The sequence below is a fragment of the Bartonella sp. AC10YNML genome (assembly GCF_042196825.1).
GTDB lineage: Bacteria > Pseudomonadota > Alphaproteobacteria > Rhizobiales > Rhizobiaceae > Bartonella.
The window spans coordinates 173,014-279,470 of the sequence record NZ_JBHIRA010000002.1 but is presented as its reverse complement, the minus strand read 5'-3'; the positions used below and the strand labels follow the sequence as shown (position 1 = coordinate 279,470).

The following is a 106,457-nucleotide window of genomic DNA, read 5'->3' as shown; positions in this document are numbered from 1 at the left end:
GCCAACGAAAACACGACTATCAATCTCTATGGACCAGCCTTTAATGTTTTAGTTGCATCCGGTCTGTTAGGTTATGTGAGTGATAGCAAACAGACCACTATTGGCTTTGATGGGCATAGATACAATTATTTGGGTTAAAAATGGCGCGCTTACAGGAGAAAAAATTCAACCAAAGCCAAGTGCATAATTTCCCAATGGATTTTTCCAGCTGTTTAATGAATCGCGTGAAGCGATAACGCATGTAACAGGGTTATCAGCTGAGTTTATCGGAACACGGGAGGTTAACCAAGCCAATGTGCTGGAAAATACACGCCGGCAATCAACGCTTAATTTGCTTGCGGGGCTGTTTGACAATCTCAAGCTTTATCGGTGTAGGCAGGAAAAGATTATTCTCTATCTTATTCAAAATTATCTCTCTGATGGGCGTTTGGTACGTATTTCTGGACAAGAGAATGCCCAATATGTGCCGTTGACGCGTGAAGCTGTCACAACGCTTGAGTACGACATTATTGTTGATGATTCACCGACAAGCCCCAATGAAAAAGAGAAAACTTTTGCAGCAATTACGCAGATGTTGCCGCTGCTTGGTGGTTTCTTAACACCGGAGATGATTCCAGATCTTTTAAAGCTTTCCCCACTACCGGCAACATTGGTAGCAAATTTAACGGCAAAAGCACAGCAGGAACAACAAGAACAGCAGCAACAGCAGATGATGCAACAAAGCCAAGGAGCACAATTAACTCCAGAGCAACAAGCAAAGATTGCTGTTTTACAGCAAGAAGCGCAAGCAAAGAGCACACTCTATCAACTTGATGCGCAGCAGAAACAAACGGCATTGCAGCAGAAAAATATCGAACTTTTCTTGAAACAAGAACAAGCGCGTATGCAGCTCGAACTTCAACAGGCAAAAAATGAGATAGCGCAGCGTGATTTAGAACGCAAAGCTTTACAGGCACAGTTGGAACACTATCGAGTTTTGACAAAAAATATAATAACACATTGAAGGGACAGAATATGGAAGAAGAGTTTACGCCTGAAGAACAAGCAATCTATGATGAACATTTTGCCAGTGATAATGCTGTTAAGTTGGTCGAGCCAGAACCAGTTGAGGAAGTTTTTGATGCAGAGGAAAGTTCTGAACAGCCAGCTGTAGAACCACTTCAGGAGCAGCCAAATTCTGATGTAATAGAATCTGATAAACTAGAGCAAGAGCGGCAAGCACGCCAAAAGGCAGAACAAAGCGCCATTGAAGCGCGTGAATTGGCTATTGAACTTACGCAAAAATATGCCGCAATGCAGGAAGAAATCACGCGCCGCCGTGAGGAAAATGTTCCCTCCCTAGAAGACGATCCACAAGCACATTTTGTATGGCTTAGTCATAAGGTACAGGAACAACAGAAATTGCTTGATGAGTTTTCTCATATGAGAGAGAGTCAAGAGCGCATGAGTCAAGAGGAATATGAACGCCAAAAGTTAGGGGATTATTCCGAGGAAGCCAAAGCGCAGGTACAAGACAAATATCAGATCTTGTTCAAAAAGTTATAGGTAGCACGTTAAGCTCTCAAGAAGGCTATAGAACACTACTTAAAAGGCTTAATTGGGGGGATTATGAAGCGGTACCAACCGAATTGCAGAAAAATGGACCAAAGCGGGAGGCAAACGTTTACAAGGTCTTGTACACCGGCGTGTAGCAGAGGCAGGGTTGTGGGCGAAAGGAGTTTATGTTTCTTCTAATTATCAAATAGTAGAAACGCAAGCACCAACGGGGGGGCAAAGCAGAAGCATTGGCACCGATTATTGGTTCTTTCTCAGGTCTTGGTGGATTTTAGTGGGCAATGGACCCATTCAATGGGCTTTAGCGGCCATTATGGTTTTAGCCGCATGTATTGGCATTTTCTTTGTTGCTAAACGCTTTCAGGAGCACCGCCTATGATCTTATGGATGAAAAGAAACTTGTTGGTAACAGGTGCGGCTTTAGCCGCTTTTTTTATTGCCTTAGCAAGAGCTTTTACTCTTGGGAAAAAAGCAGAGCAACAAAAGCAAACAGAAAAAGCTTTAAAAGCAGCCACAACACGGCTTGAGGTAGAAAATGAAATTAATCAAAAAAGTGATGCTGATGTGCGTGCTGCTCTCTCTGACTGGTTGCACGACAAATAAATATGCTTCTTCTTGTGTTGGTTGGTTGCCAATTTATTTAAGCCGGCAAGATCTGAACGCCATCAGTTTCAATTTAGCGAGAGAGATCTTAAAGCACAATAATCTAGGTGAACGCTTGTGTGGGTGGCAACATGGTAAGAAAAAAAGCTGAAAAACATACAGAGCTTACAGAAGCAGAAAAAGAAATGCTTCAAGAAATGATCATCACCTATCAAAGCGTGAAAATGATGTATCACTTGATGAAGTGGATAGCATTTTTTCTTTTTTTGCTTATCCTTGATTTTGCGCGCCTTATGGATGCGATAGATAATATCTTCGCACATTTAAAGCAGTGGTTTTCAAAGAATTAGAAAAACTGTTATAAAAGCAAAAACTTCTAAAAATTCTTTTTACTATGAATTGAAGATCCAATCATAAGCGTAGTTCAGAATGCAAACCAAGTCATAAGAGCTCTAGTGTTGTGGTATCTGGCTTTCGATAGATCAAAACTAAATCTGGCTTGATATGACAATCACGACAATTGCGCCATTAACCTGTTAGCGCATGATCTCTCCAATGCGCTTTTAGCGGTTTATTCTCCGCTAACGCTTTGACCACAAGCAGCAAATCCTTCTCTAGTGTATTAGCATACCTACCTTTGCTTTCACGTTTAAGATCAGACCGGAATGAACGCGTATAGACAATATAGCAAGCTTAGGTCTGCTTGTCAGATTTACGCATTTCGGTTCTATCTTCGCGTATCATGGTCCTTAAGCTGTCTAAAGATGTACGTTCGACGCGTCCCATTTCGGCATTCTCGATAGCTCGTAATGTTTCCGGATTTAGTTGAAATAGATCCAAGCGGTAATGTACGATCTCTAGCAATGCGGGTCATAAACATGCGTACTGCATCCGATACAGTTAAACCCATAGACTTAATAACTGCACTTGCAGTTTCTTGCACTTGATCAGGTATGGGGGCTTGAATTTTTTCCATTGCTAAATCCCCTATTCAATTGTAGTACAATGTACTGCACGTTAAGTTTATGTCAAGAGTTTCAACAATAGCTTTTCACAAGAGAACTTAACAAAGTTCAAAAAATTATTAGAGAAAGTTAGCAGAATAAGATATATTTTGTAGAAGAATATTGGAAAATCCTATTCCCTAACCTTTATTTATGAACCCCATACTTTTAAAAAATATATAAATCAATGTGATATATGAATGAAAAAGAGCATAATATCACTAAAAGAGTGTTATAGAAATGATGTGTCATGACGATTCTACCACTCAATAGCGCTTCGATAAAAGAGGCAATAGCGCTTCTTGAACAAGGGAAGTTAGTAGCGTTACCAACGGAAACTGTTTATGGATTAGCAGGCGATGCGACCAATGGGAGGGCAATTTCTTCTATTTATTCTACAAAGGGTCGTCCGCAAATTAATCCTCTTATTGCGCATGTCAGCGGCATCGAAATGGCGGAACGTTATGTTAAAATCGACTTTCTTTCACGCCAATTAATGGAGGAATTTTGGCCAGGACCTTTGACATTGGTTTTGCCTTTAAAGGAACAGCATAATATCCATCCTTTAACGACTGCCGGTTTGAATACATTGGCTATTCGTTTTCCAGACAGTCGTTTTGCGGAAGTTGTACAATATTTTGGACGCCCACTTGCTGCTCCTAGTGCGAATCAATCAGGACGTCTTAGTCCTACTTCCGCTGAGGCTGTTTTTGCATCTTTGGGGGAATCTGTTTCTTTGATATTGGATGGAGGATTTTCTAGAATAGGGCTTGAATCAACGATTATTAAGATTTGTGGTGAAAATATTTATCTTTTGCGTCCAGGGGGGCTTGCGGCTGATGAAATTGAAGAAGTTGTGGGGAAGCCTTTAAAACGGATAGATCAAAGGGCGGCAATTGAAGCTCCTGGGATGTTAAAGTCGCATTATGCTCCCAATGCCACGGTTCGTTTGAATGTAGAAAAGGTGGAAAGTGGTGAAGCGCTTTTAGCATTTGGTTCAAAGCGTGTTATGGGGGCTGAAAATGCTGTTTCTATTTTAAACCTTAGCGAAGATGGAAAATTGGAAGAGGCAGCCTCTCATTTATTTCAATATATGAAGGAATTAGATTCATTTAAAGTGAGATGTATCGCAGTAGAACCTATTCCATCATACGGATTAGGAGAGGCTATCAATGATCGTCTTATACGGGCTGCGGCTCCAAAGGAGAAATGAATATGGAGCAGGAATTAATTGAGGGGTTTAGGGAAATTGTTGGAGCCAAGCATGCTGTAACAGATCAGACGTTGATTGCACCGTATTTGCTTGAAGAGCGTGGGCTTTTTCATGGAAAAACACCTTTACTTTTACGTCCATCTTCTTGCGCAGAGGTCTCATCGATTATGCAGTTAGCGAGCAAAACGCACACACCGATTGTACCACAGGGGGGGAATACAGGGCTTGTGGGGGGACAGCAACCAGATGAAAGAGGAGAGGGCGTTCTTTTATCCATGGAGCGATTAAATAAGATTAGAGCTATAAATCTTGAAGGAAATTTTGTTGTTGTAGAGGCTGGTGTTATTTTACAGGATTTGCAGAAAAAAGTGGATGAATCAGGTCGTTTTTTCCCTCTTTCTTTGGCATCTGAAGGTTCTTGCCAAGTAGGGGGAAATCTTTCGTCAAACGCTGGAGGGACAGCTGTTTTGGCTTATGGCAATATGCGTGATCTTTGTCTTGGTTTGGAAGTTGTTTTACCGGACGGGCGTATTTTAGATGATTTGCGTTTTGTTAAAAAAGACAATAGCGGTTACGATTTAAAAAATCTTTTTATTGGTGCAGAAGGCACATTGGGTGTTATAACCGCAGCCGTTTTGAAGATTTTTCCAAAAATAAAAGGAAAAGCAGTTGCCTTGGTGGGATTATATAGTCCGGCGAAAGCTTTAGAGTTTTTATCTCTGGCTCAAGAATATGGAGGAGGGATGTTGACAGGTTTTGAGCTTATGTCAAAGCTCAGTTTGCAAATGGCTTTAGATTATAAGATGTGTGAGAAGCCTCCTCTCCAGCAGAAACATGAATGGTATGTATTAATGAACATTTCATCGTTGCAAGGCAATGATGAGGCGTTATCGGTATTGAGTAGTATTTTAGAAGAAGCTTTAAAGAATGCGGTGATAGAAGATGCAGTTATTGCGCAATCTTTAAAACAGCAAGATTTTTTTTGGCAATTACGAGAAAGTATATCATCGGCACAAAAGTTGGCGGGAGGATCTATTAAGCACGATATTGCAGTACCGCTTGCTTCCATTCCTGATTTTATTGCTGAAGCTGCACTTATTGTTGAAGATATTTCTCCAGGAGCAAGGGTGGTTTGTTTTGGACACATGGGTGATGGAAATTTGCATTATAATGTTACACAACCTGTAGGGGCTGATACGACAGTATTTTTGCAGTTATGGTCAACAATGAACCATCGCATTCATAGTTTAGTGATGAATTATAAAGGTGCATTTTCTGCTGAGCATGGAATTGGTCAGCTTAAGCGCGAAGAACTTCGTTCTTTTAAATCGCCTGTCGCATTGGATATTATGCAAGGGATTAAAAAAACGCTCGATCCTTTAGGGATAATGAATCCTGGAAAAGTATTATAATTCAAGAATGGTGATCATGCATTTTTGTTTAGATTTTAATAACCAAAAAAGAAACCAGTTGTTTTTTATTCAAACTTTTAATAATCCAATGAGAAAAAGCTGCTAAAGGGTGTATGTTATTTAAGATAAATTGGGATAATGTATATGGCTAATCAATGCTTTAATCAGGCAAAAGCGGTGCTTGAATTTCGGTTAGATCCGTGCCATTTGCCACAAACTACGACATATTTTTCATCCAAAACGGGCAATAAGGTAATTTGTTCGTTAAATGAGCGTGGTGTTTCTTTTAAAACGGATATGCCTTCAAGCTTATCGCATTTAATACCTCCTTATCATTTTCAAGGAATTGCAGCACGTACCGTAAAAACGCGTTCAGGAGAAAGAGCTGTTGCATTAGAATTACTTCATGCAGATGAGGAAGCTTGTATACCGCTTTTGGTTTCCAGAGATTTGAATAATGTTCTTCTGGATTGGCGGTTATGGGCGGATACTTATGGCCTTCCCATGCTTATGATCAATGAAGATAATCGCATTCTGGTTGTAAAAGATCGTTCTGATTTACATCGATTTTTTGGTACAACATCGTATTCTAGACAAAAGCGTTTTTTACTTCGTTATAGCAATCCGTTCGGCTTGCGTTTGGTGATTGCGAATCGAATCGCACTCCAGTGATATTAATATGCATTCATTGTTGTACTACCATCAGCATTTATCTTGTTGTGCCGTAAAACATCGTTGTTTGGGGCGGTAACATAAGGGGTGTAAACTTCACACATGAAGTGTTTTTAGAAGATATGGCGAATATTCTTAAGTTTGCTTGTAGGTCTTTGTGTAAGTGCAGCATATGAGTGGGAAGCAAGAGGACCCCGCTCAATGAGAATCCAGACTTTTACAGACGGGATTTGGTGTGACTTTTGGTTCTTGAAAACAAAGAGGAAGTCAATGATTGTAAATGAGAGTTTTTTGACACCATACATTGGCAGCAGGAATCTATTATGTAAAACGCTTTTTTCGGAGAGGTGAAAACGGCTTTTGTACCAATAGAAACTGTTTTTTGCGGTATAATTTTGGGTTTTTGCCACATTATTAAAACATCAGAAAATTACTGGAAGTGTTTTTAAATTTTTTTTAATAAATCATTTCTCCATTTTGAATGAGAGCTTTGAATATTGCAGAACATTCTTATTTCATCTCTCTTTTATAATCAAAATCATTTAGATAGAAAGGGTTATCGTAATATTGAGAGTTGGAAAATACAAAGATGGTATCGGTTTTTATCTTTATTCCAGAAAGATGGCAGAATGGATTTATACTATTTGCAGGTAGTGTCGTAAAATGGGAGTGATGAGCATGAGAGATATTGTTTAAGAATTTGTATGTGAATAACATAACTATCTTTTTTGGGCATTTTATTTTTCGTAAAAGCGGAATTTCATTAAAAAACGCGATAGATAAAAGAAATGATAGTATATATGTTTTTCTTCAGGATTTTATAAGAAAGAAAGTGTTTATAAAAATGATGAGAAAATACGTTTAAAGTAAAGATAACAGTAAAATGATCATTTTATATTATATTCTCAGATTCAGAATTTTTTCCTATTTCATCATGAGTAGGTATCCTATTTACAATATTTGATTGTTCAAAGGAAAGCACACTCATTTTTTCAAAATTATGGTCAACGTAAAACAGTGAGAAAATTTGTGTATCATGCTCTTACGTGAAATCATCAAATCGTAAAAAAGAATAGTCAAAGGATTTAGTTTTTTCGCGCAATAGCTCGCCATCCGATATCGCGACGAACAAAACCCTCTGGCCAATCAATATAATCAACGGCTTCATAAGCACGTTTTTGTGCTTGCGTAATCGTTTTTCCTGTTGCTGTTATATTGAGAACACGTCCACCATTTGCAATGAGTTGTCCATTTCGTAATGCTGTACCAGCTTGAAAAACTTTCACATCGGGAAGAGTATCTATTTTATCAACGTTACGAATAACAGTCCCTTTTTGGGGAGAGTCTGGATAACCATTAGCAGCCATAACAACGGTGAGAGCAGTCTTTTCAGACCACTGAAGAGGTTTATTTTCAAGATTTCCTTGAGCTGCGGCAAGAAAAATTGGTAGAATATCATCTTTAAGGCGCATCATTAAAACTTGACATTCAGGATCACCGAATCGTACGTTAAATTCAATTAATTCGGGTCCTTTTTGCGTTATCATCAAGCCGACGAAGAGAATACCTCTAAAGGGGGCGCCCATTTCGTTCATGCTTTTTAAAGCTGGTTCAACAATTTCTTTAAGGGTACGATTCACTATTTCTTGGGTCATGATGGGTGCTGGTGAATAAGCACCCATACCACCGGTGTTTGCTCCAGTATCTCCATCTCCTACACGCTTATGATCTTGAGCAGATCCAAAGGGAAGAGCAACTTTACCATCACAAAGGCAGAAGAAGCTTGCTTCTTCACCTTCCAGAAAAGATTCTACAACAATTTTGTTTCCTGCATCCCCAAATGCACTTTTGAAGCAGGCATCAACAGCGTTAAATGCTTCTTCTATAGTTGTTGCAACCACGACACCTTTGCCGGCAGCTAAGCCATCAGCTTTAATAACAATGGGAACACCTTGTTGATGAATGTAAGCTTTGGCTCTAGCGGCATCATTAAAGCATTGGTAACTTGCTGTAGGAATGTTATTCTTATGACATAAATCTTTTGTAAAAGCTTTTGAACCTTCTAGTTGAGCAGCTTTTTGAGTAGGACCAAATACACAGATGTTAGCGCTATTAAGAGAATCTGTTATACCTGCAACCAATGGTGCTTCTGGTCCTACAATCACAAGATCAATAGAATGTGCTTTACAAAAATCAATAATAAGGGGGTGATCATCAATGTCTAAATTAATATTTTCACCAAATTCTGTTGTTGCAGGATTTCCAGGAGCACAATATAACTTTGTTAGCAGTGGTGATGCTGCTATTTTCCATGCTAAAGCATGTTCTCGTCCACCTGAGCCAATAAGAAGAATATTCATTGCTTGCTCCTCTCATAGAAGATGATTAATTTCATCTCCTTCTCATAAGAATGAAATGTCTCTATCGCAAGACTAAAGGTAAATCATTTGATGAAAAAAAATAAAAATATCGCACCTGTTCAGTCCTATAATAGCCAAGGACGGGTTATGGATGCATCTTCCAAACAATGGGTCTATAGTTTACTTCCCTGTTCTTTATGGTTTTATGCGCAATTGGCGCGTTGGGATCGGCCTATCGGATGGCAATTGTTGATGTGGCCTTGTTTTTGGTCAACAACAATGGCTTTTCTCTCTTATGAAATGCATTATGATACTCTTTCATCAATGTTGCTTCATTGGGTTTGGTATCTTTTTCTTTTTTTTCTAGGATCCATCGCTATGCGAGGGGCAGGATGTACTTGGAATGATCTTATTGACCATAAAATCGATTCTCAGGTAGAAAGAACACGTTCTCGCCCATTGCCGACAGGTCATGTGAGTCGGTTTCAAGCAAAAGTTTTTATACTTGTGCAATGTTTGGTTGGTTTAGGCGTTTTATCACAATTTAATAGGTTTAGTTTTTTTCTCGGTATTTCGTCATTGATAGCTGTTGCATTTTATCCTTTTATGAAACGCGTAACATATTGGCCGCAGTTTTTTTTAGGCGTTGCATTTAATTGGGGGGCATTAATGGGGTGGGCTGTTGTCTTTGGAAGTTTAAGCTGGTCACCGATTTTGCTTTATGTGGGATCAATCTTGTGGACCATAGGATATGATACAATCTACGCCCATCAAGATAAAGAAGATGACGCTACGGTTGGTGTGCGTTCTACAGCACTTCTCTTCGGTAAAGAAACCAAGCGTGCTTTAGTATTTTTGTATGGTGGTTTTGTACTGTTCGTGAGTTTAGCATTTTATTTAGCTGAAGTCCCTGTTCTTAGTTTTTTTGGGGTTTTTGTGGCAAGTATCCATATGTTTATTCAAATTAAAGTTATTGATATAGATGACAGTGCGCAATGCCTCAGGCTTTTCAAATCTAATTCGCTTATTGGTCTTGTGATTTTTGCTGGTTTAGTATGTGGTGGTATATGGATGATGTTTTATCCTGCAGCCTAACAATGAATTAGATAAAATCATATATTCTGATGATGAGGAGAGGAATGAAAATACAAAGATACTTTCATTAATTTTAAAGTGTATTATTTTTTCATGTTCAAAGCTTTTTGTATTTTATGATTAGTTTTATTCCAGATCTTTCTGGTTTGAAATAACGATTTTTTCAAATTTTATTGAAATAAAAATAGACTTTAGGAGGAATGAACAACTTTTTTAATTGAAAGTGCACTTTCTCTTATCAGAAATTACAAAAATAAAATCATAATTTTTGTTGAATATCGTGTTTTCTCTTAAAAAAGCTTGTTGCGCATCTATTGTCTTCAAGCAATGCAGTAGGAGATATTATCAACCAACTTTTATAGTGAAAATAAAACTTTTCTATTGAAAGGAAACTAATCATTTTGTTTTAGAAATTTGCAAATAGAAAATAGTCATTGAACCCTTAGGAAGACAAAGTCTTCATAACGATAAAGCTTGAAGGATTAAGGATAAAGTTTTTGTTTTTTCCAATTGCTGTGTTCAACACAATCACGCGTAAAAAGCAGACGATCATGTAAACGAAATGGGCGATCACACCAGAATTCTATAGAAAGGGGTTTAACACGAAAACCAGACCAATAAGGTGGTCGTGGAATATTGCCTACTGCATAACGTGCAGTATATTGAGCAATTGCTTTTTCGAGCACAAAACGATTGTCTAATGGTTGAGATTGTTTAGATGCCCATGCCCCAATTCGACTCCCACGTGGTCGCGATTGGAAATAGGCATCCGCTTCCTGTTGACTTACTTTTTCAACAATGCCTCTAATTCTGACCTGACGACGGAGCGATTTCCAATGAAAACCTAAGGATGCCTTCATTGATTTTAAAATTTCTTGTCCTTTACAGCTTTCATAATTGGTATAGAAGACGAATCCTTGGGGACTGTAGTCTTTGAGGAGAACCATACGAACATTAGGAAGTCCTGTTTCGTCTACTGTTGCGAGTGCCATAGCATTCGGATCATTTATTTCGCTTATTGTTGCCTCTTCAAGCCATTTTGCAAAAAGTTCAAAAGGTTTTTGCATTTGCATAAAATGATCATCTGTTGGGATTTTATCGCTCATAGTGTCTCCAAATGTCAGCGAGCATGGGTAAGGCATTTTCTTATTTACTTTGTCATCTCGAAGTAAAGTAGCATTTTTTCCTATTTTCAAAAAGTCAATGCTATCGTGTATTTTTATAGTGGTTCCATTATTTTTGTCTTTAGCATAGACGATAATGAGCTATATTAAATAAATATCTCATTTTATCTGGTATTTTAGTTTATTGATAGACATATAAAGAAAGAAGAAATTATTCTCTAGAATAGATTGATAAAGTTATGAGGGATATTGAAAACATATCCGTTGATATTTTGAAAACCAAAAAATTGAAAAGAGGGCAATATGCGTGATCCCTACACGATTCTGGGTGTGGCACGTACCGCAAAATCGCAAGAGATTAAATCAGCATTTAGAAAATTAGCAAAGAAGTATCATCCAGATCACAATAAAGATGATGCAAAGGCTAAAGAAAAGTTTGCTGAAATTAATCAAGCTTATGAAATTATAGGTGATAAAGATAAAAAAGCACAATTTGACCGCGGTGAAATTGATATGGAAGGAAAACCACTTTATCAAGCCTATGGTGCTGGTGAGAATTTTAACAATAAACAAAATCCTTTTTCAGGAAGAGCGAGAGGATTTGATTTTTCCTCTTCAGGTGGTGCAGGTTTTGATGCGAGTGATATTTTTCGCGATCTGTTTGGGGGAGGCGGTAGCTTTTCGAATTCCAAACACTATAATCGCCCTCAACAAGGAGCACATATTCGTGCTAATCTTGCCATAACATTAGAGCAGATGGTTGGCGCAGAAAAGGTGGAAGCCGTTTTTCCTAATGGAAAAAAGTTAAAAATTAAACTTCCAGATTATATTGAAGACGGGCAAACTATTCGTTTAAAAGGTCAGGGAGAAGAGGTTCCTCATGGGCAAGCAGGAGATGCATTAATAACCATTCAGATTCAAAAACATCCTCGTTTTCGGGTTGAAGGAAGGGCACTTCATCTTGATTTACCAGTTTCTCTTAAACATGCTGTTTTGGGAGCAAAAGAAGAAGTTGAGACATTGGAGGGACGTGTGGTTTTAACGATTCCTGCTTGGTCAAGTTCTGATCGCGTTTTACGGTTGAAAGGAAAAGGACTTCGTTTAAAAAGTGGTACAAGAGATGATCTTTATGTGCATGTTCGTATTATGTTGCCGGAAGGTAAAAATGTTGCGCTAGAACAGTTTTTGCAAATGCAAAAAGATTAAATTTTAATTTTTTTATATATAAAGCATAGTTTTTGCTTGATTTTAAACCAATTACTTGAAGAAAAAGTTGACCTGTGTCATAGGCAAATGAATAATATTAATTTTAAGTAACAATGGGGCAGTGCTAATGGCTAAGGGTAATGGTTTATTGTACGGTAAGCGTGGCTTAATTTTAGGGTTGGCCAATAATCGCTCCATCGCTTGGGGAATTGCTAAAGCGGCGAGTAGCGCAGGGGCAGAGCTTGCTTTTACCTATCAGGGTGAAGCCATGAAAAAGCGTGTTGAGCCTTTGGCTGAAGAATTAAAGGGATTTGTTTGTGGACATTGTGATGTTTCTGACAGTGCTTCTATTGATTCAGTCTTTAGAGCCATAGAGAAGAAATGGGGCAAACTCGATTTTTTAGTTCATGCTATTGGTTTTTCTAATAAAGATGAATTAAGTGGTCGTTATGTTGATATCAGCGAATCAAATTTTATGATGACCATGAATATTTCCGTTTATTCCCTAACAGCTCTAACAAAGCGTGCAGAAAAGTTGATGCCGGATGGCGGTTCAATCTTGACACTGACCTATTATGGTGCAGAAAAGGTTGTTCCCAATTATAATGTCATGGGGGTTGCTAAAGCAGCTCTTGAAGCGAGCGTGAAGTATTTAGCGGTAGATTTAGGTCCCAAAAATATTCGTGTTAATGCGATATCTGCTGGACCGATTAAAACGTTAGCAGCTTCAGGTATTGGTGATTTCCGTTATATTTTAAAATGGAATGAATATAATGCTCCATTACGCCGTACAGTAACAATTGAAGAGGTTGGTGATTCTGCTCTTTATTTTCTTTCAGATTTGTCTCGTTCTGTTACTGGTGAAGTTCATCATGTCGATTCGGGTTATAATATCATAGGTATGAAAGCAGTTGATGCACCAGACATTTCTGTCGTTAAAGAATAAAGTTTGGTTTATAGGGTTTTATTGAACAGCGGTAATTTGACCAAATTAAAAGCGGCTGAGAGTATTTTGGAACAAAGAGCTGTCTTGTGTATAACTCAACATATGTTGTCGTTGGCGTATATTTGACAGAGAAACGGATCTTTTTTCATGTCGCATAATACATTTGGTCATTTGTTTCGTGTAACCACATGGGGAGAAAGTCATGGTGCTGCTCTTGGTTGTGTCATTGATGGTTGTCCGCCTGGAATTATTTTTACTCTTGCAGAAGTTCAAGCTTATCTTGACAAACGGAGACCAGGACAATCCGTATATACAACGCAGCGACGCGAATTGGATCAAGTAGAAATTCTTTCAGGAGCTATCGCTCAGGACAATGGGACGGCATTGGTTACAACAGGTACACCAATTTCTCTGTTGATTAGAAATACAGATCAGCGTTCGAAGGATTATAGCTCGATTGCCCATCAATATCGTCCAGGACATGCGGATTATACTTATGATATTAAATATGGCATTCGTGATTTTCGAGGAGGAGGGCGTTCTTCGGCAAGGGAGACAGCAGCACGTGTTGCAGCGGGTGCATTTGCACGTAAAATTGTTCCTGGTTTGGTGGTTCGAGGAGCAGTGATAGCAATTGGTCCTCATAATATTAATCGTGATCGTTGGGATTGGTCAGAGGTTGATAATAATCCTTTTTTTACACCTGACGCAGAGATGGTTCACATTTTTAGTGATTATATCAGTAAACTCCGTAAAGAGGGGACATCTGTTGGTGCTGTTGTTGAGATCATTGCAGAAAATGTTCCGGCAGGTTTAGGAGCACCTATTTACGCAAAACTGGATCAAGATATTGCATCCTTCCTTATGTCGATTAATGCAGTAAAAGGAGTTGAAATTGGGGATGGTTTTGCGGCAGCCCGCATGAAGGGAGAAGAAAATGCCGATGAAATGCGGATGGGAAATGATGGAAAACCACTTTTTTTATCCAATCATGCTGGTGGTATTTTAGGGGGAATATCGAGTGGACAGCCAATTGTTGCACGTTTTGCTGTCAAGCCTACTTCATCAATTTTAACGCCTCGTCGCTCTATTGATGTTGATGGTCATGATGTAGATGTTATAACGAAGGGACGTCATGATCCATGTGTTGGGATTCGCGCTGTTCCCATTGGTGAAGCGATGGTTGCTTGTGCTATTGCGGACCATTATCTAAGACATCGCGGTCAAGTTGGGTGAGTGAGAAGGTGAATAATGGTGTATGATGAAGAAAAAATTGTTTCTGCACTTAAAGCTTTTGAACGCGGTGAAATTGTTGTGGTGACAGATGATGATGACCGTGAAAACGAAGGTGATTTAACTGTTGCTGCTGTCCATTGTACAGAAGAAAAGATGGCATTCATCATTCGCCACACAACAGGGATTGTTTGTGCACCTATGCCAAAAGAAGAAGCACAACGGTTTCATCTTGCTCCTATGGTGCCAGATAATAATTCAGCACATCAGACCCAGTTTACTGTTACTGTGGATTTTAAACATGGGATAACGACGGGTATCTCCGCACACGACCGCACATTAGCGGTTCGCAATCTTGCTAATCCAAATGCTGGTGCTCACGATTTTATTCGTCCAGGACATATTTTCCCTTTGATTGCGCATGAAGGGGGTGTTCTTATGCGTTCAGGTCACACGGAAGCGGCTGTTGATTTATGTAAATTAGCTGGTTTACCGCCAGTTGGTGTTATTGGTGAGTTGGTCAATGATGATGGCAGTGTTAAACATGGAGATGAAGTTACAAAATTTGCACAAGAACATCGATTGCATATGATAACGGTTGCGGATTTAATCGCTTATCGTCAGCGCAAAGAAATGTTGATCAGGCATGTTGGAGAAATGGCTATTGAAACACCAGTAGGACCTGCTATTGTTCAGAGTTATCAACTCCCTTGGGAAACAGTTCAGCATGTTGCAATCGTTTTTGGTGATCTTGGTGATGGTGAAGATATTCCTGTACGTTTGCATCGTGAAAACATTATGAATGATGTTTTTGGTCAAGCGTCAGATGTTACCGCTATCATGCAGCGTATGATGGAAAAAGAAAAACGGGGTGTTTTTGTTTATTTACGTCAAGGATCAGTTGGTATTGATGAAAAATCAGCTATGAGCATTCAGGAAATGGCAAAAGACGGTTCAGAAAACCATATACAGGCAATTGAACGTGAAGAAGAATGGCGACAAATTGGTTTAGGATCACAAATTTTGAAACATTTAGGAATCAGTTCTGTTATTGTTTATACTTCTAAAGAACGTCATTATTTAGATTTAGAAGGTTTTGGAATTCGTATATCCAGAATAGATATTTTGTGAGGTTCATATGAAAAAAGAAATACAAGAGGGGGATATTACGACCTTAAGTTTTGAGCAAGCGCTGAAGCAACTTGAAGTTATTGTTGAAAATTTGGAACGTGGCGATGTGCCTTTGGAACAATCCATAGATATTTATGAACGTGGTGAAGCGCTTAAAAAACATTGTGAAAAACTCTTGAAAGTTGCTGAAGCTAAAGTTGAAAAAATTCAACTTTCAGAAGGAGGTTCTCCAGAAGGAGTAGAACCACTTGATGCTCAATAGTATTAAACTATTTTTGGATATTTATTGCGGGATTAAGCAGTGCAATAACCTTATTTATAGAAAGCAAATTTTATTGGTTTCTTTTTTATAAAATAAGTTAAAAATGAGAAAAATCATAAATCATCTCAAATAGAGATTTTTCAGTAAAAAAGATGCAAAACTGTCAATGAAAGAGTAGAGAAGATGTATTTTTATCGTTGCGTTCTCTTAAGTTAAGGTGATAGGAGGGAGTTTTTTTGTCTCATATCTTAACACCATTGCTTGACCGTATTTGTTTCCCGCAAGATTTGCGGGCTCTGCCTGAGTCTGATTTGGTACAGTTGGCTAATGAGTTGCGGGCAGAAACAATTGATGCGGTTTCTGTAACAGGTGGTCATCTTGGGGCAGGACTTGGTGTTGTTGAGCTCACTGTTGCATTACATTATGTTTTTAATACACCAGAGGATAGGATTATTTGGGATGTTGGTCATCAAACCTATCCACATAAGATTTTAACGGGGCGTAGAGAAAAAATACGTACATTACGTCAAGAGGGAGGATTATCAGGTTTCACAAAACGTTCAGAAAGTGTGTATGATCCATTTGGAGCGGGCCATTCGTCTACTTCTATTTCGGCGGGTCTTGGCATGGCGGTAGCGAGTGCTTTGAAGGCAGAGACAAGACGCAATATTATCGCTGTTATTGGTGATGGTGCAATGTCTGCGGGCATGGCTTATGAAGCAATGAATAACGCTGGTGCTTTGGATGCGCGCTTGATTGTTGTTCTTAATGATAACGATATGTCTATTGCACCGCCTACAGGTGCTATGAGTGCACATCTTGCACGACTAGTTTCTCGTCCTGCTTATCGTCATTTGCGTGAACGCGTAAAGATGTTGAGCGAAAAATTGCCAAAGTTTTTTTTGGATAAGGCACGTCGTTCAGAGGAATTTGCGCGTAGTTTTTTGGTTGGGGGAACGTTATTTGATGAGCTTGGCTTTTATTACGTGGGACCCATAGATGGGCACAATTTAGGGCATTTATTACCCGTTTTAAAAAATATTCGTGAATGTCCTAATGGTCCAGTTTTGGTGCATGTCGTCACCCATAAGGGAAAGGGATATCCACCTGCAGAAGCATCTTCTGATAAATATCATGGTGTTAATCGTTTTGATGTTACGACAGGAAAACAGGTTAAAGCATCAAGTAATATTCTACCCTATACCAAGGTATTTTCTGAAGCCTTATCAGAAGAAGCGCGCCATGATGATAAGATTGTGGGCATAACAGCAGCGATGCCAACAGGGACAGGCCTTGATGCTTTTGCAGAAAAATTTCCTGAAAAAATGTTTGATGTTGGTATTGCTGAGCAACATGCCGTAACTTTTGCGGCAGGACTTGCTTGTGAAGGGTATAAGCCTTTTGTTGCAATTTATTCTACTTTTTTACAGCGTGCTTATGATCAAATTATTCATGATGTATCAATTCAAAAATTACCGGTACGTTTTGCTATTGACCGAGCAGGTTTTGTGGGGGCAGATGGTGCAACACATGCTGGAAGTTTTGATATTGTTTTTTTGTCCACTCTTCCTGAGTTTGTTGTTATGGCACCTTCAGATGAGCTTGAATTGATGCATATGGTACGTACAGCTGCAGCCTATGATCAGGGTCCCATTTCTTTTCGTTATCCACGTGGTGAAGGTCTTGGTATAGATTTACCGCAACGTGGTGAGTTATTAGAAATTGGAAAAGGGCGCGTTCTGCGTGAAGGAAATAGGATTGCTTTGGTTTGTTTTGGAACGCGGATGTCAGAAGTGTTGCAAGCTGCTGATGCGTTGGAGGTTGAAGGATTATCTACAACAGTTGCAGATGCACGGTTTGCAAAACCTTTAGATAAGGATTTGATGCGTCGTTTGGCACGTGAGCATGAAGTTTTGGTGACAATTGAAGAAGGTGCAATCGGTGGGTTTGGAGCACACATATTACAATTTTTAGCGCAAGAAGGGCTCTTAGAGCATGGTTTGAAAGTTCGTACACTAAAACTTCCTGATGAATATTTGAGTCATGGTTCACCAGAAAAAGTTCTTTCACGTGTCGGACTTGATGCTATGGGTATTTTAAATACGGTTTTTACTGCTCTGGGACGCGAGATTCGAACGGGATAGAAAATTCAAGTATGAGATGGCTTCCAGAAAAAGGCTCGATATTCTTTTAGTTGAAAGAAACTTTTTTACGACACGTTCACGTGCACGTGATGCAATTATACGCAAAACTGTTAAAGTTAATGGCAAAATAGTTTTTAAAGCTGGGCAAATTGTTTTTGATGATGCAGAGATTTTTGTTTGTGATCCAGCGCAAAATTATGTGTCCCGTGCGGCATTGAAATTGATTTCTGCACTTGATGCATTTCCGATTGTAACCGATAAAGTGACAGCCATTGATGTTGGGGCATCAACAGGTGGTTTTACACAAGTTCTCTTAGAGCGTGGAGCGGCCCATGTCATTGCTGTTGATGTTGGGCATCATCAATTTGATGCACGTTTATTGGGCAACAGGGCTATAACGTTATTAGAAGGCTTAAATGTTAGAGATTTTCAACAGGAACATTTAGGCGGTAGGGAAATTGATCTTATCGTTTCCGACGTCAGCTTTATTTCTCTTAAACTTGCATTGCCTCCCGTTTTATCTTTAGCCAAGAAGGGTGCTCAAGCTGTTTTATTGGTAAAGCCTCAGTTTGAGGTTGGTCGTAAGAACCTTGGAAAGGGAGGAATATTAAATCCATCAAGTGCTAAAAAAACCGCTGAGGCACTTTTTATCTGGTTAGATACTCAAACAGGGTGGCGTGCAAAAGGTTTACTTCCTTCACCCATTACAGGTGGTGATGGCAATGTGGAATATTTACTATTCGGAGAAAAACAAGAGTGAACGATAATGTGATAATCGACTATATTGGAGCAAATGGTTATGGTACTTCCAAGACGTCCCACGGTTTTATTTATGTTCCTTTTACTTTACCGGGAGAGTGTGCTGAAATTACTGTTCATGGAAAATATGCAACATGTATAGCATTAAAAGAAAAATCACCAGAACGTGTTGATGCTCTTTGTCAGCATTTTGGAGAATGTGGAGGGTGTGCTCTTCAGCATTGGCATACTGATGCTTATTGCGTATGGAAACGACAATTAGTTGTTGATGCACTTAAAAAGTATGGACTTAATAATGTTGTTGCGCCTTTAATAGAATGTAAACCCTATAGCCGACGTCGGATGACGTTAACAGCATCCATGACCCCACAGGGGCAAAAAGTTGGTTTTAATCGTTATCTCTCTCATGAGATTATAGCTCTTGAAGAATGTCCAGTGACGCGTTTAGAGATTATGTCTAAACTAGATGATATCAGGTCACTTTGTGCTCTTGTAAGCAATCATGCCAAACGGTTTCATATAACGATAACATCTGTTGAAAACGGTTTAGATATCGCTTTAAGCGGTTGTGTTATACGCGATGAGCGTGTTCGTCAGAAAATGATCAGTGCTGCTCTTTCATATGGGATTATACGTTTATCTGTTGACGGAGAAGTTTTGGTTGAGCAAGAAAAACCATTGGTTTATTTTGGAGATGTCCGTGTTGAATTTCCTTCTGGTGGTTTTCTTCAAGCAACTTGTGAAGTTGAACATATAATGGGCAATATTATTTTGACTCATTTAAAAAAAGCAAAGAATGCTCTTGATTTGTTTTCAGGGGTAGGAACATTTGCCTTGCGTATGGCAAAAAAGATGAATGTTCATGCAGTAGAAAATAATGAAGATGCATTAAGAAATCTAAATACAGCAGCACGTTTTGCAACTGGTTTAAAAACAGTCACTTGTGAAAAACGTGATCTTTTTCGCCATCCACTTTCTGTAAAGGAACTTGAGTGTTTTGAAAGCGTTGTTTTTGACCCTCCTCGCGCTGGAGCAGAGGAACAAGTACATGAACTGGCAAAGGCAACAATATCACGTGTTGTGGCAATTTCGTGTAATCCCGTTACATTTGCTCGTGATTTATCTTTTCTTGTTGCAGGGGGATATACAGTAGAAAAAATCATACCAATTGATCAATTTTTATGGTCGCCACATGTCGAAGTTGTTGCTGTTTTGAGCAAAAATAAAAAGAAGAAAAGTTGGAAGCTTTAGCCTGAAAGTTTTTTTGACATAGTTCATTTGAGTATTATTATAAAATCTCTCTAAAATTTATCTACAATAATAATCTTTTTCTCGTTGAGTTAACGAGCACTGAATGTAGAAAGTGTTTTTTATTTTAAACTTTTTTATTATGAAACATAAAAGATAGTTGCTCCACTACTCCATACAAAAGACGAATGTATCATAAAGAATGTGTATTTAAGCAAACACCATCGTAATATTGGCCACTTCCTAATGTTGCTATAGCTCTTGGCACTTGAGATGGTTCATTATAGGTATTTTTAGTTCTTTCTTGTACAGTTTTACTCCATGCATTTCCCCCCGCTTGTAACGTACAAACGAATAATCTTAATTGATTCAACAGACACAAATTTAAAATGAGAGAATCTTACGGTGTTCAAGGTTCTAATTTAAATATGAATAACGTTCAATTATCTTTATAAATCAATGTTTGTAGCAAAAATTCATCCTTCACAAGACCATCTTGATAAACGAGAAGGGGCAGTATTGAATATTGGGAAGGAATGAGCAAGCTTACTTCAACGCAGTTCCACCGATTGTCATATTATTAATCCGTAGATGAGGTTGTCCAACACCAACAGGAACGTTTTGTCCTGCTTTTCCGCACATACCAATACCATTATCCAGTTTACTATCATTTCCAATCATTGTGATACGTTTCATAGCATCCGGTCCATTTCCAATAAGAGTTGCGCCTTTAATTGGTGCATCAATTTTACCATTTTCTACTCGGTATGCTTCAGTACACTCAAAGACGAATTTTCCAGAAGTAATATCAACTTGTCCTCCACCAAATGAAACAGCATAGATACCACTTTTAAGTGAAGAAAGGATTTCTTCAGGTGTTTTATCTCCTCCTAGCATGATTGTATTGGTCATTCGTGGCATTGGTGCATAAGCATAAGATTCACGCCGTCCATTTCCAGTTGATTTACCTCCCATAAGCCGTGCATTAAGCCTGTCTTGCATAAAACCAACGAGTTTTCCATCTTCAATGAGAACGTTATATCCTGAAGGCGTCCCCTCATCATCGACAGTGAGAGAGCCACGGCGTTGTGGAATTGTTCCATCATCAACAACTGTAACACCTTTTGCCGCAACTTGTTGTCCTAAAAGTCCAGCAAAAGCAGATGTTTTTTTGCGATTAAAGTCACCTTCCAAACCATGACCTACGGCTTCATGGAGCATAACGCCAGGCCATCCATTGGCTAAGACAACATCAAAAGATCCTGCAGGTGCTGCTTCTGCTTCTAAATTTGTTAAAGCCATACGTAAGGCTTCATCCGCGGCTTCTTTCCAATTGTCTTCACGAATAAATTGGTTAAATGCTTGTCGCCCCCCACATCCATAGAAACCATTTTCACGTCGATTGCCTTCAGCGGCGACCACAGATATAGAAAGTCGTACGAGTGGACGAATATCACGAACCAAATATCCATCTGCACGTAAAATTTCAACATGTTGTAGCGAGCCGGAAAGAGAAACAGTCACTTGATGTAATTTATCATTTTTCGCACGTAAATAGGCATCAATTTTTTGCAAAAGAGCACTTTTTTCTTCAAATGACGGAGCATCAAGGGGATTATGCGGTTGATAAAGTCTCTTGTTTGTTTGTTGAGGTGCTACACTATAAGGTCCAGCATGATTATTATAGGTAACAGCTTTAGCTGCTTCACAAGCACGCTTGAGTGCAGCAGCTGATAATTCATTAGAATGTGCATATCCGGTAGCTTCTCCAGCAACGACACGCAGACCAAACCCCATATCTTGATGGAAAGAGCCGTTTTTAAGCTGTCCATTATCAAATAAAAGAGCTTCGCTTTCTGTATACTCAAGGTAAAGTTCGCCATCATCCGCATGATGAAGCGTTTCCTGTACAAGAGACTGCACTTTAGAGGAAGCAATATCAAAATGATCAATCAGCGATTTCATAAGAATTATCCTATTTTTACGGGGGATGAGAAGATTTTTATTGATCTAAATTAAGGGGCTCTCAAAATATACGATGAGATTTTAATTGTCCAATGTGTGTCGATTTTATTCATGTTGGTAAGGTTGCATAGGCGTCGCTAAGACCCTGAAGGTCAACCAGACCTCCAATTCCTTGCTCTGGAGTTGTGAAGATAAAATAGGTTGCCATTTTTCCTTTTAAAAAGAGTTGTAATATGTCTTCTTTCAGAAAAGCTTCAGCAACACAATTATCACCAAGACAACGACGATATTCCATTCTTCCCATATCTTTATCGTCAATTTTAATGCCAACACCAGGACGTAACTCAACGCGAATCGGAACAAAAACACGCATCAAAGCGCCTTGCTTTTGAGGAAGTTTATAAAAGGTAACGCGGAGGGTAATATCATGACGACCTTGTGTATGGACGTTTTGTACAACTTCACACTGCATATTAGGGGTACCTGGTGGTAGAGCACAAACCTTTGTCCATGCACCATAGGTTTGTGGAGCAGGGACATCTTGTGCATAGGGTGTTTGTGCAAATGCATGACTGATAAAACTACTATAAAGTGTGTAAAGAACAGCACCAATAAAAAAAGTTTTTTTGAGTAATTTATAAAGTATCACAGAAAATCCTATCCGACTCAACACCCAAAACCATGCATAGATTTACATAAAAAAATGAATTCCCCATAAAAAACCATAACACAAAATCAGTATTTACCCAAATATATTAATTCATATGATATATTTTTATGATACATTTGTAATGTGGAGAGAACGTTGATTGAAAAAATGTATTTTTATTGCCAATATTTCCATTTACTTTTAGGGGATACGTGCGAAAGAGATATTTCATATTTTCTCAAAAATACGATTGGTCTTAATTGGTCATTTCCATACGCTAGATAATATTTGTCAGATAATATTGGGTTTGTGAATGACAGAAATGGAAAAGAGCTTTGAGTGGAATGTCAGTTTCAGAAGAGTTATCGGTTGTGAATGGTAAATCAACGCCACCAAAATCCGGTATTGGTGATTACATCACATTATTAAAGCCACGTGTTATGTCTCTTGTGGTCTTTACGGCTCTGGTTGGTTTGCTTGTATCGCCTGTTCCTATCAATCCGTGGTATGGTTTTTTAGCAATTTTATGTATTGCTGCTGGTGGCGGTGGTGCGGGAGCACTGAACATGTGGTATGATGCTGACATTGATGCTGTGATGGAACGGACTAAAAAGCGTCCTATTCCTATGGGTAAAATCAGCTCTCAAAGGGCATTTATTTTTGGCATGGTTCTTTCTATGCTCTCGGTATTGGTTATGGGAAGCTTCATTAATTGGTTTGCGGCATTTTTTCTTGCATTTACGATTTTCTTTTATGTCGTTATCTATACAATTTGGTTAAAGCGTATCACACCACAAAATATTGTTATTGGTGGTGCTTCTGGGGCTTTTCCACCAATGATTGGATGGGCCGTGACAACAGGGACAGTGAGTATTGATAGCTTTTTATTATTTTTAATCATTTTTATGTGGACCCCCCCTCACTTTTGGGCTCTTTCTTTATTTTCATCTCTTGATTATGAGGCTGCAGGTATTCCTATGATGCCTAATGTAAGAGGTGAATATTCAACAAAAAAACAGATTTTATTTTATACTATTTTGATGGCATTATGCGCTGCTGCTCCTTGCTTTACTGGTCTTGGCGGAATTTTTTATGGTATTTTTTCAACAATTTTAAGCATTATCTTTGTTTATTTTGCCTATCGTTTGTGGAAAGCTGATACACATAATGAAACTATTTTGATGGCAAAAAAACTGTTTTTCTTTTCATTACTTTATTTGGCAGCTATCTTTGGGGTTCTTTTGATTGAATCTCTTGTTTGGTATTTTATCGCTCTTTAGGAGCGTGAAAATATAAAAAAACAAATTTTAAAAAAGAGCTTTCCTACAAGAAGATACTATAAAGTATGTTTTTATGTAAAAGATGGTATTGCTAGTTTTTTTGCATTGATTATTCGTGCATAAGGATAAGTTGTTTGATTATGATACTAAAGCTATAGAGATTAAGGATGATTTATGTCTGGACTTCCTCCTTTAACGATACGTCTTTGTGGTCCACGTGGATTTTGTGCAGGGGTTGATCGTGCTATCCAGATTGTTCTTCTTGCATTAAAAAAGTATGGTGTTCCAGTGTATGTTCGTCATGAAATTGTACATAACCGCTATGTGGTTGAGGGATTGCAGCAACGGGGAGCTGTTTTTGTTGAAGAACTTGATGAGATTCCAGAAGAATATCGCACTCAACCGGTTGTTTTTTCTGCCCATGGTGTACCAAAATCTGTATCAAAAGAAGCACAACGCTATAATTTGTTTTATCTTGATGCAACATGTCCGTTGGTCTCGAAAGTTCACAAACAAGCGATACGGCATCAACGTCACGGTCGTCATGTTATATTGATTGGTCATGCTGGTCATCCTGAGGTGATAGGAACGATGGGACAGCTTGAAGAAGGGGCTGTGACGCTCATTGAAACGATAGAAGATGCTTTGCATTATCAACCAAGGGATCCAGATAAATTAGGATTTGTGACACAAACAACGCTTTCTGTTGAAGATACTGCAGGAATTATCGATATATTACAACAACGTTTTCCTACATTAGCAGCCCCAGCGGCTGAGTCAATTTGCTATGCGACAACGAATCGACAAGATGCGGTTAAAGCCGCGGCAAAAGGGAGTGATTTGTTTTTGATTGTTGGAGCACCAAATTCTTCTAATTCGCGACGTTTAGTCGAGGTTGCTGAAAAGTCTGGTGCGCGACAAGCTATTTTAGTTCAGCGCGCTGATGAAATTAATTTTGAAAACCTAAAAGCTCTTTCTGTTGTCAGTCTTTCAGCAGGGGCTTCCGCTCCTGAAATTATTATTGATGAAATTATTTCAGCATTTCGTGAGCGTTATGATGTCACAATAGAATTGGCTGAAACAGTGGTAGAAACGGAAAAGTTTTTAGTGAGTCGCGAATTACGTGATGTCATTTTAACCTCTCAAGATATGGCTTTTGTTAATGGTCAAGAAAATAGTACAAAAAATGAACATCAAGATACAGACATGTCTAAAATGAAAGCAGAATAATGGCCGTTTATACAGATATTCATCCAAATGATTTAAAAGCGTTTTTAACAGGTTACGCAATAGGGTCACTTTTGTCTTATCAAGGTATAGAGGAGGGGATTGAAAATTCTAATTTTATGTTAGAGACAACACAAGGACGATTTATTCTAACACTTTATGAAAAGCGTATTTCAAAAGATGATTTACCTTTTTTTTGTAGCTTAATGCAGCATTTAGGACAGCGTGGAATTCCTTGTCCTCAACCTGTTATTCAAAATGATGGCATGATGATCAGTGAACTAGCAGGTCGTCCTGCTGCTATTATTACTTTTCTGGAAGGAGAGTGGATCCGCCAGCCCAATATAGATCATTGTGGTGAAGTGGGGACGGGATTAGCACAATTGCATTTAGCAGGACAGGATTTTACACTCAGTCGTAAAAATACTCTTTCTGTTATGGATTGGCAGCTATTGTGGCAACGTTGTCAAACAAAAGAAGATGCATTATTAAAAGAATTTGGACAAAAAATTGAGTGGGAATTGGTTTTTTTACAAGAAAACTGGCCATTAAATTTACCAACAGGCATTATTCATGCGGATTTATTTAATGATAACGTCTTTTTTGTGAATCATCGTCTTTCTGGGATGATAGATTTCTATTTTGCTTGTAATGACTTTTTTGCTTATGATTTAGCGATCTGTTTAAATGCTTGGTGCTTTGAGCCTGATCATTCCTATAATCTTACCAAAGCACGTAAGTTATTGGAAAATTATCAAAAAATAAGACCATTGATCCCTTTAGAATTGGACAAGATGGTTTTATTAGCTCGTGGTGCATCTCTACGTTTCTTACTCACACGCCTTTATGATTGGTTTAATACACCGCCTCATAGCTTTGTTATTAAGAAAGATCCATGGGAATATTGGCACAAGCTTTGTTTTTTCAGTAATGTAAATTCGCTAAGTGAATTAGGTTTTTAAATTTTATGGCAACTCAACAAAAAGTCGTTGAAATTTATACAGATGGTGCTTGCTCAGGGAATCCTGGAATTGGAGGGTGGGGGGCAATTTTACGCTGGAATGGTCATGAACGCGAGCTTTATGGCGGTAAGGTCCATACGACAAACAATCAAATGGAACTCATGGCGGCAATTTGTGCATTAAAGGCGCTTAAAGAGCCCTGTTTGGTCGACCTTTATACAGACTCAGTTTATGTGCGTAATGGGATATCTAAGTGGATTGAGGATTGGAAAAAGAATAATTGGCGCACCGCATCAAAAAATCCTGTTAAAAATATGGAGCTATGGCAAGCTCTTGAGGATGTTTGTTCTTGTCATACAGTCAGGTGGCACTGGGTAAAAGGGCATGCGGGACATCCAGAAAATGAACGCGCTGATGCACTTGCTCGCAAAGCAATTACGCAATATCGCAACAATGGACATTTTCCAGCATAATTGCTGTTTGAGAGCCTTTCTCTTTTATCACGGAGTTGTAAGAGAGGGGGGCTGCGTATGAAATATGAATGTTCCACTTAAGGCGTGATCTTTAAAAGAAACAGTGTAAAAAATTTTTTGGTTTATTTCTTCTGGTACGAAATAGATCGGAGCACTAAAGAGCGTATATTTCGCGTTATCACTGACTTTTTTTGCTGCTCCAATTTGCATTTCTCCTCCATCTAAAAAGAGAGAGGAAGGAGTTGTTTTGTCGTTATTTTTTATTTTTAGAAAAAGAGTATTGTTATTTTTTTCGGCGCTTATTTTGAGTGCATTCTGCATCATGCGAGGCAAAGAATCTTGGGCATTTTTTAAGAAGGAAAGGGGAAGATATTTGTTTTTAAGAACAGATGGCGAAAAATCAAAGTTAATAGTCAATGGAAGACAGATTTTATTACATAGTCCGAGAGTGAAAGCCCCACTTAAATTTTTGCTTGAACTAGAAAGATTGAAGGGCAATGTCACTTTATCTTTATAGCCTAATGACCAATCATTTTCTGTTTCAAAAAGCTGTGGCGTCGGATAAAAGATTTCATAAGAAACTTGTTGATTGAAATTAAAAAATGGTGCCATGCCAGAATTACCTGGATTACGCCAGTAAGTTTTCCATCCTGGTTTAAGCACAATTTCAATAATACCTTCTCTTATTCCAGAAAGAGAAGGTTCAGTGATTGCTAATCGGATACGACCACCCTCTGATTCATACCAAGATGTTGCGAAAAGCTGGAGTTTTTGTTCTGTTTGAGCATTTACAGGAATGTTAAGTAATTTTAAAACTAAGAATGTTAAGCATAAAGTAACTAAAAGCTTTTTATAAAAGAAAGTTGCGATATTTTGTAAATTTGTAAATATGTGACTTTTTTTCATTGGAGTTTTATTTTCCTAGTGTACTAAATGAACAAACTTTTATCATGTAAATTATGGAGAATAGCAGATTAATGAAGCAGTGTAATGGCTTTTTGGGTGGTCAATTACTCATAGCAATGCCTGGAATGAATGACAAACGCTTTATTCGTTCTGTTATTTATATTTGCGCGCATTCTGATGCTGGTGCGATGGGCATCATTCTCAATCAATTGCATCATATTGATTTTCCAGAGCTTTTGCTTCACTTAGGAATCATAGACAGTGGCCAAAAAAAAAGTCTTTCTGAACCGATAAAAAATTTTCCAGTTCGCTATGGTGGTCCTGTTGATCCTTCGCGTGGTTTTGTCCTTCATTCAGATGATTATGCTTGTGAAGAAACTGTTTTTATTGCAGATAAGATCTGTTTTACTGCGACAATTGATATATTAAAAGCGATCAGTTGCGAACAAGGTCCGCAACATGCACTGGTCGCATTAGGCTATGCTGGATGGAAAGCGGGGCAACTTGAGGCAGAAATTTCTACAAATGGGTGGCTAATCAGTTCTACATCACCTAGTTTTCTTTTTGAAAGCGATTTAAGCTGCAAGTATGATAAAAGTTTAACACGCATGGGTATCGATCCAACTTATCTTGCTTCTGAAATGGGACACGCGTAGAGTTTTTTCTAAGCTTTTTAACTTTACACGTTATTTTATCCCTTATGTTTTTATTTTATAAGGGAAATGGCTCTGAACGAGCGTAATTAATTCTTCTATGGCAATCGGTTTCGTCACAAGTGTACTTTGAACATATTTACAACCTTCTTGACGGAGGAAGATTGCTTCTTTTTCATTTTCAACACCTTCTGCGATAATTTGCAAATTAAGATCTGTTGCCATATTAATGATAGACTTTAGAACAATTTTCTTCTTAAGAGAGTCGATTGAGATAAGTGAACGATCAAGTTTAACCATATCAAATGGATAACGTACGAGATAGGTCAGAGACGAATAACCTGTTCCAAAATTATCGAGTGCGAGATTCATTCCAAGTGTTTTAATTTGTTCAAGAAAGTGCGCTGATTGTTCAGGATTATTTCTTAAGACAAATTCAGATATTTCAATCATTAAGCGTCCTTTGTGGAGCGGATGCCGAAGCAAAGCGGCACGCAATTGACTGATAAAACGAGGATGAATCATTTCTGCGCTTGGTAAATTAATTGAAATAAAGAAAGATTGTTGGGAAAACTTTTCTTGTACATTTATAAGATCGATAATGGCATTATCAATGATAAATTGTGACAAATCCATAACAATTTGTTCATTTTCTACGATTTTTATGAAATCAGAGACATTTAAATTTCCATAAGTAGGATGATGCCATTCTACAATTGTTTCAAAACCAATAATATGTCCGTCTGATAAATTAAGAATAGGATGGTAGAGGATTTTCATCTCATTACGTTTTATTGCATAATGAACATCTTTCTCCAGAGTATTATGTTCGAGACCCAGAGTGCGAAAATTAGGACGAAAAGGTTCAATATGATTTCCCCCCATTTGTTTTGCGCGAATCATTGCTAATTCACTATCATTAAAAATATCTTTAGCAGTTGATCGACTTTCACTCCATGTAACCAATCCGATAGAGGTTGAAAGGATTATTTTATTTTCTGAAAGTGAAATAGGTGCTGAAATTGTTTTGTGCAAATGATCTGCAAATGCTGCAATTTTTTGTGGTTCTGTTTCACTGAGTAAAATAATTGCAAAGCGGTCTGCAGAAAGGCGCGATAAGGTATCTTGAAAATTAATGAGACGATTTAAACGACGTGCAATTATAAGAAGTACAGTATCCCCAACAGCGATACCTAATTTGCGATTAATTTGGCGAAAATTATCAAAATCAATCATAAAGACGGTTGGTCTAATTTTGATATTTGCTTTCGCTAAAGAGGTATAATTTTGTAGTCTATCAAAGAAAATTTGTTGGTTAGGAAGTCCGGTTAAGCTGTCGTGGATTGCATCATGCAATAAGCGTTCTTCGGATTTTTTATGGTTAGTAATATTGACAATGGTTCCAATGACACGAGTGATTTTTCCATCTTTTTGCATAGCCGGACGTGCACGAAGAGAAAACCAATGATAATAACCACCACCGGAAGAAAGCCGAAAAATTTGATCAATGCGCCCTTTTTTATTTTTAAGAATGATATCCAATACGGCTTGAAAGCGTTCACGATCATCATGGTGCAAGGCTGAAATCCAGTTGCGCATAGGTCCATTGAGGTTATGAATTTCAGTACCAAAAAGGGTTGCCATGTTTGGATGTACAACAATACGGTCACGCTCAATATTCCAATCCCAAATAATATTTCCAGCTCCCTTTGCTGCGAGTACTTGTTGTTCAAGGTCGGAAAATATTCCTTCATGGAAAGCGTCATTAGAAAAAGTTTGTTGCAGGACAGTAAAGCTAATGAGAAGAACAATGAGCACTAATCCCCCCGCTAATGCTGGCTGGATAATATCATTGTTTAAATGTCCAGCTATGCAGGCATAGGCTCCAACACACCAAAAGCTAATGAGCAACCATGTTGGAATAAGCATAATGGCGCGGTCATAGCTTCTGATTGAGAAATAGATGATTAATATTATACCAAGCACAGCGGTAAGGCCAAAAGACAAACGCGCAATTCCAGCGGCTCTGATGGGATCATAAATAGCAAAGGCTCCTAGACTGCAAAAGGCAATGGTCCAAGCGATAGCCCCGTAACTAAAATGATAATGCCAGCGGTTAAGGCTGAGATAGGTAAAAAGAAAAATGAAGAGTGTAGCAGTAAGTGCTACTTCTGTACCAGCACGCCAGATTGGTTGGGTTGTGAGTGTAACAGCAAAGAATTTATTTAAAAAATTGAAGTCAATACCAATATAAAAAAGCACTGCCCAAGCAACAGCAGCTGTTGCAGGAAACAGCCCTGTTCCACGGACGACGAAGAGAACAGTTAACAAAAGCGCTAAAAGACCTGATATCCCAAGAAGAATACCGTGATAAAGCGTATAAGAATTAATTGCATCTTTATAAGCTTCAGGTTGCCATAAATAGATTTGCGGTAGATTTGCAGAGTTAAGTTCGGCCACAAATGTAATAACAGCACCAGGGTTAAGGGTAATACGAAAGATATCAGAGTTTGCACTCGGTTGACGATCGAGGGAAAAACCTTCGCTTGGCGTTATGGATTGAATCCTTGATGATCCAAGGTCTGGCCAAAAAAATCCAGAACGTGCCATGCGGTAATGGGGGGCAACGATGAGACGATCAACTTGTTCATCTGTTGGATTTGCAAGAGAAAAAACGGCCCAATTTCCGGAAAATTTTTCATTTTTTGCCTGCACTTCAATACGCCATACAATACCATCTGGTCCTGGTGCTGTACTTGTTTGAAAAATAGAATTGTTTGTATGGTGAATTTCAATTGCTTTTGAGAGATCAAGAGCAGCATCCTGAGAAGAAATTTTAACTGGTTCAATTGCTTGTGCTGATGTAAGATGGACAAAAGAACTAACGACTACAATGAAAATGATGTCAATTATTTTACGCAAACTCTTCACAATGTCCCACTCTCAATATTTTAGGATGTTTAATTTTCATTTCGATTTTTGAGAAAAAACGTCCACCTTTTATAATTTATTTACATAATAAATTGTTATCACTTTTTCTTAAGTTATGTGATTTTATATACAAATAGATCACATACCCATCTGCTTCAATGGAACCTGAAGCGAATGAAGTTTTATATTTTAAAAGGGCAAAGTTAAACCATGAATTTCCATATTTCACGGATATATCTTTACTGATTAGAATCTTTATCACATGAAGTATGAATTGGGTAGTTTTGTACACCTCTTTGCCCAATATTTCCAAAACTTATTTAATGAGGAGAGCTTTTGTGGTAAATTTTATGATAAAATATGTGATGTTATTGTGATGCTGCTTTGAAAAGAAGTTTTTACTTTAGCTTGTATGAAAGAGTTGACGTTAAATCATCAAAATTTATGAGGGGGCCTACAGGTCCGACAGCAGTTAGTGTTGGAGTGGAGTTTGTAAAAAGACGATGTGCTAAATCAGTTAATCTTTTAGGAGTGATGAGATTGAGGCGTTCAATTGTTTCCGATATTGGAATTGGTCGACCATAAAGGAGTATTTGGCGAGCAATGAGATGTGCTTGACTAGAGGGATTTTCCTGTGACATTGTCAGATTTGCACGATATTGCGTTTGTGCTCGTTGCAGTTCGTTGGCGTGAATATTTTTGCTGACCTTGGAAAGTTCATCAAGAATCACAGGAATAAGTTCTTTGAGCCCTTCTTGTCCGGTAGCTGCGTGAACACCAAAAAGCCCAGTATCTGAAAATCCCCAATGAAAAGCATAAATAGAATAGCATAATCCACGTTTCTCTCTTACCTCTTGAAAAAGACGTGAAGACATACCACCACCAAGAATGATTGAAAGAATTTGAGCCGCATAAAAATCACGCGCGTGATAAGCACGCCCTTCAAACCCTAGAACAACTTGTGTATCCATTAAATCGCGATATTCACGAAAGTCGCCACCGACATAATTTGCAAGATTAGTAAGAGGTGCGGTTGAATGGGAGCGAAAAGTACCAAGACGACTTTCAACTTCTCGCAAGAAACTTTCGTGCTTTACAGCTCCTGCAGCAACGACAATCATACGATCTGCACTATATTGTTTATTGATGAAATCATGGAGATCAGTAGATGTAAATGATTGAATAGTTTTAGCTGTTCCTAAAATAGAGCGTCCAAGGGATTGATGACGAAAGGCTGTTTCTGTAAAGTGATCAAAAACAATATCATCAGGAGTGTCATGGGCAGCACCAATTTCCTGAAAGATTACTTGTTTTTCTCGTTCTAGTTCATTGTCGTCAAATTTTGAATGCATTAAAATATCGGCTAAAATGTCTATAGCAAGTGGGATATCGCTTTTAAGTACACGTGCAAAGTAAGCTGTTGTTTCAATACTGGTTGTAGCATTGATTTCACCGCCAACATCTTCAATATCGGTTGCAATTTGAAAAGCAGTACGGTTTTCGGTTCCTTTAAAAGCCATATGCTCAAGAAGATGAGCAATACCATGCTGTGTGGAGGTTTCATTGCGTGAGCCCACTTTAACCCATATTCCGAGGGCAACACTATCAATTTGTTGCATTGTATGTGTGGCGATAGTCAAACCATTATTTAGGCGACAGATATCTACATCCATGTATTTACAACTCCATTAAATAAGCTAAATACCTCATTGTAAGGGTATCAGAATCTTCTTGATTTAAATTAATGCAGCTAACTTTAATAAGATGCACGCGATTTTAAAGAAATATAATCTTTTACTATTTTTTCATCATTAGCAAGATTTATAAAATGTTCTTCGTGTTTCATTACATCATTGAGATGAGATGGCCATGGAGCATGAAGGCCACAAGCGCTTTTAATAGTATCAGGAAATTTAGCTGGATGAGCCGTGGCAAGAACGATCATTGGAATATGCGGTTTTTTGTTTTCACGCGCTACTTGAAGAGCGACCGCTGTATGTGGATCAACAAGATAGCCACTTTCCTTATAGACACTATCAATTTTTTGAGCTGTTGCAGCCATGTTGCTTTTCCCAGCGGAAAATAGGGAACGAATATTTTTGAGTTGCTTTTCATCAAGAGTAAAGAGACCCGTTTTTTTCAAGTTTTCCATTGCATTGCGAATCCACATTGGATCACGATTGCCACTTTCAAAGAGCAAACGTTCAAAATTAGAAGAGACCTGAATATCCATAGAAGGTGATGTTGTATGGACTATTGGTTTTGTTTCGTAAGTACCACTGGTCAATGTACGTACAAGGATGTCGTTATCATTCGTTGCGATGACCAGTTGAGCAATGGGTAATCCCATACGGGCTGCGACATAACCTGCAAAAATATCACCAAAATTTCCAGTAGGAACAGTAAATGAAACAGCTCTATCAGGTGCTCCTAAGGAAAGAGCTGATGAAAAATAGTAAACAATTTGCGCCATGATACGCGCCCAATTTATAGAATTAACACCTGAAAGCGCTGTTTTTTTACGAAAATTATGATCATTAAACATTGCTTTGACAAGAGCTTGGCAATCATCAAAATTTCCTTCAATGGCAATGGCATGAACATTGGAACATTGATTGGTTGTCATTTGCCGTTGTTGAACAGGTGATACACGTCCTTTAGGAAATAAAATAAAAATATCTGAGTGCTCTTTTCCAGCAAAAGCTTGTATCGCAGCTCCTCCTGTATCACCTGATGTTGCAGCAATAATCGTTGCACATCTATTTTTTTCAGTCAAAACATAATCCATCAGTCGAGAAAGAAACTGCATTGCGACATCTTTAAAAGCTAAAGTAGGACCATGAAAGAGTTCAAGGATAAATTCATCTGCTCCAGTTTGTCGTAACGGACAGATTGCTGGATGGTGAAAGGTTGCATAAGATTCAGCGATCATATTTTCAAAAGCTGTATATTCGATTTCGTTATTCACAAAGGGCCACAGGATAGTTTTAGCAATTGTTGTATAGGACTGACCACGAAGTGCTCGTAACGCATCAAATGATAGCTGAGGAAATTTATCTGGCAAATAAAGTCCCCCATCACTTGCCAACCCTGTCATGATTGTTTCCGTAAAGCTTAAAGCAGGAGCTTCACCTCTCGTGCTGATATATTCCATAAGTCTTATCCTTTTTTTATTTCTGGCAAATTGGTGAAGTTATTTATTTCACGTTTTTCATAATATTTAAATTATTAAATGGATAGAGCTTCTTTTCTTCTTTTTAACTCAATAATGAAAGGAAATAGCCTTAAGCATTTTTATTTTTGAGATATAAACGCCAAATGTTCACAGAAAATCTTTTACAGTCGAAAATTTTCTCTCTATTATTCATTCACTTAAATTTTACAACGTATCTTCACTTGTACACCTTCTTAAATAATACAATTAAATAGATAGAATGGCATTTACTGAAGAACTTTTGTATAAAACTCAATCATTTATAGTTATTTTATGCTCTTAATACTTTGTAACAATTAAATCTGCTGAACTGAATGTTAAAATGATACATCTCAGAATTCACATTGGAAGATTTATAAGGTAATTTTATGGCATTTCGTGCACAAATCATACTTTGAATAATCTTTTTTAGCTTAACTTATCACTTTGTATAATAATAGATATTATATTTGTGCTATACAGTATGGTAACCTAAAGTTTATCCATAGAAAACATACAACAGCCTGCTAAATGATGGGAAGCAGGCTGTAAAGTGTTTTCATTTTAAATAGAAAAAAATAACTAAGTATCTTTGAATTATTTGCCTTTAATTTTTCCTATTGCCCATCCGATTATCCCGCTAAATATGGCCATAACAGATCCAGTTAAGAATCCAAAACCCAAAGCTCCTACTGTAGAAAAAACTCCTAGCGTAATTGGTTCAAACACTTTCTCAAATTTTCCTTCAAAGGCAGATTCACTTTTTGCTCTATGAGTGAAACTTGGGACATAAAGAGCAGCTATATCGATAGTTTTTTTCTTTCCTTGTTCTATTAGAGAGACAGTTTCCCATTGAGTATCATTTTTCAAATGATTGGCATGAACATTTATAACTTGTGAAAGCAAAAAAGCAACTGCTATAAAAATATTTAATACGTAAGTTTTCAATACTTTAATCATAGTTTACCACCAATACTTTTATTTTAATCTGAATTGAATAGATGCATCGGCAGAATTAGTGCACATTGAGAGAAACAGAAGCATTTAAAGCTTTTTTCACTCTTATTGTGATAATTCATTAGTTTTTATCATCAACAATGGATAAACACAGAATGTGTTAATAGTTTATATCTCATATGAGAAGGTCTTAATCTGATGAAATTTCAATTTTAACGAGATTTAAAATAGGATATTATTTTGCTGATTATCCATCCTAAAAACATACCTACCGTACTTGATACATAACCAAGAGCCATCCCAATACCAAAAGTCCCGAGTGTAAGAGGTTCAACGACTTTTTCAAATTTTCCTTCGATGGTAATTTCATTTTTCATACCACGATTTAGATTTTGTGTATAGAGAAAAACCGTACTGATTGCATCCTTTCTGTTCTGTTCTGTTAAAGAAATAAAACTATTCTCACGATGAATATTGTTTTGCAAGTAGTTGGCATGTACACTTACAGTCTGTGAAATGTAAAAAACAGATATCATAGAAATAATTAACATATGATTGTTAAAAAACTTAATCATCATTTACCTCAAATACTTTATAGTATTCAATATATATATGTGTGTATATAAATTTATAATTTGGATTTTTGGATGTAATTTACAGAATTTATAGTTATAATAAGAGAAATAGAAGCTTCATTATGTAATAAATTTATAATAATTAATAATAAAATAATGAAGCTATATATTCTATATTTCTACAATATATTGAATTACTTGAACATCAATACTATATCATTTATCCAATTTATTATCGATCCTATAAAACTTATTGCATATTCAGCGTACAATAGTCCCTCTCTTACAGTCATAGGCTCAAAGACCTTTTCAAATTTTTCTTCACCTATTGTTCCATGTTCTGTTTGATAATTTACAGACGGAACATAGAAAGCAGTCGTAGAAACTACATCGGATTTCGCATATTTTACTTGTTCCATTGGGAAAACAGAAAATTCCTCTTTTGGAGTATCATTTTTCAAATAGTTTGCATTAACATTTACAGTTTGTGAAATAAAAAAAGTGCTCGCTATAAAAATGCTTAAGATATAATTTTTAAATAATTTTACCATAACTTTACCTCAAATATTTTTAATTTATATATGTAAGAAATATACATATATGTTTATTTATATCACACATATATAGTTCAATATGTATTTTTAGTCAATAATAAAAACACATATAAAAATATAAATATAATTTTTTATAAACATTATTGTAAAAAAGAAACAGTAATAATTACAAAAAATATTTTAAAAAACTTTATGAAATATTTTATTATGTGTTATATATAAAATAACACGTTGTTATCGTATAATTTTTATAAAATGAGATTAATATTATTTTATAAATACATTTATCGATAATAAAATGATCAAAATTTTTACATATTAAATATATAAAAAATTATTTATTATCGATAGTATAATAAAAAACATGAAAATTATGATATGTTTATATAAATATTCTTAACAATTAAAATATGAATGGACACGCTAAAATTTTATTATTTATAGTAGTTATTATTGTAGAATTTGTGTTATATAAATATTATTTAAGTTATTATTCAATGGTTATTTAATTGCATCGTGATAGCATAATGATACTTCACTATTAATTATATACATTTATGTTATAGATACTAAAAAATGTACAGTTCTCTCATAGTGTAAAGTAGAGCTCGAATTGGATAGAGATAAATGATATTATCTTTTTATCGCCAATGTGAACAGCATATTACTATGATGCAAAGCAGTGTATAGAAGAATCTAATTTAGACATATTTATGAGTGCCGAAAGATCAGTATTAGATAATATTTTTAGAAAGGGTGTTTTTCTTAAAGCTGGATTACTTTTAAAAAGATCTGATTTCATTGCTTATTTAAAAAGTCTATTAAGTGCTTTCGGAAAATTTTAAGCAACTATTAGTATCTCTGTAGGTTGTTTAACATGATTATATGTTTCATATTTATGTGTTTTTTTAAAGAAACCGTTCTCAAGGTACTCAAGCCTATTGTGCAATGATAGATATGATGATAAAGCCCCATAATATAAAACTCTTAGGGCATCAGAGTTTTTGGCGTTTATAAAGAAGAAAGATGGCATCGCCATACAATTTGCTCGCTCCTAATGTTGCTACATTTTTGCATTTTGCTTAATTTGAATAATGATTAATTATTGATTATAAATCAATACGTTGTCTGTAAATTACTTGGTATGAAATGTTTTTTATAAAATGCAAATCTTTATAAGAATGTATTCTTTTTGTTTTTTGTAATCTTAGGGAGGTTGTGCCGATTGATGCTGTTAAAATACTGTTTAAGCAGCAAAGTAAATAAGCCTTCAACAAGTTTGCGAGATTTGGATTGAGCAAATATAAGCCCGTGTAATTTAACAAGAATACTTTTGTTTTTTTCAATAAACTCTTGTGTTCCATAGGTTCTGCGAATTTTAATATTTTTTTCCATGATCAATACGCACATCCCTTACAATTTTACCATAGTGTGTTTTTTTGATCAGATAAAAGAGGTTAGCAATTTTCACATCTTATCGAGCAAGGCATCGTAATATTCCTTTTTTGACAAATCTCATAATTTATCAGGATGAGCTGCTGTGGTTGGGAGTGGGATGTCGGATTTGAGATAGATAAGCAGGGTTTAATTTTTATGAGTTTGCACCCCTGTTTTTTGCTTTTTTTTAAAGCACGTGCAATGGTTAACAGACTTATGATCTCAATGAGGTGCTATATTTTTTTCACATTGAGATGCAATTCACCCATGTCGTGAATTACGCATTTATTGAAGTTATTATAAAAGGAGCAGCGAGAAGAGAAGGACATTTGAATAAAAGTGCTTCTTACAAGAGTTTACAAACTGATATATTCAAGAGATTTCTTATAATAGATCTCGCCATACTGCCATTGCTTCTAAGACTTCTCCTAAATGAGCATGTTTTGCAATAACTGTTTCTGCACCAGCTTCTGCAAGTGCATTAGAGTGGCCAAGATAGCTATGTGATCCTCCCGTAAAGCCGATGACACGCATGCCTGCTGCTTTGGCGGCATGTACACCATGAATTGAATCTTCTATAACGATAGTGTTTTGAGGCTCTACTTGTAATTGTTTTGCGGCAAAAAGGAAAATATCAGGGGCAGGTTTGGTTTTTTTTGTTCCAACTTCAGGTGCAGAAAATATTTTACCTTCAAAAAGTTCATAGAGACCAACAGTGGTGAGCATCTCTTTTATATCGATGCTCTTTGCATTAGAGCAGATACAGTAGGGATAGCGTGTTTGAATAATTTCTACTGCTTCTCTTACATCATCAAGAGCACGTAATTCAGTTTTTATTTGTGTACGAAAAATATCAGTCATTTGATCTATGAGATGAGCAGAAATTGGTTTTTCTATTTCCTGTTCAACTTGTTTAAGAATATCGCGAAAGATAAGCCCTGCAAAACGTTCGCTCAATTCTTCAGGTGAGATTTCATATCCTGTTTGTTTGAGCAATTGAGATCCAATTTTTGCTGCAAGATATTCAGAGTCTACGAGAACTCCGTCACAATCAAAAATAATAAGATCTATTTGAGGCATAAAATATTCCTTTACATGTTACGAGATGAACAATTTTCATGAAAACGACATTGAGAGAATCTTATTTCATAAAAATATATTTTGAAAATGATTCTTATTCATTTTACGAAATAAAAGATAGGGGAACAGTATATTGAAAAAAGAAAAATTCATTCAGATGGAAGTTTTTTTACTTTAAAAAACAAAAAATAATAATCAATTTTTCGGAACTTTAACGATACGTTTACTCTATTTTGTAAATATGGATTGGTAAAGCGGGCCTATAAACTATTTTGGTTGATTATAGGGCAAATTCAGTTCATTTTGTTGGGTTTTTCATGACAGTTATTCAGCTTCAAAAAGATTTCGTTCGTAATCCCTCCCAGACGCCATGGCGCAATAAAATTTTTAAAGGAGATTGTGTTTCCGTTTTAGAAAAACTTCCAAAACATTCTGTTGATATGATTTTTGCGGATCCACCCTATAATTTGCAATTGGATGGTGCTTTATATCGTCCAGATCATTCGCTTGTTGATGCGGTTGATGATGCATGGGACCAGTTTGAGAGTTTTGCTGCTTATGATGCTTTTACCCGTGCGTGGTTGCTTGCTTGTCGTCGTGTGTTAAAACCTAATGGAACCCTTTGGGTTATCGGATCTTACCATAATATTTTTCGAGTTGGTACGGCATTACAAGATTTAGGTTTTTGGATGCTCAATGATATTATTTGGCGCAAAAATAACCCGATGCCTAATTTCCGAGGGCGACGCTTTCAAAATGCTCATGAGACACTTATTTGGGCTGTGCGAGATCAAAAAGATAAAAAGTATACATTTAATTATGATGCTTTAAAAGCGGCAAATGAAGATCTACAAATGCGTTCAGATTGGCTTTTTCCTCTCTGTACTGGAGCTGAACGTTTAAAGGATGATTCAGGGCGTAAATTACATCCAACACAAAAACCGCAAGCGTTATTAGCGCGTATTATTATGGCTTCTAGTAAACCTGGTGATGTTATTCTTGATCCGTTTTTTGGTTCGGGAACAACAGGTGCTGTTGCCAAGCTTTTAGGGCGTGATTTTGTTGGGGTTGAACGCGAGCAAGATTACATTGATGCGGCATGTGAAAGGATTGCGGCGGTTAAACCTTTAGGACAACCAGAGCTGGCGATTTTAGATAGAAAAAAAGCAGAACCGCGCATAGCATTCAACAGTTTGCTTGAAGCAGGTTTACTTTATCCTGGAGAAGTTCTTTATGATCGAAAAAAGCAAGTATCTGCTATTGTAAGAGCTGATGGTACGATTATGCATGGTGGTGAAGCGGGTTCAATTCACGCAATGGGAAGAAAGGCTCAAGATTCGCAGAGTTGTAATGGTTGGACATTTTGGTATTATGAGGAAAATGGACGGTTAAAGTCCATAGATCATTTAAGAATGATCATACGTTCACAAATGTTAAAAACGGGTGTTTTATGAACTAAGCTGATCGCTTCATTCTATTAATCACCAATGTACCTGATCTCGATTGGGATGGATGCAAGCGCGTTTTATGCTTTTCTTAGATATTTTATATTGAAATACTCACCTCGCTTGTAAGCGGCAAGCGAGTATTTTTCGCTTCTTGTAGAAAAAATTAAAACGAGAAATTTCTACTCTATGTTCTGATTTTAGTTCCAAAATAGTAAAATTTCAATATAATCTTATAAAAATGAAATATCAGAATTAAAAGGTTCATTCAGAAGTTCAAAATTAAGTGCTTTTTTGTACGTGCATCTATAAAGTGCGTAAAATATATTGATTTATCAAGATAATTTAGCGCAACTCATATTGAATTGCCCTCGGAATATCGTCAAACTCTTTTATTTCAAACCTGTTTCATATTGAATCAATAAAAATTACTTACTTGCATGTCATAAGCGGGGTTGGCGTGTGAATAAAAATTGTTAAAGAAAGAACTAAAAGTACCCCTTATGAACCGTTTCAAGTGCCAAGGGTGTCGTAGGGGGTGGGTAAATATAACGATGGTGCCGATTTGCTTTTTCATAAGCGAACAAAGGATAGATCCTGAAATTTAAATCTAAGATTTCTATTCCTTCTTAATTCTCATTGATAGAAAAAATGAGACATTCTACGTGTTTAAATTTTTCTTTGTAAAGATTAAGAAATGGTCATTAGGGATACAAAAGTCTCCATTAGCAAACATGTTTACGAATAAACAAGGTTATTTAAATCTGAAAGAATTGGGAAGTGCTACGGAAATGGCTTTTTTCATAACAGTAGGGAGCGCTTCTTTGGCAAGATGTTGAATGTTGCACCACCAACCATTTTCACAATTCATTTCATGAATATCTTCAGTATAGTAGACATCGAGTTTTAGAGAAAAGTGAGTAAAAACATGCGTAATTTGCCCTTTGAATTGCCAATTGGCAGGAAAGGGGGCGTTTTGGAGCCCATTTTTGTTGTTTATATCAATATTGTTAGGAATTTGGGTCATTCCACCAAGGAGTTTTTGCGTCTGTCGTTTTTCCAAATAAATTTGTTTGTTTTTATTAAGAACCACAAAGGCACTACCTGTTTTTGAAGGGCGTTCTTTTTTAGGGGCTTTAACTGGAAAAGACTCCGGTTGTTGCATCTTTGCCGCTTTGCATAAACTTTGAAGAGGGCAGATATAACAAGATGGTTTGCGTGGAGTACAAATGGTTGCTCCCAAATCCATCATTGCTTGAGCAAAGTCGCCAGGACGATTTAAAGCAGTAATTTTTTGTGTTTTTTCTTTAATTTCAGCTTTTGCTTTTGGTAATATTGAAGCGATAGCAAAAAGGCGCGCTATTACACGTTCGACATTACCATCAACCACTGCCACAGGATGGTTAAAAGCAATTGCGGCAATGGCTGCGGCAGTATACTCTCCAATACCGGCTAGAGTTCGCAATTCTTTTACAGATTGTGGAAATTGTCCTGCGTAGTTTTCAACAAGCTGTCTCGCACATTTTTTAAGATTACGTGCGCGTGAATAGTAACCAAGTCCAGCCCATGCTTTCATAATATCATCTTGTGAGGCTATTGCTAAAGAAGGAAGATCAGGCCAAAATTTCAGAAATTTTTTAAAATAGGGCTTAACCGTTTCAACGGTTGTTTGTTGCAGCATGATTTCAGAAAGCCAAACCTGATAAGGATCAGGACGGATACCTTGTCTTTGCTCTTCGGGGGTAATCCGCCATGGGAGGTTTCTATGATTTTGATCGTACCAAGAAAGGAGGTGCGAAGAAATTTCATACATGATTGTTTTCAAGCATAGAGAGATGTAAAATGCAAAAGAAAAAATATTTATTTTGTAATTCTTTTTTTGCTCTTTTATTGTCGAGACCCTGGTGAGGAGTGGATTTTTATTTTGTTGATATTTTATAAATTAGGGAGACAATTATTTTTAGATAAAACAAATTATTGTAATTGAGTAAACGGTTGAACAATGATCTAAAAATGAGAAAACAACTAAAAAAACGTATCTTTTATTCTCTTTCTGAGACGGTATTCAAAATACTTGATCCCGTTTTGCGCAAACGGACAGGGCTAAATGTAGAGCTTATAGAGCATTGGCCACAAATTGTGGGCCATGATATCAGTGAACATACAATGCCGCTTAAAATTATTTGGAAACGTCGTGCAGATCAAGATGAAGTTTTTCAGCCAGCAACACTTGTTGTCGCATGTGAAGGATTTGCGGCGTTGAAATTAATGCATGAAACAGAGGAATTTCTTCATAAAATTAATGGATTTTTTGGCTATATTGCTATTGATCGCATCAAGATTGAACAAAGGAGTCTGTCGGTTTTTATGAATCATTTGCCTCTAAAGCCGACTTTGAGTGAACAAGACAAAAAATGCGTGGAGAAAATGCTTGAAGGAATTGAAGATAAAAGCTTACGCCAATCACTTTATAAACTTGGCTGTTGCATTTTCTCGGAAAAAAATAATAAATAGCAAGATATTTTATATATATTTTCTTTAATATATGAGAAAGCATTGGATTCCCATTCGTTTAATAACAACAGAAAAGTATTATTTATGGTAAAATTTCGTTCTTTTTTATCTTTCGGGATAATTTTTCTCTTCATAACGATTGTACAAAATAGTGTAACAGTTGTTTTAGCGCGTGATCTCAAACCAGTGGCAACAGTTGATATGGCTGAGCTTCTCCAATCAAGTAAAGTAAAGGATCGCTTTGAGGGAGAGGCGGATGCACCAGTCATCATTGTTGAGTATGCTTCGTTAACATGTGTTCATTGTGCACATTTTTACAACGATATACTTCCTCAAATTCGTAAAAAATATATCAAAACAGGAAAAGTGAAACTGATTTTCCGAGAATATGCTTTTGATCCTCGGGCAACAGCAGGTTTTATGTTAGCACGGTGTGCACCAGAAGATCGCTATTTCCCTTTGATAGAAGTTTTATTTCAAAAACAAAATGAGTGGGTTTGGGGAAAAGATGCTCTGACACCATTGAAAAAAATTAGCTTAATGGCGGGTTTTTCAGATGAAAGTTTTACTGCGTGTTTGAAAAATCAGACCATTTTAGATGAAGTGAATGCATCTTTTGAGCGTGGTAAAGAACTTGGTGTGACAGCAACGCCTACTTTCTTTATCAATGGAAATAAATATGAAGGTGCTATGAAAGTAGAAGACTTTTTTTCGGTGATTGATAGTTTTCTTAAAAACTGAATCTTAATCTTCTAGAAGATAGATGGTGATGTGGTCATTATCTCTTTTAAGAAGGTTAGGTATTATGCATTTATGAAGCGATCTTTTTTATTTCGCCGATTTTGAATCATTTAAGTTAAGCCTAGGTTGAATGGTGTTTTGATGCTGATATGGGAGGATTTGTACAATGAAAAAATGGGTTTATAGTTTTGGAGATGGAAACGCAGAAGGAAGTGCAAGCGAGCGTAATCTTCTCGGAGGTAAAGGGGCTAATTTAGCAGAAATGAGTAGTCTTGGTTTGCCCGTACCGCCAGGATTTACTCTGACAACAGAAGTCTGTAATTTTTATTACGCACATGACAAATCATACCCAGAAGAGCTACAGGAATCTGTTAAGCAAGCATTAAGACGCGTTGGTGAACAAACAGGACGTGAATTTGGTAATGAGCAAAGACCACTTTTGCTTTCTGTTCGTTCAGGGGCTAGGGCTTCTATGCCAGGAATGATGGATACAGTGCTTAACCTTGGCATGAATGATAAGACTGTAAAAGCTATTGCTTTACAAGCTAATAATGAACGGTTTGCTTATGATAGTTATCGGCGTTTTATCCAAATGTATTCTAACGTTGTTTTGGGGGTAGACCATTCTTATTTTGAAGAGATTCTTGATGAGGTAAAAGAACGCAATGGTTACACTATTGATACAGAAATGACAGCAGATGATTGGAAACATGTTATTGCTTCTTATAAAGCATATATTGAAGAAAAATTAGGAATTCCTTTTCCACAAGATCCTGAACAGCAATTATGGGGGGCAATTGGAGCCGTTTTTTCAAGTTGGATGACAGCACGCGCAGTCACTTATCGTCGTTTACATAGCATTCCTGAAAGTTGGGGAACGGCAGTTAATGTGCAAGCTATGGTTTTCGGCAACATGGGTGAAGATTCGGCAACAGGTGTTGCTTTTACACGCAATCCATCGACAGGAAAAAAAGAACTTTACGGTGAATTTTTAGTTAATGCGCAAGGAGAAGATGTTGTGGCGGGTATTCGAACGCCTCAAAATATTACAGAAAATGCGCGTATTGTTGCTGGTTCAAATAAGCCGTCTTTAGAAAAAATTATGCCTGAGGCTTTTTTGAAGTTATGTCAGATCGCGCAGAAGCTTGAGCAGCATTATCGGGATATGCAAGATCTCGAATTTACCATTGAAAAAGGTAAATTATGGATGCTGCAGACTCGTTCGGGAAAACGTACGGCTCGTGCAGCTCTCAAGATGGCAATTGAAATGGTTGAGGAGGGGTTAATAAGCCGTGAAGAAGCGGTAATGCGTATTGATGCAAAGTCACTTGACCAACTTTTACATCCAACACTTGATCCCAAAGCAGAGCGTTTTGTTATAGGACGTGGTTTACCTGCTTCTCCTGGAGCAGCAACCGGTGAAATTGTTTTTACTTCGGAAGAGGCAGAAACTGTGTCAGCAGAAGGGCGAAAAGTTATTTTGGTCCGTGTGGAAACAAGCCCAGAAGATATTCATGGTATGCATGCTGCAGAAGGAATTTTAACAACGCGTGGCGGCATGACAAGTCACGCTGCTGTTGTTGCGCGGGGAATGGGAAAACCATGTATTTCTGGTGCTGGTAGTGTGCGGATTGATTATAATACAAATACGCTATTTGCTTCAGGAGAAAGCTTTAAAAAAGGCGATGTTATCACGATTGATGGTGGAAGTGGGGAAGTTTTCAAAGGGAAAGTTGCAATGTTGCAGCCTAAGCTTTGCGGAGACTTTGCAAAATTAATGGAGTGGGCTGATGGGATGCGACGTATAAGAGTTCGCGCCAATGCTGAGACACCATCTGATGCCCGTATGGGGCGTTCTTTCGGGGCTGAAGGTATTGGTCTTTGCCGTACGGAGCATATGTTTTTTTCTGGAGAACGTATTGTTGCCATGCGTGAAATGATTTTAAGTCATGATGAAAATGGTCGTCGTAAAGCACTAGATAAGCTTTTGCCAATGCAGCGTTCAGATTTTAGTGAATTATTTGAAATTATGTGTGGTTTACCTGTTACCATTCGTTTGTTAGATCCGCCACTCCATGAATTTTTGCCTAAAACGAAAGCAGAAATTCTTGATGTTGCAACAGCTATGGGGGTTTCTGCTGAAGTACTTGCTGAACGTGCTCAGCAGTTACACGAATTTAATCCTATGCTTGGATTACGAGGATGCCGTTTAGCTATTACTTATCCTGAAATTGCAGAAATGCAAGCGCGGGCGATTTTTGAAGCAGCAGCAGAATCTGCCCAAAAATCTGGATCTCCTGTTATGCTTGAAATTATGGTGCCATTGGTTGCTCTTAAATCTGAACTCGATTTTGTAAAAGCGCGTATTGATCAGGTTGCTAAGGAAGTGATGAAAGAAAAGGGAGGTACTATTCAATATATAGTTGGGACGATGATTGAACTTCCAAGGGCAGCGCTTCGAGCAGATGAAATTGCTGAAACTGCTGAATTTTTTTCATTTGGAACAAACGATTTGACACAAACTACTTTTGGGATTTCCCGTGATGATGCTGCTCCTTTTTTGGCAACCTATTTTCAAAAAGGTCTTTTAGAGCAAGATCCTTTCGTATCTATTGACCGTGATGGAGTAGGGGAACTTATTACCATTGCTGCACAGCGTGGACGCTCAAAGCGTGCAAAAATAAAATTGGGAATTTGCGGTGAACATGGAGGCGATCCTGCCTCTATTGCTTTATGTGAAGAAAATAACCTAGATTATGTTTCGTGTTCTCCTTTTCGAGTACCAATTGCTCGTTTAGCAGCAGCTCAGGCCGCAATAGCAAAAAGGATGTAATGGGTTAATATTTTTTGTTGTATAGTTATTACAGAAATAAATTTTTATATATTTTTTATTTTCTTTAATAAAGGGAATAAAAATGCTTCTAAAATGCACGATAAGTTATGTTACGCGAGAAAGTGTTTTTTTAGAGGTTTATGAGAGAAAATATAAAGCAGGATAGACAAAAGATGTATTATTAATCACTTTCTATTGGCGAACCTCTTGATAGAGAGAAACGTGTTATTGTGCAGTCAATTTATGCATTTGCTTTTTTATAGGGGAATGAGCTCCTCACGCAAGATAGAATGCTGCAAACAAATGCATTTTTTTGCATATCATGCTGTTTGAGATAGACATTTCTCAGTAGATGCCCCATTTCACATTGACATTCGTGGAATGGGGATTATGTAAAACTCTCCGTAAGTTTATGAAAATCTTCCCAAAATTTATAAACTCCATTATGCACTACCGTCTTTACACTTATGAAGGAATATCAAATTTACACAATCTGTTGATTTATAATGATAATTTTTTATTTCTTATATTGAATGAAAGCTGTAAATATCATAAAATCCTCTCATTTCGACTTTTTTTATAATGAATCAATCAAAACCATGTTTTTTGTGTGTTATAGGCGGGATGAGTGTCTGTGGATAAAAAAATAAAGTAAGGATATGCCTTTTATGAATCATCTCAAATGTCAAGAGCTGTCACAAATTGAAGGTAGGTAAATGTGTAATGGTGCCGGCTTGCTTCTTGACAAAAAGCGTAAAGATGATGCGCGGCGCTGGGGCTGCTATTATTATTCACGGGCGTTGTTGCGAAGTGGTCTTGGGTGCTTTAGAGATGTTTTTTAAGAAAGCCCGTGAATGGCAATCCAAGTATATTCCGTTTGGGACATTTTATTTTAGGTGAGGGGGAGTGAGGCCAAAAAGACATGTGATAAATAAAAGCATGAGGCAATAGGTAATCTCCATTAAAGATATTACTTTAGATGTTATTGAAAGGTGTAAAGCTGAATTAAAAGGAAATGGCAAAGATGAAAACTGGTTTTTACCTTAAATTTTCATATTCTTTCCAAATTAGGCTGTTTTCCTGTTTTAAGGAGATTATACAAACAGAGATGCGCAATATTCTTGCCTCCATTTGGCATACAAAAGCTATGACAGCTGAGAGAAGTACTAAACTGTCTTAATATTTGTTTCAAACATACTGCTGCGTTAGGTTTGGATGTTGATTTATAGGCAATACTAAACGCACACGCTCTCTTAGGAAAACAATGTCATAAAACACATAATTTTCCAGCAATAGATTGGAGAGAAGTGCTGGTTTTTTATCAGACACTTTGCGAAACAACAATCATAACACAACTAGCCTTACGTCTACTTATCTTTACAGATGTTTGCACAAATTCTTTGCATCATATTTATAAAGATCAAATTGACGATAATATATGGACAATTCGTGGCTCGATGATATGAAAGGTTTACGTGATACTACAAAAATTTCGTGTTCTTTTATCATCAGAGGCAATAAAAATGGTAGAACGAGCACGTTTGCTATTTTGCAATATTTCTTTTTTCTGCAATCGGTTGTGTTTTTTTTGCAGCAAATTGTACGGCTCAATATGTAATGTGTAAGAAAACCATTCTGATTGATTGAATATAAGAGGGCTTGAGATGAAGGAATGTTTGAGGGGAATATTAAATAAACGAAAGATGAATTATCATTATAAATTAAGAGATTACTTCAATTTAATAAACCAACTTCACGCATTTTCATTAAAATTGTGTGATTAATTTTACCTGTTACAGGAAGATCAAATATTTTTTGAAACTGTTTTAAGGCTTCTATCGTCTTTTGATCTTCTATTCCTGTGACAATAACCTCCTCATTCCCAAAAATATGTAAAGCTTTTTGCACTTGTATAATATCTTCAACAGAAGGCTCTAAAATAGCTTCTTTTAAGTGTGTCATATTTTTTGTATTGTTTGTTTCTATTTCGCTTTGCTTAATTAATATCGCGATTTCATCTGTTGCGGGATTAGATAGAACATTCTTTTGCATTCTCTGAGCAGTTTGCTGTTTCCATAAAGTGATGGCTCGGCGTGTTTTAGGTCCTTCCAGTCCATCTAATGGTCCATCATAAAGGCCTAATTTTGTTAGTTCTTTTTGCTTTTCCAGCATGCTTGCTGATTGAGAGGGTAAAGGTGAATTTGTGTGGTTCTGACTTTGAGAATGTACAGAAGTTACACGGGAGAGTTCTTGTGATTTTTCTTCTTTTTCCGATAAAATAGAGCTCTTACCTATACTTTGAACAGAGGAAAATTTCATTTGAGTTAAAATATTTTGATGCGTTGTCATTTGCAAAAATAAAGCATTAAATGAAATAAATAAAAAACTAATGCTAAAAAGAAGAGATCCAACAAAAAATAAAGTATTTTTTCTTGTATAGAAATAAAGAGTTTTTACACTCCAAAAAATAAAATGAAAAATTATAAGAAGAAGCGTTATAACAATACTACTATAGTATTTACGGTGTTTTACATTTTTTTTTCGGTATGTCTTTCGTTTTGTTGCCATTACTTTTATTTTCAGTTGCGTTTATTTTTTACAAAGAAACAAATATAAATTAGGAAACGAATATGAATCAGTTCTTATTTTCAGACAGCGAAAAGTGCATTGACATTATTGATTTTCCTTTCAAACTCCTAGAACGAGCGGCTTCATTATATCAATTTATAAGTTGATAAATCAACAAGAGTTCTTATCAACTTTTATTCATTTCATTTTATTTTATATAAATCTTTAATGTGTATAAAGAGAGCACCAAATGATTAGCATTCAAGATCATTTTGGTGTTTGCAAACTGCATTATCACATATAATTATCTAAACAATAATGCCACGTTATTCTTCATTTTGGGGCATATGTTTGGCTATTATTTAAACTAAAATTGAAAATATTTGCCTATAACACTAAAAAGATGACAATCATTATCTATTCTTTATAATTTACATATAGATGGTTACTTATCCATAAACGGTTTGGTAAGAATAATTATCTATCAATATTATTATATTTTTGTATAAATTCCTTCTATTAAATAATTTTCATAAGTATCAATTAAATTGATGTTTACAATGTTATAGAAAAAAACTGGTTTGAGATGTAATCATAAGAGATGCAGTTATTTTTTTGATGTTTTTATCGACATGTTGACTATTTTTATAACATTCCAGTAAAAATTTTATAGATAATATAAATATTTTATCGACACTAGAATCAGAATAACAGAGTTTACTCTTGTTAGCCTTTTCAACTAAGCTAAGATGGTGGATTATTATTTAAAATAATTATGTACACAACATGATTATCTCTCTCATTTTTTATCATAGTATGTTTATTAACATGACCAGCTTGTAAGTGTATAATTTTGATGTTAATTTTTTACTGAATAGACAATGTATCCCATTTTATACAGCGGAATTGTGCCATATTTATAAAAAAGCCAATGATATAGATCCAATACATGAATACTCAATTTTATAAAAAGTACATTTTATAAATTGTTTATAAAGCAACGGTGGATAAAATGCTTCTTTTATTGTATTTACCACTGCGGTACATTGATTATCCATGATACGTTTTTTAATCAAATTATCATTTTTTTTATTTTTTATTTTTGTCATTGTTTCATTTTTTGTAGCAGATCCAAGCAGTAATCATTCTTCTATCCCCCAAAATAATGAGACAACAACGAGCGATGTGATTGTTGCTTTTAAGGAAGCCTTAAATGACTTAGGCGCATTTTGTGACCGTAATATAAAAACCTGCAAAGTAGGAAAATCCTTTTTAAGTTCACTTGGCGAGCGCGCATATTACGGTGCAAGAGCTGCTTATGAATATTTAGGGAACATATTAGGAAACAAAAATAATATCAGAGACTTTCCCTAATGTTTCTTACAAAATCGAAATACAAGAGTTCTTACAAAACCATGCAATGTTATCTTGAAATAAGGATTTTTAACGTTCTTTGTGTTATTTATGTTAGGAAGAATAAATATTTATTTTTTATAAGTGTATTCAAGAATGATTATTCAAACGAAACAGGACTAAAATAATGGCGGACACAATCGGTAATATTATAGATAACTTTTCGCTTTTGGATAATTGGGAAGATCGTTATCGTTATGTCATCGAGCTTGGCTATGAATTGCCACCTTTTCCGGAAAGCGCTCGAAACGATGCTCACAAAGTTCCTGGTTGTGTTAGCCAAGTGTGGCTTTTATCTTCACGTAATAACTCAGAAGATCCAATATTGACGTTTCAAGGTGATTCCGATGCTCATATTGTGCGTGGACTCATTTATATACTTCTTGCTTTTTATTCAGGCAAAAAAGCTTCTGAAATTCGCAATTCTGATGCTCAAGAGCTCTTTGAAAAACTTGGTTTAAATGAAAATCTTACACCACAACGATCAAATGGTCTGAAATCAATGATTAAACGGATTCGTAACGAAAGCTATATGTAATACCTTTGGTAGAAATTGCTATATATACAAAAGCTTCACACAAAACATGTATACTAAAATAAACTTTATACATGAAACCATTTTTTCGCAAAATAAGATTATTTAGTTTTTTTCCGTTTGCTTTTGCGTCCAAGCCCCATTTCTTTGGCCAAAGCCGATCGTGTTTTTGCATAATTAGGCGCTACCATAGGATAAGAACTATCTAACTGCCATTTTTCACGATATTCCTCTGGCAACATTCCATAATGTGTCATGAGATGACGCTTTAGAGATTTAAACTTCTTTCCATCTTCAAGGCAAATGAGATAATCAGGAAATACTGAACGCTTCGGATTAACGGCAGGCCTTTGTTTTTCAACTTCGACTTCTGTTAACTCTAGATTCCCTGCTTTACGAAAAGCAGCATGGACATCAGCAATTAAACTTGGCACTTCAGTCGGTCGAATAGAATTATTACTCACGTAGGCAGCAACAATATCAGCAACCAATGTAATAACTAAATTGCTTTCAGTCTCTAAGACTGCACGATGTTCCATTCTTGTTTCCTTTAATTTAAAATTGAGTAATTCAAAATCGAGATATAGTGCATATACTCATGATATAAAGATCTCATGCACATGAGTTTCATATTGTACAAAAATCTTTTTTGTCAATTCAATTATTCTATAAAATTGCCAAAACACAAAAAAATCAAATAAATACCCATTTTTTGTCATAATATACAATAAGAAAAACGAAATTATTACATGATAAAATATATTTTTACCCTATAACATATCATACATAATATATAATACATCACAAATATAAAAAAATATATGATAAAATTTATTTATTTTTTTGAGAACGTAAAAATAAAATTACTAATTATAAAAATATAATATATAAATTATTATATTTTGTTTTGAATACTTATAGTTTAGTAAGTTTATGTTTAATAAGTTTTAAATTTATTTTTATTATTTATATTTATAAAATTTAATAATAAAAACATACTATATTATAAATATGACATAATAGTATTGTTTATAATATAAAACTATTCGTTAAAAGGAGATGGAACATTTTTATTTTTTATACAGTAATAATAATATTTTAGATATATTTATTCCTTTCTGTAAAATTATGCGATTATACTGTTTCAAAAAAAATCAATTCTTTTTCTAATAGTTTAATTGTTTTACCCGTCACTTTCATTATAAAAGTGGTATTATATCCCTAGAAAACAATAGCTGTGATATGTAATGAACAGAAAGGTATTAGTTTTAAAAATTATCATGGTGCTATTTTTGCAAGTGAATAGAACTTATAGATTTTTACACTTTCATCAATCATTGTGATTCTAACATATAAACGAAGCTATTAACATATTTTAATATAGGATTGTGTATGACTCGCACTTTTGCAATTCCTCCCAAAGCATCTAGAATCACTCATAAGGAAATATATCATGGTATTTTTCGTGATGATCCCTATCATTGGCTACGTGCGTCTAACTGGCAAGATGTTTTTAAAGATCCTAACTGTCTTGACCCCAATATTCGACAGCATCTTGAAAAAGAAAATGCTTATCAATCAGCTCAAATGGCTGATACAAAACCATTACGAGATTTGCTTTTTACAGAAATGAAAAACAGGATCCAAGAGAATGATAGTTCTGTTCCTATAAAACATGGTCCTTTTGCTTACGGATTCTCTTATGTTACCGGAGGCCAACAGCCACATTATTTTCGGACACCAAGGAATGGCGGAGAAAAAAACGTGTACCTTAATGGTGATGTCTTGGCAGAAGGCAAAGAATATTTTAAATTTGGTTCAGTTCAAGAATCTCCTGACCATACACATGTGGTATGGACCTATGATGACAAAGGATCAGAATTCTATACAGCTAAAATTCGTAATTTTGAGACATTGTCTGACTGTACGGACACAATTACTGATACATCTGGTCAAATTGTATGGGATGCTAGGTCTGAAGGTTTTTTCTATACTAAGATGGATAAAAACCACCGACCTTCAGAGCTCTATTATCACCAATTAAACACAGATCAATCACAAGATAAGCTTATTTTTCGTGAAGACAATCCAGGTTTTTTCTTAGATGTAAGCGGTTCTAAGCTTAATGATGTTATTTATATTAATATTCATGATCATGAAACATCCGAGATCTGGCTAATTCCTGCTGAGGCGCCTTTTACTGTTCCCCAATGTGTACGGAAACGACAACAAGGTATTGAATATTCACTTACAGAGGGTGGTGATGTCTTTTATATTCTAACCAATTTAGATAATGCAAAAGATTTCAAAATTATGGTAGCGCCATATACATCTCCACAATCAGAAAATTGGTCTGAGTTTGTCCCACATCAGCTTGGGTGCCTAATATTATCCCATGATGCTTATCAAGATTTTCTTGTCTGGATCGAACGTTTTGAGGGGCTTCCACGTATAAAAGTAATGGAACGTACCACTAAACAAGTTAATTCCATCGCTTTTACTGAAGAGGCTTATTCTTTAGGTCTGCAAGGAGTTGCAGAATATAACAGTCCAACTATTCGTTTTTCCTATTCGTCTATGACAACACCTGATCAAGTGTTTGATTATGAGATGAAAAGTCGTAAACGAATGCTTTTAAAAACGCAAATAATTCCCTCTGGGCATAATAAAGATGCATATGTAACACGACGGATTATAGCAATAGCAGACGATGGTGAGAAGATTCCTATTTCACTTTTTTACCACAAAAACACTCCCCTTGATGGTGGTGCGCCTTGTCTGCTTTACGGTTATGGTGCTTATGGGATTTCTATTCCTGCCAGTTTCAATAGTAATGTACTTTCTCTAGTAAACAGAGGTTTTATTTACGCTATTGCTCATATTCGCGGAGGAAAAGAAAAGGGAGTAGAGTGGTATGAGAAAGGAAAACATCTCTTTAAGCACAATACATTTACAGATTTTATTGCTTGTGGGCGTTACCTTGTAAACAATAAATTCACTTCTCACGACCGGCTGATTGCCCATGGTGGTTCAGCAGGGGGGATGTTGATGGGAGCCATTGCCAATATAGCTCCCCAGGATTTTGCTGGGATCGTCGCGAATGTGCCTTTTGTTGATGTCTTAGCGACAATGTTAGATGCTTCATTGCCACTCACACCTCCAGAATGGGGCGAATGGGGGAACCCTCTTGAATCAGAAGAAGATTATAAGCTTATTGCTTCCTATTCTCCTTACGATAATGTCAAAGCTCAAAACTATCCCCCTATACTTGTGATGGCAGGATTAACAGATCCTCGTGTAACTTACTGGGAGCCTGCAAAATGGGTGGCAAAATTACGAGACCTAAAAACAGACGATAATGCAGTTTTATTACGTATTAATATGGATTCAGGGCACGCTGGTGCAGCTGGACGTTTTTCAAAGCTAGAAGAAGTTGCCTATATCTATGCATATATTCTAAAGATAGCAGGAAAAGACTTTTGCTAATCCATAATACTTCTGTATGAAAGTCTCCGATAATTTATTGGATTATAGAGACTTTCATACACTAAAAAGTTATCTAGATAGTTTAAAATTCACATTCTTCATAAAGTTCTAAAACATAGTCCCAATTAATTAAATGGTCTACAAAGGATTCGAGGTACTTCGGTCGAGCATTGCGATAATCAATGTAATAGGAATGTTCCCACACATCGACACCCAAAATAGGGCGAGCATTGTGCACTAAGGGATTTTCACCATTAGGGGTTTTCATAATTTCAAGCTTGCCATCTTTAACAGCAACCCACGTCCATCCAGAACCAAATTGGGCACTAGCAGCAGCAATAAAATCAGCGCGGAATTTGTCATAACCACCTAGATCAGCGTCAATAGCTTTTGCTAACTTTTCAGGAAGTTTTTGGCCACCACCATTTTTTTTCATCCAAAGCCAAAAGTGGTTATGATTGTAATACTGCGCTGCATTATTAAACAAACCAATATTTTTTCCAAAACTTTTTTTAACAATATCTTCAAGGCTTTCATTTTCTAAGCCTAACTCTTTCACAAAATTATTGGTGTTGGTAAGATAAGCAAGGTGATGCTTATCATGATGATATTCAAGCGTTTCGCGTGACATATAAGGCGAAAGGGCATCGTAATCATAAGGCAACGGGGGCAATTCAAAAGCCATTTAAAAATCTCCTCGATTCTAATTGTTAAGCTTATTTCATAAGCCTAATTTGCCATTTACCGAATTTAAAAGCAAATGTTGAATACCTAGTTTGTATGAAATAGTTTTAATGTCTCTCTTTTTGTAAAAGAAGCTTTTAGGAAATGTATATTCATCAATCAAAAAGGGTATTGGTCTACATAAAGATTGCTTCTGAAGATTTTTTACATCTATGAGCGGGTAATGAATATCATTATCTTTTGAATAAAAAGTAAATGGAAATAGCTATTATTCCTTGTTTTTGTATATCTATTTTTTCAAATACCATATAAAATGTTTTTAATTTTTGCAAAACTTTTCCAGTTTATTGGTGTATCATAATGTTTTCAACAGAATATTAAGTGTTATTTTTTAGGAAATATTTTTCAATGTGCTTGATTTTATTTTATGGTGCTACCCATGAATAATATAATGTAAAAATTAGTGGACATTACCATCTTTATGCTTAATGCAAGAGCACAGCAGCACTATCATACACTTACCGGTTGCCAATGTGGTGACAGCTTTTTTCTTAAATTGAGCAAGATGAGATTTTAATATATCAAGAAAATTAAATCATATGCAAATTTATTAGATACATGAGTAAACTGAAAGATTTTCATGTTCTGTTCCTAAGACATCAATACAAAGAGCGAAATAATTGGTGGATAAATGGTTGCTACTTATGTTAAAATCACAATTGTATATCGTTTCTGCTACGAATTTGTATCGATGGCAATGCCATACAAGACTCAGAAATTTTATGATAAAAAAGTAAGGTCTTTGATTTTCAGATATTGCGTCCAATCACAGGAATCGCTATAAGGTGCAGGAGTCGCTATAAAGCGTGTTTTTTTGGGGTATAGCCAAGCGGTAAGGCACCGGTTTTTGGTACCGGCATTCCCTGGTTCGAATCCAGGTACCCCAGCCAATTTTAGTGAAATGAATCAATCATAAACTTGAGAAATCATAGACTTGAGAGTGGATTAAACCTCTTATATTATCTTTAGCCATTCATATCGGGTTGGTCAGAGGGGAAATACGCGTCTGTAGCGGAGTGGCTCTTACTATAACTATAGTCAAAATAGTTATTTTAGGGATTTTTCTTTATAAGAGTGGGGCTTAAATGGTTTGTGCGCACTTGCTTTAGAAAAACTATTTGGCTGGATTTTGAGCTCTATAGCAACACCAGCGTGCAATTTTTCGTATTCCACCATCTTCATTACGTCGTACAGCATAACAATAACGCTGATCAGGAAATATATTTCGTTGCATATCACGTACAATATGAGCAGTATGGCCATAAGGTGCTACACAATCAATAAACCATACGTATTTTCCATTTTGCCAATTGGCATCGGGTAAAAATTCTCCCTTTTCAAGCATAGATTGATGATTTTTCTCATCTAAAAAAGCCCAAGTGATAAAGGCGCATGATAAAGGCGCAAAATTCTCCACGTTCATTTTTATAGAGCTTGTATTGCCCAGTCTGTAAAGCTGGACCTAAGTTTCGGTCTATATCCCAAATTCGCCAGCGGCGGTATAAGGGAGATGTAAGCATTAAAACAACCATGGCACCCAAAGCCGTAAGAGGATCTATGAGTGATGGTGATGGATTTTCATTTACAGACATTATCTTTCCTTTAGGGACTGTTCTAAAATTTTGGTGATAGGTTCAAAGAAATAAGAAATGAGACGCCGTTTTGAGGTAATGACATCCGTTGTTACAGTCATGCCAGGGATAAATTTAAATTGTTTGTTATTCAAAGTGATATGATCTTGGTCAATTTTGATTAAAACAGCGTAGACACCATTAATTTCTTTATTATAGCGTGCTGTAGCGCCTACATTAACGACTGAGCCGTGGATAACACCGAAACGTTCAGGCGGAAAGGCAGAAAACTTGATGTAAGCACGTTGGCCCTTTTCTAAAAAAACCAATATCTCGATTATCAAAAAATGCTTCAATAATGAGACCGCCCGCACCAGGGACAATGCGCATGAGAGTTTTACCAGCCTCTACAAAGCCACCCAAAGTATGGGTACTTAAATCATCGATACGTCCATCAACAGGTGCATAAAGTGATAAGTGGTCAAGATGGTATTGAGTGCTATCAAGCTTTGCTTTTAATCCTTGAAGATTCAGTTCTGTTTCACGCGAAAGTTGCCGATAGCGGGCGATTTCATCGGAAATGAGACTTTTCCGTTGTTGGCGGAGGGTATTTATTTCGGCGGCATTTTCTTCCAAATGTCTTTGATTGGTTAAAATTTCATGCTCGACATTTTTAAAGTCATGTAAACGCTCTAAGTAAACGGCTTGGCTAATGACTTTTGTTTCCATCAGGCTTTTTGCAGCTTTTAATTTTCCTTGGCTTAATTGACGATCATCTTCCAACCTATCTAATTGCGCATGTTGTGTTGCACCGCTGCGCTCGACGCGGTCCGCTTGTGCTTTTAGCGCTCTTAATTTATCTTGGAGAGATTGAAGGGTAGCGCTAATGAGTTTTTCACCTTCTATTCTTGCAGTCGTATTGCCAGAAGGAGGAGCTGGCAGATAGGCAAGCGCTTTGGTTACAAAACTTTATCCAAAGGATTGCTTTCAGCAAGAAGTGTCGTAGGTATGTTATAAAGAAAAGAATAACCGGTATTCCAAGGTAGGTTTGTGCAAATCAAAAAGGCAACACAGTATGGAGTTGTGCAGCCTTTTTATGCAAGCAAATGGGAAAATAATGCTCACTTTACAGCCTTTTCTTAGAACTGATAACGTATTCCACCAGAAAAGCTCGCTCCTGTTATACCCGTTTTTTGCAGCTTTTGTTGGTAACTAACATCACCATGAAGTGCGATATTGTGGGAGAGTTGTGCATTGATGCCCAAACCGCCTTCAATAGTAGTTCCGGCAGGATCAAGGTCAAATTCCCTACCAATCTGTATTTTCCCATCATCACTAAAGGTTTTAAGAAAGTTCACTTTTCCATAAAAAGAAAAGGGATGATCGCTTTCGGCAGAAACAGTTTTAGTTAAACGTCCGCCAATCCGAACCAACTATTGGGAAGGATTTTTCATATCAATTTCTAGATTATCAGCATCTTTCATGGTGTCAAACGACAATTGTTGATAAACAATTTGTGCTTATGGCTCAAACTCTATCCCTGCCATTCCTGTAGCAAATTCTTTTCCAATGGTAGCCGAAGCGCTCAAGGTTTTTGCACCCTTCAAGTTTGCGGCATTCTCGATGTCAGCCGTAGTGATATTTCCATCGATCATGCTATAGGAAGCTAGGACATCGACATATAAGCCATTGTTGTGTTGTATGCTGCCATAAGCTGTAACCGCCCATTTATTGAGTGTGCTTTTGTCTGCACCCTCCATATCCTTAGGTGTGAAAGAGAGTTGCCCATAGGTTCCCATAAGTCCAAAATGCATGGTGATTTTTGGCTTTCCATTGCAGCTAATGCACCACCTGCTTGTACGGCAGCATAGCGAATATCAGCGCCATAGCCATATTTGAAGGGACCACGCTCAGAGGTTAAGGTAGCAGTGCTACCATAGGGTGAAAAGAAGAAAGAATAATTTTTTGTTGTACGGATATCAGCTAACAATTTGCTTTGCTTAGTAATATCGGTAAAACCAGCGTAGAAGAGAGCGTTAGGCATCACGATATAGCTTGCCACTTGCGGTACGACAGCTTCCACATGTGGACCAGGGACAGAGCCACCGGAACCGCCGCCGCTGCCAGAACCGCCATTGCTACCACCGGAGTTAAGAAATGCTTTATGCAAGCGGAAATCCCAGAAGTTTTCATTTTTTTCATCAAAGAGGTTTTGCTCAATATTGGCTGTGCCATGGCTTGATTCTGGTCCATAAGCAGTTAGTGTGTATTTATAAGGCAAACCATCTCTTGTGATATAACCATTGGCTAATTTGAAGGAGTCTTCCATCGCTTTTTCAGAGACTTGGATAAGGGAAATACCGCCTGCATTCGAGGGAGATACAGCGTTTTCTACACTGTTTTTACTCCCTACATCACTCTTGATATAAACTGTTGTTGTACCTGATGCATCGCCATGAATGAGAACTCGATCGGTTTTTTGATCATCTACTGCAACCCCATCGCTCCATGCCATGTTAAAGTGAATTTCTGCGTTTCCAGAAGCGTTATAGACTTCTGGAGTATCTTTTTTACCAGAACCGATATGTAATGTGTGGTAATGGTTTTCTATTGGTTTTTCAAAAACAATTTTGCTGTCATTGAGATTGAGTACAGAAACATCAGAACGTGATCTTTGAGTGATATCAAGAAGATTTCCGCCATGGTCTTTTTCTTGTGTGCTTGTTTTTAGGAACCATGTTGTGCCATTTTTTAGATCGAAAGTTGTTCTACCATTTTTGTCATTGTTTACTCTGCCTTGTAAAGTCGTGTCATCGGCAACCAGTGAGAACGCTCCATCGGGTTGTGTTTCATTCATTGTGTTTGTAAGTAACGTATCAGAAAGGATTTTTGAGGTTTTGAAATTAACTTTTCCTGTTGATTGCTGTACACTGATCCCAACACCATTTTCAACTTGTAGTGTTGTATGCATCAAATTGATCTGTGAGATTTTATCTTTTTGAGATTTATCGAACCTTATGCCATTGTTTTCTGCTTTTGCAGTAATCTTTGTTCCGTTAATCTGCTCGCCATCCTTTATGACAAATGCGGCTCCTCCTGCTTTTACATTTCCTTCTATCATTGCAATTTTAGAGTTTATTCCGTCTGCATAGAGCCCATCACCATAAGATATTACTGTAACATTGACGTCTAAAGTAATGGTACTATCATTTTGAGCTTTTTTGCTAATTATTTCAGTATCAAAGGTTCCTCCCGATATTGTTATTTCAGAATGATTATCTGCATTTATACCATTTCTTGTGTTTTTAACAGTTACGTTTTTTAAAGTAACTTTACTTTCAGAAGTATTTACTCCTATTCCCGTCACGGTTTCGTAGTTATGGCTTTTTATTATTAGATTTTCCAATTTGTTTTCGTTACTTTTGCTGTTGTTAAAAGAAGCACCAGTTCCTATTGTGGTAATGACTCCTTCATTTAACTTGATTATAGCACCATCATTTGCTTCGATCCCGATTAAAACATCTTCAATCGTTGTATTTTGCAAATTGATCATACTATTTTGGGAATTAGCACTTGCGCCAATCCGTTGCCATCTGTTTTAAGGAGAGCATTTGTGACAGTAATACGTCCCCACGTTGCTGCTACCATAGTAGCTTCTTTCCCGGTTATTTTGATAGGACTATCTTTTGATCCGGTTACTTTGATTTCACCACTACCTTCTGTTACAAGTCCAAATGCAACATCTTTAATCTCTGTATTTCCATTCAATTCAATCATGCTGTTTTGGTCTATAGCTTTTGCGCCCATTCCGTTGCCATCTGTTTTGATAAGAACATCCGTGACAATGATATGCCCAGAGCGTACTGCATTCAATCCGATTTCTTTTGCGGTGATTTTGATGGGCGTATCTTTTGATCCATATACCCTGATTTCGCCTCTGCCTGTTTCGTTACTGCCTGTTGCTTCGAGCCCGATAGAAGCATCTTTAATCTCTGTATTTCCAGACACAGTAATTGTGCTATAAAGGGCATTTACACGGGTTCCGCTGCCACCCGCTTTTATAATAACATCTCTGAGCGTGATTCGCGTATTGTTTTGTGCTACTATTGCAATTCCTTTTCCAGTGACTTCTCCTCCTATCATCTGGACCCATGATTCTGGATCTTCTACAAAGAATCCATATTTATTAGAGGTTATTTTAACATCGTCTGTTAGAGTAATAGAGCCACCACCATTAGCACTCACTTGTCCATTAAAGGATCCCCCTGATACAGTTACGTTAGCATTTTTTCTTACCTCTAAAGCTTTGCTAGCTGAAGAAGTTACATTTTCTAGCATGTTTTCGTTACCATAATCAGGTCTGCTGTTGAAAAAAGAGACAGCAAATGCTTGAGCTGTAATGGACCCTCCAGTCATTTTAATTGCAGCATCATTTTTTGCTTCAAGTCCGCGGAAAATATCAAAATCAGTTCCTTTAATGGTTGTGTTCCATAACTCAATATAACTACCTTTCTTTTCAGCGGATACAGCAAATTTCATTGTGGGATTAGTGGAGTTATTTGTGTCTTTATTTCCGATGATTGCTAAATTAGTGCCATAGATTTTGCCGCTATCTAATGCTTGAAGGTTTTCATAGGTTGCTCCTGTTGTAGCCGTTTTCTTTTCTCCTTTACCAGCTTTAAACTTTTCAGCAGCTTGTAGGTTGTGAGGGGTGCAAAACAGCAAAATTGCTGCAGCAGTTGTGCAGGATAAAAGGGATTTTTTAGACATTTCTATTTTCCTAACTTAATAAGCTCCGCATGTTTTCCCCGCTTAGAAGTAAGAAAAATAAACAATTAAAATTTTTTACAATACTTACCTATTAGTTAATTTGTTGTTTTTTATCAAATATTATAAATTTACTTTTTAATAAAATAAATCATTTTTATTGTTTAATAAATAGTATATTAATAATTAATATATATTAATACTTAAAATCTTTTAAAGAAAAACATCAAATGAGATACAAAACAATATTTTTGTTATGAAATAACTTAGGATTGAAATATTTTCGTTTAAAAGCTTTGTCTTGAAAGAGTAAAAGCACTTTCAGTAATAAGTAATAATAGTGGAAACAAATGACAGGTTGGTAGGGATTTTTCTGTTGGAAGTAAGTACAAGTTTCTACTCATCATCTTGAGAAAGAGGAAGTGAGGCGATTTCTGTATCAAGCGCATCCATAAAATCGATAATAAAAGCAGCATTGGTTCCCAAATCTCTTGGCAAATAACGAGAAGCAGAACGCATATCAACAAAAGTTGTATCCCCTTCATTCGTTAAACGAATAACAATATCTGAAATAAAGCCAAGGTAAAAAGTTTTGGCCATTGTTTCAATATAAAGCGCATCTTCTTCACCTTTAAACTTTTTTTGAGCTACAACAGGCCAATCATAGGCTTCTAAAACATTGAGAACAGATTCGCGAATACGGTCAGGTGATCCATCATAACGGCGCCCTGACATTTCTGGCCATTGTGAGATCTGTAATGTTGCTTGTTCAGTCAAAACACTTTTGAGCGGTAAAGCATCGCTGGGACGTATTGTGCGAAAAAAAGCCGGCGGGTTTTGTGTATCGGTAGAAATATCATAAAGAGCCGGTAAGGTAAACCAAAGTCCCAAAAAGAGCATCAATGGTGTCGCAGTTATTAATGAATAAATGATCCCTTTTAAAGCTTTCATTCCCCCTAGAGCACCATAGACCCACAAACTATGAAGTGCTTTAATAGCCAGAAAAAGAGAAATAATTATACAGCCAGTAGAGATACCTATCAAGATTATGAAGTCGCTTACGTTAAGTACGGAAAAACGTTGTAAAATGACCGAAAATAATAAAATAAAGAAGGCTAAACCACCAAATCGAGGGGACCATACTGCTGCTCTTGAAACGAACCGAACATATCTCTTCTTCATGAAGTTTTTCCCCTCAATTGTAAACTATAAGCGAAGTTTTTTCAGAGTGCTATCTTACAAAAAGCTTCTGCTCATAAACCAAAAATAAAGCACTTATTTTTGAGGTCAAGGATGCGTAATGTCTTATAAGTTTCCAGCGGTTATTTTAGCACTTCATTGAAAGTGATCAGTATTTCTTCTATAGTTTATCATGTTGTTGATGCGAACTTTATGGGAATTTTTGTAAATAAAAAGAAGTAAACTCAAATAACAAGTTCTACGGTTGTTAGCAGCATATATTTTTAGAACTTTACTCTTGATTTTTCTCTTCTAATGGCGGGGAGTTTTTTCTGTCAGATAATGCGTCTCAAATAGGATATGATTATGTGCAATAGAGATTTCATTCTACCTCAATAAAAAATTGAGGGATCTACAATCAGATAAATCTGAATTCGAATATTTGATTAATAGAGAAAAAAGATAACCATTTTGATAGGCTTCATGTATTTTGTACAGAAAGTAAGGTATTGTACAAATGAGAGGTTAGTCCGTTTTTATTCATAAAATATGCGACAGGTCGCAGATGAAAGAAAAGCTTCACTTTCTTTTTTTGCAAGGGAAGAAGGGACAAAAATACGTAAAATAACAAACCCTTCATTCAAATTTTTAGCAACCAAAACTGAATTGGCATTTTTTTTAGGTTTTGATTTTTTGAGTTCTATGATTTGTATTGGTTTTCCAATGATAAGATCGAGTATCGCATCAGGGGCTGTTCGGTCATTAAGGCTATAGAAAATAATTCCGTCGTGTGTGTAGGCTGCTAGTGACCAAAATTGTCGTGTTTTCAAAGCTTTTAAATGAACAGGTCCATTTTCAAGATTAAATCTGCAGACTTTAAGAAGAAAGAGTGGATCAGCAGATTGTTGAATAGGATTATCAGGAGTAAAATCGACAAATTGATAAGAGGTTCCAGATTTTTTTAGTGCTGTCCATATATTATCTTGTGCCCAATAGGGGATCAGAAATAAAAAGCAAATATGAACGATAATAGCGCCAATGATTGCAAGAAGTGCGGTATAAATGAATCTAATCACAATTTATTTGTCCTGATGGAATTTGTTCTATAGAGGGCATTGTGAGCTTTTGTAATGCCGTTGCTGAGATGATTGGAGTATCGTATAAAGTAAGAATAAGCCCGAATTCTTTTTGACTAATTGTTGCAAGCCAATTACCGGTTTGCGGTGTGGGTGAAATATTGATGCGGAATGATCCATCATGCTCATAGATAATATTATTAGTGTGAAGTTCAAAAGGTATTTCTTTGGATGAAGTATAGGGTTTAAGGGATTTGTCAGCTGTATAAAGGGTAAAAAGACGGGTTTCAGGGATGGTGCCTTTGAGCAAATAATGACAGTGATGATGAAGTGGACGCCCTTGGTTATCTTGCCAAATCTGGAATTGAATACCTTCAGTTCGTCCGAGTGAAACAATACCTCGTTTGGCAGTGCGAGCGCGGGTATAAGGATCCATATTGGCGGTTCCTACTTGTGGATAAGCGCTCCATTTTCCAATTGTAAAGTGTCCAAAATGATGAAAGGAATTGAGCACATAATCGACACTCAGTGTTCCACATAAAATGGAAAAAGCGAAGATAAAAAAGAAAATGGTGATATTAAAAAACATCAGTGAATATCTTGAATTCAAAATGTTGAATCTCCAGTTGTTTTCATCTTCAAAGAGATTGAAGAAGTTTTTTCAGATCTTTGTTAATCAATCGCACGATATTTAATGTTTCAGGAGAAAGCGTAGAGGGTATTTGGGAGGAAACTTCAGAATCTGCATGGGCGGAAAGTACTGGAGGCTGATAAGGAAGGAGAGAATCTTTAACACCATAGAGCTGTTTGAGCATAATATTTTGATGCGCAGCAAGCATGATACGATGCCATATCATGGCAGGAACGCCACCCCCAAAAGCACGATTCATCGGTGAAAAATTATCATTTCCCATCCATACCGCTCCCGTATAATTTCCCGTAAAGCCAACAAACCAAGCATCACGATAAGATTGTGATGTTCCAGTTTTCCCAGCGACAAGAGTCATGGGCAACGCAGCACGCTTACCAGATCCTCGTGTTGTGACACCCACCATCATTTGATTCATATAAGCTGCTGATTGTTCACTCAGAACTCGGTGTAGTTTTTTTCCGTTATGTTCGAAATCCCACACAACACGACCACCAATTGTTTTGATTTGCGTAAACCCATGACGATTACCCGCTATTCCTCCATTGGCAAAGACATTAAAGCCTGTAGCTTGATCCATGGGGGTCATGTTGGAAGTGCCAAGAACCATCGTTTTGTGTGATAAAATATGCGCGTTAATCCCCATATTTTTAATGAGATCTATGATAGGTTGGGTATCGCGGTTAAGATATTGGTAGGTGAGATAAACAGGGACTGTATTAATGGAAAAGGCTAAAGCTGTTGCTAAGTCAATTTTTCCCAGATAACGACCAGAATTATTTTTGGGTGTCCAACCTCCCCAATTGATGGGAGCATCTAGAACGATTGTTGAGGGTGATAATCCATGTTCCATTGCGGCTGCATAAACATAAGGTTTGAATGAAGAACCAGGTTGTCGACCGCCCTGTGTTGCTCTGTTAAATTGGCTCTTTTTGTAATCTAGTCCTCCAACAATTGCACATACCGCACCGTTATTATCGAGTATAACGGTGGCTGCTTGTGTTACACGATATTGTTGACCATATTGATGTAAATGATAGGCAATTGATTCTTCTGCTGCTTTTTGAATATTCGGATCAAGGGTCGTTTGAATAATTAAACTATGGCTTGGAAGTTGATTGCGCATTTTTTTGACTTCCTCGAATGCCCAATCAAGAAAATAATCAGGCTGATTATTGTCTATTTGGGGAAGGGCCCTAGCAGGGTGGCGATGCGCATTGATAATCTGGCTTTTCGTCATAAAGCCACTATTAACAAGATTAGAAAGGACGACATTGGCACGTGTTTGAGCAGCAAAGAGATGACTATGAGGGGCATATTTTGTTGGAGCTTTAAAGAGTCCTGCTAACATAGCAGATTCACTCAAAGATACATGACGGATATCTTTTCCAAAATAAAATTTTGCAGCGGCTGCAATACCAAAATTGTTTCCTCCCATATAGGCTCGATCAAGATAAAGTTGCAAAATCTGCTTTTTGCTAAAATTTGCTTCTAGCCAAAGAGCAAGATAAGCTTCTTTGATTTTACGTGTTATGGTTCTCTCGTTTGTTAAGAATAAATTTTTAGCCAATTGTTGTGTGAGAGTTGAACCACCTTGCACCACCCCTTTAGCTTGAATATTTTGTGAAATTGCCCGTGTAAGTCCTTGAAAATCAACGCCCCAATGATCAAAAAAACGACGGTCTTCTGTGGCAAGAACGGCTTTAATAACAGTGTCAGGCATTTCTTCAACAGGGACAGAAATAGCCGGCATTGCACCACGGTGTCCAATTGGATTTCCATAGAGATCGAGAAAAAGAATGGAAAAGTTTTTAGGAGAAGACCAATCTGTTTTGGTAAGTTCAAAAACAGAAATGCCCAAAATGGTGAAAAGAGTAAATCCCATCAACCCTAATGTTAGTATTTCATCGAGAACTTCAACGATAAAACGTTTCCATCCTTGAAGATGAAAATTTTGTGAGACGATTTTTGCCTTTTTCCAGAAAAAACTGTTAGCAGAACGAATGTGATAAAGCGCTGTGTCTAATCGTGCGTCTAATTCAATGAGAGCAGGACTATGAAATGGCTTACGGTGTTGCCCTTTCTTTTTTTTAAAAAAATCAAACATTTAAAGAGAGCCTATGGCAAAGCAATACAACCAAACAAATCTACAATAAGTATATGGAGTAGAAGTATTTTTTTTCTATAGTTATAACAGAGAAAGAATTTGTTTTAGAATTATGCATTTTTTGTAAGATAGTATATTAATATTTTATTATTTTATTGAATAAATTTTATTCTCATTATTAAAAATATTTTTTTGATTTTTTAAAAATTTGGATTAATGTTAATATGTTACTTCTGTAAGATAGAGGATAAAGTTTTTCCATTTGTGATTTTTTAATCGACCAAAAAAAACCATTATTTCTTTTATCCTTTATCAAGGAAGAGAAGAGATGGGTTATTGAAATATTTATGATGAAAAAAAAATTCTTGTTTGTAATAATAGCAGCTTTTTTAGAAGCAGATTATGTTCTAGCTTCGGGGTGTGCTGAATTAGGTAAGAAGGCTGCTGCGCAAGAGAGCGGGGTTCTCGTCCGTTCAAAACCGGTTGTTCAGGATGGAAAGGACATGTGTGCAATTGTGGTTGTTGTACCAGCCCGTAATGGTGAAAAATTACGTCGTGTTGAGTTTTTTGTTCCTGCTGATTAGTTTTTGGCAGATGGTGTTGTGATGCGTATCTTAATCGTTGAAGATGATCGGAATCTTCACCATCAATTAGCAGAAGCTGTAAGACGTGCAGGATATGTTTCCGATAGTGCTTTCGATGGTGAAGAGGCTTATTTTTTAGGTAGCACAGAGTCTTACGACGCGGTGATACTTGATATAGGTTTACCGCAGATTGATGGTATTAGTGTTGTTGAAAAGTGGCGTCAAGAAGGGCTCTCCATGCCTGTTTTAATGCTAACAGCGCGAGACCGTTGGTCTGATAAGGTGCACGGTATTGATGCTGGAGCTGACGATTATGTTGTGAAGCCATTTCATTTGGAGGAAGTGATGGCGCGCTTGCGAGCATTAATTCGTCGCACTACGGGACATGCGACGAGTGCATTATGTTGCGGAAATGTTTTGTTGGATACAAAGACGTCTCGTGTTTTTGTGGATGGTCAATTGATTAAACTAACATCTTATGAATTCAGACTGCTTTCGTATCTCATGCATCATTGTGACAGGGTCATTTCAAGAACAGAGCTTACTGAACATCTTTATGATCAGGATTTTGATAAGGACTCGAATACAGTGGAAGTCTTTGTAGGTCGGTTACGGAAAAAGCTTGGAGTGGATTTGATTGAAACTATTCGAGGAATGGGATATCGCGTGAGAACGCGAGGTGATTAATGAATGTTTTTGAAGAGAATAATTGGTATAGGAGGTTCTTTTTTGTAATTACTCGATCTCTCAGTTTACGTGTTATGATCTTATCAACATTATGGGTTGTTATTTCTCTTTTATCGATTTCTGCAGTAAGTATTTTATTTTATAAGCGTTCAACTGAACAAAGCCTAGAGCGTATCCTTTCTGCTCAACTCTACAGTCTTATTGCAACAGTGACGGTGTCATCGGAAGGTACCTTGATAGGAGGGGCTGGGATTGATGATATTCGTTATTCTGATCCAACAACAGGATGGTATTGGGAAGTTGTTTCGATATCCCATAATTTAAAAGGAAGATTGACATCTCCTTCATTGGGAACAGGCGAGATATTTACACCAAGTGATGTTGATATACCTTTTGACAATAAATTCTTTCGCTCTTATCGGATAACGGGGAACAATGGTCAAAAGCTACAAGTGATTGAGAGTGATGTTGTTCTTGATAATAAAAATCATATTGCACGTTTTCGGCTTGTTGGGAATATCGATGAAGCTCATGCCCAGGTAAAGGGATTTAAGCGAACTTTGCAAATTTTTCTTTGGAGTTTCGGTCTCGGGAGTGTTCTTATTAATATTGCTATTATTTTTTTTAGTTTTCAACCGTTAAAGCTTATTCGACGTGCATTGAATGATATTCGCGAAGGAAGAGTTCATTATGTGAATACGGATTTAGTAAGCGAAGTGATGCCGCTTGTACAAGAGATGAATGCTCTCATTAATAATAATCAGCGTATTATCGAGCGATTTCGCACACAGGTTGGTAATCTCGCGCATTCATTGAAGACGCCTCTATCCGTGATTATGAATGAGACAGATAAGATGCGCGGAGAAAAGGCTAGTTTGTTGAGAGAGCAAACGCAAATAATGCAAGCTCAAATCAATCATTATCTTCAGCGTGCGCGGATTGCAGCACAATGCGATAGTGTTGTCTATCATACGTCTGTTCGCAGTGTGCTTGAACGCTTGGTGCGGGTTATGAAAAAGCTTAATCCTGAAAAACAAATTCAATTTATTATGGATGTTGATGATATTGTTTTTTCTGGAGAGAAGGAAGATTTAGAAGAAATTATAGGAAATTTGATTGAAAATGCTACTCAATGGTCTCGCGCAAAGGTTTTGATCTCTTGTTGTTTAGAAGAAAATGCTGAAGAAACAGAATATTTTAGTATCTTTGTAGAAGATGATGGTCCTGGTTTAACAGAAGACAAAATTGATGAGGCATTAAAAAGAGGGCGGCGCTTTAATGAAAGTAAACTAGGGTCAGGCTTAGGGTTAGCAATTGTTTCAGATATGGTCAGTGAATATGGAGGCAATCTCTTTTTATCACGTTCTGATTTGGGTGGGTTGTATGCAAAAGTTTTATTACCTAAGATGGGAGAATAACATATTTTCTCCTTAAGCAAGAAATGTCTATAAATTTTGTAAAGCAGTATTTTCAGACAATACATTAAAGAGTAAGGAAACATTGTTTTTAGTTTCTTTGTTTAATTGATATATATATAATAGATTTTATAATATTCTCCATGAAAAAATGAATTTTTATTAATTCACATCACTCTTCTTATGAAGAGGATAAAAGGTAAGCGAGAGATTCTCTGTTGGTATTGGAAAAAAGTGATATGCTCTTATTCATTTTTGCAGCATTTTTTCTGGCTTTTCTGGCAAGTGTTCTTTTTCTTTCACTCCGTTTTGACGATAGGATAAAGAAAGAAGGAAAAGTTCAAACCATGGATGGTGATAGAAGCCATAGGCATACGATTGAGTGTAACAAGCTTTATATGCATTATAAAAAAAGGAATATTCTTAAGGCCTTAAGTGTTTTATTTGTTCTTCTCATCACATGGAGTATTTATGGGCTGACAGGTAATCCGGAAGTGAAAAGCTATTTTTTTAGCGAATTAATGGATAAAGATCCTAAAATTCTGAGTCAGCAAGAAAAGCTTGTTCGCTTACAAGTGCTGTTTTTCCGATCACCTCGTGATGGCAAGCTCGCAGATGCGTTAGCGGTAGGCTATCTTGAAGAGCGCCATTTTCAAGAGGCGGTCAATGCTTATTTAGATGCACTTCGTTTGAATGGAGAGACAGCTCCAAGGCTTGTAGGATATGGTTTAGCATTGGTTGGTTATGAAGGAGGCATGATAACGCAAGAAGCACAAAATGCTTTTCAAAAAGCAGCGGATTTAGCGCCAACAGATTTTTATCCACGTTTATTGTTGGCTGATGCATTGCATCAAGCAGGAAAAACTGTGCAGGCAGTGCAATTTTTACAAAGCTTTCTTGACACAATGCCTGAAAATTTTTCAGGACGATCACGTGTTGAAAAAATGATGATTCAGTTACGTGATTTATCGAGTGGGCCATACAAAGAAAAGGAATAGGCGTCAATTGAGATGAGAAAATAAAAGAGAAAAGCTGTTTAGGAAGATAAAAGAGGGGGCATTCTAGAAGAGAAAGGTATGTGTAGAGACGATTAAAGAACAGAAATGAAGAATGGAAAGAGCGCAATATAAGTGGTTATATATTAAATAAAAATTGGTGAAAAAAGTAAGAAAGCTATTGGTAAGCTTATTAGCAAAGGTGAGAGATTGGATAAAAAGTTGCACCTATGTAGAAGATGTGCAAAGCTCTTAAAAAATAAAATATTGATACTTAATTATAACGTATTTAAAATTTTTTCGCAGAGTGTCTATGAACAATCAATCTTTAAAAAGTTCTACTTCGTTGAAGGTTATTTTAGAGCAGCGAAAAAAAAAGCGCTTACTGATCATATTATTATGTTGTTTGGTTATGACAATTGCAGCAAGTCTCATAGTGTATGCAATGCGTCATGCGGTCAGTTTTTTTAGAATGCCCTCTGAAATTACAAGAGAAGATATTTTAACGGGGCGCCCTTTGCGTTTGGGTGGCTTTGTTGAAAAGGGAACTGTTCAATATGTTGGAGAGAGAGGCGTTGTTTTTTTTGTAACGGATAACAAAAAACATGAGAAAGTAGTTTTCAATGGTGCCTTACCGGATCTTTTTCGTGAAGGTCAGGGGGTGATCGTAGAAGGGCATTTCGATAAACAGGGCTTTTTTATTGGGATGCGTATTTTAGCAAAACATGATGAAACTTATATGCCTAAAGAAACAGCTGATCGTTTGAAAAAACATTACATTATGGAGAAATAATTCGATTGTGCTTGTCGAACTGGGTCATATTTTTTTAGCTGCAGCATTTTCAGTAAGCTTATTAGGGGCATTTTTACCTGCTTTAGGTTTTTGGTGGAGAGAGCGTTTGTTAATGCAAACAGTTGTTCCTCTAACATATATCACTTTTACATTACTGCTTTTATCTTTTTTAGTGATAATTTATGCTTATGTCGTATCTGATTTTTCTGTTTTGAACGTTGTTGAGAATTCTCATTCAGAAAAACCGATGCTCTATAAAATTACAGGTGTTTGGGGCAACCACGAAGGCTCTATGTTGTTATGGGTTTTAAGTCTTGCTTTTTTTAGTGCATTGATGGCTTTTTTTAACCAACATTTGCCAGAAGATTTTAAGACGCTTGTTTTAATTTGCCAAAGTTGGATTACAACTGCTTTTCTTTTATTTATTCTTTTTGTATCCAATCCATTTTTACGCGTAAATCCACCAGCATTGCAGGGAAATGGTCTCAATCCTCTTTTACAAGATATCGCATTAGCAATTCATCCACCGCTACTTTACTTAGGGTATGTCGGTTTTTCACTTTGTTTTTCTTTTGCCGTTGCGGCATTGATTATGGGACATGTTGATAGAATTTGGGCGCGTGGGATTCGTCCGTGGCTTTTACTTTCTTGGTGTTTTTTGACATTGGGTATTATGGTTGGCTCTTATTGGGCTTATTATGAGCTAGGATGGGGGGGCTACTGGTTTTGGGATCCTGTTGAAAATGTTTCGTTTATGCCTTGGCTTTCAGGAACAGCTCTTTTACATTCTATTCTTGTTCTCGAAAAACGAGAAATATTAAAAAGTTGGACTTTGTTTTTGGCTCTGCTAACTTTTTCTCTTTCTTTAATGGGAACTTTTCTTGTTCGTTCGGGACTTTTAGTTTCTGTTCATAGCTTTGCTATTGATCCAGCACGGGGGCAGGCAATTCTTGCACTTTTATTTTTCTTTACGGGAGCTGCTTTTCTTCTTTTTGCTTTGCGTACCCCTATTTTAAAAACAGAAAGATTTTTTCAACCAATTTCACGTGAAGGGTTTATTGTTTTAAATAACTTGTTACTGACAACAATAACAGCAACAGTATTGATTGGTACGCTTTATCCTTATTTTATTGAGATATTAACAGGGCAAAAAATTTCTGTAGGGGCTGCTTTTTTTAACCTTACCTGTGGACCGCTAATGGTTTTGCTGTTGTTGTTTGTTCCGTTTGGGACAATGATGGCATGGAAACGCGGTGATTTGCTTGCAGTTTTTGAACGGTTGTGGTTTGTTTTTGTATTGGTTGGTATCGTCTGTTTTATAATATTTTACGCGACATCTGTGCGTGATATTTTTGCAGTTTTAGGGATTGGGCTTTCAGCGTTTGTTTTTTTAGGCAGTTTAGCGGATCTATGGGGAAAGAGTGGATATGGCAAGAGAGCTTTTTCAGTACGCGTTAAGAGATTTCTTGGATTGCCATGGTCTACTTTTGGTGCAGCAATAGCACATATGGGATTAGGCGTTACATTATTTGGTATTGTTTGCGTGGCAAGTTTTGGGCAAGAACGTATTTTAATCATGAACGTAGGGGATAGGGTGACGATAGCGGATAAAACGCTTCATTTTGATGCAGTGTATGATGGTGTTGGTTCGAATTATTCGACAATGGAGTTTTATTTTAAAATATATGAAAATAAAAACATTGTAGGTCATGTAACAGCCTCAAAGCGATTTTATTCAAGCCAAAATACATCAACAACAGAAGTTGGTCTTAAAAATCATGGCTTATCACAGCTCTATATTGTACCGGGACATATTGATAATCGGGGTCTCATTGTGCACATATGGTGGAAGCCTTATGTAATATGTATTTGGTTAGGGGCATTCATGATGGCTATGGGAGGATGTCTTTCTCTTTTGGGGTATTGGTTTCGCATTGGCATGTACAATAAGGTAGTGTTTGCTTTAAATTTTTGGAAAAGACATTGAGATGAAAAAAAAATTTTGGATTGTATTTTTTTTAATGGCAGCGTTTCCTTTTCGATTAGCAATAGCAGTAGAGCCGGATGAGATTTTAAAGGATAAGATTCTTGAAGCGCGAGCACGCCATATTTCATCGCATTTACGTTGTCCGGTTTGTCAAAATCAATCAATTGATGATTCAGATGCTGCTTTAGCACGTGATTTACGGCTTTTAATTCGGGAAAGGCTAAAAATGGGCTATAGTAATCAGCAAGTCACTGACTTTCTTGTTGAGCGATATGGTGAGTTTATTCTCTTGAAACCACCGTTGAATAAGATAACTTGGTTTTTATGGTTCTCGCCTTTGATCATTATTATCATTGGCGTAAGTATCATATTTTTCCACTTCAAACGGAATAATCATGAGTTATGTGAATGAAAAAGGACAGTCAAAAATGTCATTGCATTAAAAAAATGTTACATAAAAGAAAAAATAAGATTATCTGCAATGAGCAGACAATCTTATTGTAATTATATTAGGGAATACTGAAACCTTACAAAACTTTAATAATTTAGACAGAAAACGGTAAGGTCTGGTATTTTATAAGTGATCGGAATTGAAATAAAGGTATGATTGAATAGGAGCATAGAATAAATGGTTAAAAAGGCTTTCTTTAAAACGTTTGTCGCAGTGAGTTTTTCTGCGATATTGGAAAGTGCACTGTTTTTTAGTGGATGTACATCAAGCTTGTGGATGACAAAGGCTCATGCAAGTTCTGTATTTACTTCGTTAATGCAACAACAGGGATTTGCCGATATTGTTGCTCAAGTGAAACCAGCCGTTGTAGCAGTACAAGTAAAGAGCAATAAAAAGAAAGAAGATAGGTTCTTTAGCAACTTTTTTAGTGGTCCAGGACTTGATCAATTACCAGATCAGCATCCTTTAAAAAGATTTTTTAAAGAGTTTTATGATTTTGATAAACCTAAAAATAAATTTCCGCACCAATCGCAGAGACTCCGTCCTGTTGCTTTTGGATCGGGTTTTTTTATTTCATCTGATGGTTACATTGTGACCAATGATCATGTGATTTCTGATGGAACAAGTTATACTGTTGTTCTTGATGATGGTACAGAATTGAATGCAAAGCTCATTGGGAAAGATCCCAAAACCGATCTTGCCGTATTAAAAGTGAATGATAAAAGAAAATTTTCTTATGTTGATTTTGGTGATGATTCAAAGCTTCGTGTTGGGGATTGGGTTGTTGCCATTGGGAATCCATTTGGTCTTGGTGGAACTGTGACAGCAGGTATTGTTTCTGCACGTGGACGTGATATTGGCACTGGTGTGTACGATGATTTTATTCAGATTGATGCTGCTGTTAATAGAGGAAACTCTGGTGGTCCAACGTTTGATCTTAATGGAAAGGTTGTTGGGGTTAATACAGCAATTTTTTCTCCTTCTGGAGGAAATGTTGGGATTGCTTTTGCTATTCCAGCAGCGACTGTAAAACAGGTTGTACAACAACTTATTGAAAAAGGTTCAGTTCAACGTGGTTGGTTAGGTGTTCAGATTCAGCCGGTAACAAAGGAGATTTCTGATTCAATAGGTTTGAAAGAAGCCAAAGGCGCTTTGGTTACTGATCCGTTAAAAGGACCGGCAGAAAAGGCTGGTATTAAAGCGGGTGATGTCATTATTTCAGTGAATAATGAAAAAGTTGCTGATGCGCGTGAGCTGGCGAAACGTATTGCAAATATTAAACCAGGAGAAATGGTAACCATAGGGATTTGGAGATCAGGTAAGGAGGAGAGCATCAAGGTTAAACTCGCTTCAATGTCTGAAGATGAAAGTAAGAAAGAGACTTCAAAATATTCAAATGGACAGAGTGATTTAGATGAAACATTGGAAGATTATGGTCTGATTGTTATGCCTTCTGATGATGGTGTAGGGGTTGTCGTAACGGATGTCGATACCGATTCAGATGCTGCAGATAAAGGGATACGCCCTGGTGATATCATTGTGACAGTAAATAATAAACCGGTTAAACGAATCTCTGATATTATTAACACAATCAAAAATGCTCAGCAGTTAGGACGAAAAGCTATACTCTTACAAGTGCGAACAAATGATCAAAATCGTTTTGTTGCTCTTCCAATTTTCAAAAAATAAAGCTTTAGTTGTAGGACAAATGTTTATTAAATATTTGTCCTACAACATAATAAAATAATGGAGATACGTTTTATGAAGATACTCGTTATTGAAGATGATCATGAGACGGGGCATTATCTCGAAAAAGCATTTTTGGAAGTAGGGCATTCTGTTGATGTTGCTTATGATGGAGATACGGGATATGCTTTAGCAACCACGGAAAATTATGACGTTATGGTTGTTGACCGAATGCTTTTGCATCGTGATGGTCTTTCTATTATTGCTGAATTGCGCGCTAAAGGCAATGAAACACCAGTTCTTATTCTGTCTGCTTTAGGGCAAGTTAATGATCGTGTAACGGGGCTGCGTGCAGGGGGAGATGATTATTTGACAAAGCCTTATGCTTTTTCTGAACTTCTTGCGCGTGTTGAAGTTTTACAACGGCGGAAAAATCCTAAAGAAGCAGAAACTGTTTACTGTGTAGGTAATCTTGAGCTTGATCGGTTAGCACATACGGTAAAACGGGGTGATAGAAACATTCTATTGCAACCACGAGAGTTTCGTTTGCTTGAATATTTGATGCGTTATGCGGGGCAGGTTGTTACACGCACTATGCTTTTGGAAAACGTTTGGAATTACCATTTTGATCCACAAACGAATGTCATTGATGTCCATATCTCTCGTTTGAGAGCCAAAATTGAAAAAGATTTTGATGTTCCCCTTCTCCATACAGTGCGTGGAGCTGGATATATGCTCAAAGTACCAGATAACAAAGCATGAATCGTTTGATTAATATAATGCGCACGACGGCGCTAAGGCTTTCAGCACTTTACATTTTATTGTTTGGATTGGTGGCAACAGGACTTTCGATTTATATGACGGCATTTTCTGCTTCATTGTTAACAGAGCAAACTGAACAGGCTTTACATGAAGAATTAAAGTATATTGAAAATGCTTATAATTATGGGGGATTATCCTTATTAATGCGCACTATTGATTATCGTTCAAGACAACCAGGAGCATTTCTTTATCTTGTTACAGATTCTATGGGGCGTATTTTAGCAGGAAATGTAGCGCGTATTGAATTAGGTCTTTTGAATCAGAGTGGTTTTATTTCTACCTCTTTTTTGTATTCCCGTTTTGGAGAACATGGCAAAACAAGTGAACATCGCGCTTTGGCGGTTATTGTTGACTTGCCTAATGCTATGAAGATTCTTATAGGACGTGATTTGGATGAGCCAGAACGTTTTGCAGTGGTTATTCGCAAAGCTGTGATCATTGCACTTGCTGCAATGGTTGGAGGCGCTTTACTCATATGGTTTTTTGTTGGCAGGAGAGCTTTACAAAGGATTGATCATGTAACGGCTGCATCACAGCGTTTGATGGATGGTGATTTCAGTGGGCGTTTACCTGTTTCTGGAGTAGGGGATGAGTTTGATCGATTGTCAACCAATCTTAATGTTATGTTAGACCGCATTGAAGAGTTAAATATTGGTTTACGTCAAGTATCAGATAATATTGCTCATGATCTGAAAACGCCGTTAACACGTCTTAGAAATCGCGCTGAAGAGGCGCTTTCAGGAAATAAGACAAAGCTTGAATATCGTCAGGTCCTTGATAGGGTTATTGCAGAATCAGATCAACTTATTTGTACTTTCAATGCGATTTTAATGATTTCACGTATTGAGGCCAGCAGTACAATTGAACATCTTGAAATGATTAATATGAAACTGATCATTGAGGATGCTGTTGAGCTTTACGAACCTTTTGCTGAAGAGTCAGGTGTTTTACTTCAGTTGGGAGATATATTTGATAAAGAGCTAAAATTGAATCGTGAGCTTGTTGCACAATCAATTTTTAATCTTATAGATAATGCAATTAAATATGCGCCTAAAGGTGGAAGGCAAGCGAAGGTTTGCTTATCAATGGAATATCGTGATGAACATTTATTAGTTGTTGTGAGCGATAATGGACCAGGAATAGCAGAGGATAAACGTGAAAAAGTGACAGAACGATTTGTTCGTCTTGAAGAAAGCCGCACACAACCTGGGTTTGGGATTGGTTTAAGTATAGCAAAAGCGGTTATGAAGCTTCATGGGGGTGAATTGTTACTTGAAAATGCAAATCCAGGGCTTAGGGCTATTTTGTTATTTCCTTAAAGATATTTTTCTTCACTTTTCTCTTTTCATACGTAATAACTATTTTAAAAGTATAAAGCAATAGAAAGGAAAGCAAAATGCTTTTCAAGGGAGCGCAGACGAAACAGGCTTTTTTAAAAACACAGCTTCTTTCTTTATGTCCTCTCGATAAAAGTGGTTCCCAATGGTTAAAAGACATGGAAGAACAAGCAAGGAAAGAAGGTTTAGAATCGCTTGTTTCCATCATTTCAGAGAGTGGAACGCAGATTGATTTTATCAGTTCGGTTATGACCTTATCTCCTTTTTTGCGTGAGGTTTTAATTGCCAATCCATCATATCTTAGTGTTTTATTAAATGTTGATATAGAAACAAGGCTGAGCGAAATTATAGATGATATTACGGCTATTGATAAGGATGAATCTATAAATGAAACTTCATTGATGGCTGCTTTAAGGCGCAAAAAACGAGAAGCGCATGTTCTCATTGCTTTAGCTGATTTGGGAGGTGTTTTTACTTACGAAATTTCATGTGCTTGGTTGACACGTTTGGGCGAAGCAGCATTAAGTGTAGCACTACGTTTTCTATTAAGAGAAGCGCATGATCATGGTAAGATTAATTTGCTAAGCCGCGAAAATCCAGAAAAAGACTGTGGTTTAATTATTTTAGGGATGGGAAAGCTAGGAGCAGGGGAACTTAATTATTCTTCTGATATTGATCTTATTGTTTTCATTGATGAAACATCACCTCATATTGGTAATCTTTCTGAAAGTGTTGACGTATTTTCTAAAATGGTACGCCGATTAATCCGTATCATTCAAGAACGCACTGCGGAAGGATATGTTTTTCGTCTTGATTTTCGTCTTCGTCCAGATCCAGGATCAACCCCTTTGGCCTTACCAGTAAGGACTGCATTGCGTTATTACGAAGGGCGTGGGCAAAATTGGGAACGAGCAGCCATGATTAAAGCACGTCCAGTTGCTGGTGATAAGAGGGCAGGTTTTAACTTTCTCAAAGAGCTTTTTCCCTATGTGTGGCGGAAATATTTAGATTACGCTGCTATTGCTGATATTCATTCGATCAAACGTCAAATTCATGCGCATAAAAATTATGGTCAAATTGCAGCTTATGGGCATAATATAAAGTTAGGTCGTGGGGGTATTCGTGAGATTGAGTTTTTTGTTCAGACACAACAACTCATTGCTGGTGGACGTTTTCCTCAATTACGTGGACGTCAGACAGTTGCAATGTTAGCAGAACTTCACACGCTTGGTTGGATCAGTGAAAAAACGAGAAATAGCCTTATAAAAAGTTATGCATTTCTTCGAAATGTGGAACATCGTATTCAAATGCTTTTCGATGAACAAACACATCTTCTTCCAAATGATACTGTTCAATTCACGAGTGTTGCCTATTTAATGGGTTATCAAGACAGTAGCAGTTTTATCCGTGATTTATTAAAAACACTTCAGGTTGTTGAAAAACATTATGCTGCACTGTTTGAGAATGAGCAAGAACTTGGTTTAGAAATTGGTAATTTAGTTTTTACAGGTGAAGAAGATGATCCAGAGACATTAATAACGTTAAGCCGTTTAGGCTTTGAAAGAGCAAGTGATATTTGTCGTATTATGCGCACCCTTCACTGTGGTCGTTATAAAGCAACGCAATCAGCCGAAGCACGCGAGAGATTAACGGAATTAACGCCAGCTCTTTTGAAAGCTTTTGGCGCGACAAAGCGAGCTGATGAGGCGATGTTGCGTTTTGATAGTTTTTTACAGGGCTTACCCTCAGGAATTCAACTTTTTAGTCTTTTGCAATCTAATCCCTCTCTTTTGGATATGCTTGTCCTTATTATGGGGGCTGCTCCACGTCTTGCAGAAATTATTGCACGCAGGTCCCATGTTTTTGATGGAATGTTAGATCCGAATATTCTTTCAGAATTACCGACCAAAATGTACTTAGAAAAACGGCTTGAATATTTTCTTGAAAATGTTCTTTCTTATGAGGAAATTCTTGACCATTTAAGAATTTTTGCAGATGAACAACGTTTTTTGATTGGTATTCGAATTTTGAATGGTACAATTACAGGAGAAAGAGCGGGTTTTGCTTTTACTGCGCTTGCTGATCTTATGATTACAAAAACATTTGCTACCGTTCAAGAGGAATTTTCTCGTCTTCATGGTCGTATTAAAGGGGGGCGTGTTGGCATATTGGGTATGGGGAAGCTTGGAAGTCGCGAATTAACGGCAGATTCTGATGTTGACCTCGTTTTGCTTTATGAACATGATGATGATGCAGAAATATCTGATGGAGAAAAGCCTCTTTATATCTCTCAATATTATACGCGTTTAGCACAGCGCCTCGTTTCTGCTTTATCCACTCTTACAAGCCAAGGTGTTCTTTATGTCGTTGATTTAAGATTACGGCCATTAGGCAATAAAGGACCTATTGCTGTTTCTTTTCCATTTTTTAAAAAGTATTATCGCCAAGAAGCATGGATATGGGAATATCTTGCTTTAACAAGGGCTAGAGGCATTGCAGGAGATCCTGATTTTTTACAAAAGCTAGAAAATGAAGTGTGTGCAATTATTGCTATTTCTCGTGATAAGAAGGAAGTTGCAAAAGAAGTATGTGAAATGCGTTCCTTGATTGCAAAAGAAAAGCCGCCAAAAAATCAATGGGATTTAAAAACGATGTCTGGTGGCATTATGGATTTGGAGTTTATTGCTCAATTTTCTCTTATTACGCATGTCATTGAGTTTCACATTGGAGAGACGACAGCAGATATTTTAGATAATTTACCAAATAGTTTTCTTAATCAGTCATGTGTTGCTGATTTACATTATGCCTATGGTCTCTATACAAATTTGAGTCAAATTATACGACTTTGCTTAAATGATTCTCTTGATCCCAATGATATGCCAGCTGGATTAAGTGATCTTTTGTTAAAGAGTGTTGGGGAACCTGATTTGCTTCGTGTTGAAAAATTAATTGCAGAAACTGGGCAATTAGTCTGTTCAGTTTTTACGAAAGTCATGAAACATTAAATGTATTTTATAATGCTTTTATGAAATTATTGAATGCGATTATTAGATAAAATCATAAAAAGATATTATAGAAGCTTAAAAATTATTAATTCCATTTTTATATATTAATTTTGATATTTTATGTCATATAGGTTTGAGAGATCTAGAGAGTAAAAACCATTCTCTACTTATTTCTTCAAGTGTCATGAAAGAGTTTCTCTATCAAAAAAAGTCACTCTAGGTGTTATTCTTTATACAAAAAGAAATAAGGACTAGATTTTAGCGAATGATGTTGCTCATGTATATGATACAAGAATATGGATCAGTTATAAATCAGTAGTATTATATTAGATATACTTATCAAGTTAGAGATATTAAACACAATAATTATATTCAATAATGTTTTTATCATATTAGATTTATATAAAATATTATAGAGGTAGTGGATATATATTATTTATTATTATAAAAATATATTGAAGTAAATATGATAAAAAGTTTTATTGATTATATATCTCATTTTTTAAACAAAATTGATATTGGAGTTGTTTATATTATTATGGATAATAATGAAATATCCATCTATGAAAGCTATTATAAAGTAATAATTTAAGAAAATTATAAATAATTTTTTTAAAGTATTTATAATAATTATTTATTAAAAAATAATTTTATTTTTAAATAGGAGTTTAAAGTTTTTAACTGTGTCATTTTTGCTATAGATTTTTTGCAAAAAATGTGAAACGATTTACTATTATTTATGTATCACATTAGCTTTTAGGGGAGCAATTATGATTACAAAGTATTTAATCTCAACATCTATATTTTCTTTAATTTCAATTTCTATCGTACAGGCAGCGGATAGCGTTATTCCTGAACAGCCTGTTCCTGTTATTGCAGCGCCTTCTTTTTCTTGGACAGGATTTTATCTTGGAGGGCAGATTGGAAACTTTTCAGGCAAAACGACTGCAAGTTATTTAAAAAAAGAGACAGGGATATGGAATCCAGTTGGAAAAGAGAATTTGCCTAAACTTTCTGGTTTTATCGGGGGCGTTTATGCAGGTTCCAATATTGATATCGATAATGGTTTTATTATAGGTATTGATACGGATGTTATGTGGTCTAATAAAAAAAGTACGAAGGATATCCCTCTACCAAAAAATAAACCTGAAGAAACATCAAAATCTTTAGAAAGAACAGGTTACACGAGAGATTCTCATGAGGAGGAATCTCCAGCGTTGCCTATTGAGGCTATACAGCATACTTTAAAACAAAAATGGTCTGGTGCTACGCGAGTGAAAGTTGGTTTTGCACTTGAACGTATGATGCCTTATGTTTCTGGAGGAATTGCTTATACGCAACTTCAGAATATTTTTGCGGCAGTAGCTGATAGCAAAAATGGAGAAGTTGATTTTTCTGATTGGTTGCATGATGAAAAAAAGACCATGATTGGTTATACCCTTGGAGGTGGTATTGATTTTGCAATGACTGATAATATTATTGTACGTGCAGAATATCGTTATTCAGATTTTGGCAAAAAGAAATTCATACAGGATAAATTTGAAATGGGCTACAAGACAAACGATTTCCGTGTGGGTGTAGCTTATAAATTTTAATTTTTTGCAGAATTAAACACTTCAAAAGTCTCATTTTCGAATGAGGCTTTTGTTTTTCAGATATGTTCTAGTAAATATCCTTTACTCAAAAAAGCTACTATTTTATTCGAACAATACTTTGATTTGTAAATATAAATTACTTTTTGTCATGTTGAGTCAGAGACCCAAGTGTCATAAGATTTTCTCATTTTTAACCTATACTATATTGAACCAATCAAAACCATGTCTTTTGCACACCAAAAAGAGGGAGATTCGTGAGATAAAAACATTCAAGAAAGAATAAAAATGCTTCTTATGAACCATATTAAGTGCTAAAAACTTTCGCTACATTAGGGGGTGGCGAAGTATGAGATTTGATACGAGCTTGCTTTTCCATAAACGTGAAGATGGTGTTGCTAAATGGACTTAACATTACATCATTCATAGGTGCCGTCGGGAAATGGGTTTGGGTGCTTTAAAAGATGCTTTTTTAAACCAACATGTGAATTGGCAAGCTAATGGCATTTTATTTTATTTGAAAGATTTCTCATACAATCAACTTTTCTGTTTTGCGGTATCGTAAAATATTTTATTTAATAACAAAAAGCTCGCAAAAAACTCTAAAGAACATAAAATTACATCCACAATGTAACTCAATAATAAAATAATTATAAAGAGTATTATAAAGTGATTTATAGGAAAAAATAGATGAAAAATTAGGAATTTATTGAGACATAAAAAATATTATTACCTATGTTTTTTATCGAAACATAATCTATTATTTTTCCTAATTTTTTAATGTACGATAATAAATTTTGAGTGAAATAGTAATGGATCATTTCAAATCTATTTACGATAAATCAATCAACATCATTTGTTTATGAATCACAAGTATATTGGGTTATTTAAATTATATACTTTAGTTATTATTTGGCTTTTTTAGCCATTGATTTTCAGGCATAGAAGCTGAATGAGCTTCTCTATTATTCTATAAAATATCATCATTGTAATAATATAAGGATTTTACGCATTAGATGCTTTTGGAGGAGTGGATGATGAAATTCAAAGCAGGGTTTATGTGTAGAGCTTTGTGAAGTAAATCACATGTGCGATTAGCAGCTGGAACCCTTGAGACAAGAAGCCGAATTATTTATAAATCAGATGTGGTAGAATTTTCGTCCTTTAGGGCGGGAAGGAAGAAAACCAAAACCGATAAGTTTGTAAAAAGCTAGTCACATAAGTGGGGCTGCAGATGGAACTGTCTGAGAAAAATTGATCTATTGACAGAGAAGGTGAAACTTTATCTTTTAAGGAGAAAAAGGAAATAAGAATTATGATTTCCAAAGGGATATGAAATAAAAATATTTTCATTTTTGGTTGTTTGGGCAACTATGAAGGTGTTTAAAGATTAATTGTTTCAGTACATGCAATCTCGTTTTTGGGGTTGATAATGCTATAACGTTGTAATTGGCAATGCCATTGATTTTGTAAGCGTTCAATGGAAAATAAATTAAAGCCTGCGGGCGGTTTTTTATCACCAAAAGCTTGTGATGCGGAAGGAACACCAACAATAGGGATTTTTTTAATTGGTCCTTCAATGTAATTCAATGTGGGTAAATGAGTATGTCCGTGAAGAATAAGCTCACAACCGTGGTATTTGATAATGTCTAGAAAACGTTTTATATCCCGTAGTTTTTTATGCCAAGACGTTGCCTTTGGAAAGGGGGGGTGGTGAATCATGACGACACGAAAAAGGTTGCATTGTGCTGCTTCCTTTAAAAAGAGCGGTAAAGTTTGCGCTTGCATTTTACCAAAATAACCGGAAGCTTGAAAAGGCAATGTCGCAATGGCTGAAGAAGCTGCTATGATGGCAACATCTTTACGAATGCGCATATAAGGAAAGACGCTTTTTTGAGGGATGTCACCTGTAATCCAAGGTTTAAAAAGAGTGCATGCTTTTTGTAAAGCGCCGCGGACATAGGCATCATGATTTCCAAATGTCAAAGAAATATTTTGGGGTTGTCCTAAGTTAAGGAGCCAACGATACGCTTGTTCAAATTCCTTATCGAGAGCAAGATTGACAAGATCACCAGAGATCACCAGGTGATCAGGCTTTGTTTTTTTCAAGGCATCCATTAAAGTTTCTAAGACATTTGTTGCCATCTGACTCTTACGTTTTTTTTGCCAGTTCAGATAACCGGTAAGACGCTTCCCAGAAAGTTCAAAAAGGGAAGGTTGTGGGAGAGGGGAAAGATGTACATCCGATATATGGGCAAGATAAAACATAAAAGCTCGTAGAGTATTAAAAACGATTTAAAGAATAAACATAAGATAACTTAGTGTTTAAAGGCAAGAAAGATGGTAAAATGAAAATTAGCTTGCAAAAAAGAATGTCTCAAGCGGAATGTTCCAAATAGAATATCCCTAATAAAATATCATTGTGTCGTACATTCACATATTTGTAAAAAACATTTCTCAATGCGTTTGAGCTAATTTCAAGACGGTACTCGATATTATAATGGAAAGCTTCTGTGAACTATATAGGGCTTACTGTACACTACCATCTCTACGCTTATACAAGGTGCAAATAAAAAACATCATACTATTTTCCCCCAATTTTATGAAAATTCTTGCTTTGCTTTAAGAGGATTTATAAGAGGTATTTCACTCTTTTCTTCAATGGTTTCTATCCATACAGCATTTCTTCTAATAATACGCAAGAGAATGTTTTTTATTATTTTAATATGAGGATATTGGAAATAAGGAGAATTCCACTGTATTTTGAGTTATAAATCAATACGTTATATAATTATAAAAGACAAGTAAATACGTAAAAGGATAAGCTAAATTTAAAAACTATTATACTAAATTTCAGATTTTTTAACGGCCTTCACGATACCACATGCTGCTCAACAGTAAAAGGCAGGCAAGCAGTGCAAAAAAGCCAGAAAATATCGAAAAATAAAAGGTATTGATTAAACGGGTTTCGGTTGCTTCTTTCAGAACAATTGAATGTGCTGGGGAAGAGGACGGACTTTTTTTTGATTGAATCAGCTTGAATGGAGGAAGATGAAAATTTTCTTTTCCCTCAGAGTGTAAACGTCCGATGTAGCCACCAGTGTGCTTAATAATGGGGGCCAGTTTTTCTTGTGTTGAAGTCAAGTCAAACAACTCAAGATTATCGAGCATCCCTACAGAAGAAAGTATTGTTAAATCGCCATTTTTAATGGTAAAAACTCCTGTCTCATCAGTGGTCACAGTTGCAGTAAAAAGTCCTTCTTGTTCTTTGGTGAGAGTAATATTTTCTTTTTTTCCAGAGGGAAAGATTATTTCGACGGGCTCTGGATGCTCTTTGAGGGTTTGGCGGCGAATTGTTAAATGATGATTGCTGCTGGTTGCACTTAATTTTTCTTCTTCAAGTTCTGGTTCTTTCATAAGCCAATGGGCAATTCGTCGATAAAGAGCAGCATAAGGACCTCCGCCTTCGAAACCTCTAGCCCAAAGCCAACTTTCATCGGAAAGCAACATGCCTACACGCCCTTTATCAACATGGGAGAGAATTAAAAGTGGTTGTTCATTGGCTCCTTTCATGAGGGCGATTCCGTTATTTATATTTTGAATAGCAATTTGTCGCAACCATTGTCCCCATTGAGAAGCTGGAAGGTTAAGTGTTGCAAGACCCCTTGTGACAGGATGGCGCTCACCTTCTTTGGTTAATGTGGGGCGAAAAGGTTTTTCAATAATAGTTCCATTGGGCAATGCCGGTAGAATGCTTATTAAAGGTGTTTTCGCAAGTGAGTTTTTTTGGGTAAATTCAGGTCCTGTTACCATCAACAATGCACCCCCCTTTTGTACATATTGGGCGATATAATCATAATAGATTAAGGGGAGAACAGTAGAGTGCTGGTAGCCATCAAGGATGATGAGATCAAAGTTATTAATTTCTTCAACAAAGAGTTTTCTTGTGGGAAAGACCACTAAGGATAATTGGCTTGAGGGCGTATTATCTGCTTTGGTGGGGGGACGCAAAATAGTAAAGTGAACAAGATCAATATTGGAGTCACCTTTCAAAAGGTCTCGCCATGTCCGTTCTCCATTATAAGGAGCACCTGAAATAAGAAGAACGCGTAAATTTTCTCTGATTCCTTCAATAATTGTTATAGCGCGGTTATTTTCAAAGCTTAGTTCACCTTTGTATGGATCAGTTATAACTTGGATAATATTTTTTTCAGCATGAGGAAGAGTAATTTCAGTTTGAAAAATCACGCCAGGAGTTACAGAATAATGGCCAATGTCTTGTCCATTGACGCTTAGTGTAATATTTGCTTTCTGTGGTATTGTTTTTTTGGCGGGGCCTTTATCTTCTACCAAAATAGAGAGCGTTTGTGGTTTGTTGACAAGGGCAAAGCGTGGAGGAGAAATAAACTTGATTTGGCGATCAAATTCATCTGAGTATCCTGTAATCAAAGCATTGAGAGGTGCTTCATGATGAAGATCTGATAGGTCAGGGATGTCATGCACTTGTCCATCAGTGATAAAAATGGTTCCTGCATAACGAGAGAGTGGTACATCAGATACTGCTTGTGTTAAAGTCTCAAACAAATTCGTTGAGGGCGCATACTGATTATCAGCAAGTTTTCCAGCTTCAATAAAACGTGGTTCAAATTGTGGATAATGCGCCAATACTTGAGTTAATTGCGCGCGCGCTTCATCACTGTCGTTTGTACGTGTTCCAAATGTTTGGCTTTTGCTGCGGTCAATAATAATTCCCACTGTGCTTTTCAGTGGTTCGCGCTGTTCTTTTATGATCATTGGATTAAGCAAAGCAAGGATGAGGGCGCTTAATGCCATCAGACGAAATATAGAACCTTGACGTTGCGTAACAAGACCAACAACGACAAAAAGAAAGGATATTCCGCTTAAGAGCAGAATCCAAAAGAGTGGTAAGAAAGGCTGAAAAGTGAAAAGTGGTATCATTGCCTTCTTTCTCTTTTAAAGCGTTCCAAGAGCGCAGGAACATGAACTTGGTCCGCTTTATAGTTTCCTGTAAGCACATAAAGAACAATATTTAAACCTGCGCGAAATGCCCATAGACGTTGCATTGGATCATTGGGAACAAGGGGATATTTCCATGTTCCTTTTTCATCGAGTGCCCAAGCACCGGCAAAGTTATTTGCGGTGATGAGAAGAGAACTTACGTTATCACCACTGGCAAGAGAATTTTTATTTTTTTTGTTTGTTGATGAGGATTCAACCCATAAAGGTGAACCACGGTAGAGACCAGGAAAATCTGGCATAATATAAAAGGAACGTGCAACAACGTGATCGGTTGATGCTGGCTCAATGGATGGAATATTTAATCCTTTTAAGATGGTTCGTAATCTTTGCGTTTCTGGAGTGGCATCTCCTTCAAGATTAAGATTGCTCTTTATCTGATCGCGTGTGTCAAATAAAATTGTTCCCCCATGTTTCATAAAATTATTTATTTTTTCAAGGCTTTTGGGAGTTGGTATAGGACTCTCAACATCAATTGGCCAGTAAATAAGAGGATAAAAGGAGAGTTCATCTTTATCGAGATCAAGTGCTGTAACAGAGCCAGGGGAAAGCATTGTGCGCTCTGCAATAAATTGGCTTAAGGCTTCTAGACCACTTTTACTCGTTGTATCAATTTCACGATTGTTGGTTATAACGTAGGCAAGATGTGTTGCACCAGCGGCTTGTACACTATCATGATGATTTTCTGTCGTTTGTGCATGAAGAATTGGAGCATATGCAAACAAGGCAATAAGAATTATGAGAGGGAGGAAAAACATATTATGCCGTTTATTGAAAGAAAAAATACCTCCCATCCATAAAATGAGAAAATTATCAAAGGCGAATAATAAGATGGCTAATCCTAAAAGTGGACCGGTAAGATTTTTTTCTTTTGTATCGTAAGATAAAGGACTCTTGTTAAGAGAAGGTGGCAATGATGATTGTTTCATCAAGCGCGATGAATGAGTTAAGAGATTAAGCGCATAAAAATTGTTTTTGACACCATAAAGTCCTGGTGGGGTATGATAGGAAGGACGGGGTGGATTTTGAGCATCAAAGACCAGTGGAACAATATCAGAGGATGGTACTTGTAATTGTCCGTCAACGGCTATAGTTCGCCAAGGGTTTTGTACCACTGTTCTTTTTTCTCTGTGTGTTAGGTTTGTGTTTTCGTTAGAACCTAATGTGATTAATTTTTGCAGCATTTGTGCAAAAAAGCCAGAAAGAGGAAGATTAGACCATGTTGGGTCAGGAGCAACATGAATGAGAATGAGGGTTCCTTTACCACGTTTTGCTGCGGTAATAAGAGGAGTTCCATCCGAAAGGCTAAGCCACGTTTTTTCAAAAAGATCTGGGGTTGGTTCTGCGAGGATTTGGCGAGAGACAGTAACATCTCCTGGAAAGGGAAGACCAAAGAAAAAGCTATTTTTTGCAAAAGGTGCAAGCTTTTGTGGTTTTGTCCAAGACATAATACTTCCAAGGGAACGTTGGCCTGGGCGCAGTGGTATCGGAAGAAGGTTATCGTAATGTTCTGCGCTACTGAGTTTTTCTCCTGCAAAGCGGATGAGTGTTCCCCCTTTATTCACAAAATCAGAAAGTTTTTTTTCTGCATTTTCGGGCATGTTAACAATGTCACCCATAATAAAAACAGATGGATTTTGTTTAAGCAAATGATCAATATCCGTTGAAAGTTCTCTTCCACCGGCTGTTATAAGCTGTGTATGACCTTGTAAGGCTTTAATAATGTAATAAAATGGAGCAAGTAAAGGCTGTGCCATTTCATTGGTATCGGGTGAGAGAAGAGCAACACGGCTTATCCTGTTATGGCTGTCTACCAAGAAGGTTGCAGCAGCATGGTTTTGATTGTTTATTTTTATCCAAGCGATATCATTGCGTAGTTCAAGTGGTACATTAAAAGGAACAAGTACTGTTGTTTCTCCTTCAGAGAAATTGTTCGTAAATTGACCGAGAAGTTGATTATTTGAATCGTAAAGGCTGAGTATAGCGGGAGTATTACTGTGTGTTGTTGAGCGGATAATACGCGCGCCCATGTTTCCATTGTTATTTTCTATGGATGTTATGCCGGTTAAATCGGAAATATCAGTCAAATACCACAAGAAGTTTCTAGGTTTTAGTTCTTCAAGAAGAGCAAAAGCTTGCTCATCTTCATTTGTTTGTAATCCATCACTTAAATAAGCAATATCAAGAGGTTTTCCTTTGGTTATTTCGCTGAGTTTTTTGAAGGCATGCACACGGTTGACAGGCCAAGGACGCGGTTGCAAATGCATTAAATGCTGTTTTATAATCTTGGCTGGTTGGGGCTCTATATTGGAGATATCATGTTCAGCCGTTGCAACAAGATAAATATCTTTTTGCTGTTTTTCTGCCTGTGCAAGGAGTATTTCAGCGATAGAGATGCGTTTTTTCCATTCTTTTACAGAAACCCAACCATTATCAATAATGAGTGCAAGGGGTTGAGACCCAGAAAGGCTTATTGGTTTTTGATTCCAAGTGGGGCGTGCTAGAGCTATGATAACAAGTGCCGCTATGGTTAAACGCAACAAGAGCAACCACCAAGGTGTATGTTTTGCTGTTTCTTTTTGATGAGTTGGTTTGGGTAAGAAGCGAAAAGGGGGAAAAAGCTCTTTACGCGGAGATGGAGGAGTTATCCGCAATAGCCACCAAATGACCGGTAGGAACAAAAGCCCTAGTAACAGAAAGGGAGCAGCAAAACTCAAAGTGCCCTCCTTTTTTGCAATGGAGAGTCGCTCATTGTATTTGCGAGATGAAAAATGGTCTCTGTTAAAGGTTGATCCGTTGTACTAACGTGATAAGACCATCCTTGGCGTGCGCAAAAATTTACCAATTCTTGTCGCCTTGCGTGATATAGTTTACAATAGCTCTTACGAAGATCTTCTGCTTTAGTGGAAACATGTTTCTCTTTCGTTTCAGGATCCAAAAATGCTGTGTGACCTGTGTAGGGGAAGCTTTCTTCTGCGGGATCAGAAATTTCAATTAAATGAGCTGTCACCTGTTTTGTAGTTAAAACGGTTAAATGTTGGATGATTTTTTCAGGATAGTCGAGAAAATCACTCATTATAACGACATGTGAAAAGCGTGTAATCGTTGAAAAATCCGGAAATGAATTTTCATCTGAATGATTTTCTAAAGCAAAGGCTATTCGTTCTACGACATTGGATGTCATTGTGGGGGACATTAAGTTGGGAATAGCAATATGTTCGCCACTGCGTGCAAGAAGGGATGCCAAGGTAAGGGTAAGAAGAGTGGCATGATTACCTTTAGAGATTTTAGAAAAGCGCGAACAGTAATGCATTGATGCGCTCTGATCAGGACAAAGCCAAACGGTTTGTGTCATTTGCCATTCATGTTCACGGAGATATGTATTTTCATCACGCGCTGAGCGACGCCAGTCAATGCGGCTAATGGATTCTCCTTCCATATAGGGACGAAATTGCCAAAAGTTTTCCCCATTACCGCTTTTACGTTGTCTATGCCATCCGGTTATCAATGTATTAGCGATATGACGCGCTTGTAAAAGGAAATATGGCATTTTGCCAGTATCCTTATGCAGTTCATTTGCCAGCGACAATGGAGGCTTTTGTAAAACTTTTTTGCCAAGAGCCATTCAAAGAGCATCTTTCACAAGGTTATTAATAATATCTTTTACGGTTATATCTTCAGCACGGGCAGAAAAATTAAGAGCCATGCGGTGTTGTAATACGGGATAGGCCAATGCTTCAACATCATCAAGTGAAGGAGCTAAGCGTCCATAATAAAGAGCACGAGCGCGAACACAAAGTGAAAGGGCTTGTGATGCCCGTGGACCAGGTCCCCAAGAAACATAAGTATTAGCAAGGCTATTGTCTTTATGAGGGCGAGATGAGCGGACAATTTTTAAAATAGCTTCAATCACATTTTCTGAAAGAGGCATTTTGCGAACGATATTTTGAATTTTTTGCAATTTTTTGCCGGATAAAATTGGTTTTGCATTTGATTTTTTTTCTTTTGTTGTTTCTAAAATAATCCGTCGCTCTGTTGTGAGGTCAGGATAGTCAATATCGATTTGCATCAAAAAGCGATCCAGTTGTGCTTCAGGAAGTGGATAGGTCCCTTCTTGTTCGAGAGGATTTTGCGTTGCAAGAACATGAAAAGGTTGTGGCAAATCATAACGGGTACCTGCAACAGTAACATGATATTCTTGCATAGCTTGTAAAAGGGCTGACTGTGTCCGTGGGGAAGCACGATTGATTTCATCGGCCATGAGAAGTTGCGTGAAAATAGGACCTTGAATGTATCGAAAAGAACGTTTACCGTCTTTATCGGAATCCATAATTTCAGAACCAATAATATCCGATGGCATTAAGTCAGGAGTGAATTGGATGCGTTTTTCATCAAGCCCTAAGACTGTTCCCAATGTTTCAACAAGACGTGTTTTTGCAAGTCCTGGAGCACCGACAAGAAGGGCGTGACCACCAGCAAAAATAGCGATTAAAGCATATTCGATTACCTGATTTTGCCCAAAAATAACTTTGTCAATTTCTTTTTGTAAAATATCCAACTCTTTGTGTGCCGTATCAATATCATCAATAATGACTTGAGCTTCATGATTGATATTGACCTTTTTTATAGAATTGGATGATGGATCATGTTGACTCATATTTCTTCCTTAAGGCGTTTGTCGCAAAAATGGTAATTTTCTCTGCATGATAATGGATATCTTATTGTTTGTAACAGAAAATGAGAAGAAATGAAGTATCATATGCCGTTTTTTTTCATATTCATATAGAAGAGAAAAGTTTCTTTGGAAGAATAGACGTGCTTTATAAGGGATGTCTTAAAAAAATTGTTTTATGAAGAGAGTTTTTTAAAGCAATGAAGACAACTTTTTTGAAAGGTTAAAGGGTGAATATAAGACAGAACTTCAAACAGGTTGCGTGGTTACAACAAAGCGATATCCAAACACTTCTTCGTGTTTTGTCTGTGGAGGGGGAAGAGGCGCGTATTGTAGGGGGAGCAGTACGCAATCAACTGCTAGGGCAGCCTATTAGTGATATTGATATTGCCACAACCTGCTTGCCGCAACAGATTATCGCACGTGTAGAAGCAGCAGGATTTAAAGCTATTCCTACAGGGATTGCGTTTGGTACAATAACAGTAGTTGCTCATTCATGTTCTTATGAGGTTACAACGCTTCGCTGCGATATTGAAACGGATGGTCGTCATGCAAAAGTGGCATTTGGTCGTGATTGGAAAAAAGATGCTGAACGGCGAGATTTTACGATAAATGCGCTTTATTGTGATGCTGCTGGCAACCTTTATGATGATGTGGGAGGTTTGAGTGATATTGCTAGCCGAACAGTTCGTTTTATTGGGGTTGCAGAAGATCGTATTGGCGAAGATTATTTGCGTATTTTACGGTTTTTTCGCTTTTTTGCGTGGTATGGAGCAGGGCGACCTGATGTGCAAGGATTGAAGGCATGTGTTCGTTTAAAACACGGTTTAAAAAAACTTTCTTCTGAACGTATTTGGGCAGAAATGAAAAAGCTTCTTGCGGCGTTTGATCCAACGCGTGCTCTTTTATGGATGCGACAAAGCAGAATTTTGGCACTCATTTTCCCTGAAACAGAACGATGGGGTATTGATGCAATTCACGCATTGGTGAAGACAGAACAGGCTCTTGGTTGGAAAGTTGATCCATTGTTACGGCTAGAAAGCCTTCTTCCTCCTGATCCCATGCGTCTTCATGAAATGGCACAGCGCTTGCGTTTTTCTCTTAAGGAAACAACGCGATTAAAAGAATGGGCAGAGTTAGAAATAATAAACCAAAACTGTTCTGATCATTTTGTGCAAAAACTGATTTATTTTCATGGACGACAGCCAGTTTTAGATCAATTATCGTTGTCTGTCGCTGCATCACATCTTGATCATCTGGAAAAAAGTGATGCTTTGCAAAAAGCAGAGGGTTATATTAAGCTTTATCAACTTGCCAAAAAATGGCAAATTCCAACTTTTCCTATTAATGGTAACGATTTAATAAAAAAAGGTTTTACGAAAGGTATACTTTTAGGAAAAAAGCTTAAAGAGCTAGAAATGATATGGATTGAAAGCGGATTTTTAATGGATCGTCATGCACTATTAGAAAAAATTGATTTATAATATTTCTGTTTATAAACCCACTGTTTTTTATATTTTTTAAGTCAACATATTAATTTATAATAATCACTATTCATGTGAAAGAAGAGTCCACAATATTGTAAGGTTATTTCAAACCTGTTCATATTACATCAATCAAAATTATTGCCTTACACGTCACAAGTGAGGAAAAATGATTACAGAGGGGGAAAATGTCTCTTATAAACCATCTCAAAGATAAGGATTCTCGAAAATGAGAACGAATAAAGAGAATAGTGATAGCGGTTTGCACCTTGTATGACCATAAAGAGGGGGATGTTCACTGGATTTTTACTATGAGGAGTATTTAATCATTCATAGGTGGTGATATGAGGTGATATGAAATGGATGTGATGGGCACTAATAAATGTTTATTTTACAAGCACTTAATTGTTTGAAAATGATAGGCATTATACGCTCTAACTGTTCTTTATATGTTGTATTATTGTTTTTCGTGATAATTTATATTTTTATAAAATACATTTTCTTTCATAATAACCAATTTGGCGCAATGCTTCTCCTGTTGTTATAGCCACGCTCATGGCGAGATTGAGAGAGCGTGCCTGTGGTTGCATGGGAATTTTCAGTGTGTAATCGGCCGTTTCATGAACATAATCGGGAACTCCAGCTGATTCCCGACCAAAAAGTAAAACATCATTTCTTTGATAGCATATCTGCGTATAGCATGTTTTTGCTTTTGTACTTAAAAGCAACAGGCGGCGGTTAAAGTGTTTCATGGAGCTTATAAAATGTTGCCAATCAATGTGTCGTTCTAAGGAAGCATATTCGAGATAATCCAATCCTGCGCGTTTGAGATTACGATCCGACAGATTAAAGCCTGCAGGTTCAATAATGTGCACATGTAAACCAAAGCAAGCGCTAAGACGTAAAATCGTTCCAGTATTACCAGCAATATCAGGTTGGAAAAGAGCTATATGAAGTGTCATGTTCTCTGTAATATGATTTTTCTTTCGACTTTGTAAAGAAATACCACAATTTATTCGAAAAATATGCTTTGAGAAATACATGTTTTTTACGGTTAATTTTTATTCCCTTTAAATTTCAGGGAAAAAGTTATGTATACAGATCTGTTTGGGATAAGAGAGAAGCTCCCTATTCGGGACTTCATTTTATTGAGCGATCCATGAATGGATTGGCTCATTATGTTGAAAAGTGGGATATTTAATGAGGTTAGATCATCCATTTTAATTAAAATCAACAAAATATGCTTTTTATGCAAAAACAGAAGCTTATGCAAAAAAAGAAGCGAAAAAAATACTCATACAACCAGTTGGAATTGAGAGAGGGAGAGATGCTGTAAATGTGTTAAAGAAATAACCGATAAGCTCAACTTGTTTACTGAGATATGGTCATAATAAGACTATCTTTCTTTAGAAGTGTTTATTTACATGCTATCTCTGATTTTCACGGGCGGGGGAGTAATTTTGATTGATTAATATGAATAGGTTGGAAATGAAAAAACCTTACGGTGTTTCAGGATTTCATTCACTCTGTAAAATGATGAATTATCATTATAAAACAGTTTTTTGTATAAACCATACAAATGGCAGGAGTTTTTACGGGGATGTTTTTATGATTGAGGTAACTGAGTGATCAAGCATTGTACAATGGGAGAGGGTATGGTAGAAAGGATGCTTTAGCAAAGTGTCTCTTTAAGTTAAGGCCATGGGTGAGCAAACGAGGCGGGATTTTCTGTTTTTGGTAACAGCTGTTGCAGGAGCAGTTGGAATGGGAGCGGTTATGTGGCCTTTTATCCGTCAGTTGTGTCCAGATGAAGCTGTTTTGGCATCTTCCTCTGTTGAGGTTGATCTTTCTGGTATTGAAGAGGGGATGTCGATAACGGTAAAGTGGCGAGGACAGCCTGTTGTTATTCGAAATCGTACGGCAAAAGAAATTGCTGATGCGCGCGCTACTGAATTGAGACTTCTAAAAGATCGTCAAGCGCGCAATCCTAATCTTGAAGGTGAAAAGGAAGCAACAGATTTTGCGCGTTCAGCAGGTAAAGGACGTGAAAATTGGCTTATTGTTATTAATCTTTGTACGCATCTAGGCTGTGTAACACTTGGGCAATCGGGTAAATTTGGAGGATGGTTGTGTCCCTGTCATGGGTCTGTTTATGATACAGCTGGAAGAGTGCGTTCGGGTCCAGCTAACTATAATTTGGCTATTCCTCCTTACCAATTTCTTTCTGATACTTTGCTCAAAATAGGATAAGGTTATGACAAGGTTTTCTCCTTATTGTCCTAAAAATGCACTTGCTCGTTGGTTTGATAAGCGTTTTCCTCTTCCTCGTTTTTTTTATAATGCATTTGTGATTTTTCCTGTTCCGCGTAATCTTAATTACTTTTACACATTTGGCGGTATTTTAACCATTATGCTTTTATCACAGCTATTGACAGGTATTGTCTTGGCTATGCATTATGTTCCGGATATTCATTTGGCTTTTGAAACTAGTGAACGATTTCGGCGTGAAGGGCAGTTTGGTTGGCTTTTTCGTCCATGGCATTGTGTAGGCTCTTCGTTTTTTTTTATTGCTGTTTATATCCATTTGGCACGTGGACTTTATTATGGTTCTTATAAAAATATGCGAGAAATGGTATGGGTTACAGGTATTTTTATTTATATCATCATGATGGCAATAGCGTTTTTTGGTTATGTGCTTGTTTGGGGGATGATGTCTATTTCAGCTGCTTCAGTGATTGCAGGGCTTTTCAAAACGATTCCTTTAGTGGGGTCTTGGTTGCATGAGACACTTCTTGGTGGTTATGTCGTAGGACAACCAACGTTGAATCGTTTTTATGTTTTCCATTATGTTTTATCATTTGTTTTGCTTCTTTTTGTGGGGCTTCATATTTGGGCAATTCATTGTGTTGGGCAAGGAAATCCAACGGGTCTTGCTATACAGTCAGATAAGGAAACGGTTCCATTTTCGCCTTATGCACTGATCAAAGATATTTTTGCTATTACTGTTTTTCTCATCTTCTTTGCCTGGTTTTTGTTTTATATGCCCGATTATATGGGGCAGGTTGAAAATTATAGTGTGGCAGATCCTTTAAAGGCACCTCTTCGTGTGGTTCCAGAATGGTATTTTTTGCCTTTTTATGCGATGCTTCGTGCTATAACTTTTGATATTGGTATTTTCTCTTCAAACTTTGTTGGCTTTGTTTTATTCGTCAGTTCGATTTGCATTTTAATTTTTGTGCCATGGTTAGACCGCTCTAAAATATGTTCAGCAAGATATCGACCTGTTTATAAAATTTTCTTTTGGGCGTTGGTTATTGATGTCGTTTTTCTTGGTTGGTTGGGGTCAAGAGAAATAAGTGACAAAATTCTTTTATGGACACAATTGGCTACGGTTTATTATTTTATATTTTTTTTGGTTATTTTGCCGATTTTGCCAGCGTTTGAAAAAAATTATTCTCTTCCTTCTTCAATTATGCAAGATTTAAAACAGAAAAAAAAGAGACTATGGTAAATGTTTTTGTCGGGCTGGTTGTTATTGTTGCTATGAGTTTTTCTGCTCAGAGTTTAGCGGGTGATGCCTCTGATCAGGAAGAGGGATTTATTTCTTTTCCTTTACAGGTTCCTAAAAAACAAGAATGGAGTTTTTCAGGTCCATTTGGGTTCTACGATAAGGCGCAATTGAGGCGCGGATTAAAGGTTTATAAACAAGTTTGTTCCAGCTGCCATGGGCTAAAATATGTGGCTTTTCGCAATTTAAAAGCTCTTGGGTATGATCAAGAACAGATTAAAGTTTTGGCGGGGCAGTATGAAGTGCGTGATGGTCCTAATCGAGAAGGAAAATTTTTTAAACGTGCTGGGGTTGCAACGGATTATTTTCCTTCTCCCTTTGCGTATGAAGAAGAAGCAAGACAGGTTTTGAATGGTGCTTATCCTCCAGATTTGTCATTGATGGCACGTGCACGTGGTGTATCTTTGCCTTTTCCTGCTTTAATTACGGATGTTTTGACTCATTATGATACGGCTGGTCCAGATTATATTACAGCTCTTTTAACAGGATATCAGGAAGCGCCGAAGAAAGTAAAAGTTGCTGATGGTTATTGGTATAATCCTTATTTTATTGCCAGTAATTTTTTAACTATGGCACCTCCTTTGAGTGATGGTGTAGTTGCTTATGAAGATGGAACCCCAGAAACCGTTGAACATTACGCTCGTGATGTTTCTGCTTTTTTGATGTGGTCTGCTGATCCTCATATGGAAATTCGTAAAAAAACCGGTTTTCGTGTTATTTTATTTTTAATCATTTTTGCAGGGCTTGTTTATATTTTAAAAGGTCGTATTTGGCGTAGTTTAGAAGAAGAGTTTGAGAAAGAAACAAAAGACGAAATAAAGAAAAAAGGATAAGGCGACTGGTTTTGAAAGAGTATAAAAAGCATAAGGAACAAATCTGTTTATAATGCATTGAGGTTTTATAAAGTAAAAGCAAAGTAAAAACGGAGATGTTAAAATGAAAAAAATTTCATGTACTACTCTTATGTCAATTTTGATGATTTCTAGTACTTATGCGCAGTCTTTTGAAGGACCTTCTAAACCTGAAATGATTTCTTCGACAGGTATTGTACAGGTAGGGATAAATAATTCTGTGCGTTATGTAACACCTTTAGCAACGGATTTTGTTGCTTCTAGCCTTATAGGTGCTAAGGTATATAATATAGAAGATGAAAATATTGGTGAAGTAAAAGATATTATTTTACGTGAAAATAATATTGCGGGATTTGTTGTTGCAGTTGGTGGTTTCCTTGGTATAGGGGAGAGTTATGTGGTCGTTTCTCCAGAAACAATCCAGATGACAAATGATTATGGTAAGTGGAAACTTATTACAAATGCGACAAAAGATTCTTTAAAGGACGCTCCAACATTTAAATACGAAGGGCGTTGGACGCGCTAATTTTATATTTCCATTCTTGAATGGATAAAACAGTTGCTGTCACAATAATGGTAGCACCTGTTTTTTGTTCAGGAGACCTTTAGGAACTTTTGCGGTAAGCTCTCATGAACTTAATACAAAATTTTCAAGATAAACTATTAAGATAGAGTGAAGATTTAAGTATTATGTTTAAATAACATGATATCGCCATCTTGCACAATGTATTCTTTTCCTTCATCGCGGGCTTTTCCTGCTTCTTTTGCACCGCTTTCTCCACCCAGAGCAATATAGTCATTGTAGCTGATGGTTTGTGCACGAATGAAGCCGCGCTCAAAATCTGAGTGAATAACGCCAGCTGCTTGGGGAGCTTTGGTACCACGCGCAATTGTCCATGCTCGCGTTTCCTTAGGCCCACAGGTGAAGTAAGTAATGAGATCAAGTAAATGATAACCAGCGCGAATAAGGCGATTTAAACTTGGTTCAAAGAGTCCTAGAGCATTGAGATATTCTGAGGCTTCAGCATCACTCAGTTGCGTGATTTCCGCTTCGATAGAAGCCGAAATGATAATACTTTGCGCATTTTGCTCTGTTGCCATTTTTTCAACTGTTTGGGTAAAACTATTGCCATGAGCGGCGTCATTTTCGCTTACGTTGCAAACATAAAGTACAGGTTTGGAGGTTAAAAGATTTAAACTTTTAAGAATGTTCTTTTCATCAGAAGAGATATCTTTGAGTAATAAGCGGACAGGGTTTCCCTGTTGCAGTATGTTTAATGCTTTTTCCATAATGGGTAGAATTGTAAGGGCTTCTTTATCTTTTCCAGTTGCTCGTTTACGGATTTGTACGATTCTTCTCTCAAGACTTTCAAGATCTGCAAGCATAAGTTCGGTTTCAACCGTTGTTGCATCACTAACAGGATCAATACGTCCTTCTACGTGGGTAATATCTTCGTTTTGAAAACAGCGTAAAACGTGGACAATGGCATCGACTTCACGAATATTGGCTAAAAATTTATTCCCTAAACCTTCGCCTTTTGAGGCTCCTCGTACCAACCCCGCAATATCCACGAAGTTAATGCGTGTAGGAATCGTTTCTTTTGAACCAGCAATTGATGCAATTTTTTCCATTCGTAAATCTGGAACAGCAACTTCACCGGTATTGGGTTCAATAGTACAAAAAGGATAATTGGCAGCCTGTGCAGTGGCTGTTTTTGTTAATGCATTAAAAAGAGTTGATTTCCCGACATTAGGTAATCCGACAATACCGCATTTAAAGCCCATGAGAGTCTTTCTTTTCTACTGATTTTATGGTTAAGATAAAGCTTCCTTTTTATAGCATATTTTCAGAAGAGTTATAGTCCTTGTCTTGCGATAAGTGAGAAAAAAGTCTAAAGTAGTAGGTATCTACTTTTTTACCTTAGTTCTTCTTATCTTAATGCTCTCCTTAGTTACAAGGATAAGAAAACTTCGAATTAATGTTAATAGTGTGCTAAGTTTTTCATGGTATGCAAATCTGCATAAATAATTAATCGGAGAAAATAGAAGAGTGTTATCTCGTTGTGCCTTTTTAATTGCAGCACTTTTGGCTTTGGCTGGATGTGCTACACGTCAGTCAGATATGTCATCGGTACCTTTTCAACAAGTTCGATACATTCCACCAGAAATACAGGCTTTGTATGGTCCTGTAACGAATGAGGCCTATTCGTTACCTGCTGTTGATCTTGCGACAATTGATCCAAAATATTGGCGACAAGAGGTGATTTATTATACATCTTATGCGCCTGGAACATTGGTTATAGATACGCAAGAGTGTTTTCTTTACCTTATTGGTGAAAATGGAAAAGCTTTGCGTTATGGGATTGGTGTCGGTAAAGAAGGCCTAGCATTTGAAGGTGAGGGGGTTATACAGCGCAAGCGTCGGTGGCCAAATTGGGCTCCTACTGCAGCTATGATGGCTCGAGAACCAGAACGTTATGGTCATCTTGGGAAAGGAATGCCACCAGGGCCCGATAATCCATTAGGTGCGCGGGCACTTTATTTGTTCAAAAATGGGAAAGATACACTTTTCCGTATTCATGGCTCACACGAATCGTGGTCAATTGGGCGTGCTATTTCAAGTGGGTGTATCCGTTTGCTTAATCAAGATATTATCGATCTTTATGATCGTGTTCCCGTTGGTTCGCGTGTTGTGGTATTGCAAAACAATAGGAGTATTCCTACAGTTTATAGTCAACAATCAAATGGTTACGATCCGCTACAATCGACCATTCAGCCAAATGATTTTTTTTAATTTAGGGGAGAAGATTGGAGAGAGCCGTTTGGGTATTTTGGTTTGCTGTTCAATCTTCTCTTCCTCCAAAAAAAGAGTATAGACCTCTTCTCTGTTTCAAAAGATATGTACAAATATCATTGTTCTATTTGCTAGCTTTCATATTTTCCCAACAGGTTTTGCCTTTGAGGAAATTTATAAGAGGCATTTTTCTTTCTTTTTTCAAAAGTTTTTATCCATATGTCCTCCAACTTGTGAGGTGAAAGCCAATGGTTTTTATGGTTTCATTATTAATAGATTTAAAATAAATCTTGTGATATTTGGCATTTCTATTCAAGAATATAAAACAATTAATTCTTATAAATCAATAAGTTATATGTATAGATTTTATAGAGAAAAGTTGTTTTTTTATTGATGAGAGAAATAAGCTGTTAGGGTCAGTTCTTATTTTTTATTGTTTGTGAAACTTCATTCATAAAGAGGGATTTGTCATCTTTTATAAGGAGAGCGATATTTTTTGCGATTGCCTCTAAGAGAGGGGGAAGCCATTCTTGATCAGATTTGGTAAAATTTCCTAGGACATGCTGATGAACAAGTTCTTTGCTTCCAGGATGACCAATTCCTATGCGTATACGGCAATAATTAGTACCACAATGGGTATCAATAGATTTAATACCATTATGTCCATTATTTCCTCCACCAATTTTTACACGGACTCTTCCCGGAGGCAGGTCTAACTCATCATAAATGATGATCAAATTCTTCAAATCTAATTTATAAAATCGCAAAGCTTCACCGATAGCTTGACCCGAGCAATTCATAAAAGTTTGCGGTTTTATAAGAAAAATTTTCTCATTATCTATGAAACCATTGGAGATTTCTGCTTGAAACTTTTTCGACCATGGAGAAAAAGAGAAGGACTGATAAATGGCATCAACAGCCATAAAACCGATATTATGGCGGTTATTTTGATATTGTAAACCAGGATTGCCAAGACCAGCAATAAGCCACATGTGTATTTTCAGTCAAAGTATGAGTAAGGGTAATGTCTCATAAATTAAGGCGGAAAAAATTTCCGCCTTTTGAGTTTTATGAAGTTTCCGTGTCTTCTTCATCATTTTCTTGTTCAGAGGTTTCATCGCTGACATCCATGCCAGCAGGAGCTGCAATGGTTGCAATGGTAAAGTCTCGATCTTGGATGATGGGAGTCACATCTTTTGGCAGTTGCACTGCTGAAATGTGAATAGAATCACCAATAGAGTAGCTGGAGAGATCAATTTCAATAGCTTCAGGAATAGCACTTGCTGGAGCTGTACATTCAATTTCGTGCCGAACAATATTGAGGACACCACCCTTTTTAAGTCCAGGGGCCGTATCTTCATTGAGGAAGTGGACAGGAATATTCACTTCTACAACGGATTTTGCTGAAATGCGTAAGAAATCTACATGGAGGGGAAAGTCACGCACGGGATCTAATTGATAATCTTTTGGCAAAACCATAATTTTTTGCTTGTCAAGAATAATCGTTGCAATGGTGGTACGAAAGCCACCAGCGTGAATTTTATAGAAAATTTCTTTATAGGGAACTGTTATTGCCAAAGGAGGTTGTTTTTCACCATAAATGACAGCAGGAATAAGACCGTTGCGGCGAAGTTCACGGGAGGACCCCTTACCAACCCGCTCGCGTTTTTCGGCCTTAAGAGTGTAGCTTTTGCTCATAATTTAAGTCCTTTTTACATGATTGGAGATCCTTCAAAAACAATAACAGTTTTTGCATGGATATGAAGATATGCGCTGATAAGCAGCGATTGCTCCATTCTGCGTTGCCTCCAAGGGTGTCTACGCAGAAGTCTGTTCTATAATTCAAACTATTCATAGATGCAAGAGTTGTGGGAAAAATCGATGATTTCTATCGTTAAAAAAGAGGAAATGTTACACATTATGGTACAGGATGGAGAATCAACCAATATGCGCTGATATGTTCAAAATCAAACACTGGAGATGTTATGAAGGTTGAGATTGCCTTGGGTGAGATATCAGAGAGTCGTGCTTTGCATAAATCGATGCCAGCACTTCTTGATTTGGAAGAGTTATTGGCAACACGTCTTCTTGTTCAAGGTAATTCTGGTTCAGGTAAATCACATCTTTTACGCCGTCTTCTAGAACAAAGTGCTCAGTGGGTACAGCATTGTGTGATTGATCCAGAAGGTGATTTTGTAACTTTGGCAGACAAATTTGGTCATGTTATTGTAGAGGCTCAACGGAGCGAACTAGAATTGACGCGTATTGCGCATCGCATTCGACAACATCGGGTTTCTGTAGTATTTAATCTTGAAGGTTTGGATACTGAACAACAGATGCGTGCTGTGGGTGCTTTCCTTGGGGCACTGTTTGATGTGGAACGTGATTATTGGTATCCTATGCTTGTCGTTGTTGATGAAGCACAATTGTTTGCTCCAACTGCTGCAGGAGAAGTTTCTGATGAAGCACGTAAAATTTCACTGAGTGCTATGACTAATCTTATGTGTCGGGGGCGCAAACGTGGTCTTGCTGGTGTTATTGCGACACAACGTTTGGCTAAGCTGGCCAAAAATGTTGCTGCTGAAGCTTCAAACTTTTTAATAGGGCGGACTTTTTTAGATATTGATATGGTGCGCGCTGCTGATCTTTTGGGAATGGAGCGTCGTCAAGCAGAAATGTTTAGAGATCTTGAGCGGGGAAATTTTATCGCTTTAGGTCCCGCTTTATCACGACGTCCCTTACCAATCATTATCGGTTCTGTTGAAACTTTGGCACGCTCTTCTAGTCCTAAATTAATGCCACTTCCAACAGAGCGGGATGATGTGCAAGAGCTCGTTTTTACTGCTTCACCAGAGGAAATTTTAACGCCATTTAAACAAACACGAGAGCCGATGAGGGAAAAATCAATGCACGAGATGTTAGAGGAGGTAGTACATAAAAAACAAGAGCTGTTGGAAGAAAACTTGAGTTTATTTCCTGAACTTTCTGATGTTGAGCGTGACGGCCAAGCAGAACATATTATTCGGGAAATTCTTGAGGATTCTGAGGCTTTTTATCGTTCAACAGCGGTGCTTTATCAAGATTTTTCAGTTCGTTGCCGTATCCATGGTATGTCAAAGGTTCCTTTTAATCTTTCACAATTTCGGCGTAAATTGGCTATTGCTCAGGCTTTTGTTGATGAACAAACGGCTGTCAGTGAACATTGGAAACATATTTTGCAGATATCAGAAAGTTTGGAAGAAGATGTTCAAGGAGTCTTCTTGAACGTGGCTCAAGCCGCATTGGGCGGAAAGCCTTGTCCATCCGATGCATTTTTAGCACGTCTTTATGGGACTCATTCTTTAAGCCGCGTCCGTCGGCTTTTAACCTACTTTGAAGAACGCGGTCTCATTGTTATTCATACGCATTTTAGTGGCCAACGCATTGTTGCATTTCCTGATCTTGGTGTTGAAACAGCACCAGGAGATCCCAAGGAACCACTTTAACCAAATAAGCTTGAAACGGATTGTTCTGCTGCTGTCCTTGCTATTGCTTCTCCCATAAGGTCGGCAATGGGCAAAACACGAATATTATGGGTTTTCTCAATAGCTTGTGTTGGCATGATTGAATCTGTAATAACCAATTCTTTCATCTCTGAATTGGCAATTCGCTCGATTGCATTACCAGAAAGAACACCGTGCGTGATATAAGCTGTGACACTATTGGCACCATGTTTAAGCAGAGCACTTGCTGCATTGCATAAAGTTCCACCTGAATCAACAATATCATCAAGCAAAAGGCAATCTTTTCCCGATACATCTCCAATGATATTCATAACTTCTGATTCACCGGGGCTTTCGCGACGTTTATCCACAATAGCGAGCAAACTGTTCAAGCGCTTGGCGAGTGCGCGCGCGCGCACCACACCACCCACATCAGGTGAAACAACGATAACATTTTCAAGAGAATAATGCACTTTGACATCGCGAGAAATGACAGGAACAGCATAGAGATTATCTGTAGGGATATCAAAAAAACCTTGAATTTGTCCTGCATGAAGGTCCAATGTTAAAACACGATGGGCCCCTGCTTCAGTAATGAGGTTGGCAACAAGTTTTGCAGAAATAGGAGTTCGTGGTCCTGGTTTTCTATCTTGGCGTGCATAGCCAAAATAGGGGATAACAGCTGTAATACGACGCGCAGAAGAACGACGAAGGGCATCAATCATGATGAGTAATTCCATCAAATGATCATTTGCGGGATAGGATGTAGATTGCAAAACAAAAACATCTTGTCCACGTACATTTTCATGCAGTTCTACGAAAATTTCTTGATCAGCAAAGCGCTTTACAGTTGCTTTGCCTAAGGGGATGTTCAAATAATTTGCAACATCTTCAGCTAGGCGTGGATTAGAATTTCCGCAGAAAAGTTTCATAGTAGAACCTCTGAATCATCATGGTAGGAATGCGACACGGTTTTTAATTTCTTTTTATTAAATTGCAAGAAAACAATTACAAAACCATTACAATTTTATTGATTATTATTAAAGAGCTATGCAGTATGTTTTCTCTTTTTCCAAAAGTTTGTTACTTTTAGAGCAAAGTTTTTTCTCCATGCGGCAAAGAAAAACATATTGATTAAGCTTTTTGGTTATTACTTTATAAAAATACTTTCAATATGGGGAATGTTTCATATTTAAGATGAATGAAAGGGAGTAATAAAAAGAAGTATTATCTTGCCTTCAATCATTATAACCAAACATTGAAAATGATCATAGCGAAGGCTATCATATTTTATGGGCTGGTAGATAATTTCGTGAAAAAAGCAAAGTATAATGGGATTTATTTTTATATTTGGGTAAAAAGTTTAGTTTTGCAGTTTTGGTATTGTTCTCAAGCATAAAAGGGGCTCATCTTTTATTTTTCAGCATAATAGCAGAAATTTGCCGTCCGTAATCGGGTTCGTTGCGGTGTATTGCACGGCGATAGGAGAAAAAACGCTGTTCATCTTGATAGGTACAAAGCTCTACACAAGAAGCATTAACACCTGCTTCTTTGAGTTGATTTATAATAAATGCCCATAGATTAAAATAAAAGCGATTTATTTTGTCTGTTTTTAAAAAATATTTTTGGTATTTGCTGTGGTAATCAATAAACTGGTCGTAAAATTCGTTTGTTACTTCATAGTGATAAGGGCCAATACAAGGTCCAAGGACTGCTGTTATTGATTGTCTTTTGGCTCCTTGTTTTTCCATAACAGCAATTGTTTTCTCGATAATTCCATTTAAGCTTCCACGCCAGCCAGCATGAGTTGCAGCGATGACTCCAGCTTGTGGATCAGCAAACAGAATGGGTCCGCAATCTGCTGTAAGAACTCCAATAACGAGTTCTGGGGTAGTCGTAACCAGAGCATCAGCTTGAGGAGGTGCACCGATAGTTGCTTGATGAGCTACGACAACGTTACAGGAGTGTATTTGATTAACTGTGACTAAATTTTGCGCTTCAATAGAAAAATAATTGGCGATCAAAAGACGATTCTGTACGATATGTTCAGGTTGATCATTTGAACCTTTCCCAACATTAAGACTATGATAAAGATTTTTTGAAAAACCACCTTGACGTGTAAAAAATCCATGTTTTATTCCATGGGTGTGTAAAGTAGAAAGATTTTTTGCAAGAATGGGATGAGGGATAGATTTCATAAAAGTTCCTTATGGAGATTATTTAAAGTGAGGATGGAGATGTTCATATTTGTCAATGAATATTTCAGATAATGATGTGTTGATTGACAAAAGCGCCGATCATTAAAATTGGGGAGGTATGGAGATATTTTTATCACTGAAATGTAAAACTTTAAATAATTTTCCCATCTGATCTGGACCAGCGAGCCGTTCAATGTCTTGGCGGATTTTGTCTTGCAAAGGAGCACTTTTGCCAACTCCAAGCTGTTTTGCGCGCTCCAGTAGCCCCATTTTAAAAAGAAACTCTCCTTGCTCTAAGATTTCAGCAAAACAGCCCTGTTCAAGAGCTATGTTTTTTAAAAAAGAAAAATCAACATGGGATGTTAAATCATGTTCACCAGGGGCATCAAAAACATCACGAAATCTATGTTTTGAGAGTGCTTGCAAGGTATCGCCAAAGGCAAGCTCACAAGCACCATAGTCGATAAGTAAAGCAGAACCTGTCACTTGCACTAAATGGTGGCTGATTTGTTGCATGAATTGATGCCGTAAGGGGGCATGTTCAAAAATTGTTCCGTCAGGCACTTTAGAACAATAGGTTT

The 106,457-nt window shown here is 36.9% G+C and carries 82 protein-coding genes, 1 tRNA gene and 8 pseudogenes (1 of these 91 running past the window's edge); 50 read left to right on the top strand and 41 right to left on the bottom strand.

Annotated elements, in window-relative coordinates; all coding sequences use genetic code 11:
• Nucleotides 1-118: 118 nt before the first annotated feature.
• The 5 genes and pseudogenes from ACFINA_RS02355 to ACFINA_RS02335 form a co-directional block, all read left to right on the top strand.
• Nucleotides 119-1,003: pseudogene (locus tag ACFINA_RS02355) on the top strand (phage portal protein); the annotation flags it as partial.
• 11 nt (nucleotides 1,004-1,014) lie between these two features.
• Nucleotides 1,015-1,521: pseudogene (locus ACFINA_RS02350) on the top strand (hypothetical protein); the annotation flags it as partial.
• Nucleotides 1,522-1,577: 56 nt separating this feature from the next.
• Nucleotides 1,578-1,933: pseudogene (locus ACFINA_RS02345) on the top strand (glycoside hydrolase family protein); the annotation flags it as partial.
• Nucleotides 1,930-2,157 (top strand): hypothetical protein, encoded by a 228-nt coding sequence (locus ACFINA_RS02340; protein WP_375614997.1) that lies wholly within the window; start codon nucleotides 1,930-1,932, stop codon nucleotides 2,155-2,157. The pseudogene ACFINA_RS02345 and the gene ACFINA_RS02340, both read left to right, overlap by 4 nt.
• A gap of 131 nt (nucleotides 2,158-2,288) precedes the next feature.
• A complete protein-coding gene (locus ACFINA_RS02335) occupies nucleotides 2,289-2,507 on the top strand; it encodes a hypothetical protein (RefSeq protein ID WP_375614996.1) in 219 nt (72 codons plus the stop codon).
• A gap of 91 nt (nucleotides 2,508-2,598) precedes the next feature.
• On the opposite strand, the pseudogene ACFINA_RS02330 reads toward ACFINA_RS02335, so the two are convergent.
• A pseudogene (locus ACFINA_RS02330) lies at nucleotides 2,599-2,841 on the bottom strand (type II toxin-antitoxin system YafQ family toxin).
• Between the two features lie 9 nt (nucleotides 2,842-2,850).
• Nucleotides 2,851-3,133, bottom strand: a pseudogene (locus tag ACFINA_RS02325) (type II toxin-antitoxin system RelB/DinJ family antitoxin).
• Between the two features lie 278 nt (nucleotides 3,134-3,411).
• Between ACFINA_RS02325 and ACFINA_RS02320 the strand changes: the two are divergent.
• The 3 genes from ACFINA_RS02320 (at nucleotide 3,412) to ACFINA_RS02310 (ending at nucleotide 6,458) form a co-directional block, all read left to right on the top strand.
• Nucleotides 3,412-4,374: an L-threonylcarbamoyladenylate synthase gene (locus ACFINA_RS02320; protein ID WP_375607815.1), complete on the top strand. Its 963-nt coding sequence runs from the start codon at nucleotides 3,412-3,414 to the stop codon at nucleotides 4,372-4,374.
• A 2-nt stretch (nucleotides 4,375-4,376) separates the two neighbouring features.
• A complete protein-coding gene (locus tag ACFINA_RS02315) occupies nucleotides 4,377-5,786 on the top strand; it encodes an FAD-binding oxidoreductase (protein WP_375614430.1) in 1,410 nt (469 codons plus the stop codon).
• A gap of 144 nt (nucleotides 5,787-5,930) precedes the next feature.
• Complete coding sequence (locus tag ACFINA_RS02310; RefSeq protein ID WP_375609082.1) at nucleotides 5,931-6,458, top strand: DUF6101 family protein; 528 nt, start codon at nucleotides 5,931-5,933, stop codon at nucleotides 6,456-6,458.
• 1,085 nt (nucleotides 6,459-7,543) lie between these two features.
• Here ACFINA_RS02310 and purD read toward each other — a convergent pair.
• Nucleotides 7,544-8,818, bottom strand: a complete 1,275-nt coding sequence (purD, locus tag ACFINA_RS02305) for a phosphoribosylamine--glycine ligase (protein WP_375606420.1) — start codon at nucleotides 8,816-8,818, stop codon at nucleotides 7,544-7,546.
• A gap of 90 nt (nucleotides 8,819-8,908) precedes the next feature.
• Here purD and ubiA point away from each other — a divergent pair, with 90 nt between their 5' ends.
• Nucleotides 8,909-9,913 (top strand): 4-hydroxybenzoate octaprenyltransferase, encoded by a 1,005-nt coding sequence (gene ubiA, locus ACFINA_RS02300; protein ID WP_375606419.1) that lies wholly within the window; start codon nucleotides 8,909-8,911, stop codon nucleotides 9,911-9,913.
• Nucleotides 9,914-10,395: 482 nt separating this feature from the next.
• Here the strand turns inward: ubiA and pdxH are convergent, their stop codons facing one another.
• On the bottom strand, nucleotides 10,396-11,019 hold the full coding sequence (pdxH, locus tag ACFINA_RS02295) for a pyridoxamine 5'-phosphate oxidase (RefSeq protein WP_375609083.1): 624 nt from the start codon (nucleotides 11,017-11,019) through the stop codon (nucleotides 10,396-10,398).
• 321 nt (nucleotides 11,020-11,340) lie between these two features.
• Here pdxH and ACFINA_RS02290 point away from each other — a divergent pair, with 321 nt between their 5' ends.
• From ACFINA_RS02290 to ACFINA_RS02255, 8 genes are all read left to right on the top strand, one after another.
• Nucleotides 11,341-12,243 carry a DnaJ C-terminal domain-containing protein gene (locus ACFINA_RS02290; protein ID WP_375614995.1) on the top strand — a complete coding sequence of 301 codons (903 nt, stop codon included), beginning with the start codon at nucleotides 11,341-11,343 and terminating at the stop codon, nucleotides 12,241-12,243.
• A gap of 127 nt (nucleotides 12,244-12,370) precedes the next feature.
• On the top strand, nucleotides 12,371-13,189 hold the full coding sequence (gene fabI / locus ACFINA_RS02285) for an enoyl-ACP reductase FabI (protein ID WP_375606416.1): 819 nt from the start codon (nucleotides 12,371-12,373) through the stop codon (nucleotides 13,187-13,189).
• 147 nt (nucleotides 13,190-13,336) lie between these two features.
• Nucleotides 13,337-14,425 carry a chorismate synthase gene (aroC, locus tag ACFINA_RS02280; RefSeq protein ID WP_375606415.1) on the top strand — a complete coding sequence of 363 codons (1,089 nt, stop codon included), beginning with the start codon at nucleotides 13,337-13,339 and terminating at the stop codon, nucleotides 14,423-14,425.
• Nucleotides 14,426-14,440: 15 nt separating this feature from the next.
• Nucleotides 14,441-15,553, top strand: a complete 1,113-nt coding sequence (gene ribB / locus ACFINA_RS02275) for a 3,4-dihydroxy-2-butanone-4-phosphate synthase (RefSeq protein ID WP_375609085.1) — start codon at nucleotides 14,441-14,443, stop codon at nucleotides 15,551-15,553.
• A gap of 7 nt (nucleotides 15,554-15,560) precedes the next feature.
• The gene (locus tag ACFINA_RS02270; protein ID WP_375606413.1) at nucleotides 15,561-15,815 is read left to right on the top strand and encodes an exodeoxyribonuclease VII small subunit; all 255 of its coding nucleotides are present in this window, start codon (nucleotides 15,561-15,563) and stop codon (nucleotides 15,813-15,815) included.
• Nucleotides 15,816-16,051: 236 nt separating this feature from the next.
• Nucleotides 16,052-17,959, top strand: a complete 1,908-nt coding sequence (gene dxs / locus ACFINA_RS02265; protein WP_375606412.1) for a 1-deoxy-D-xylulose-5-phosphate synthase — start codon at nucleotides 16,052-16,054, stop codon at nucleotides 17,957-17,959.
• Between the two features lie 16 nt (nucleotides 17,960-17,975).
• Nucleotides 17,976-18,719: a TlyA family RNA methyltransferase gene (locus tag ACFINA_RS02260; RefSeq protein WP_375609086.1), complete on the top strand. Its 744-nt coding sequence runs from the start codon at nucleotides 17,976-17,978 to the stop codon at nucleotides 18,717-18,719.
• Nucleotides 18,716-19,969, top strand: coding sequence for a class I SAM-dependent RNA methyltransferase (locus ACFINA_RS02255; RefSeq protein ID WP_375609087.1), 1,254 nt, complete (start codon nucleotides 18,716-18,718; stop codon nucleotides 19,967-19,969). Before ACFINA_RS02260 ends, ACFINA_RS02255 begins: the two co-directional genes overlap by 4 nt.
• Nucleotides 19,970-20,512: 543 nt before the next feature.
• Here ACFINA_RS02255 and tldD read toward each other — a convergent pair.
• Both tldD and ACFINA_RS02245 read right to left on the bottom strand, forming a co-directional pair.
• Nucleotides 20,513-21,931 (bottom strand): metalloprotease TldD, encoded by a 1,419-nt coding sequence (tldD, locus tag ACFINA_RS02250; protein ID WP_375614994.1) that lies wholly within the window; start codon nucleotides 21,929-21,931, stop codon nucleotides 20,513-20,515.
• A gap of 109 nt (nucleotides 21,932-22,040) precedes the next feature.
• A complete protein-coding gene (locus ACFINA_RS02245; RefSeq protein ID WP_375606408.1) occupies nucleotides 22,041-22,580 on the bottom strand; it encodes an invasion associated locus B family protein in 540 nt (179 codons plus the stop codon).
• A gap of 344 nt (nucleotides 22,581-22,924) precedes the next feature.
• Between ACFINA_RS02245 and cyoE the strand changes: the two genes are divergently transcribed.
• The 4 genes from cyoE to rnhA all read left to right on the top strand — a co-directional run bounded on the left by cyoE (nucleotide 22,925) and on the right by rnhA (nucleotide 26,522).
• A complete protein-coding gene (cyoE, locus tag ACFINA_RS02240; RefSeq protein ID WP_375615001.1) occupies nucleotides 22,925-23,860 on the top strand; it encodes a heme o synthase in 936 nt (311 codons plus the stop codon).
• A gap of 174 nt (nucleotides 23,861-24,034) precedes the next feature.
• A complete protein-coding gene (ispH, locus tag ACFINA_RS02235; RefSeq protein ID WP_375606406.1) occupies nucleotides 24,035-25,090 on the top strand; it encodes a 4-hydroxy-3-methylbut-2-enyl diphosphate reductase in 1,056 nt (351 codons plus the stop codon).
• Nucleotides 25,090-26,049: a homoserine kinase gene (locus ACFINA_RS02230; RefSeq protein ID WP_375609089.1), complete on the top strand. Its 960-nt coding sequence runs from the start codon at nucleotides 25,090-25,092 to the stop codon at nucleotides 26,047-26,049. Before ispH ends, ACFINA_RS02230 begins: the two co-directional genes overlap by 1 nt.
• 5 nt (nucleotides 26,050-26,054) lie before the next feature.
• Nucleotides 26,055-26,522 carry a ribonuclease HI gene (gene rnhA / locus ACFINA_RS02225; RefSeq protein ID WP_375607806.1) on the top strand — a complete coding sequence of 156 codons (468 nt, stop codon included), beginning with the start codon at nucleotides 26,055-26,057 and terminating at the stop codon, nucleotides 26,520-26,522.
• 27 nt (nucleotides 26,523-26,549) lie between these two features.
• On the opposite strand, the gene ACFINA_RS02220 is transcribed toward rnhA, so the two are convergent.
• The gene (locus tag ACFINA_RS02220; protein WP_375614993.1) at nucleotides 26,550-27,428 is read right to left on the bottom strand and encodes a protein-disulfide reductase DsbD domain-containing protein; all 879 of its coding nucleotides are present in this window, start codon (nucleotides 27,426-27,428) and stop codon (nucleotides 26,550-26,552) included.
• A 71-nt stretch (nucleotides 27,429-27,499) separates the two neighbouring features.
• Between ACFINA_RS02220 and ACFINA_RS02215 the strand changes: the two genes are divergently transcribed.
• Nucleotides 27,500-28,084: a YqgE/AlgH family protein gene (locus ACFINA_RS02215; RefSeq protein WP_375606402.1), complete on the top strand. Its 585-nt coding sequence runs from the start codon at nucleotides 27,500-27,502 to the stop codon at nucleotides 28,082-28,084.
• A gap of 42 nt (nucleotides 28,085-28,126) precedes the next feature.
• Here ACFINA_RS02215 and ACFINA_RS02210 read toward each other — a convergent pair whose 3' ends face one another.
• The 8 genes from ACFINA_RS02210 to ACFINA_RS02175 all read right to left on the bottom strand — a co-directional run bounded on the left by ACFINA_RS02210 (nucleotide 28,127) and on the right by ACFINA_RS02175 (nucleotide 38,808).
• Entirely contained in the window at nucleotides 28,127-31,012 is a 2,886-nt protein-coding gene (locus ACFINA_RS02210; protein ID WP_375614992.1) for an EAL domain-containing protein, read from the bottom strand.
• Nucleotides 31,013-31,410: 398 nt separating this feature from the next.
• On the bottom strand, nucleotides 31,411-32,685 hold the full coding sequence (locus tag ACFINA_RS02205; protein WP_375606400.1) for a M16 family metallopeptidase: 1,275 nt from the start codon (nucleotides 32,683-32,685) through the stop codon (nucleotides 31,411-31,413).
• Between the two features lie 83 nt (nucleotides 32,686-32,768).
• Complete coding sequence (gene thrC, locus ACFINA_RS02200) at nucleotides 32,769-34,166, bottom strand: threonine synthase (RefSeq protein ID WP_375606399.1); 1,398 nt, start codon at nucleotides 34,164-34,166, stop codon at nucleotides 32,769-32,771.
• A gap of 636 nt (nucleotides 34,167-34,802) precedes the next feature.
• Nucleotides 34,803-35,165, bottom strand: a complete 363-nt coding sequence (locus ACFINA_RS02195) for a hypothetical protein (protein ID WP_375606398.1) — start codon at nucleotides 35,163-35,165, stop codon at nucleotides 34,803-34,805.
• A gap of 209 nt (nucleotides 35,166-35,374) precedes the next feature.
• Complete coding sequence (locus ACFINA_RS02190) at nucleotides 35,375-35,740, bottom strand: hypothetical protein (protein ID WP_375614423.1); 366 nt, start codon at nucleotides 35,738-35,740, stop codon at nucleotides 35,375-35,377.
• A gap of 191 nt (nucleotides 35,741-35,931) precedes the next feature.
• Nucleotides 35,932-36,288, bottom strand: a complete 357-nt coding sequence (locus tag ACFINA_RS02185) for a hypothetical protein (protein ID WP_375614991.1) — start codon at nucleotides 36,286-36,288, stop codon at nucleotides 35,932-35,934.
• Between the two features lie 1,176 nt (nucleotides 36,289-37,464).
• Nucleotides 37,465-37,686, bottom strand: a complete 222-nt coding sequence (locus ACFINA_RS02180) for a hypothetical protein (RefSeq protein WP_375606395.1) — start codon at nucleotides 37,684-37,686, stop codon at nucleotides 37,465-37,467.
• Nucleotides 37,687-38,112: 426 nt separating this feature from the next.
• On the bottom strand, nucleotides 38,113-38,808 hold the full coding sequence (locus ACFINA_RS02175; protein ID WP_375614990.1) for an HAD family hydrolase: 696 nt from the start codon (nucleotides 38,806-38,808) through the stop codon (nucleotides 38,113-38,115).
• Nucleotides 38,809-39,125: 317 nt separating this feature from the next.
• Here ACFINA_RS02175 and ACFINA_RS02170 point away from each other — a divergent pair, with 317 nt between their 5' ends.
• Entirely contained in the window at nucleotides 39,126-40,262 is a 1,137-nt protein-coding gene (locus tag ACFINA_RS02170; protein WP_375606393.1) for a site-specific DNA-methyltransferase, read from the top strand.
• Nucleotides 40,263-41,007: 745 nt separating this feature from the next.
• Here ACFINA_RS02170 and mutY read toward each other — a convergent pair.
• Nucleotides 41,008-42,066: an A/G-specific adenine glycosylase gene (mutY, locus tag ACFINA_RS02165; RefSeq protein WP_375607797.1), complete on the bottom strand. Its 1,059-nt coding sequence runs from the start codon at nucleotides 42,064-42,066 to the stop codon at nucleotides 41,008-41,010.
• A 200-nt stretch (nucleotides 42,067-42,266) separates the two neighbouring features.
• Between mutY and ACFINA_RS02160 the strand changes: the two genes are divergently transcribed.
• The 4 genes from ACFINA_RS02160 to ACFINA_RS02145 all read left to right on the top strand — a co-directional run bounded on the left by ACFINA_RS02160 (nucleotide 42,267) and on the right by ACFINA_RS02145 (nucleotide 47,183).
• Nucleotides 42,267-42,767: a DUF721 domain-containing protein gene (locus ACFINA_RS02160; RefSeq protein WP_375609098.1), complete on the top strand. Its 501-nt coding sequence runs from the start codon at nucleotides 42,267-42,269 to the stop codon at nucleotides 42,765-42,767.
• A gap of 84 nt (nucleotides 42,768-42,851) precedes the next feature.
• Complete coding sequence (locus ACFINA_RS02155) at nucleotides 42,852-43,508, top strand: DsbA family protein (RefSeq protein WP_375614989.1); 657 nt, start codon at nucleotides 42,852-42,854, stop codon at nucleotides 43,506-43,508.
• 166 nt (nucleotides 43,509-43,674) lie between these two features.
• On the top strand, nucleotides 43,675-46,341 hold the full coding sequence (gene ppdK / locus ACFINA_RS02150) for a pyruvate, phosphate dikinase (protein WP_375614988.1): 2,667 nt from the start codon (nucleotides 43,675-43,677) through the stop codon (nucleotides 46,339-46,341).
• Between the two features lie 716 nt (nucleotides 46,342-47,057).
• Nucleotides 47,058-47,183: a hypothetical protein gene (locus ACFINA_RS02145; protein WP_375614987.1), complete on the top strand. Its 126-nt coding sequence runs from the start codon at nucleotides 47,058-47,060 to the stop codon at nucleotides 47,181-47,183.
• Nucleotides 47,184-48,075: 892 nt separating this feature from the next.
• On the opposite strand, the gene ACFINA_RS02140 is transcribed toward ACFINA_RS02145, so the two are convergent.
• Entirely contained in the window at nucleotides 48,076-48,909 is an 834-nt protein-coding gene (locus ACFINA_RS02140) for a peptidoglycan-binding domain-containing protein (protein WP_375606388.1), read from the bottom strand.
• Nucleotides 48,910-49,965: 1,056 nt separating this feature from the next.
• Here ACFINA_RS02140 and ACFINA_RS02135 point away from each other — a divergent pair.
• Nucleotides 49,966-50,341 (top strand): annotated as a pseudogene (locus tag ACFINA_RS02135) (DUF5330 domain-containing protein).
• A 108-nt stretch (nucleotides 50,342-50,449) separates the two neighbouring features.
• Entirely contained in the window at nucleotides 50,450-50,860 is a 411-nt protein-coding gene (locus ACFINA_RS02130; protein ID WP_375606387.1) for a SufE family protein, read from the top strand.
• Nucleotides 50,861-50,958: 98 nt separating this feature from the next.
• Here ACFINA_RS02130 and ACFINA_RS02125 read toward each other — a convergent pair whose 3' ends face one another.
• Nucleotides 50,959-51,396 carry a MucR family transcriptional regulator gene (locus ACFINA_RS02125; protein WP_012754848.1) on the bottom strand — a complete coding sequence of 146 codons (438 nt, stop codon included), beginning with the start codon at nucleotides 51,394-51,396 and terminating at the stop codon, nucleotides 50,959-50,961.
• Nucleotides 51,397-52,249: 853 nt separating this feature from the next.
• On the opposite strand from ACFINA_RS02125, the gene ACFINA_RS02120 reads away from it, so the two are divergent.
• Nucleotides 52,250-54,343 (top strand): S9 family peptidase, encoded by a 2,094-nt coding sequence (locus ACFINA_RS02120; protein WP_375614986.1) that lies wholly within the window; start codon nucleotides 52,250-52,252, stop codon nucleotides 54,341-54,343.
• Between the two features lie 82 nt (nucleotides 54,344-54,425).
• Here the strand turns inward: ACFINA_RS02120 and ACFINA_RS02115 are convergent, their stop codons facing one another.
• A complete protein-coding gene (locus tag ACFINA_RS02115; protein WP_375606385.1) occupies nucleotides 54,426-55,028 on the bottom strand; it encodes a superoxide dismutase in 603 nt (200 codons plus the stop codon).
• Between the two features lie 874 nt (nucleotides 55,029-55,902).
• Here ACFINA_RS02115 and ACFINA_RS02110 point away from each other — a divergent pair.
• Nucleotides 55,903-55,977: transfer RNA gene (locus tag ACFINA_RS02110), tRNA-Gln, on the top strand.
• A gap of 224 nt (nucleotides 55,978-56,201) precedes the next feature.
• Here the strand turns inward: ACFINA_RS02110 and ACFINA_RS02105 are convergent.
• From ACFINA_RS02105 to ACFINA_RS02055, 10 genes and pseudogenes are all read right to left on the bottom strand, one after another.
• Nucleotides 56,202-56,432, bottom strand: coding sequence for a toxin-activating lysine-acyltransferase (locus ACFINA_RS02105; protein WP_375606384.1), 231 nt, complete (start codon nucleotides 56,430-56,432; stop codon nucleotides 56,202-56,204).
• Nucleotides 56,433-56,448: 16 nt separating this feature from the next.
• Nucleotides 56,449-56,679, bottom strand: coding sequence for a toxin-activating lysine-acyltransferase (locus tag ACFINA_RS02100; protein ID WP_375606383.1), 231 nt, complete (start codon nucleotides 56,677-56,679; stop codon nucleotides 56,449-56,451).
• The gene (locus ACFINA_RS02095) at nucleotides 56,679-56,987 is read right to left on the bottom strand and encodes a hypothetical protein (protein WP_375614985.1); all 309 of its coding nucleotides are present in this window, start codon (nucleotides 56,985-56,987) and stop codon (nucleotides 56,679-56,681) included. Before ACFINA_RS02095 ends, ACFINA_RS02100 begins: the two co-directional genes overlap by 1 nt.
• Entirely contained in the window at nucleotides 56,929-57,441 is a 513-nt protein-coding gene (locus tag ACFINA_RS02090) for an HlyD family efflux transporter periplasmic adaptor subunit (RefSeq protein WP_375614984.1), read from the bottom strand. The genes ACFINA_RS02095 and ACFINA_RS02090 overlap by 59 nt, the downstream gene beginning before the upstream one ends.
• Nucleotides 57,442-57,797: 356 nt before the next feature.
• Nucleotides 57,798-59,965 (bottom strand): annotated as a pseudogene (locus ACFINA_RS02080) (autotransporter outer membrane beta-barrel domain-containing protein); the annotation flags it as partial.
• A gap of 242 nt (nucleotides 59,966-60,207) precedes the next feature.
• Nucleotides 60,208-61,428 carry a hypothetical protein gene (locus ACFINA_RS02075; protein ID WP_375614982.1) on the bottom strand — a complete coding sequence of 407 codons (1,221 nt, stop codon included), beginning with the start codon at nucleotides 61,426-61,428 and terminating at the stop codon, nucleotides 60,208-60,210.
• Nucleotides 61,429-61,821: 393 nt separating this feature from the next.
• The gene (locus tag ACFINA_RS02070; RefSeq protein ID WP_375614981.1) at nucleotides 61,822-62,607 is read right to left on the bottom strand and encodes a DUF1499 domain-containing protein; all 786 of its coding nucleotides are present in this window, start codon (nucleotides 62,605-62,607) and stop codon (nucleotides 61,822-61,824) included.
• A gap of 533 nt (nucleotides 62,608-63,140) precedes the next feature.
• Nucleotides 63,141-63,680: a hypothetical protein gene (locus ACFINA_RS02065; RefSeq protein ID WP_375614980.1), complete on the bottom strand. Its 540-nt coding sequence runs from the start codon at nucleotides 63,678-63,680 to the stop codon at nucleotides 63,141-63,143.
• On the bottom strand, nucleotides 63,673-64,269 hold the full coding sequence (locus ACFINA_RS02060; protein WP_375614415.1) for a DUF1214 domain-containing protein: 597 nt from the start codon (nucleotides 64,267-64,269) through the stop codon (nucleotides 63,673-63,675). The genes ACFINA_RS02065 and ACFINA_RS02060 overlap by 8 nt, the downstream gene beginning before the upstream one ends.
• 17 nt (nucleotides 64,270-64,286) lie before the next feature.
• A pseudogene (locus ACFINA_RS02055) lies at nucleotides 64,287-66,436 on the bottom strand (transglycosylase domain-containing protein).
• A gap of 347 nt (nucleotides 66,437-66,783) precedes the next feature.
• Between ACFINA_RS02055 and ACFINA_RS02050 the strand changes: the two are divergent.
• The 12 genes from ACFINA_RS02050 (at nucleotide 66,784) to ACFINA_RS01995 (ending at nucleotide 81,793) form a co-directional block, all read left to right on the top strand.
• Nucleotides 66,784-67,020, top strand: coding sequence for a hypothetical protein (locus tag ACFINA_RS02050; RefSeq protein ID WP_375606372.1), 237 nt, complete (start codon nucleotides 66,784-66,786; stop codon nucleotides 67,018-67,020).
• A gap of 21 nt (nucleotides 67,021-67,041) precedes the next feature.
• A complete protein-coding gene (locus ACFINA_RS02045) occupies nucleotides 67,042-67,707 on the top strand; it encodes a response regulator transcription factor (protein ID WP_375606371.1) in 666 nt (221 codons plus the stop codon).
• A complete protein-coding gene (locus tag ACFINA_RS02040; RefSeq protein WP_375606370.1) occupies nucleotides 67,707-69,125 on the top strand; it encodes an ATP-binding protein in 1,419 nt (472 codons plus the stop codon). The genes ACFINA_RS02045 and ACFINA_RS02040 overlap by 1 nt, the downstream gene beginning before the upstream one ends.
• A 236-nt stretch (nucleotides 69,126-69,361) precedes the next feature.
• Nucleotides 69,362-70,120 (top strand): tetratricopeptide repeat protein, encoded by a 759-nt coding sequence (locus ACFINA_RS02035; RefSeq protein ID WP_375614979.1) that lies wholly within the window; start codon nucleotides 69,362-69,364, stop codon nucleotides 70,118-70,120.
• A gap of 310 nt (nucleotides 70,121-70,430) precedes the next feature.
• A complete protein-coding gene (gene ccmE, locus ACFINA_RS02030; RefSeq protein WP_375606368.1) occupies nucleotides 70,431-70,910 on the top strand; it encodes a cytochrome c maturation protein CcmE in 480 nt (159 codons plus the stop codon).
• Nucleotides 70,911-70,917: 7 nt separating this feature from the next.
• A complete protein-coding gene (locus ACFINA_RS02025) occupies nucleotides 70,918-72,897 on the top strand; it encodes a heme lyase CcmF/NrfE family subunit (protein WP_375614978.1) in 1,980 nt (659 codons plus the stop codon).
• 1 nt (nucleotide 72,898) lies between these two features.
• Complete coding sequence (locus tag ACFINA_RS02020; protein ID WP_375606366.1) at nucleotides 72,899-73,309, top strand: cytochrome c-type biogenesis protein CcmH; 411 nt, start codon at nucleotides 72,899-72,901, stop codon at nucleotides 73,307-73,309.
• Between the two features lie 216 nt (nucleotides 73,310-73,525).
• Nucleotides 73,526-75,037, top strand: coding sequence for a Do family serine endopeptidase (locus ACFINA_RS02015; protein ID WP_375606365.1), 1,512 nt, complete (start codon nucleotides 73,526-73,528; stop codon nucleotides 75,035-75,037).
• A 72-nt stretch (nucleotides 75,038-75,109) separates the two neighbouring features.
• Complete coding sequence (locus tag ACFINA_RS02010) at nucleotides 75,110-75,796, top strand: response regulator transcription factor (RefSeq protein WP_273791552.1); 687 nt, start codon at nucleotides 75,110-75,112, stop codon at nucleotides 75,794-75,796.
• Nucleotides 75,793-77,175 (top strand): ATP-binding protein, encoded by a 1,383-nt coding sequence (locus ACFINA_RS02005; protein ID WP_375606364.1) that lies wholly within the window; start codon nucleotides 75,793-75,795, stop codon nucleotides 77,173-77,175. The genes ACFINA_RS02010 and ACFINA_RS02005 overlap by 4 nt, the downstream gene beginning before the upstream one ends.
• A gap of 77 nt (nucleotides 77,176-77,252) precedes the next feature.
• The gene (locus ACFINA_RS02000; RefSeq protein WP_375606363.1) at nucleotides 77,253-80,198 is read left to right on the top strand and encodes a bifunctional [glutamine synthetase] adenylyltransferase/[glutamine synthetase]-adenylyl-L-tyrosine phosphorylase; all 2,946 of its coding nucleotides are present in this window, start codon (nucleotides 77,253-77,255) and stop codon (nucleotides 80,196-80,198) included.
• A gap of 770 nt (nucleotides 80,199-80,968) precedes the next feature.
• Nucleotides 80,969-81,793, top strand: a complete 825-nt coding sequence (locus ACFINA_RS01995) for an outer membrane protein (RefSeq protein ID WP_375606362.1) — start codon at nucleotides 80,969-80,971, stop codon at nucleotides 81,791-81,793.
• Between the two features lie 1,380 nt (nucleotides 81,794-83,173).
• Here ACFINA_RS01995 and ACFINA_RS01990 read toward each other — a convergent pair.
• From ACFINA_RS01990 to ACFINA_RS01970, 5 genes are all read right to left on the bottom strand, one after another.
• Nucleotides 83,174-84,058, bottom strand: a complete 885-nt coding sequence (locus ACFINA_RS01990; protein ID WP_375607772.1) for a metallophosphoesterase family protein — start codon at nucleotides 84,056-84,058, stop codon at nucleotides 83,174-83,176.
• A gap of 594 nt (nucleotides 84,059-84,652) precedes the next feature.
• Nucleotides 84,653-86,749, bottom strand: coding sequence for a glutamine amidotransferase (locus ACFINA_RS01985; protein WP_375609111.1), 2,097 nt, complete (start codon nucleotides 86,747-86,749; stop codon nucleotides 84,653-84,655).
• Nucleotides 86,746-89,544 carry a DUF4159 domain-containing protein gene (locus ACFINA_RS01980; RefSeq protein ID WP_375614977.1) on the bottom strand — a complete coding sequence of 933 codons (2,799 nt, stop codon included), beginning with the start codon at nucleotides 89,542-89,544 and terminating at the stop codon, nucleotides 86,746-86,748. The genes ACFINA_RS01985 and ACFINA_RS01980 overlap by 4 nt, the downstream gene beginning before the upstream one ends.
• Nucleotides 89,541-90,452 carry a DUF58 domain-containing protein gene (locus ACFINA_RS01975; protein ID WP_375606358.1) on the bottom strand — a complete coding sequence of 304 codons (912 nt, stop codon included), beginning with the start codon at nucleotides 90,450-90,452 and terminating at the stop codon, nucleotides 89,541-89,543. Before ACFINA_RS01975 ends, ACFINA_RS01980 begins: the two co-directional genes overlap by 4 nt.
• Complete coding sequence (locus ACFINA_RS01970) at nucleotides 90,453-91,484, bottom strand: AAA family ATPase (RefSeq protein WP_375606357.1); 1,032 nt, start codon at nucleotides 91,482-91,484, stop codon at nucleotides 90,453-90,455.
• 245 nt (nucleotides 91,485-91,729) lie between these two features.
• Here ACFINA_RS01970 and ACFINA_RS01965 point away from each other — a divergent pair, with 245 nt between their 5' ends.
• Complete coding sequence (locus ACFINA_RS01965) at nucleotides 91,730-92,983, top strand: CCA tRNA nucleotidyltransferase (RefSeq protein ID WP_375610117.1); 1,254 nt, start codon at nucleotides 91,730-91,732, stop codon at nucleotides 92,981-92,983.
• A gap of 485 nt (nucleotides 92,984-93,468) precedes the next feature.
• On the opposite strand, the gene ACFINA_RS01960 is transcribed toward ACFINA_RS01965, so the two are convergent.
• Nucleotides 93,469-93,945, bottom strand: a complete 477-nt coding sequence (locus ACFINA_RS01960) for a tRNA (cytidine(34)-2'-O)-methyltransferase (RefSeq protein ID WP_375606355.1) — start codon at nucleotides 93,943-93,945, stop codon at nucleotides 93,469-93,471.
• A gap of 739 nt (nucleotides 93,946-94,684) precedes the next feature.
• Between ACFINA_RS01960 and petA the strand changes: the two genes are divergently transcribed.
• From petA to ACFINA_RS01940, 4 genes are all read left to right on the top strand, one after another.
• Nucleotides 94,685-95,233, top strand: coding sequence for a ubiquinol-cytochrome c reductase iron-sulfur subunit (gene petA / locus ACFINA_RS01955; protein WP_375614405.1), 549 nt, complete (start codon nucleotides 94,685-94,687; stop codon nucleotides 95,231-95,233).
• Between the two features lie 4 nt (nucleotides 95,234-95,237).
• Nucleotides 95,238-96,494 carry a cytochrome bc complex cytochrome b subunit gene (locus ACFINA_RS01950; protein WP_375606353.1) on the top strand — a complete coding sequence of 419 codons (1,257 nt, stop codon included), beginning with the start codon at nucleotides 95,238-95,240 and terminating at the stop codon, nucleotides 96,492-96,494.
• On the top strand, nucleotides 96,488-97,384 hold the full coding sequence (locus ACFINA_RS01945) for a cytochrome c1 (RefSeq protein WP_375606352.1): 897 nt from the start codon (nucleotides 96,488-96,490) through the stop codon (nucleotides 97,382-97,384). The genes ACFINA_RS01950 and ACFINA_RS01945 overlap by 7 nt, the downstream gene beginning before the upstream one ends.
• 103 nt (nucleotides 97,385-97,487) lie before the next feature.
• Nucleotides 97,488-97,928, top strand: coding sequence for a PRC-barrel domain-containing protein (locus ACFINA_RS01940; protein WP_375606351.1), 441 nt, complete (start codon nucleotides 97,488-97,490; stop codon nucleotides 97,926-97,928).
• A 155-nt stretch (nucleotides 97,929-98,083) separates the two neighbouring features.
• Here the strand turns inward: ACFINA_RS01940 and ychF are convergent, their stop codons facing one another.
• On the bottom strand, nucleotides 98,084-99,187 hold the full coding sequence (ychF, locus tag ACFINA_RS01935) for a redox-regulated ATPase YchF (RefSeq protein WP_375606350.1): 1,104 nt from the start codon (nucleotides 99,185-99,187) through the stop codon (nucleotides 98,084-98,086).
• A 265-nt stretch (nucleotides 99,188-99,452) separates the two neighbouring features.
• On the opposite strand from ychF, the gene ACFINA_RS01930 reads away from it, so the two are divergent.
• Nucleotides 99,453-100,196, top strand: a complete 744-nt coding sequence (locus ACFINA_RS01930; protein WP_375606349.1) for a L,D-transpeptidase — start codon at nucleotides 99,453-99,455, stop codon at nucleotides 100,194-100,196.
• A gap of 416 nt (nucleotides 100,197-100,612) precedes the next feature.
• Here ACFINA_RS01930 and pth read toward each other — a convergent pair whose 3' ends face one another.
• Nucleotides 100,613-101,188 (bottom strand): aminoacyl-tRNA hydrolase, encoded by a 576-nt coding sequence (gene pth, locus ACFINA_RS01925; RefSeq protein ID WP_375606348.1) that lies wholly within the window; start codon nucleotides 101,186-101,188, stop codon nucleotides 100,613-100,615.
• A 76-nt stretch (nucleotides 101,189-101,264) separates the two neighbouring features.
• Complete coding sequence (locus ACFINA_RS01920) at nucleotides 101,265-101,894, bottom strand: 50S ribosomal protein L25/general stress protein Ctc (protein WP_375610123.1); 630 nt, start codon at nucleotides 101,892-101,894, stop codon at nucleotides 101,265-101,267.
• Nucleotides 101,895-102,181: 287 nt separating this feature from the next.
• Between ACFINA_RS01920 and ACFINA_RS01915 the strand changes: the two genes are divergently transcribed.
• Nucleotides 102,182-103,681 carry a helicase HerA domain-containing protein gene (locus tag ACFINA_RS01915; RefSeq protein WP_375606346.1) on the top strand — a complete coding sequence of 500 codons (1,500 nt, stop codon included), beginning with the start codon at nucleotides 102,182-102,184 and terminating at the stop codon, nucleotides 103,679-103,681.
• Here the strand turns inward: ACFINA_RS01915 and ACFINA_RS01910 are convergent.
• From ACFINA_RS01910 to ACFINA_RS01900, 3 genes are all read right to left on the bottom strand, one after another.
• Nucleotides 103,678-104,610: a ribose-phosphate pyrophosphokinase gene (locus tag ACFINA_RS01910; protein ID WP_375606345.1), complete on the bottom strand. Its 933-nt coding sequence runs from the start codon at nucleotides 104,608-104,610 to the stop codon at nucleotides 103,678-103,680. The two genes, ACFINA_RS01915 and ACFINA_RS01910, sit on opposite strands and share 4 nt — an antisense overlap.
• A 474-nt stretch (nucleotides 104,611-105,084) precedes the next feature.
• The gene (pgeF, locus tag ACFINA_RS01905) at nucleotides 105,085-105,876 is read right to left on the bottom strand and encodes a peptidoglycan editing factor PgeF (protein ID WP_375606344.1); all 792 of its coding nucleotides are present in this window, start codon (nucleotides 105,874-105,876) and stop codon (nucleotides 105,085-105,087) included.
• 102 nt (nucleotides 105,877-105,978) lie between these two features.
• Nucleotides 105,979-106,457, bottom strand: the final stretch of a protein-coding gene (locus ACFINA_RS01900) for a class I SAM-dependent methyltransferase (RefSeq protein ID WP_375606343.1). Its footprint extends 601 nt past the window's final position; only the last 479 of its 1,080 coding nucleotides appear in the window; its start codon lies beyond the right edge, outside the window; the stop codon is at nucleotides 105,979-105,981.

Excerpts from the sequence above, each read along its gene's own strand:
- ACFINA_RS02340 (WP_375614997.1), top strand. The coding sequence starts at position 1,930 with ATGATCTTATGGATGAAAAGAAACTTGTTGGTAACAGGTGCGGCTTTA.
- ACFINA_RS02335 (WP_375614996.1), top strand. The coding sequence starts at position 2,289 with ATGGTAAGAAAAAAAGCTGAAAAACATACAGAGCTTACAGAAGCAGAA.
- ACFINA_RS02320 (WP_375607815.1), top strand. The coding sequence starts at position 3,412 with ATGACGATTCTACCACTCAATAGCGCTTCGATAAAAGAGGCAATAGCG.
- ACFINA_RS02315 (WP_375614430.1), top strand. The coding sequence starts at position 4,377 with ATGGAGCAGGAATTAATTGAGGGGTTTAGGGAAATTGTTGGAGCCAAG.
- ACFINA_RS02310 (WP_375609082.1), top strand. The coding sequence starts at position 5,931 with ATGGCTAATCAATGCTTTAATCAGGCAAAAGCGGTGCTTGAATTTCGG.
- purD (WP_375606420.1), bottom strand. The coding sequence starts at position 8,818 with ATGAATATTCTTCTTATTGGCTCAGGTGGACGAGAACATGCTTTAGCA.
- ubiA (WP_375606419.1), top strand. The coding sequence starts at position 8,909 with ATGAAAAAAAATAAAAATATCGCACCTGTTCAGTCCTATAATAGCCAA.
- pdxH (WP_375609083.1), bottom strand. The coding sequence starts at position 11,019 with ATGAGCGATAAAATCCCAACAGATGATCATTTTATGCAAATGCAAAAA.
- ACFINA_RS02290 (WP_375614995.1), top strand. The coding sequence starts at position 11,341 with ATGCGTGATCCCTACACGATTCTGGGTGTGGCACGTACCGCAAAATCG.
- fabI (WP_375606416.1), top strand. The coding sequence starts at position 12,371 with ATGGCTAAGGGTAATGGTTTATTGTACGGTAAGCGTGGCTTAATTTTA.
- aroC (WP_375606415.1), top strand. The coding sequence starts at position 13,337 with ATGTCGCATAATACATTTGGTCATTTGTTTCGTGTAACCACATGGGGA.
- ribB (WP_375609085.1), top strand. The coding sequence starts at position 14,441 with ATGGTGTATGATGAAGAAAAAATTGTTTCTGCACTTAAAGCTTTTGAA.
- ACFINA_RS02270 (WP_375606413.1), top strand. The coding sequence starts at position 15,561 with ATGAAAAAAGAAATACAAGAGGGGGATATTACGACCTTAAGTTTTGAG.
- ACFINA_RS02260 (WP_375609086.1), top strand. The coding sequence starts at position 17,976 with ATGGCTTCCAGAAAAAGGCTCGATATTCTTTTAGTTGAAAGAAACTTT.
- tldD (WP_375614994.1), bottom strand. The coding sequence starts at position 21,931 with ATGAAATCGCTGATTGATCATTTTGATATTGCTTCCTCTAAAGTGCAG.
- cyoE (WP_375615001.1), top strand. The coding sequence starts at position 22,925 with ATGTCAGTTTCAGAAGAGTTATCGGTTGTGAATGGTAAATCAACGCCA.
- ispH (WP_375606406.1), top strand. The coding sequence starts at position 24,035 with ATGTCTGGACTTCCTCCTTTAACGATACGTCTTTGTGGTCCACGTGGA.
- ACFINA_RS02230 (WP_375609089.1), top strand. The coding sequence starts at position 25,090 with ATGGCCGTTTATACAGATATTCATCCAAATGATTTAAAAGCGTTTTTA.
- rnhA (WP_375607806.1), top strand. The coding sequence starts at position 26,055 with ATGGCAACTCAACAAAAAGTCGTTGAAATTTATACAGATGGTGCTTGC.
- ACFINA_RS02220 (WP_375614993.1), bottom strand. The coding sequence starts at position 27,428 with ATGAAAAAAAGTCACATATTTACAAATTTACAAAATATCGCAACTTTC.
- ACFINA_RS02215 (WP_375606402.1), top strand. The coding sequence starts at position 27,500 with ATGAAGCAGTGTAATGGCTTTTTGGGTGGTCAATTACTCATAGCAATG.
- ACFINA_RS02205 (WP_375606400.1), bottom strand. The coding sequence starts at position 32,685 with ATGGATGTAGATATCTGTCGCCTAAATAATGGTTTGACTATCGCCACA.
- thrC (WP_375606399.1), bottom strand. The coding sequence starts at position 34,166 with ATGGAATATATCAGCACGAGAGGTGAAGCTCCTGCTTTAAGCTTTACG.
- ACFINA_RS02195 (WP_375606398.1), bottom strand. The coding sequence starts at position 35,165 with ATGATTAAAGTATTGAAAACTTACGTATTAAATATTTTTATAGCAGTT.
- ACFINA_RS02190 (WP_375614423.1), bottom strand. The coding sequence starts at position 35,740 with ATGATGATTAAGTTTTTTAACAATCATATGTTAATTATTTCTATGATA.
- ACFINA_RS02185 (WP_375614991.1), bottom strand. The coding sequence starts at position 36,288 with ATGGTAAAATTATTTAAAAATTATATCTTAAGCATTTTTATAGCGAGC.
- ACFINA_RS02180 (WP_375606395.1), bottom strand. The coding sequence starts at position 37,686 with ATGGAAAAAAATATTAAAATTCGCAGAACCTATGGAACACAAGAGTTT.
- ACFINA_RS02175 (WP_375614990.1), bottom strand. The coding sequence starts at position 38,808 with ATGCCTCAAATAGATCTTATTATTTTTGATTGTGACGGAGTTCTCGTA.
- ACFINA_RS02170 (WP_375606393.1), top strand. The coding sequence starts at position 39,126 with ATGACAGTTATTCAGCTTCAAAAAGATTTCGTTCGTAATCCCTCCCAG.
- mutY (WP_375607797.1), bottom strand. The coding sequence starts at position 42,066 with ATGTATGAAATTTCTTCGCACCTCCTTTCTTGGTACGATCAAAATCAT.
- ACFINA_RS02160 (WP_375609098.1), top strand. The coding sequence starts at position 42,267 with ATGAGAAAACAACTAAAAAAACGTATCTTTTATTCTCTTTCTGAGACG.
- ACFINA_RS02155 (WP_375614989.1), top strand. The coding sequence starts at position 42,852 with ATGGTAAAATTTCGTTCTTTTTTATCTTTCGGGATAATTTTTCTCTTC.
- ppdK (WP_375614988.1), top strand. The coding sequence starts at position 43,675 with ATGAAAAAATGGGTTTATAGTTTTGGAGATGGAAACGCAGAAGGAAGT.
- ACFINA_RS02145 (WP_375614987.1), top strand. The coding sequence starts at position 47,058 with ATGTGTAATGGTGCCGGCTTGCTTCTTGACAAAAAGCGTAAAGATGAT.
- ACFINA_RS02140 (WP_375606388.1), bottom strand. The coding sequence starts at position 48,909 with ATGGCAACAAAACGAAAGACATACCGAAAAAAAAATGTAAAACACCGT.
- ACFINA_RS02130 (WP_375606387.1), top strand. The coding sequence starts at position 50,450 with ATGGCGGACACAATCGGTAATATTATAGATAACTTTTCGCTTTTGGAT.
- ACFINA_RS02125 (WP_012754848.1), bottom strand. The coding sequence starts at position 51,396 with ATGGAACATCGTGCAGTCTTAGAGACTGAAAGCAATTTAGTTATTACA.
- ACFINA_RS02120 (WP_375614986.1), top strand. The coding sequence starts at position 52,250 with ATGACTCGCACTTTTGCAATTCCTCCCAAAGCATCTAGAATCACTCAT.
- ACFINA_RS02115 (WP_375606385.1), bottom strand. The coding sequence starts at position 55,028 with ATGGCTTTTGAATTGCCCCCGTTGCCTTATGATTACGATGCCCTTTCG.
- ACFINA_RS02105 (WP_375606384.1), bottom strand. The coding sequence starts at position 56,432 with ATGCTTGAAAAGGGAGAATTTTTACCCGATGCCAATTGGCAAAATGGA.
- ACFINA_RS02100 (WP_375606383.1), bottom strand. The coding sequence starts at position 56,679 with ATGTCTGTAAATGAAAATCCATCACCATCACTCATAGATCCTCTTACG.
- ACFINA_RS02075 (WP_375614982.1), bottom strand. The coding sequence starts at position 61,428 with ATGTCTAAAAAATCCCTTTTATCCTGCACAACTGCTGCAGCAATTTTG.
- ACFINA_RS02070 (WP_375614981.1), bottom strand. The coding sequence starts at position 62,607 with ATGAAGAAGAGATATGTTCGGTTCGTTTCAAGAGCAGCAGTATGGTCC.
- ACFINA_RS02060 (WP_375614415.1), bottom strand. The coding sequence starts at position 64,269 with ATGTTTTTTAATATCACCATTTTCTTTTTTATCTTCGCTTTTTCCATT.
- ACFINA_RS02050 (WP_375606372.1), top strand. The coding sequence starts at position 66,784 with ATGATGAAAAAAAAATTCTTGTTTGTAATAATAGCAGCTTTTTTAGAA.
- ACFINA_RS02045 (WP_375606371.1), top strand. The coding sequence starts at position 67,042 with ATGCGTATCTTAATCGTTGAAGATGATCGGAATCTTCACCATCAATTA.
- ACFINA_RS02040 (WP_375606370.1), top strand. The coding sequence starts at position 67,707 with ATGAATGTTTTTGAAGAGAATAATTGGTATAGGAGGTTCTTTTTTGTA.
- ACFINA_RS02035 (WP_375614979.1), top strand. The coding sequence starts at position 69,362 with ATGCTCTTATTCATTTTTGCAGCATTTTTTCTGGCTTTTCTGGCAAGT.
- ccmE (WP_375606368.1), top strand. The coding sequence starts at position 70,431 with ATGAACAATCAATCTTTAAAAAGTTCTACTTCGTTGAAGGTTATTTTA.
- ACFINA_RS02020 (WP_375606366.1), top strand. The coding sequence starts at position 72,899 with ATGAAAAAAAAATTTTGGATTGTATTTTTTTTAATGGCAGCGTTTCCT.
- ACFINA_RS02015 (WP_375606365.1), top strand. The coding sequence starts at position 73,526 with ATGGTTAAAAAGGCTTTCTTTAAAACGTTTGTCGCAGTGAGTTTTTCT.
- ACFINA_RS02010 (WP_273791552.1), top strand. The coding sequence starts at position 75,110 with ATGAAGATACTCGTTATTGAAGATGATCATGAGACGGGGCATTATCTC.
- ACFINA_RS02005 (WP_375606364.1), top strand. The coding sequence starts at position 75,793 with ATGAATCGTTTGATTAATATAATGCGCACGACGGCGCTAAGGCTTTCA.
- ACFINA_RS02000 (WP_375606363.1), top strand. The coding sequence starts at position 77,253 with ATGCTTTTCAAGGGAGCGCAGACGAAACAGGCTTTTTTAAAAACACAG.
- ACFINA_RS01995 (WP_375606362.1), top strand. The coding sequence starts at position 80,969 with ATGATTACAAAGTATTTAATCTCAACATCTATATTTTCTTTAATTTCA.
- ACFINA_RS01990 (WP_375607772.1), bottom strand. The coding sequence starts at position 84,058 with ATGTTTTATCTTGCCCATATATCGGATGTACATCTTTCCCCTCTCCCA.
- ACFINA_RS01985 (WP_375609111.1), bottom strand. The coding sequence starts at position 86,749 with ATGATACCACTTTTCACTTTTCAGCCTTTCTTACCACTCTTTTGGATT.
- ACFINA_RS01975 (WP_375606358.1), bottom strand. The coding sequence starts at position 90,452 with ATGGCTCTTGGCAAAAAAGTTTTACAAAAGCCTCCATTGTCGCTGGCA.
- ACFINA_RS01970 (WP_375606357.1), bottom strand. The coding sequence starts at position 91,484 with ATGAGTCAACATGATCCATCATCCAATTCTATAAAAAAGGTCAATATC.
- ACFINA_RS01960 (WP_375606355.1), bottom strand. The coding sequence starts at position 93,945 with ATGACACTTCATATAGCTCTTTTCCAACCTGATATTGCTGGTAATACT.
- petA (WP_375614405.1), top strand. The coding sequence starts at position 94,685 with ATGGGTGAGCAAACGAGGCGGGATTTTCTGTTTTTGGTAACAGCTGTT.
- ACFINA_RS01950 (WP_375606353.1), top strand. The coding sequence starts at position 95,238 with ATGACAAGGTTTTCTCCTTATTGTCCTAAAAATGCACTTGCTCGTTGG.
- ACFINA_RS01945 (WP_375606352.1), top strand. The coding sequence starts at position 96,488 with ATGGTAAATGTTTTTGTCGGGCTGGTTGTTATTGTTGCTATGAGTTTT.
- ACFINA_RS01940 (WP_375606351.1), top strand. The coding sequence starts at position 97,488 with ATGAAAAAAATTTCATGTACTACTCTTATGTCAATTTTGATGATTTCT.
- ychF (WP_375606350.1), bottom strand. The coding sequence starts at position 99,187 with ATGGGCTTTAAATGCGGTATTGTCGGATTACCTAATGTCGGGAAATCA.
- pth (WP_375606348.1), bottom strand. The coding sequence starts at position 101,188 with ATGTGGCTTATTGCTGGTCTTGGCAATCCTGGTTTACAATATCAAAAT.
- ACFINA_RS01920 (WP_375610123.1), bottom strand. The coding sequence starts at position 101,894 with ATGAGCAAAAGCTACACTCTTAAGGCCGAAAAACGCGAGCGGGTTGGT.
- ACFINA_RS01915 (WP_375606346.1), top strand. The coding sequence starts at position 102,182 with ATGAAGGTTGAGATTGCCTTGGGTGAGATATCAGAGAGTCGTGCTTTG.
- ACFINA_RS01910 (WP_375606345.1), bottom strand. The coding sequence starts at position 104,610 with ATGAAACTTTTCTGCGGAAATTCTAATCCACGCCTAGCTGAAGATGTT.
- pgeF (WP_375606344.1), bottom strand. The coding sequence starts at position 105,876 with ATGAAATCTATCCCTCATCCCATTCTTGCAAAAAATCTTTCTACTTTA.